This window comes from Microbacterium hanjuni, from assembly GCF_043556395.1.
Taxonomy (GTDB): domain Bacteria; phylum Actinomycetota; class Actinomycetes; order Actinomycetales; family Microbacteriaceae; genus Microbacterium.
Genome location: NZ_JBIGIK010000001.1, coordinates 1,464,784 through 1,577,334 on the forward strand (window position 1 = coordinate 1,464,784; position 112,551 = coordinate 1,577,334).

The window sequence follows — 112,551 nt, forward strand, 5'->3', positions numbered from 1 at the left end:
GACCCCCCTCGAAAGGAACCACCATGCAACTGCAATTCGCCATGGACACCCTCACCACTGAGGCCGCACTCGACCTGGCCGCCGCTGCCGCGCCGCACGTCGACATCCTCGAGCTCGGCACCCCGCTCATCAAGAGCGCGGGCATCTCGGCGATCACGGCCATCAAAGAGGCCCACCCCGACAAGATCGTCTTCGCCGACCTCAAGACGATGGATGCCGGCGAGCTCGAGGCCGATGTGGCCTTCTCGGCCGGTGCCGACCTCGTGACCGTACTCGGCGTCGCCGGCGACAGCACCATCACCGGTGCGATCAAGGCCGCGAAGAAGCACGGCAAGGGCATCGTCGTCGACCTCATCGGTGTGAGCGACAAGCCCGGCCGCGCCAAAGAGGTCGTCGCGCTCGGCGCCGAGTTCGTCGAGATGCACGCCGGCCTCGACGAGCAGGTCGAAGAGGGCTTCACCTTCTCGACCCTGCTGCGCGACGGCGAAGCATCCGGCGTGCCGTTCTCGGTCGCCGGCGGCGTCAACGCCTCGACGATCGCTTCGGTGCAGCAGTCAGGCGCCCGCGTGGCCGTGGCCGGCGGAGCGATCTACAACGCCGACGACGTGGGCGCGGCAGCCGCCGAGCTGCGCGCCGCTATCGTCTGACCCTTTGTTGCGGAACGGCCCCCTGGCTTGCGCCGGGGGGCCGTTCTTTTGCTTCGGGGCCGCTGGGGGGCCGTTCTTCGCTTGGGGCCGCGCGCGGCGACGGATTTCGAGGAGATGCCGGGGATCGAGGACGATTTCGGGCGAAAGCATCCTCTCGTTCCGTCATCCCCTCGATTCGCGACGCCGCCCGCCCGCCCGGAGGCGCGGGTCAAGCGGGGATGCGGGCCTTGTCGTAGCGGTCGGAGCCGAAGCCGATGATGAGGTAGCCGATGGCGGCGAAGATCCAGAGCAGGACGATCGAGAACACCGCGCCGTGGCCGAAGGCCTTGCCGGTGCGCAGTGAAACGATGATGTGGAACACGATGTTGACGATCGGGATGAGGTAGAGCAGCGTGTACCAGCCCGAGAATCCGGCGATCTTGACGAGGAAGAACACGTTCACGATCGGGATGATGGCCAGCCACCCGGCGAAGCCGGCCTTTTCGAACACGCGCCACAGCGCGACGACGATGACGATGTAGACGACGAGCCCGAACAGGCCCGAAACGGAGTTGAGTGCCGTGAAGTCGGCCTGGTCGGTGATTCGCGAGAGTGTCTGCACGAGCACAGCGTAGGGGGAATCAAAAGGGGGGCGCGGGATTCGGCGAGCGCGACTAGTGTTCGCACACCGGCGAAAGGGGCCCCGATGCCGCTGTTCGAAGAATCGAAAACGCCCCGCGGTCGTCTGCGGGTGTGGGCTCGCGCGCAACTCCCCTTCTTCACCAGCACGATCGTGATGGCCATCGGGCTGGCGATCGTCGAGCCAGGCCTGGTCGTCGAACCGCCGCTGCTGACGGCCTGGGCGTTGGTGCTGATCGCCACGCTGGCCGGCATCATCATCCCGTGGGAACGCTTCCCCGCGAAGGCGCTCATCATCGTCGCCCTGATCGATGTCGGCGCCGTCGCGCTCATTCCCGTCGAGGCGCTCACGCATGTTCCGGCCGTGACGACGCTCGTCATGTTCCCCGTGCTGTGGTTGGCCTACGGCTTCGGACGACTCGGCATCATCTGCGCGATCCTGGGAACCGGTGTCATCACCTCACTCCCCTACGTGCTGCTCGGGCGGCTTCCGGCCGGCGGCGAATGGGTCAACATCGTGATGCTGCCCCTGCTCGTCTCGGCCATCGCCCTCGTCGTGTACATCGCCGCGCAGAAGTTGGCCGAGAGCAGCCGTGGCGTGCGGGCGGCCAGCGCGCGCCTCGAGCTGGCGCGCCAGGAAGCGGAGGACCGGGCGGTGTTGCTGCGCAGCATCCTGGACACCATGGACGCGGGCGTCGGATTCTTCGACACCTCCAAGAAACTCGCGCTCACCAACACGGCCGCCCGCGGGATCGCCAACCGTCTCGGTGTGCAGGTCGACCAGTCGCCCTACGCGGGTGAGCACGTGCTCGGTGCCGACCGCGCGACCCCGGTCGCCCCGGAGAGACGCGTGGTCACGCGGGCTCTGGAAGGCGAAGAGATCTCGAACGAGGTCGAATGGATCGGACCGCCCGACGTGCAGATGGCGGTCGCCGCTTCTGCCCGCCCTGTCACCCGGGGGGACGGTGAGGCGATCGGCACCCTGATCATCATGAACGACGTCACCGAACTCGCCCTCGCGGTCGAACTCCGCGAGGAGTTCCTCAAGACGGTTTCGCACGAGCTGCGCACGCCCGTGACGAACATCGCCGGCTACGCCGAACTGATCGGCGATGCGCTCGGCGAGGAGCATCCTGAATTGCGCCGCAGCCTCGAGGCCGTGCAGCGCAACGTCGACAGGCTCACCACCCGGTTGCGCGAGCTGCTGGCGGCGACCGACACCACCGAGTCGTTGCACCTGAACGTGGTCGACGCTCGCGAGGTGGTGACCGAGGCGGTCGCTGCCGCCCGGGCACAGCTGCCCGACGGCGGAGTCACGCTCGAGGTGCTCGACCTCCCGCACGCGCCCATCCTCGCCGAGCCGGCGTTCCTGCGCGAAGCGGTGCGCGAGCTGATCGCGAACGCCCTCAAGCACGGGCCGGCGACCGGAGCCGTCACCATCGGCCTCGACGCCGACGACGACCGCGTGCGCATCTGGGTCTCCGACACCGGGCATGGCATCTCGCTCGCCGAACGCACACGCGTGTTCGACCGGTTCTACCGCACCGACAAGGCGCGCCGCGGCGCCATCCAGGGGTTCGGACTCGGCCTCACGCAGGTGCAGAACGTCGTGCACGCCCACCACGGCAGCGTGCTCATCGACAGCTCCGCCGCGGCGGGTACGCGGTTCACGATCGACCTTCCGGCGGCGACGGTGACCGAAGCATCCGCTCTGACGCCCGCTACTTGAGGTAGGTGAGCTCCTCGACCGTGTCGAAACCGATCTTTGCGTAGAGCGAGCGGGCGGTCGGACTCGACTGCAGGTAGGCCATCGCCGTGCCGTTCGCCTGCGCCGCGGTCAGCAGACTCTGGGTGACGGCGAGCCCGAGGCCCTGGCGCCGGAGCGGCGGCACGGTGGTGATCGCGTACAGCCCGACGAGCGACGGAGTCGCGGTGATCGAGAGCCCGACGCTGGCGAACTCACCCTCGGGGGTGCGCACGCCGACCGCGACCACCTCGGGGCGTTCGAGCAGAGCGCGCGAGGCGTACGGCGCCGATTCCGCGAGGGTTCCGCCCATGCCGGCCGCGATCGCGCGAGCGAGGGCATCGGCCTCGGCGGGCTCGATCCGCTCGACGGGTGCGCTCGCACGGAGGTCGGGGGTCCACTCGGCCAGGGGAAGGGCCATCGTCGGGAGGGTCATCTCGACGGCCAGGCCTGCCCGCTCGGTGATCTCGCGCACCGCATCACTCACGCGCCCGCGCACCTGCACGCCCCACGGCGCGGCGATGTGCGGGAAGGCGGCGATCGCGTCGGCGAGCAGGTGATCGTCCGGCTCGAGGTCCGACCAGATGATCCCGTTCGCGGTGGCGGTGCCCGCTCCGCTGACGACGGCGACGCTCGCCGCGCCGAAGGGCCGGTACGAACCGGCGGGAGCGAGTTCGGCGATGAGGTGCAGCGCCAGCATCCGCTCTTCGTCGACGAGATCTGCCAGGTACGTGTTCTCGAGTGTGTCGGTCATCGGTGGCCTGCCTTTCGGGTGAGCAGCTCAGCCATTGTGCGCCGACGCTCTGGCGCAGACCCCGCCGCTCAGCGACACCATCATGAACACACAGCAACGATGGAGGGACGCCTCACTTGAGGTAGGAGACTTCTTCCACCGTCTCGAAGCCGATGCTTTCGCAGAGCGGGCGCGCCATCGGACTCGCCTGGATGTAGGCGGTCGTGGCGCCCTTCTCCCGCGCCTCGATCAGCAGGTGCTGCATGATCGAGTGCCCGAGCCCGTGGCGCCGGCCGGGCAGCACGGTGGAGATCGCGTACAACCCCACGACCGAAGGGGTGATGGTGATCGAGAGTCCGGCGCCCGCGAGTCGGCCGCCGCCGGTCCAGACTCCCGCGGCCGACACTTCGGGCCGCTCCAACAGATCGCAGGTCGCATACGGCTGGGCCTCGGCGAGGCTCGCGCCCTTGCCGGCCGAGATCGCCCGGGCAAGCGCTGCGGATTGCGAGGGATGGATGCTGTCGACCGTCGCGCCCGGACGATCATCAGGCGTCCAGCCCGTCAGCGAGAGCGCCATCGTGGGCAGCACCATCTCGCCGAGCAGGCCGTTGCACTCGGCGATGGCGCGGATGTCGTGCGGCACGCGACCGCGCACCTGCACGCCCCACGGCGCCGCGATGTGCGGGAACGCGGCGATGGCCTCCACGAGCAGCTCGGGATCGGACTCGAGATCCGACCAGATGATGCCGTTCGCCGTCGCTGTTCCCGCCCCGGTGACCACGGCGACACTCGCTTCGCCGAAGGGGCAGTACGAACCGGCGGGTGCCGTTTCGGCGATGAGCCGGAGCGTCAGCATCCGCTCTCTGTCGATGAGATCCGCCTGACGCGAGGCGTAGATGTTCTCGACGGTGTCGGTCATCGGTTCGGTCATCGCTAAGCCTTTCGGGGAGCTGCGCGTTCAGTCTGCGCCGATCGGCCGCGATGCGCGGGGCCCGTGCAGGGACACCCATTCGGCTTCGGGGCTCGTAGCTGGCTTTGGGGAGGAATGCCAGTCACTCCCAGCCCTTCCGGCGCCGACGTACGGTGGAACCAATGCTTACCGTGAATGCTTACGCCGCCCCGTCCGCCACCGAACCCCTCGAAGCCACCACGATCGAACGCCGCGACCTCGGCCCGCGTGATGTGCTGATCGAGATCAAGTACGCCGGCATCTGCCACTCCGACATCCACACCGTGCGCGGCGACTGGGGACCCGTCGCCTACCCGCTCGTCGTCGGCCACGAAATCGTGGGCGTCGTCAGCGAGGTCGGCTCGGAGGTCACCCTGCACCAGGTCGGCGACCGCGTCGGCGTCGGCTGCATGGTCAACTCGTGCCGCGAGTGCGAGAACTGCCTCGCCGGACTCGAGCAGTACTGCCTCAAGGGCAACACCGGAACCTACGCCGGCGTCGACCGCGACGGCACGATCACCCAGGGCGGATACTCCTCCCACGTCGTGGTCGTCGAGGACTTCGTGCTGAAGGTTCCCGAGTCGATCCCGTTCGACAAGGCAGCTCCGCTGCTCTGCGCCGGCATCACGACCTACTCCCCCCTCGCGCACTGGAACGCCGGCCCCGGCAAGAAGGTCGCCGTCGTCGGCATGGGCGGACTCGGCCACATGGCCGTGAAGATCGCCCACGCCATGGGCGCCGAGGTCACCGTGCTGTCGCAGTCGCTGTCCAAGAAGGACGACGGCCTCGCCTTCGGCGCCGACCACTACTACGCCACGAGCGACGCCTCGACGTTCGAGACGTTGGCGAACGAGTTCGACCTCATCATCAACACGGTGAGCGCGGTCATCGACCTCGACGCCTACCTCTCGCTCTTGCGTCTCGACGGCACGATGGTGAACGTCGGCGCTCCGGGCCAGCCGCTGCCGCTGCACGTGTTCACGCTGTTCGGCAACCGCCGCTCCTTCGCGGGATCGGGGATCGGCAGCATCGGGGAGACCCAGGAGATGCTCGATTTCTGCGCCGAGCACGGCATCGCGCCCGAGACCGAACTCATCTCGGCCGACCAGATCAACGAGGCGTGGGAGCGCGTGCTCGCCTCCGACGTGCGCTACCGCTTCGTGATCGACACCGCCACGCTGTAAGGCTGAACCGAATCGCGCCCGGGCTTTCGCTCGCCGGGCGCGATTCGTGCGTCCGGGCTGGGTTTCATGCCCGGGCACCGGCCCTCGCTGCTGTGAGCGGATGCTGGTGCACCAGCCGGCGCGCAGCCGTACGGTCGAGCCATGGAACTGCTCTTCGTACACGGCGCCCTGGTTCGCGACGGCGCGTGGTGGTGGAAACCGACGGCCGACCTGCTGCTCGAGCGGACGGGAATTCGCAGTCGCGCCGTGGGGCTCCCCTCGTGCGGCGAGACCGACGGGCGCGGCGGGGGCCTCGTCGCCGATGCGGCGCAGCTGCGCCGTGACCTCGACGAGGTCGATCGGGCCATCGTGGTGGGGCACTCCTACGGCGGAACCGTCATCGCCGAAGCGGGACAGCATCCGGCCGTCGCGCACCTCCTCTACGTGTCGTCGTACCTCCCCGACGTCGGGCAGTCGCAGGGGGTCATCATGAGCGGCGAGAGCGATCCGGTCACGATCCGCGACAACGGCGACGGCACCCTCGGGCTGGCCGGATACGACGAAGCCTTGTTCGCCGCGCGGTTCCTGCAGGACGCGGATGCTGCGACCGGGCGCGCGGCATGGGAACGGACCACCGCGCAGGACCTAGCCGCGTTCCTGACGCCGACCACGGCCGCTGGCTGGGAGGGAGTGGACTCCACGTACCTCGTGTGCGGCGAGGATCGGAGCACCTCGGTCGAGCTGCAGCGCTTCCACGCGGCCCGGGCCACCCGCTCGGTGGAGCTGCCGACCGGACACCACCCCTTCCTCTCGCGGCCGGAGCTGGTGGTCGAGCAGATCGTGCAACTGACCGCGCCGCGTCTGCTGTGAGCGGAACGCCCCGCCGCATCGGGGTCGGCGCGGTTGACTGGGGCGCATGAGCCCCGCGCCCTCAGACGAAGCCCACGACCGCTCCGATTTCGACCCCCAACCGCTGTGGCGGCACCTCGTCGGGGAGCAGTTGCGGATGCTGCGGCACGACCGCCATGACTCCCTGCTCGATGTCGCCCGCCGGGCGTCGATGTCGGCGCAGTACCTCTCCGAGATCGAACGCGGTCGCAAGGAACCGTCGAGCGAAATGCTCGCGGCCGTCGGAGCCGCACTCGACACGACCCTGCTCGAGCTGACCGCGGCGGTGGCCGAGCGGCTGCGCGGCGGTACCGAGGTTCACGCCGGTCGCGGCGAGTTCCGCTTGGCCGCGTAGCAGAGCTGCCCCTGTCCACGCGCAAGAAGCGGATGCGAGCGGCCGCCCGAGCGGGTTTACTTGCGCCATGGCGATCGAGCGCGACGGGGAACGCGATTGCGTGATCGCGGGCGGCGGCCCGGCCGGCATGGTTCTCGGCTACGTGCTCGCGCGCGCCGGGCTGCGGGTCACCGTCCTCGAGAAGCACGCGGACTTCTTGCGCGACTTCCGCGGCGACACCGTGCACCCCTCGACGGTCACGCTGCTCGGCGAGCTGGGGCTGCGCGACCGGTTCCTCGAGCTGCCGCTCACACGCCTGAAAACGCTCGACGTCGTCGTCGACAGCGAGCGCATCACGCTCGTCGACTTCGGCACCCTGCGCGGGCCGAACAACTTCCTCGTGCTCGCGCCGCAGTGGGAGTTCCTGAACTTCCTCGCTGCGGAGGCAGCATCCTTCCCGACCTTCGAACTGCGCATGCAGACCGAGGCCACCGACCTCATCATCGACGGCGGACAGGTGCGCGGGGTGCGCGCCCAGACTTCCGAGGGCACGATCGACATTCGCGCGACCCTCACCGTCGCCGCCGACGGACGCACCTCGACGCTGCGCGATGCAGCCAGGTTGGTGCCGCTGGACTCGGGCGTGCCGATCGACGTGCTGTGGTTCTCGCTGCCGCAACCACCGCACCCGCCGCCGTCGACGCTCGGCTACGTCTCGTCGGCGGGCATGGTGGTCACGATCGACCGGGGCGATCGCTATCAATCGGGGCTCATCATCCGCAAAGGCGGGTTCGCCGAGCTGCGCGGAAGGGGCCTTGCGGGCTTGCGGGACCGCATCGTGGCGGCAGCCCCGGTGCTGCGCCCTGTCGTGGGCACGCTCACCCACTGGGACCAGGTCAAGCTGCTGACGGTGCAGCTCAACCGGCTGCGGCGCTGGTATCGGCCGGGGTTCATCGCGATCGGCGACGCCGCGCACGCGATGTCGCCTCTGTTCGGCGTCGGGGTCAATTACGCGATTCAGGATGCTGTCGCCCTCGCGAACGCGATCACCGACGACCTGGTCGCCGGCCGCGCGCCCACCGGCGTGCTCGCCGCCGTGCAGCGACGGCGGGAGTTGCCGGTGCGGATCATGCAGCGCATCCAGCGCGCGGGGCACCGACTGATCGCCCGGTCGACCTCGGGCCGCCGAATCGCACCACGCTGGCTGCTGCGGATCCTGCGGCTCGTCTCCCCCGTCGTCCGCCCCGTCGCCGCGCGGTTCGTCGGCATCGGGCTGCGGCCCGAGCACGTGCGGCGGAGGCCGTGATGGGTGCTTCCGACGGCGCAGCCGCGGTCGACGCGTGGTTCGACGGACAGCATCATGACCTGGTCGGCGGGGCGCGGATGCTGCGGGATACGATCCTCGCCGCGGCCCCCGCTGCTGTGCAATCCGTCAAGTGGCAGGCACCCAACTTCGCCATCGCCGGTACGGACTTCGCGACGTTCAGCATGCGGAGGGCGGGCCAGCTGCAGCTGATCCTCCACACCGGCACCAAACCTCGCCCCGATCTCGCGCCCATCCGCATCGCGCCGATCGGACCGCACTTCCGATGGGCCGACCACAATCGCGCCGTCGTGACCTTCCTCTCGGATGCCGAAGTGTGGGCGGCGAGCGCCGAGGTGACGGCGGCCGTGCAGGCATGGACGGCCGCTCTCTCGGACTGATCGGCCGGATCGGGCGGGCCGGGGCCACGTGCGTTGGGTCGCCCGCGCGCGTGGCCGGGCAGCATCCCTGCTCTGTCACGAACTGCGCGTGCGACCCACGTTTTGCGACCGGGGAACCCCGCCCCCGCCGGGGACCGCAGCGCCCTGCGCCCCGACCGCGCGGCCGGGCGCCAGGAAGGCGCACGCGATTCCGCCGGCCACCAGGATGCCCGCGCCCACCCACAGCGCCGAACCGAGGCCGAGCGCGAACGCGTCTCGAGCGGCATCCGCGATCGCTGCGCCGGCCGGCCCGAAGGCTTGGGCGGCCCCGATCGCGGCACCCGCACCCGAGTCGACGATTTCGCGAACAGCATCCGGTGCACCATCTACCGCCGACGCCACCTCGTCGCGATAAGACGCGAGCAGCACACTCGACAGCACGGCGATGCCCAGCACCCCGCCGACCTCCCGCGTGATGTCGTTCACCGCGCTCGCGATCGAGCGCCGCTCGGCGGGAAGCCCCTCGATGATGAGCTCGGTGCCCGGGGTGATCCCCATGCCGAATCCGACGCCGAAGATCAGGAGTCCGACACCCAAAGCCCAAAGCGACGCCCCTTCGCCGACGGTGAAAGCGCAGACACCGAATCCGGCGCCCATCAGAAGAAGCCCGCCCGCGCCAGGAACGCGCTGGCCGAACCGCTTCGCGAGGGCGACCGATGCTCCGATTCCGCCACCCACCCCGACCGGAATGACGAGCAGAGCGAGGGCGGCGAGCAACGGGGAGAAGCCTTGTACAAGCTGCAGGTATTGCGGCGCGAGAACGAACAACCCGAGTGATGCGAAGAACTGGATCGAGACGATCAGCGAGCCGGCCGCGAGTCCGCGGTTACGGAAGAGGCGCACGTCGAGCGAGGGCTCGCGCGAGCGCAGCTGGTGGACGAGGAAGCCTCCCACCCCGACGACACCGACGGCGAAAGCCGTGATGACGACCGGATCGGTCCACCCGAGCCGCGGGCCCTCGATGACTCCGAACACGATGCCCGCGAGGGCGAGCACAGACCAGACCGCGGCGAGCGGATCGGCCGAAAGCCGCGGGTTGCGTCGCTGCGCAACGAGGACCGCGGCGGGGACGATCAGCACGAGCGCCACGCCCCCGAAGAGGAGTTGCACGCTGCCCCACCAGAACGCCTGCAGGAGGAGTCCGGCGACGATCGTTCCTGCGACGGCGCCCGCCGAGCTGACGCCCGACCACACCGCGATGGCGAACGTGCGCCGCTCCGGCGGGTAGGCATCGACGAGGGCCGAGAGCGTGACCGGGAAGATCGCGGCCGCCCCGACCCCCGAGACCGCCCTCAGGACGATGAACCACGCCGGATCAGGCGAGATGGCGGATGCTACGGACGCTCCGCCGAAGATGACGAGCCCGATGATGAGAATCGTCCGGCGTCCGATGCGGTCGGCGGCGAGACCTGCGGTGAGCAGCAACGCAGCGAACGTCAGGGCATAGGCATCGATGATCCAGGTGAGTTCGGACTGATTCGCGCCGAGATCCGCAGCGATTTCCGGCAGCGCGATGGCGAGCGCCGAGTTGCCGGCGACCACGAGCGCCAGCGCCGCGCAGAGGGTGATGAGGAGTCCGCGCAGGGTGCGCGCGTCAGCGTCCATCGTGATCTTCCCTTCAGTATCGGAATGGTTCCGTTTCCGAGTTTCCTGGCAGCGGAAGGATTCGTCAAGTATGTTTTCCGATATGGATGCTTCGGACTCGGCCCCGCACGGACCCGAAGAGGGCGTGGAGCGCTCGCGCATGTCGGCGCACGAACTGAGTTGGTCGCTGCGCGCGACGAACCGCGCGGCCACCGAAGTGGACCGAGCCCTCGCCGCGCACCTGTCGCTGCGTCCTCTCGAGTACGACGCGATCGACCACATCATGTCGAGCGAGAGCGATCCGATCGGACCGGTGGAACTCTCCTCGCGTCTGGGCATCAGCCCCGGTTCCGCGACCGAGATGGTCGACCGCCTCGAGCGCGACGGTCACGTGGTGCGCGAGCGCGGTGCGGCCGATCGCCGTCGAGTGCTGGTCACCGCGCGCCCCGAGGCGGTGGAGCGCATCCTCGGCAACCTCACCCCACTCTTCGACGGCCTCGATGACTTGGCAACCACCTTCACCCCCCGCGAGCAGGCGTCGATCCAGCGGTATCTGCGAGAAGCATCCGCTCTGCTCACGGACTACGCCGCCTCGCTCGACCGCACGGACTGATCGAGTGCGCTGCCGTGCCCCACGGCTCGGGAGTTGTCGGGCGGCGGAGAATCAGCGCGGCGCACCACGTTTCAGCCGCCCGAGTGATTCCGGCGGGGTGGCTGGGCGGCTCACGTCGCGTCCGGGCGGAGGCGATGTCGGAGGTCGGTGAGACGATGAACTCGTCGAAAGGTGCGGGGCTCTCGCATCCGAGACAGTTCGATCATGGAGTGCCCTCTTCTTGATCCGTGATCACGGTTTCCCATTCGGGACGCCGACGGTTCGGTGAGAGAGGCACCATGACACCCGAAGAACGAAACATCGCCGAGAACGACCTCGTCTGGGATTTCGTCGACGAGCTCGCCGCCATCGAGGCGGCCGAGGCGCGGCTGCATGCGCAACGCGTGGAGCTGTTGGCGCGCGCGATGTCGCTGGCCGATACACAGAAAGCCCGCATCGCTTCGACCGACTCGGCCCAGCGCGACATGCCGCTGCGCTCGATCGCCGCTCAGCTGGGAGTCGGGATCCGCGTCAATGACCGCACGATCCAGCACCAGATGAACGATGCCGTGCAGCTGACGACGCTCTTCCCCGAGACCGTCGCGGCGCTGAAGCGGGGCGAGATCTCGCGCTCGCACGCGGCCGTCATGCTCGATACCGGCGCCTGTCTCGACGACCCCGAGGTGCGGGCGGCGTTCGAGCAGGTCGTGTTGGAGCGCGCCCAGACCCTCACCTCCGGGCGTCTGAAGGCATTCGCTCGTCAGCTGGCCGAGAAGCTCCATCCGCAGTCGGTGACGGAGCGGTATGAGGAGGCCTGCGCCGACCGGCGCATCTATGTCGTGGAGCAAGACGACGGCATGGCGCAACTGGTCGCGCTGCTGCCGGCCACGCTCGCCTACGCGATCATGGATCGGCTGACGCAACAGGGCAAGGCGGTCCGCTCCGCCGCGAACGCAACACCATCAGCGGGCGAGTCGGATGCTGCCGGCAGCGGCGAGCTTCCGATACCCGCCGCGAGCGATGGTGCGAGCGCAGGGGCCGAGGCCGAGCCGCAGGTCGTCGACCGGCGGGGGCTCGACCAGGTGCGGGCCGACCTTCTCGCCGACATGCTGCTGACGGGCGCTCCTTCGATCGACCCGACGCTCGATCGCCGCTCGGGAGGCTTGGGGGCGATCCGCGCGAAGGTGCAGGTCACGGTTCCCGTCACGACGGCGGCCGGCGCCAGCGATCGCGGGGCGCTCCTCAACGGGCAGATCCCGATCGACGCCGACACCGCCCGACGGCTGGTGGGGGCGGCGAGTGGATTCGACCGAGTGATGACGCATCCGATCACCGGAATGGTGCTCGCCGTCGATCGGTACACCCCCGCCGCGGAACAAGATCGGTTCGTCGACGCCCGTGACACGCACTGCCGGTTCCCGGGCTGCCGGATGCCGGCGCACCGGTGCGACCACGACCACACCCACGACTACGCGAAGGGAGGCAAGACCGAGATCACGAACCTGGCGTGCCTGTGCAAACGACATCACACGCTGAAAGGAGCAACCGATTGGACGGTGACACAGGATGCCAACGGCAACCTCGAATGGACGACGCCGGCCGGCCGCACGTACATCGACGCTCCGGCCCCGCGCGTGCAGTTCGTGCCCGACTCCGAATCCGCACCGTTCTGACGAGGCGGCACGATCGACGGACTCGGAAGCACCCCCCTGCGGTCGCGAGATTGGATCGCGCGGCCGAGAATCAGGGCGTCGCCGCGAGCTTGGTCGCCCGTCTGATTCTGGGCAGAACAAGCGGGCACCCGAACGAGGGCCAGAACCAGCGGGCGGACAGAAGAGGCGACTCCCCTATCGCGGCCCCTGCGTTCCAGGGAGCCGCCTCTTCCTCGCCATTCCCACCGGCGACGGCACATCACCAGTGGGCTGCATCCATGTTTGCATCGGCCCACAGCATCCGCTGTCCCCTCTTAGGAGGACATTCCGCGTCGACCTATGAGAGCGGGGCGAAGGGAAGGTCGCCGCCGCGGCGCCGCAGCTTGCGCGCGGCCGCCGCCGCCACGAGAGCGGCCTTGGCATGGCCCGCATCGACGGGCTCCGGAGGCGTCGCCGCAACCGTGGCTTCTCGGAATGACAGCTCGCCGATGTCGCCGGGCACGCGCACCCCGGTCACGTCGGCGTACGCACGTTTGACGTGACCGATGACTTGGCGGCGATCGGTGTCGACGACGCAGAGATCCACGGCGCCGTCGCGGACAGCGAGCACGGGCGCGGCGTTCTCGGTGGCCGCGACGAGAGCGTCCTGCAGAACGAGCGCACGCTCGCGGCCCACCCCGGTCTTCAGCAGGGGGAAGTCGATGATGCTGACCTCGAGGCGCCCGCTGGGCACATCCGGGATCGGGTGCGCGGGCACCACGATCGGATTCGTCGAAGCGAGGAGCCGCGCGGGAGTGCGCTCGATCAGCTGCAGCGTGCCCACGGTGGCGGCGGCCACGAGGCACGCGCCGAGAATCGCGCTCGCCACGTTGCCGAACACACCGAGTTGCTCGGGCCGCACGAGCAGGACGGCGCCCGCCCGCACCGTGCTGTACCCGGCATAGGCGAACGCGGCGATGCGGATCGGCAGCATCCCGCGACGAGACCGGATGGTGGAGTCGAGGGTGGCGGCGCCGACCACCGCGCACGCCACGGCGAGCGCGAGCATCCGCGCCGACGTCGGAAACGGCTCGGGCAGACGCGTGGTGATGACGGCCACCACCACGGCTCCAGCGAGGAGACCGGCGAAATATCCCGGATCCCGGCCCGCGAGGCGGCGAACACCGACCCAGTACACCGCGGGGGCTGCGACGACGAGGCCGTTGCCCAGCGCTTGGAAGAACATCGCGCCTGTTGCCGCCGCGGAGAAGAACATCACGCTGGCCGCGACAGCGGTGAGACCCGCCGCGCTACTGGTCGTTGCGAAAACTCGGGCATCGCCGACCAGGCGGCGCCCCATGACAAGCGTGGAGGCGACCGCGACGCTCATGAACGTCGCGATGGCGGCGAACCACCACACCGCTTCGGTATTCAAACCCATGCCAAATGCCCCCCTACCCCGCGGGGGAGGGTAGCGCGAAGCGCGCCCAAGGCGCGAGGGGGTTGCGCGGCGCTCGCCGCTGTGCATCGAGGAACGAGTGGCGGCGCCTTCAGCCTGGCCCCTGCTCTGAAAGCGCCACCACTCGTGGCCTACCATGCAAGCGATAGCACCTCGCTTGCCGGGGATTTCATCGTGGCAAAGGGCACCAGCATCCGGTATCCCCCTTTTGGGGGACAAAACCGTCCTCGAAAAGGGATGCTGCTGCGTCGGCGTGCGGTGTTCGCGGCCCCGGGTCAGCGCGGCGGGTAGTCGCCATTCGGGGCGAAGCCCTCGAGGTCCGGGTCCCACTGCGCATCCGGACCGGGCTCGTACGGACCGTCGTCGGTGTCCTCGCTGTGGCGCGGGAAGGTGCGATGAGCCTGGAGGCGAGCAGCGGCCTCGGAGAAGTCGGGCTGATCCGCGTCCCAGTCGACCGGTGCCGAGAGCACGTCGTTGCCGACGCCGATGACGAGTTCGGCGTCGCCGATGACACCCGTCGACTCCACCACGATCGGGATGGTCACCGCCTCGGCCTGGCCCTCTTTGGCGATCGCCGCGGTGAGGTGCACGAGAGCCGCAGCAACGTCATTCGTCGTGATCACGGTTTCGCCTGCATAGGTAATGCGTCGCATTCATCCACTCTGGGGGGTGCGGGCCCCGCGACCCCGGGCATTGTGCGACCGGCTCTCGTGGTCTACAGGCCGGGATGCCGGCGGGCCAGCGCGCTCACGAGGATGAGCCCGACACAGGCACCCGTCACGTTCGCGAGCACGTCATAGATGCTCGCCGTGCGCTGCGACAGCAGCTCCCCCTGAATGCCCTCGATCGCCACGGTCGTCACGAGGGCGATCGGCACCACGAGGTACCGTGCGCGATCGAGCAGCACCCCGAGCAACCACCCGAGCGGCACGAAGAACAGGACGTTCGCCCCGAATTCCACCCGTCGATAGGTCGCCCACGGGATGAGGCGCTCGATCCGATCGAGCAGCCCGGTGGCGCCGCGATCGACCGGTTCGGGCCAGAACGCCATCAACAGCGCTGCGACGGCGTAGATCACCAGCAGTACCCACGCGACGCGGCGCCCGGCGGTACCGGGTCGTGCGGCGGGGTGCGGCTCGGACATGCGCCCACCGTACCGGCCGCCCGAGCGACCTGCGGCAGCGGCAGGTCAGTCGTGACGCTCCACGGCCGACGCCCAGACCCACGCGCGCAACTCCCGACCGGCCACGGTGAAGCGGATCGCCACGGCACGGGGCGTCCACGCGACCGCCTCGGCCTGCACCCGCGTGGGCGATTGACCGAAACGCACCCAGGCGGTGACGGTGCTGGGCCGCGGGTCCTTCGTCATAGGCAGCCGCGTCAGCTCGAGTTCGTTGTCGCTGAGCGACTGCAGCGGACCCTCACGCGCAAGCCGTTCGAGAATCCGCTCGTCCATACGCCGATCGATCTGGTCGGCATACCGACGGTTCGTTCCCACGACCGAAACCCCTTTCTCCGGCCGAGACAGACCCTAGCCAGAGGGGGCGACATCGCGCGGGTCAGCGGCGCGACGACACCGGCGACAAGCTGGCGAGCGCGATCGCCCAGGGGTTCGGTGCAGCATCCCGCCACCGCGGCCGCCTCGCCAGGGCCGCGACGTAAGCGCGCACCGCTTCGCGCACCTGTGGCGCGGTGGGCTCGGCGAGAGCGCACCGCGCGATCTCGGCGAAGGTCTCCGGCGCTACGAACCCGCGGTCGAGGGCGTCGAGGTCGTTCATGAGGGCCCGCAGCAGGCCGAGCGCCTCTTCGCGGTCATCCGCCGGCGACTGGGCGGCCACGCGGAACGCCACGCGGTCGGCGCACTGGGCGAGTCGCTTCGCCACCTCGCGAACCGCCTCGGGAGGGTCGTGCAGCGCAGCGAGGGCAGCCTCGGTCGTCAGCATCGCATAGCGCTCCGCGAGCACCCACTCACCCTCCCGGGCGCGCAGGGCGAAGCCGTCGTCGCCGTCGCGCATATGCTCGACCGCCTCGATCGAGACCCGGTCCACCGCGGCGACAGCCGCCGTGAGCACGAGGGCTCGTCCCGAATCGCACACGCGCACCAGGCGGGTCTGCGAGGGATCGCGATCGAGGGGGATGTGTAGCTCGGTGGTCACGTACGGCTCCTTGAGTGGCGGCCGGAGAGGACGACCGCGGGCGGGCGCCCGGCCCGCCCGCGGTCAGGTGATCCCCCCACCAGCATGTCGGGGCCCACCCCCCGTGGGCCGAACCGACTTGTCCAGTGTGGATACGACGGCGCCGGAGGCCCAGACCGGAAAAGTCCGAAAAGGTCCGAATGCGTCTTACCTCACCCGTGTCGTGGCGTCCATTGCGGTGCCGCCGCGCGGTGGATCGACGTATGCCCTGGTATACATGTCGAGCGCGATTCGGGGGGATCTCGTAGGGAGCTTCACCATGAACGACCCAGGCAGCACGGCTGACATGGACACCATTCAGCGGTTCGCCTCTGATTTGCGACGCCTGCGACTGGAGGCCAAGAGCCCAACGCTGGCACGGTTGCAGGACGAGACCGGGATCTCGCGCTCGGTGCTGTCCGAGGCGTTCGCCGGGCGGCAACTGCCCTCGGCGCGCACCGTCGACGGAATCGTGCGCGTCTGCGGCGGCGAGCCCAGCGAATGGATCGACCGGCGCGATGCTCTCGCCGGAGTGACCGGCCCGAACGCCACCGGCCCCCATGCCACGGGGCCGAGCGCGGCGGGCCCGAACACCTCGGCGCCGAACACCACCGCACCGAACGCGCCCACCGTGCTCGACCAGGCGAGCGAACCTGCGAAGGTCGGCCCGGCCGAGGAGACTCCCGCCGAGGCGAAGCCCGGAGCCACCGCGGCAGCATCCCGAAAAGCCCCACGGCGGCTCGTCCGCCGACGCACGACCGTGTACTGGGCGATCGGTGCGTTCCTGTTCGGATCGGCCGTCAGCGCGGTGGTCGCCTCGATCCTGGTCACCCAGGTCTTCTTCGACCGCCTGGTCGAAGCCGGCGTCGCCGACGCTCCGCAGGTCGCGGTCGAAACGGGACAGAACCCGACCCTGACTCCGTGCATGGACGACGCCGAGGTCGCCACCGGCGCAGCCGGCGCCGCGAACACCCTGATCGAGATCGTCTGGTCCAACAGTTGCTACGCCGGCTGGGGCCGCGTCACCCGCTACGACGGCAACGGCATCGGCAACACGCTCACCGTCGCGCTCTACCCGCAGACGGCTCCGAACGGTCCCGACCGGCAAGAGGTGACCGAACACGACGTGCGCGTGGCCCGCACACCGCTGGTCGTGCGCCCCTCACCCGATACGCTGCTGTGCGCCGAGGGCAGCATCACCGTCGACGGCGAGACCATCGATCTCGGCGAACCGCTCTGCATGTGAGCCCGAGCCGCCACTCCACTCCGCAGCCCGACCCTGCTGCCGACAAGGGGCGGGGGACAACCCCCGACCGGAATCCTGGGGGGCGGATGCTTCAGTCGGGGGCTGCCGAATGCACGTCGCCCCGAGGGCCGGCGTGACCCGCGCCGACAATGGGCGGGGATGGGATTCTGTCAGGGTACGCCTGTTGCGGGGCTTATGGGCGGAGTCGCGCGATAGTACCCGACAATTGCTCGAGCGGAGACGATCGTGCCTCCGAACGCGGACGACGGGTACAGTCGGCCCGTGCTGATGCGCGCGAGTGCGCAGATCAGCGGAGAAACGGAAGGCGAACGACGCGCATGGACAAAAAGGTCACGGTCATCTGGAACCCCTCGAAGACCGATCGGGAGACCCTCGAAGGTCCCCTTCGCGCCATCGTGGGCGACGACGCCGACGTGCGTTTCGAAGAGACCAGCGTCGATGACCCCGGGCAGGATGCGGCGAAGCGCGCGCTGGAGACCGACCCCGACGTCGTACTCGTCGCGGGCGGCGACGGCACCGTCCGCGCCGTCGCCGAACACTTCGCCGACGTGCACGCCGACGTCGACCTCGGCATCGTGCCACTCGGCACCGGCAACCTGTTCGCCCGCAACCTGAATGTGCCGATCAACAACACCCCCGCCGCGATCGAGCGAGCGATCACCGGCCGGGCGACGCCCGTCGACGTCGGCTGGGTCGACGTCGAGCTCGACGGCGGCACCGAGCGGCACGGGTTCGTCGTGATGATCGGCTTCGGCATCGACGCGCACATGATCGCCGAGACCAACGACGATCTCAAGGCCAAGGCCGGCTGGCTGGCGTACGTCGAGTCGCTGGGGCGAGCCCTCACCGCGAGCGAGATCGTGCCCTTCCACCTCACCGTCGATGACCAGCCGGGCCGCGATGAAGAGGGCCACACCCTGCTCATCGGCAACTGCGGCACCCTGCAGGGCGGGCTCACGATCCTCCCCGACGCCGACCCCTCCGACGGCGAGCTCGACTTCCTGCTGCTCAGCGCCGAAGGACTCGGTCAGTGGGTGGGCACGCTCAAGACCATGGTGTGGGACAACGGCGTGAAGCGCCTCGTGACGAAGACCGACGAAGCGACCAACTCCGACTCGGTCACCCACGGCCGCGCGAAGAAGATCGACGTCACGCTGCCCAAGCCGCACGCGTTCGAGATCGACGGCGAGGAGATCGGCGAGACCTCCCGCTTCACCGTCTCGATCCAACCGGCGGCCGTGCGGGTGCGCTGACCCGCTCTTCAGATCAGCATCGCGAGGCCGACTCCGGCGAGCGCCGCGAGCACGGCGAGAATCAGCATCCCGACACTGTTCGTCATGGCAGCGCCGTAGCGACGTTGCTGGATGAGTCGGATGCTTTCGAAGCTGGCCGTGCTGAAGGTCGTGTACCCGCCGAGCAGCCCCGTGCCGATGACCAGTCGCCACGCGTCGGGAAAGATCCCGACGAGCGCGATCTCGATGACGAAACCGAGGAGGAACGACCCGCTCAGGTTGATCAGCATCGTGCCGACCGGAAACGTGGTCCTGGTGTGAGCTTTCACGGTGCCGTCGACGATCAAGCGCAACGCCGCGCCCACTCCCCCGGCGACGGAGATGGCGAGGAAGAGCAGCGGGGTCACCCGACGGCTCCGCGGGCGATGAAGCGCCGATGGTGGGCGGCGGCCAGGCCGATACCGAGAAGCGTCGCGAGTGCACCGACGATCACCGTGGCGATCGCGTAACCGACCCCGGCCCATGGCTGACCGCCGACGAGGAGCAGCGAGGTGTCGGCAGCGAGGGCGCTGTAGGTGGTGAATCCGCCGGCGAAGCCGGTGCCGAGAAACAGCCGCAGCGTGCGCCGGCGCCCCTCGTCCGGGCCCCGCCGGGCGAGGCTCTCGAGCAGCGCCCCGAGGAAGAGTGCGCCGGTGATGTTGATGAGGAAGATCGCGACCGGGATGCCGCCGAGTGGCGGGAGGGCGAGGCTGATCGCCTCGCGCGCCGCGGTACCGGCCGTACCGCCGGCCATGACCAGCCCGATGTGACGCCACCGCAGGTGGACGGGCCGCGACAGCCCCTCCGCGGGGATGTCGCTGGTCTCGATATCGCTGGTCTCGATGTCGCTGTCGAGAGGCAGCATCGGATCGGAGTCGGTCACCGCCGTCGCTCCCGCGGCAGGCCCTGCCCGGCGGCGAAGAGCTGGCGCACCACCCGCATGAGGCCGAGGAAGCCGAAGAGCCCGACCGCGGCGCCGATCAGGTCGAACAGGCCGAGCCCCGCGGTGTACTGCGGGCCGGCGTTGGTCACCAGAAACACCACCGCGAGCGCGACTGCTGCGATGGAGACGAGGGCGCCGACGATCTGCGACGTGATCGAGCGGACGAAGCCCTGCTGCACCTCCCCGTGGAGAGCCCCCGCTCCTGTGCCGTTCTGCAACGCTGACATGAGCGCGTCGACGCGCAGCGGCAATGCACGCAGGCGGGCGTTCGCGATGATCGCGCGGCCTTCCGCGTCGAGGAGTGCACGACGCGGCGAGAGCATGTGCTTCACGAGCTGCGGCACGACCGGCAGCGCCCGCCCGACCATGTCGAAGTCGGGAACGAGCACGCGCAGGCACCCCTCGAGCGTGGCGAAGCTGCGGAACGCGGACGCGAGATCGCCGGGGAGGGCGATGTGGTGCTCGCGGATGACGTCGACCATGCGCGAGAAGATCGAGCCGCCCCCAGCGTGGAAGCGCTCCGATGTCAGCACGATGCCGATGTCGTGGCGGAACGCGTCGACATCGACGTCGTCGGGAACGTCGACGATCAGCAGAAGAGCGTCGGTCGCGGTCACGTCGTCCTCGGTCAGGGCGCCCAGCAGCATCGCGGTCAGATGCTCGCGCTGGCTGCGCTCGATGATGCCGATCGCGCCGAAATCGATGAGTCCGAGGGTGCCGTTCGTACGCAGGATGACGTTGCCGGGATGCAGGTCGGCGTGGAAGACGCCGTAGATGAGGATCTGCTCGATCACCGAGGTCATCAGCCCGAGGGCGAGCGCGTCGCGCTGCTCGGGCGTCATCGTCGCCAGTTGCGCCCCGGCACGACTGAGCGGCTGGCCGTCGACGAGATCCATCGTGAGCAGGCGGTTGGAAGAAGCATCCGGATACACCGCCGGAATGGACAGCACCGTCGTCGCATCGCCCCCGTCCTGAGCCATCAGTGTGAGCGCGTGGCGGATCATCTCCATGTTGCGCGCCTCGATGCGGTAATCGAGTTCGTCGACCAGCGTCGAGGTGAAACCGCGCGCGACGGATTCGAGGCGCAGATCACGGCCCGCCTTCGTCCGCTGCTCGACCCGGCGCGCGAGGCGCTGGATGATGTCGACGTCGGCTTCGACCTGCGCGCGAGCGGCAGGGCGCTGCACCTTGACGACAACGGGGGTGCCGTCGGTGAGGACAGCCGTGTGCACCTGGGCGACGGATGCTGCCGCGAGCGGTGCGGTGTCGATCGAGGCGAACACTTCGTCGATCGGCCGGCCCAGCTCGGTCTCGATGACGGGCCGGATCGTCTCCCAGCTGAGGGTCGTCGCGCCCGACTGCAGCGAAGCAAGGGCGGAGATGTACGGCTCGGGAATGAGGTCGCGACGGGTGGAAAGCACCTGCCCCAGCTTGACGAAGGTGACTCCCGAATCGTTGATCGTGCCGACGAGGGCGTTGGCGCGCTGCTCGCCCGTCGTCAGCTCGCGCTGGGCCTTGGACGGACCGTGGACGATCCATCCCGCGCCGTGCCGAGACGCGATGGCGACGATCTCGAGGTAGCGGCGGGTGCGCTTGCGCCGCATGATGGCGGCGCGGATCACGTCGATCGGGTTCGGAAGCGGCCGTGTGGGAAAGACCGCTTCGATGGCGACCAGCACCGCGAGCCCGAGCGCGAAGCTCCAGGCTGCGGAGAGCGCGATCACCGCGAGAGCGACGAGCGCTGTTTCGGTGTCAGGCGTTCGTCCGGGCACGATGAGGCCGGACTGATCCAGGATCCAGCGTACGGACGGCAGCCCCAAAGCGAACACGGCGAAGCCGACGATGAGGCTGCGTGGCCAGCCGACAGGGGCATCGAGGATACGTCGCGCGGCGAAACCGACGAGCAGAGCCGAGACGATCGCGAAGATCACGGTCAGGACGTCGGTGATCACGCGTTCCCCTTCTTTCCCGAGGCCCGGTGTCAGCCGGCTGTTGCACACACTAACAACGCCTCGCCGGGCACACCTTACGAGGGCGCCGGTGGTGCGGCAGGATGGGCGCACCACGATCGCCGGACCGGAAGGCGCGCCGCATGTCCCTCGACCCTGACGTGCCGCGGCGCCCCGCGACGGTGACGATCGCGGTGATCGCGGTGTACATCGGCGGCCTGCTCAACACCGCCCTGGGAATCCTCATCCTGCTCAGCCGCTACCGCGTGCCCGTCGACCAGGTAGTGGCCGTCTCGTTGATCGGCGCGGCGCTGATCCTGCTCGGACTGCTCACCGTGGCCGGCGGCTCTTCGCTCTCACGCGGCAGTGCGCTCGCGCGCGGACTGCTGACCGGCTACCTCGCTGCCCTGTTCGCGCTGCACGTGGTCACCGTGGTCACGACGGATTGGGACGCCTTCTCCGTCGTCGGGATGCTCGCGGCGGCCTATGTCGTCGTCGCGGTGTGGACGCCGCCCGGGCGAGGTTACTTCCGGCGAGTCGCAACGACGGGCTTGCCGACGAGGGTGCGCGCGACATAGCGACGGTGCACGAACCGCACCGCCTCGATCGCGGCGACGGTCAGCACCGTCACCCCGGCGACGAGGTAGGCGCCGTCTTCTCCCGGGTCGACGAGTTGGAAGAACTCCGTCGCGAGCGGGATCGTGAACACCCCGGTCAGGGCGATGAACATCGCTCCGATCACGAGCACCTTCAGCCGGGTCACCGGGCGAGACAGCACGGTGAGCACCCAGATGCCCACGATCGCGAGGATGATCGTCGCCCCGGTGCGCAGCTGAGGTTCGGCGATGCCGAGCGACATGGCCGCCCGCGTGTAGACGGTGAGAGCGATCGCGATGATCAGCCCGGTCGGAATGGCGAAGCTCAACGACCGGCGCAGGAACCCGGGAACGTACCGCGCGGCGTTGGGCATGAGGGCGAGGAAGAAGGCGGGGATGCCGATCGTCAGCCCGTCGGTGATCGACAACTGCCGCGGGAGGAAGGGGAACTCCAGCACGAGCACGCCGAACAGCACGGCGAGCGCCGTGGCGTAGGCCGTCTTGGTGAGGAACAGCATCGAGACGCGCTCGATGTTCGCGATCACCTGACGCCCCTCGGCCACGACCGCCGGCAGGTGGGAGAAGCGCCCGTCGAGCAGCACCAGCCGGGCGACGGCCTTGGTGGCCGCTGCACCCGAGTTCATCGCGATGCCGATATCGGCGGTCTTGATCGCGAGGGCGTCGTTCACCCCGTCGCCGGTCATCGCGACGACGTGCCCGTTCTGCTGCAGCGCGACGACCATGCGCTTCTTCTGATCGGGCGTCACCCGGCCGAACACCGTCTGCGTCTCGAGCAGTGCGGCGAGCTCGTCGTCACCGTCGGGCAGCGAGCGCGCGTCGAAGCCTTCCGCAGCATCCAGTCCCACCTCGCGGGCGATGGCCGCCACCGTGCGCGGGTTGTCGCCCGAGATGATGCGCACCCCGACACCCTGCTCGCGGAAGTACGCCAGCGTCTGGGCGGCGTCGGGGCGCACCTTCTCGCGGAAGGTCAGCACCGTGACGGCGACCGGATGCGCCGGCAGCCGCTCCGCCTCGACGTCGGCGTCGGTGAGGGCGGCATCGGTGTGGGCCAGCACGAGGGTGCGCCGCCCCGACGAGGCGAGCCCCGTGACGAGGGCTCCGAGGGAATGACGATGATCGGATGCTTCGTCGCCGAACACCATCTCGGGGGCACCGAGGATCCAGGTGCCGGCAGGACCCGCGGCGCTCTCGGCGAACGAAACGGCGCTCCACTTGCGGGCGGAGGAGAAGGGGATCTTCTGCGCGACCGTGAGCGGCCGATCCAGCGGGAAGGGCTCGATGAGGCACTTCGCGGTCGCGTTCGCGTCTTCGGCCGCGCCGTACCATCCGAGCGCGTCGCGGTAGCCGGCGATCTCGTCGAGCGGGTGGGAGTCGTCGAAGCGGATCTCCCCTCCGGTGAGGGTGCCGGTCTTGTCGAGGCAGATGACATCGACGCGCGCGAGTCCTTCGACCGCGGGCAGTTCGTTGACGAGCACCTGCTTGGCCGCCAGTCGCGCGGCGCCGACCGCGAACGCGATCGAGGTCATCAGCACCAGGCCGAGCGGGATCATCGCCGTGAGCGAGGCGATCGTGTTGACCACGGCCTGTGGCCAGGTGCCCTGCTCCCACGATTGCACCCAGCCGCCGGCGACCATGACCTGCGCGTTGAGCACGAGCAGCCCGATCGGGCCGATGCCCCATCCGACCCAGGTCAGCACCCGGTTGATCGAGGTGCGCAGTTCGCTCGAGACGAGCGCGAAGCGCTTGGCCTCGGTCGCGAAGGTGTTGGCGTAGGAGTCCGCGCCGACGCGGTTGACCCGGGCGTCACCTTCTCCCCCGACGACCACGGATCCGGAGAGGGCTTCGTCGCCGGCACGTTTGTCGACAGCATCCGATTCTCCGGTGAGCATCGACTCGTCGATCTGCAGTCCGTGCGCGTCGGTGACGATCGCGTCGGCGGGAACCTGGTCACCCGCGCGCAGCACGAGGGTGTCGTCGAGCACGACGTCGGCCGGGGCGATCTCCTGCACGACCCCGCCGCGGCGCACCCGCGCGCGCGGAGCGTTCAGCAGGGCGAGCCGGTCGAGCGCCGCCTTGGCGCGGAACTCCTGCACGCAGCCGATGATCGCGTTGCCGAAGGCGGCAAGGCCGAAGAGGGCGTCCTGCCAGCGTCCGAGCAGGAGCAGCACCAGGAAGCATCCGCCCACGATCGCGTTGAACAGGGTGAAGACGTTGGCACGGATGATGTTCCAGGCGCTGCGGCTGGAGTCGGCCGTATAGGCGTTCGTGCGGCCGTCTGCCACCCGCTCGGCCACTTCGCCGGCGGTGAGTCCGGCCGGGGCGACATCGGTCGTCATGGCGCGACGGTAGCAGCCGCCTCGGACGGTCAGGAAGCGTCGGTCGGGGGGAATGGACGACCCGTCCGCAGCGTTTCACCTATTGATAACGCTTCTCGATAAGAATGGGAGCCCCTCATGAAGGTTCGCAACTCGATCCACACGCTCAAGCAGCTGCCCGGCGCCCAGGTCGTTCGCCGGCGCGGCCGCACTTTCGTCATCAACAAGCTGAGCCCCCGCAACAAGGCCCGCCAGGGCTGAGCCCCCGGTTCCGGGGCCCTTTCGGGCGCCGGGGATCAGGAGCGGGGGCCCCACCCCACCCCGCCCCGGTAGATGTCGGGCGTGCCATCGCTGTCTTCGTCGATCTGCTCGGCGAGTTCGATGGCTTTGTACTGCCGGTTCCGCGTGATCAGAACGGTCGACGCGAGGATCGAGGCGAGCAGCGAGGCGATCATGATCGCGATCTTGGCGTCGTCACCGTGAAGGCTGTCGGCGCCGAAGCTGAGCTCGGCGACGAGCAGCGAGACGGTGAAGCCGATCCCCGCGAGCAGCCCGACGCCGATGAGGTCGATCCATCGCAGGCTCGGGTCGAGCTTCACGCGCGTCATCAGCGTCAGCAGCCGGACGGACAGCACGATGCCGATGGGTTTGCCGACCACGAGACCGACCACGATGCCGATCGTGACCGGATCCGAGGCCGCACGGACGATGCCGTCCACTCCGCCCACGGCGACGCCCGCCGCGAAGAACGCGAAGACGGGCACGGCGATGCCGGCGGAGAGCGGCCGGAAGCGGTGTTCAAACTCCTCGGCCAACCCCGGCGCGCCGGCGGGTCGCGGATCTTTGCGTCCCGGACGCACCGGGATCGTGAACGCCAAGGCCACCCCGGCGATCGTGGCGTGCACCCCGGAGGCGTGCAAGAACGCCCACGCCGCGAAGCCGAGGGGCAGCAGGATGAGCCACGCCGCGAACGCCCTGTCGCGGAACAGCGCTCGGTAGCGCTGCGCGAGAAGCCCGTAGACGGCGATGATGCCCACCGAGATGAGCAGCGGCACGAACTCGATTTCGGCCGTGTAGAAGACCGCGATGATGAAGATCGCGATGAGGTCGTCCACAACAGCGAGGGTCAGCAGGAAGACGCGCAGCGGGCTGGGCAGGTGCGAGCCGACGAGGGCGAGCACCGCGACCGCGAAAGCGATGTCGGTCGCGGTCGGAATCGCCCACCCGGTGCGCAGCGACGGCTCCTGCCACACGATCGCGGTGTAGATGAGCGCGGGCACGAGCACGCCACCGAAGGCCGCCGTGATGGGCACGATCGCGGTGCCGAACCGGCGCAGGTCGCCCGAGACGACCTCGCGCTTGAGCTCGAGACCGACCAGGAAGAAGAAGACGGCGAGCAGTCCGTCGGCGGCCCAGGTGCCGAGTGTGAGGTCGAGGTGCCAGGGCTCGTAGCCGATGCGGAAGTCGCGGAGCGCGAAGTAGGCATCGGCGGCCGGAGAGTTGGCCCACACGATCGCGATGGCCGCGGCGACGACGAGCAGGATGCCGCCGACCGCTTCTTTGCGCAGGAGCGTGGTGATGCGTCCGGTCTCGGCAGGGCCGGACCACTGCGGAAAACGGCCGGGCGGCGAGGGGGCGTGGCTCATGCGGGATCCTTTGATCGGGTCGATGAAGATGTCGTCGACCAGACTTCCCGACACGCCGATTCCATCTTATCTACAGCCCTACACGGGCCCTTCCGCCCTGGCAATGGCGTAGCGCCGTTCGCGCCCCCGCCCGTTCCCCGTCCACCCGCGGGCCGGCCCCTCTTCCGCTCCCCCGTCGCAAAACGCGGGTCGCACGCGCCATTCGTGACAGGGGAAGCATCCGGAGTTCTGCTCCCCTGTCGCAAACGGTGGGTGCGAGCCGCAGGATGCGACAGGGGAACCAGTCCGTCAGAGCGAGCGCGACCAGGCCTGGGTCGCGACCTGCACCGCATCCCAGGGAGAGCCGAGCGGCGGCGTGTACGACAGGTCGAGGTCGCTCATCGCGGCGACCGACATCCCGTGATGCAGAGCCGTGGCATAGGTGTCGACGCGCTTGGATATCTCCGCGCCCCGTGAGCCGACCAGTTGCGCACCGAGAAGGCGTCCCTCGGTGTCACCGGTGATGCGGATGCTGATGGGTGTCGCGCCCGGGTAGTACCGCTTGTGATCATCGGCCACGGCGGTGTGGCTGTGGGCGCCGAACCCGGCGGCAGCGGCCTCGAGGTTGCGCAGCCCGGTACGAGCGGCCACGACGTCGAACACCTTCACGACCTGAGTACCGAGGCTGCCGGCGAAACGCGCGTCGCCGCCGATCGCGTTCTCGCCGGCGACCCGCCCCTGCTTATGGGCGGTCGTGCCGAGCGGCAAGTAGGTCACGCCCAGCAAGCGGTGGTGCGTGACGACACCGTCGCCCGCCGCCCACACGTGGGGAAGGCCGGTGCGCATCTGCTCGTCGACGACGACCGCGCCGCCGGCACCGGTGCTCGCCCCGGCCGAGGTCAGCAGGCCGGTGTTCGGGCGCACCCCGACAACGACGAGCACGAGGTCGGCGCTGCGGGTGAACGCCTCGCCGTCGCGGGAGCCCGTCACGCTCAGCCGTCCGCCGTCCCGGACGACACCCTCGACGCGCGTGCCGGTGAGCACCTCCACGTCGTGTCGGGTCAGCTCGTCGTGCACGAGCGCCCCGAGCTCGGGGTCGAGGGTTGAGAGCACTTCGGGGCCGCGCTGCAACTGCGTGACCGTGAGGCCGCGCACGGTGAGGGCTTCCGCCATCTCGAGCCCCACATAGCCAGCCCCCACAATGATCGCGGTCTCGGGCTGGTGGGTGTCGAGGTAGTTCTCGAGCGCGAAGGTGTCGCCCATCGAGTGCAGCAGGTGCACCCCGTCGTCGGGACCCAGCCTGTCGAGGCCGGCGATGCCCGCGGTGGAGGGGGAGGCGCCGGTACCGACCATCACCTCGTCGTACACGATGGTCGATTCGGCACCGCTCGCATCGCGCACGGTCAGCCGCTGTCCCGCCACATCGATGCTGGTGGCGAGGGTATCGAGCCGGAGCCGCATGCCGGTTGCTTCGAGGTCGGCATGGGTGCGGTGAGCGAGCGACTGCCACGGCTGCACCTCGCGGGAGAAGTAGTACGGGATGCCGCAGATCGAGAAGTTCGGGTACGCGTCGGCGACGACGACGGTGACATCCACCGAGGGATCGAGTTCGCGGGCTCGCAGGGCGGTGGAGATTCCGGCGTCGCTTCCGCCGATGGCTACCAGGTGCATGCGCTCATCTTGACCCGGCGACGCTCTTTCAGTCAAGATTGAGACAATGAACACTGAACGAACGGTGCTCCTCGAGGCGCGAGCTGCACGACACGCCGCTCTGAGCGACCCGTCGCGCCTGCGGATCGTCGACCTGCTCACCCTCGGCGACCTGTCACCGACCGAGATCCGCACCGCGCTCGACATTCCCTCGAACCTCATCACCCACCACCTCAACGTGCTCGAGTCAGTCGGCATCATCGCTCGGTCCCGCTCCGAGGCCGACAAGCGCCGCAGCTACGTGCACCTCACCCCCACCGCGCTCGAGGGCCTCATCCCCGGGCTCGTCGAGCGCGCGTCGCGGGTGGTGTTCGTCTGCACGGCCAACTCCGCGCGGTCCCAGCTCGCCGCTGCGCTCTGGTCGACGGTGAGCGACATCCCTGCCGCGTCCGGGGGTACGCATCCCGCCGACGCGATCGCCGCGGGCGCCGTGGCGGCAGCATCCCGTCGCGATCTGGTGCTGACCGACGATCGCCCGCGGGCCCTGGATGAGGTCGTGACCGCAAGCGACTTCGTCGTCACCGTCTGCGACAACGCCCACGAAGAACTCGGGGTGACCGGCAACCTGCACTGGTCGATCCCCGATCCCGTGCGCATCGGCACCGACGCCGCGTTCGACGCGACGTTCATCGAACTGCAGCGCCGCATCACGGAGCTCGCTTCCCGTCTCACCCCCGGCTCGAAGGAAACCCGACCGTGAACACCACCCCCACCGTCCTGTTCATCTGCCAGCACAACGCCGGCCGCTCTCAGCTGGGCGCAGCCCTGCTCGAGCACCTCGCGGGCGATCGCTTCACCGCGACCTCTGCAGGCCTCTCACCCGCCGACGAGGTCAACCCGGCCGTCGCCGCGACGGTCGCGGAGCTCGGTATGGACATCACCGACCGCACGCCTCGCGCGGTGACCGTGCAGGACCTCGACGACGCCGACCTGGTCGTGCTGATGAAGCCGGGGCTGGAGCTGCCCTCGACCCCGCGCGGCGAGGTGCTGGAGTGGTCGTTCCCCAACCCCGAGGCCTGGGACGCGGATGCCGTCCGCCCGCTTCGCGAGGCCGTGTCGGAGAAGATCCAGGCCGTGATCATCGCGCGCTGATCCCAGCCCGCCCGGCGCTCCCCGGTCAGCCCTGCTGCTGCTCGCCTGTCACGAAATGCGGGTCGCATTCGCACTTCGTGACAGGCGAAGCATCCCGAGCACTGCTCCCCTGTCACGAAATGCCGGTCGCATACGCACTTCGTGACAGCGGAACGGCACGAGGCGAAGGCTGCGCGAACGGCACAAGACGCGGAGTCAAGAACGGGGTCAGACGGATGCGGGCGCCCGGCCGATCTGCAGAACCTGCGCGGGCACGGCGCAGCACGAGCTACCCGCCCCGTCGAAGAGGCTCGCGCCCCCGCACACGCCCGTGTCGGGAAGCACGAGCTCGACGCGTCGGGCAGCTTCCCGGTCCCCGGCGAGTTCGGCCACGACGCTGCGCACCTGCTCGTACCCGGTCAGCGCGAGGAAGGTCGGCGCGCGCCCGTACGACTTCGCCCCGACGAGGTAGAAGTCGAGCTCGGGTTGAGCCAGGTCGACAGCGCCGGTCGCGGCGACCGAACCGCAGGAGTGGATGTTCGGGTCGACCTCGGCGGCGATCCGCACGGGCGCCTGCAGGGTCGGGTCCAGCTCCAGGCGCAGCTCGGAGAGGAACGACAGGTCTGGACGGAACCCCGTCAGCACGACGACGCGATCGGCCGTGAGCGTGCGCCCATCCTCAGCAACCAGAACGGGACGGTCGCCGTCGCGGGTGACCTCCGCGACACGGAACCCGGTGACGAGATTCACCAGCCCGCCGTCGACGTACTCTCTGGCCCGGGCGCCGAGCGCCCCGCGCGCAGGCAGCTCGTCCGCCTCGCCGCCGCCGAACGCGTGACCGGCGACGGCCCTTCGCAGCGCCCAGGTCACCGTCGTGTCGGGGTCGCGGCGCGCCATCCGCGCGAGCGCCAGAACGGCAGTGACGGCAGAGTGCCCCGACCCGACGACCACCGTGTGTTTGCCCTCGAACCCTTCACGGTCGCGAAAATCCGGGATCCGGTAGGACAGAAGATCGGCGGATGCTTTTTCGCCGAGCGCGGGCAGACCGTCGGCGCCCGCGGGGTTGGGCGATGACCACGTTCCGGACGCGTCGAGCACGGCGCGGGCTTCGAGGCGGTACTCGCGACCATCGGCCGGCTCGACGTGGACGGTGAACGGCTGCTCTCCCCGGCCGGCGTCGACCAGCCGGTCTCGGCCCCGACGCGACACGCCGACGACGCGCGCGCCGAATCGGACGCGGTCACCCAGGGCCGCGGCGAGCGGCGCGAGATAGGACGAGATCCACTGCGCGCCGGTGGGGAAGCCGATCGCAGGCTCTCGCCACCCCGTCGGCGCGAGCAACCGCGCCGAGGCGGCGTCGATCAGCTCGGGCCATTCCGAGAAGAGCCGCACGTGGTGCCATTCCGCAACTGCGGCGGCGGGTCCGTCACCCGCCTCCAGCACGATCACGGGCATGCCGCGTTCGACGAGGTGGGCCGCGGCCGCAAGACCCTGCGGGCCGGCGCCGATCACGACGGTGGGTAGGTCGTTCTGGATCACAGGGCTCCCTCGCATCGAGACATCTCGATGAATCGAGGCTCGCCCATACATCGACGAATGTCAATGCGACGTGGAAGGATGGAGGCATGACGGTCGCTCTCCCCCTCCTCACCTCGGATAGCGCGAACTGTTGCGCGCCGGTCACCGCCGGCGTCCTCGACGAGGGTGAGGCGGAGCGCATCGCACGCGTGTTCAAGGCGCTGGGCGATCCGACACGGGTGCGACTGCTGTCGTTGATCGCCGCATCACCGAACAACGAAGCCTGCATCTGCGACCTGACGGCCCCCGTCGGCCTGTCGCAGCCCACCGTCTCGCACCACATGAAGCAGCTCGTCGATGCCGGCCTCGCCACCCGCGAGCAGCGGGGCCGCTGGGCGTACTACCGCGTCGTGGCCCAGGGCCTCGAACGCGCCGCCAACGCCCTCCGCCCCTGAGCGTCCAGCCCTGCTGGGTAGGGTCGGGGGCATGGCCGCTCGCACTCGCTCCCTCCGGCTTCTGCTCACGCTGATCTTCGCGACCGTCGTCGCCGCACCGTTCGCGGTGGGCGGGGTCGCAGCATCCGCCGACACCGACGACTTCACCTTCGACTCGTTCCACGCCGACATGAGCCTCACCCGCGCGGCCGACGGCCACGCCGAGGTGGCCATCACCGAGACGATCGTCGCGCGCTTCCCCGACGAGGACCAGAACCGCGGCATTGTGCGCGCGATCCCCGACGATGCCGACGGTGTGCCCCTGCACACCGAGATCCTCTCGGTCACTCGCGGCGACGGTTCCGACCTCCCGTACGAAGTCGACGAGGGCGGCGGGTTCATCCAGGTGGCCACCGGCGACGACTCCTACGTTCGGGGCGTGCAGACGTACGTCATCTCGTACACGCAGCGCGACTCCATCCGCGCCTACGCCGACACGGGCGCCGACGAGTTCTACCGCGACATCAACGGCACCGGCTGGCAGCAGCCCTTCGGCGAGGTGAGCGCGACGATCGTCGTCGACCCCTCACTCACCGACGCGCTGACCGGCGACGTCTCGTGCTACCAGGGAGCCGAGGGCTCCACCGACACCTGCACGGTCGACGAGCGCGGCGGCCCGGGCGAGGCGCGCATGTTCTACCCGGAGGCCTACGACCTCGCCGCCGAAGAGAACGTGAGCGTCGCGATCGGCTTCGAAGCCGGCACGTTCGTGCCCGGCGAGGTCGTGCGCAGCCCGCTCGAGACCTTCGCCGCGGCCACCGCCCCGGTGTGGACGGTCGGTTCGATCGCCGCGATGCTCGCGAGTATCGCCGCGGCCGTCGCCGGCTTCGTCGCTCGTCGGCGAAGCGGCGACGCCGCAGGACGCGGTCTCATCATCGCCGAGTACGACCCCCCGAAAGAGGTGACCGTCGCCCAGGCCGCGCACCTCGTCGGGCGCGGAGCCGCCGCTGTGCCCGCGACGATCGTCGACCTCGCGGTGCGGGGAAACCTCCGCATCGTCACCCGGGGCGACGACACCGTCACGCTGGAGTACGTCGCCGCGAGCGATGATCCGCAACGCCAGAAAGCCCTCGACGCGATCTTCGAGTTCGCCGCCGAACCGGGGGGCCGCGTCTGGCTCGGGGGCGACACGCAACAGGTCGCCAGCCGCCTCGCCGCCTACTCGGCGGGGGCTGCCTCCGACCTCCGTGCCGCCGGCTTGACGCGCAAACGCTCGCAGAAGGTGTCGGTCATCACCCTGCTCGTGGTCATCGTGGCGTTCTTCGTCGCGGTCGCGAGCCTCGTCTTCGCCGGGTTCAGCCACACCGCGAGCCTGCTGAGCATCGTCGCGATCCCCGTCGTCGTCATCGCGGGCGCCGCCTCCGTGTTCAGCTGGCGCCAGCGAGACCGCGTCACCGACGCCGGCGCGCCCGTCCGCGACCACCTCATCGGCCTCCGCGAATATCTGGAACTCGCCGAAGCAGACCGTATCCAGATGCTGCAGAGCCCGGACGGCGCGGAGCGCACGCCCGACGGCGTGGTCGAGCTCTACGAGAAACTCCTCCCCTACGCCGTCATCTGGGGCATCGAGCGCGAGTGGGCCGAAGTGCTCGAAACACGCGTGCACGAGACGCGCCGCGAGATCGACTGGTACACCGGCGCGAACGGCTTCACCAGCACCGCCTTCGCCGCAGCGCTGATCAGCACCCGCAGTGCCACGAACCCCACGGCGGCAGCCTCCTCGGCGGCGTGGGCCTCGAGCGGGGGCAGCAGCTTCTCGGGCGGGTCGATGGGCGGCGGATTCTCGGGCGGCGGCATGGGCGGCGGAGGCGGCGGGGGGCGCTGACCCGCGCGGCTGAGGCGGCGGGGGCGCTGACCCGCGCGACCGCTGCGCCGCGGGCACGACGAAGCCCCGGAGCCTCAGCCCCGGGGCTTCGTCTCGCCGATCAGGTCTGGCGGCGGATGAAGCGCATCAGCCAGGCGATCACCGCGAGCACGATGAGCACGATGCCGATCCACAGCAGGAACTTCACCGCCTCGACGAAGACACCGAGCAGCAGAAGCACGATTCCGACAATGAGCAGCAGTACAGCGAGTCCGACCATGCGTCTAGTGTGGCCTCTCCCGGGGCCGAGCGCACGCTACGTTCCGAGGAAAATCGGGATAACCGGATGCTGCGTACCTGAGCGCGCTCGTTACGGTGGGCACATGGAGTACTCCTCGTGATCGAAGCCCATTCACTGACCAAGCGATTCGGCGACAAGACCGCCGTCGACAACATCGACTTCACCGTCCGCCCCGGACTCGTCACCGGATTCCTCGGACCCAACGGCGCCGGCAAATCGACCACCATGCGCATGATCGTCGGCCTCGACCGCCCCTCGCAGGGCTCGGTCCTCGTCAACGGCAAGCCTTACGCCGAACACCGTGCGCCCCTTCACCAGGTCGGCGCGCTGCTGGACGCGAAGGCCGTGCACACCGGCCGCAGCGCTCGCAACCACCTGCTCGCGATCGGCGCGACGCACCGCATCCCGAAGGCGCGCGTCGACGAGGTCATCGGCCTCACCGGCCTCGACTCGGTCGCCCGCAAGCGCGTCGGCGGCTTCTCGCTCGGGATGGGCCAGCGACTCGGACTCGCCGCGGCACTGCTCGGCGACCCGGCCACGCTCATCCTCGACGAGCCCGTGAACGGGCTGGACCCTGAGGGGGTCGTCTGGGTGCGCCAGTTCGTGCGCCACCTCGCGTCGGAGGGACGCACCGTCTTCCTGTCGTCCCACCTCATGAGCGAGATGGCCCAGACCGCCGACCACATCATCGTGCTGGGACGCGGCCGCGTCGTGGCCGATGCCCCCGTCACCGAGATCCTCGCGAACGCCGCGGGCGGCTCGGTCAAGGTGCGCACCCCGCAGGTCGCCACCCTGCAGCCGCTGCTGCAGGCCCAGGGCGCCACCGTCACCGCCACCGATCCCGACGTGCTGTCCGTGACCGGACTCGACTCCCCCCGTATCGGAGAGCTCGCCGCGGGCGCCGCCGTCGTGCTCTACGAGCTGACGCCGGTGACCGGCTCGCTCGAAGACGCCTACATGGCCCTCACGCGCGACGAAGTCGAATACCACAGCACCGAGACCCCCGCGGAGGCGACCCGATGAGCACCTCGACCCCCACCCGCGTCTTCACGCCCACCGGGCACGACGTCAGTTTCAGCGGCGCCGTGCGCTCCGAATGGATCAAGCTCCGCACCATCCGCTCGACGTGGTGGTGCTACGCCATCCTCTTCGTGCTCGTCGTCGGTTTCAGCGCGTTGCTGTCGTCGACCTTGAGCGTGGAGCCTGCCCCGACCGGGGCGGCCGCCCAGTCGCTCGCCGTTCAGGCGGTCACGATCAGCACCACCTTCGGTGCGCTCGTGGTGAGCGTGCTCGGGGTGCTCATCATCTCGGGCGAGTACGGCACCGGGATGATCCGCTCGACCCTCACCGCAGTCCCCAAGCGGCTGCCCGCGCTCGTCGCGAAGGCGCTGGTCTTCGCGATCGCCACGTTCGTCGTCTCGGCGATCTCGTTCGCGGTGTCGGTGCCGATCTCGGTCGCCCTCCTCTCAGGCAAGGGTCTCGAGATCGACCTCGGCGACTCGCAGTACTGGCTCGCGCTGCTGGGCGGTGTCGGCTACCTCGTGCTCGTCGGGCTCATCGCGTTCTCGCTCGGCGCGATCATCCGCAACACCGCCGGTGGCGTGGCCGTCGCCCTCGGCCTCGTGCTGGCCGCGCCGATCGTGCTGAGCATCATCAGCGCGCTCACCCAGCTCACGTGGGTGCTGAACCTGGAGAAGCTGCTGCCGTCGTCGGCCGGCGGACTGCTGTCCACCTACCCGGTGACCGACGCCGCGGCGGCGCCGACCCCGGACGGCGTGTGGGTACTCGAGCCGTGGCAGGGCGGGCTCATCCTCGTCGTGTGGTTCGTGGTGCTGTTCACCACGGCCGCCGTGCTGCTCAAGCGCCGCGACGCCTGAACTGAACTGCTCCCCTGTCACGACGTGCGGGCCCGACCCGTCGATCGTGACAGGGGAGCAGCGTTTCGGCCATACCACACCGGGCCAACCTGAGTGCGTTGACATGTGCACCCCTTAGCTTGCGAAGATGAACAATCCTCAGGAACGTTCGTCACGTCTTGCTCCCCTCTCGGTCGGTGTCGACCGCACGGAAACCTCGAAGACGTCGAAGACGACGAAGCCCACCCGCGACCGTGACGTCGCGCCCCGATCGACGAAGCCCCGCACCATCACCGGCCGCCAGCCCTTTTAAACCCAACGGTCGCGTCGTCGCAAGCCCGAGACCCGCAGCATCCCCGGAACTTATCGTGTGAGCACGCCACACCACCGGAGGATGCCATGACGCGGTTCGGATACACCTTGATGACCGAGCAGAGCGGTCCCCGCGAGCTCGTGAAGTATGCGACCGCGGCGGAGGGAGCCGGGTTCGACTTCCTCGTCTCCAGCGACCACTACTCCCCCTGGCTCACCACCCAGGGGCACGCGCCCTACGCGTGGACGGTGCTCGGCGCGGTCGCGCAGGCGACCTCGACCGTCGAGCTCATGACCTACGTCACGTGCCCGACGATGCGGTACCACCCCGCGGTCGTAGCGCAGAAGTCGGCCACCCTGCAGATCCTCTCGGACAACCGCTTCACCCTCGGGGTGGGGTCGGGCGAGAACCTCAACGAGCACGTCGTCGGCGAGGGGTGGCCCTCGGTGCTCGTGCGCCAGGACATGCTCGTCGAGGCGATCGAGATCATCCAGGCGCTGCACACCGGCGACCTCGTCACCTACGGCGGCGAGTACTTCCGCGTCGACTCCGCCCGCGTCTGGGACGCCCCCGACAACGGCGTCCCGATCGGTGTCGCCGTGTCCGGACCGAGCTCGATCGAGAACTTCGCGACCCTCGCCGATCACCTCATCACCACCGAGCCCGACGCCGACCTGCTGACGGCGTGGGACGACGCGCGCACCGGCGAGCCCGCCTCCCGCAAGATCGGCCAGATCCCCATCAGCTGGGATCCCGACAAGGACGCGGCGATCGCCCGTGCCCACGAGCAATTCCGATGGTTCGCCGGCGGTTGGTCGGTCAACGCCGACCTCCCCACCCCCGCCGGTTTCGCCGGAGCCAGCCAGTTCGTGCGCCCCGAAGACGTGGCGGAGGCGATCGCGTGCGGTCCCGACCTCGACGCCCTCGCCGAAAGCGTCCGCCCCTTCGTCGACGCCGGATTCACCGACATCGCGATCGTGCAGGTGGGTGACGAGCAGCAGGAGCGCTTCGTGGCGGAGATCGCCGAGCCGTTGCTCGAAAAGCTCCGAGCTCTCTGAAAGACTGCGGCCATGGCGACCACCTTCGAACAGGCTCAGCAGGCGATCCTCGCGCTCAACTCCGAAAAGCTCCCCTTCGTGTACGAACCGACGCCCGACGGCGTGCGTGCGCTCTGGAAGTACGCCGACGTGTTCTGGCACAGCTACATCGCCGGCGGCAAGGTCGACGAGTCCTATGAGCTGACGGTGATCCTCGACGCGGCCGACTCCGAGTGGAAGTTCGAGGAGTCGTCCTCGCAGTCCGAGGTGCACTTCAACGCGACGGGCCTCGGCATGTCCAAGAGCTGGCAGAAGGGCCCGCAGAAGAAGTTCTCCTTCCAGAAGGGCGCGGCGCTGCACACCGAGCAGACCGACCGCAACGGCACCGAAGAGGGCTACGTCTACGGCTGGAAGTTCACCACCGACGAGGTGAAGGCCCCCGTCGTGGAAGCACTCACCGCACTCGGCTGGAAGAGCGGCAACGGCTTCTTCTCGCGCCTGTTCGGCGGCTGAGCCTCCGGGTCAGGACTCGATCTCGCCGGCGACGATCGCGTCGGCGTACTTGCGCAGATCGGGGCCGGGCTCGTAATCGATGAAGCGGTCTTTCAGCCGGGCGTTCAACTCGGCGAAGGCGGCGTCGGACGACTCGCCCTGGTGCGATGCCGCGACAGCGATCACGGCTTCGCGCAGCACCCGGTCGGCGTCATCGAGGATCTTCGCTCGGGCGGGCTCGTTCCAACGGATCTCACTGCTGTCCATGTCGCGATGCTAGGCGCGCGCACCTGCAGTACCGGAGGGGTTGCGTCGGTCGACGGCACGGCGTAGCGGAACGGATGCTGTATTCTGTAAGAGCAAGGGGAGTATTCCCGACTGCGGCGGACCCGTCACTACGGACTTGATGAAGAGTCCCGGCCCGTCGGCCTCGGCTCTGATCCGAGGTGGAAGAGACCTTGACGTCCTATTCGAACGTCCTCTCACCCTTGGAGCACTCCTGTGGAGATCACCCCACTCATCTGGCTCATCACGATCGCCGTCACCATCGCGTTCTTCGCCTTCGAGTTCTTCGCGCACGTACGCACACCGCATGAACCCTCGATCGGCGAGTCCGCCCGCTGGTCGGTGTTCTACATCGGCCTGGCACTGTTGTTCGGCGTCGGTATCGGCATGTTCTCGGGCTGGAACTTCGGCGGGGAGTACTTCGCCGGCTACCTGACGGAGAAGGCCCTCTCGGTCGACAACATCTTCGTGTTCCTCCTGGTGATGACCGGATTCGCGGTGCCGAAGAAGTACCAGCAGAAGGTGCTGCTCATCGGCATCGCGATCGCGCTCGTCATGCGCGGCATCTTCATCGCGCTCGGCGCGGCCCTGATCGAGAACTACTCGTGGGTCTTCTACATCTTCGGCGCCCTGCTGCTCGTGCTCGCCTACCGTCAGGCGTTCACCCACGGTGAGTCGGATCCGGCGAACGGCCGGTTCATGGGTCTGGTTCGTCGCATCCTGCCCGTCCACAACGAGTTCCACGAAGACAAGCTGACCGTCAAGATCGACGGCAAGCGATTCATCACCCCGATGTTCCTCACGATCATCGCCATCGGGTTCATCGACCTGGTCTTCGCGTTCGACTCGATCCCCGCGATCTACGGACTCACCAACGAGGCCTACATCGTGTTCACCGCGAACGCCTTCGCGCTCATGGGGCTGCGTCAGCTGTACTTCCTCGTCGGCGGGCTGCTCGAGCGCCTCGTCTTCCTTGCTCAGGGCCTCGCGATCATCCTCGCCTTCATCGGCGTGAAGCTGGTGTTCCACGCCCTCCACGTCAACGAGCTGCCCTTCATCAACGGCGGCGAGCCGGTGCTGTGGGCGCCCGAGATCCCGATCTGGTTCTCGCTCGTGTTCATCGGCGCCACCATCGCCGTCGCCACCGTGGCCAGCCTCGCGAAGACCCGCCACGACGACCGCAAGAAGGATCGCGGCGAGATCGAGGGCGAGCCGGTCATCCATGCGAAGGATCAGAGCCCCTCGCACTGACCGGGGTCAGGGCTGCTTGGCCTGCACCACTCGGCGGGCGGCCGCGTCGACCTGGGCGGCGAAGGCCGGGTCGCTCTGCGCCCGAGCCAGGACGGCCTGATACATCTCGGGGAAGAGCGAGGGGTCGGCCGACACCAGCACGAGGTCGACCCCCGCAGCGATCGAGAGAGTGGCGCGGTCGGCCGGCGACCACGCGGCCACCTGATCGGCCGCGGAGAGGTCGTCGGTCGTCACGACACCGGTATATCCCAGCTGGCCGCGCAGCAAGCCCGTGACCACGGCGGGCGAGAAGGCGGCCGGGGCGTTCGCGTCGATGCGCGCGTAGATCGCGGTCGACATCATCACGACCGCGGGGCCCTCTGCCAACAGGGTGCGGTACACCGCGACGTCGGGCGAATCCGCTCCGACCACGTCGTCGACCACCCCCGCAGTGGTATCGGTGTTCTGGGAGACCCGGCCGAGACCCGGGAAGTGCTTGAACGTGGGCAGCACTCCCGATGCGCGCATCCCCGTGGCGAAGGCCCCGGCGCGAGAGGCGACCGTCGCCTCGTCGAAGCCGTACTCCCGGTTGAGCGCGCCGATGGGCGGGTTCTGCGCGCCGACCTCGGGGCTCGTCACGATGTCGGCGACGGGAGCGAGGTTCATCGTGACCCCCGCCGCCCGCAACTGCGCACCCCAGCGGGTGGCATCCGCCTGCACCGTCGCGGCGTCGCTCCGCGCCTGCGTCAGCGCCGTCGGCATGTCATCGAAACCGGGGCCCGAGAGCACCTGCACGTCGCCGCCCTCCTGGTCGGTCGCGACCCACAGGGGAGGATCCGCCGGGTCGTGCACCGCGCTGAACGCCCCCACGAAGGCGGCCGCAGCATCCACCCCCGCTGACGACCGGCCGTGCAGGAACACGCCCCCGACGTGCTGATCGGACACCGCGGCGAGCGTGACGGGGTCGGGAGCGGCGACCGACGTGCCCACCATGAAGAGCTGCCCCACGCGCTGCTCGAGGCTGAGGTCGGCGATCGGGTCCACAGTCGTGGGCGTCGGGGTGGGGGTGGGCGTGGACCGCGCGGTGGTCGCCGTCGGGGTCGGCGCGGCGGTCGGGGCGGTCGGCTCGGGTGCACACGCGGCGAGCGCGAGCAGCGCGACCGCAGCCAACAGCGCCGAGGCGCGCGAGGTCTTCGTCACGGTCCCATCGTGGCGGCACTCCTCGGCGAGCGGGTACGGCTTGCGCTCAGCGGGTTTAGGCTTCGAGCAATGCGACGCACCGAGATGCCACCCCGCCCCGCCTGGCGAGCGCGGCTCGATGAGGTGGGCTTCAGCTTCTACGACCTCCCCTCCGAGGGCGGTCGGCCGTACTGGAACGAGACCGCCGCGTACGTCTTCACACTCGATGAGATCCGCCTGATCGAGTCGGCGACGAAAGAGCTCTTCGATCGATGCATGGATGCTGTCGAAGTCGTGGTGCGCGCCGGACGCTTCGCCGAGTTCGGCATCCCCGATCGCTTCCACGAGCTGGTGCGGGCGTCGTGGGACGACGACGACCCGACCGTCTACGGCCGCTTCGACCTCGCCTACGACGCCGGGCCCGACGGCGCTTCGGGCCCGGGCAAGTCCGGCCCTGGGAAATCGGGCACAGTGAAGATGCTCGAGTTCAACGCCGACACCCCCACCTCGCTCGTGGAGACCGCCGCCGCCCAGTGGCAGTGGCTCGACGACCTGCGCGCCTCCGGAGTGCTGCCGGCGGGCGCCGACCAGTTCAACGACCTCCACGACCGATTGATCGAGCAGTGGACGCACATCCGTGACGAGCGGTGGGAGCTCGACCTCGGTGCGCGCCTCCACCTCGCTTCACTCCGCGACTCCGGTGACGGCGAGCTCATCGTCGAGGACTTCGACACCGTCGCGTACATGGCCGAGACCGCCGCCGCCGCGGGATTCTCCCCGAAGCTCATCTTCATGGAGGATCTCCGCTGGAGCGTCGAGCGGCATCTGTTCATCGACGGTGACGACGAGGCCGTCGAGCACATCTTCAAGCTGTACCCGTGGGAGTGGATGATCACGGAGAAGTTCGGCGACTTCCTGCCGCTCAGCCGCGAGACCACGCAGTGGGTCGAGCCGGCCTGGAAGCTGCTGCTCAGCAACAAGCACCTGCTGGTCGTGCTGTGGGAACTGTTCCCCGACCACCCGAACCTGCTCCCGGCCTACACCACCTCGTACCCACTGCTCGGGCGCGGGTACGTCTCGAAGCCCCGCCTGGGCCGTGAGGGCGCCAACGTCACCGTCTACGACGGAGCGGGCACGGTGGTGGCCGCCGCGCCCGGCGCCTACGACACCGACGGTCTCGTCTTCCAACGTCGGGCGCGCTTCGAGCCGATCCCCGGCAAGACCGCCGTGATCGGCAGCTGGATCGTCGGCGGGGATCCGGCGGGGATCGACCTCCGCGAAACGAGCGGACCCATCACCGGCGACCTCGCCGAGTTCGTGCCGCACTACATCGAGGAGACGCCGTGAGCCCTGCAGCATCCGCCGGTCCCGCGCTGACCGGCATCGCCGCGCGTCACCGTGCCTCGATGATCGCCCGGCCCGGACTCGCCCGCACCGCCGCAGTCGCCTCGATCGCCGGCGCCGTGCTCGCCATGTCGGGCTGCGCTCCCACCGAGGAGGGGATCGTGCTGGACGGCGCCGACGGGCAGAAGTACGTCGTGCCCGCGAACGCGGAGCGGCCGCAGTACGACTCGAAAGAGGCGTGCATCGAGGACATCACGGCCCAGATCGCCGAGCTCGAGCGGCAGGGCGAGAGCATCGCCGACAATCCCGAAGACCTCTGCGAATCGGCGGCCGCGTACTCCGGCGGCGGCTACACGCACGCGTGGCTCGGACCGATCATCTTCGCCGGTTCGCGATGGAACTCCCCCAACGTCGCCGGCTGGTCAACGGTCGGATCGGGCGGCTTCGCGGCGCCCGGCTCGAGGCTGCAGGGAGACGTGGTCTCCCCCGCTCCCGCCGGTGCGAACACCGGCGATCGCACCGCCCTCCGGGGCGGCTTCGGAACCTCCGGCAAATCGGGCTTCGGCTCGACCGTCGGCGGGTGACCGGCCGCATCCGCGCGGGGTGGGCGTTGCTCGCCCTGGCGATGGCAGCCGCAACGCTGGCCGGGTGCGCGGCGACCGCACAGCCGACAGCGCATCCCGCCCTTCCCCCCGCGGGCGGCACGCCCGATTACCAGCTCGGTGTCGCGTACCCGCCCGATGCGCGCGTGCAGATCGTGGGGCGCGACCGCTCCGCCGCGCCCGCTGAGGGGCTGTACTCGATCTGCTACGTGAACGGTTTCCAGACGCAGCCCGGTGAGCTCGCTCTCTGGCCCGAGGAGCTGCTTCTGCACGACTCCGACGGTGGGCCGCTCATCGACCCCGACTGGCCCGACGAGGTCATCCTCGACACGGCTTCGGCCGACAAGCGCGACGCCATCGAGGCGATCGTGCGGCCGTGGATCGAGGGGTGCGCCGCCGCCGGCTTCCAGGCCGTCGAGTTCGACAACCTCGACACCTTCACCCGCACCGACGGGGCGCTGAGCCTCGAAGACAACCTGGCCCTCGCGACCGCGCTCGTCGGCATCGCCCACGACGCAGGGCTGGCAGCAGCCCAGAAGAACGCCGCGGAGTTCGCTGCCGACCTGCACGCCGACGCCGGCTTCGACTTCGCCGTCACCGAGGAGTGCGCGGCCTCCGAGGAGTGCTCGGAGTACTCCGAGGTCTACGGGACGGCGGTCGTGGATGTCGAATACACGGATGCTGCGCCCCGGCCGTTCGCGGAGATGTGCGCAGATCCGTCGTCGCCCGCGTCGATGGTGCTCCGCGACCGCGAACTTACGGCCCCGGGAGACGCGGACTACGCCTTCGAGGTGTGCTGAGGATCAGCGCGACGTCGGGCGGGTCGACCACCAGGCCCAGGCGACGAGCACCGGCTGGAAGAACAGCCGCACGAACCGGCGACGATCCGTGTCGAGCCCGAACGCGGAGCGGTGCTTGCGCCACTGGTCGACGTTGCCGGGGAAGACGGCGACGAAGAACAGGGCGAGCAGCGAGCCGATGCGGCTGCGCTCGCGGGGCAGACCGAGAAGAGCTGCTCCGAACGCCATCTCCACGACACCGGAGGCGACGACGACCGCATCCTTGTCGATCGGCAGCTTCTCGACCAGCAGATCGGGCACCTGCGCCTGGAAGTCCTTGCGGGCCCAGAACAGGTGGCTGAGACCGGCGAAAAGCATGGCGGCGGCGAGCGTCCAGCGGGTGAAGGTTCTCATGCCTTCGAGGCTAGTTGTCAAGGGCGGGTGGGCGGACATCGCGGCGCGACACGATGGTGTGACCCGCGATTGCAGATCAGAAAGGCACATCATGGCCCAGATCATCGAGTCCATCGACGTCGACGTCCCCGTTCACACCTCGTACAACCAGTGGACGCAGTTCGAGGAGTTCCCGCAGTTCCTCAGCTTCGTCGAGTCGATCAAGCAGATCGACGACACCACGCAGCACTGGAAGGTCAAGATCGGCGGTCAGGAGCGCGAGTTCGACGCCAAGATCACCGAGCAGCACCCCGACGAGCGCGTGGCGTGGAAGAGCATCGGCGGCGATGAGAACCAGGCCGGTGTGGTGACGTTCCACAAGCTGTCCGAGACGTCCTCGCGCGTCACCGTTCAGCTCGACTGGGAGCCCACCGGCGTGCTCGAGAAGATCGGCGCGGCTGTCGGTGTCGACGACCACGCGGTCAAGAAGGACCTCGAGAACTTCAAGAAGTTCATCGAGTCGCGCGGCACGGAGACCGGCGCCTGGCGCGGCGACGTCGAGAACTGACGTTCGAACGGAAGAGGGGCGGTCGGCGCAAGCCGACCGCCCCTCTTCGCTTCCCGGTTCAGGCGCGGAACGCGGCGGAACCCAGCACCCGGGCCACCGACATCTCCAACACCACGCGGTCGGGGTTCTCGCGCGGCTGCCGATAGCGCTGCGCGTACAGCTCGACGGCGTGGGCGACAGCATCCGGATCGTCCGACACGACCGCAGGACCCTCGAAGCTGATCCAGCGGATGCCGTCAACCGAGCAGATCGAGGCCCGGCCGCGGCGCTCGACGTTGAGGAACTTCTGCGAGCCGCGCGAACCGATCACGCGCACGATGTCGTCCTCGTACGTGAAACCGACGGGCACGGCGTGGATGCGATCGCTGCGGCCGAGGGTCGACAGCGTCGCCAGGTGGTACTCGGCCAGGAACTCGCGTGCGGCGTCGGTGATCATGCGGGCAGCGTAGCCCGCGCGGCTTCGCGCGCGCCCACGATGTCGATCGACAAACCGCCGGAGGAGTTCGCGCTGTTGACGAGCTCTTGCAGCAGGGCCGGATCGAGCATCTCGGGCTCGGCCGATTCGAAGACGAACCGCAGGGGGATCGCGGGCTGGAGCCAGATGGTCGTCCGACCGACGGGGGCGTGATCGGGGTGCACCCACGACAGGGTGAAACTCTCGCCCCGTCGCAGCTTGGTCGCCGTGACGACCTTCACGTGGGCGAGGAGGGCATCAGCGATCTCGACGGCGAGGTCGGTGTTGCCGTAGTAGAGCTGCCCCATGTTGGTCCCCCCATGTCATCGTTCGGTGATCACTTTACTAGACTGTCTAGCTACTTTCGCACGCCGTTTTCGCGCCATCGGGCGACGCAGGGGCGCTCGATAGACTGGCCGAGTCCGCAACACCCGCCCTACCCGCACGGGAGAGCGCTCATGACCGTGACTGAGACTCCGATCCGCGACGCGGCGCGCGCCGCGGAGCTGCTGCGCCTGTCGGAGGCGCGCCTGACGCGCCGTCGGCAGACCAACTGCGGCCCGAGCGAGAACGCGCGCGCGGCGATGCGGTTCATCCTCGAGCGGGCGGATATCGGCGACGACGTGACCCCGAGCGAGATCGCCGCCCACCTCGGTGTCTCGGGAGCCTCGGTCACCGCGATGCTCGACCGGCTGCACGCAGGCGGCCTCATCTCCTTCGCCCAGAATCCGCGTGACCGCCGCAGCAAACTCGTCGTGCCGTTCGACCGCTCGGTCGACCCCGACGACATCGACCCGATCACCGCCAGCATCCGCGCTTTTGCGGCCGACCTGTCTCCCGACGCCGCCGAGCAGATCGCGGTGTTCCTCGAGCGCGTGCGCGAAGCCGTCGACCAGGAGTGCGCCTGAGGCGAGCGTCAGCTCACGCGGGCTGAGTCTCCGCGGCGTCCGCATCGGGTTCGGCCACCGGTCCGAGCCCGTTCGGCCCGCTCGCTTCGAGCATGAGGGCGTCGACCCAGCGCCGGTTCAGCACCGGCGGGCGGCTGCCGTAGAAGTGGAAGACGAGCGGGATCGAGGGATGCACCCAGACCGAGCGCGAGCCGCTGCCGTCGCCCGGCACGTGCTGGAACATGAAGGACTCGCCCCGACGCAGCTTGTTCATGAACACGACGCGCAGGTGGGACAGCGGGCGGTCTTCGATATCGAAGGAACCACCCTGCGCGTTGTAAATCAGTTTCCCCACAGCCAGAGCCTAACCCGCGCAAGGCCCTAAGCATCCGCCCCCTCAGGGCTAAGAACTCACACGGTGTGCGACGGGGTCGCCTTGTCCCCCAAACGGTGGACAAGGGCTTATGCTGGGAGACGGCGGCCCGGCACCGGTCGCCAGCCCTCGCCGGCACGTGACCATGTCCGTTTCGTCGAGGGCTTTAACTTTTCACCCGGCCGGTGCCGGCAGCCCCGGTCGGATCCGCAGCGGGCGAGGGTAGGCTCCACCTGATGGCCAAGCCGACCTCGACGAAGCGTCGACAGACCAAGAAGATCCTGCTGATCAGCGGGATCGTTCTCGCGGGTATCGCGCTCATCGCCATCATCGCTGTCGTGGGGTCGTACGCGCAGACGTTCTTCCAGACGCTGTCGGCACGACCACCCGCCGTGGGGACCGTGATCGTCGCCCCGAACGAGTCCAAGGCCGCGGGCTGGGCCACCGGCGACGCCGCACCCACCGCCGAAGAGACCGCCGCGGCCGAATACCTGGCCCAGCAGCCCACGGCGTATTGGCTGACCCCCGAGCTCGACCCGATCGAGACCGTGCAGGAACGGATCGCGCACCTCGCCTCGGAGGCGCGGGACCAGGATGCTTCGCTCGCGGTCGTCATCTACGGTCTGCCCGGACGCGACTGCGGCAACTTCTCAGCCGGCGGACTCGACCCCGACGACTACGTCGAGTGGACGCAGCTCATCGGGCAAGCGCTCGACAGCGAGAAGGATCTGCAGAAGATCGTGATCCTCGAGCCCGACAGCCTCGCTCTCGCTCCCGACTGCGGCAACATCGCCGACCGGGTCGTACAGCTCTCCGGCGCCGTCGACCGCCTCACCGGCATCGACACCTGGATCTACCTCGACGGCGGCCACTCCGATTGGCTCCCCGCTCAGCAGATGGCCGATCTCATCCGCCAGGTCGGCGTGCTCGACCGCGTGCGCGGCTTCGTCACGAACGTGTCGAACTACCAGCACACCACCGAGGAGTTCGCCTACGCCCACGAACTGGCGGGATTGCTCGGCGGTGACACGCACGCCATCGTCGACACCTCGCGCAACGGCGCCGGGCCGGCGGGCGCGGACTGGTGCAACCCTCCCGGGCGCCTCGTCGGCGATCCCGGCGGCAGCTTCGGCGACGGAGTCGTGGACACCAACCTCTGGATCAAGCCGCCCGGCGAGAGCGACGGCACCTGCAACGGGGGCCCAGCCGCCGGAACGTGGTGGCCCGCGGGCGCGGCTGAGCTGACCCGCGAGGTGCGCTGACACACCCGAGCGCGGCCCGTAACCGGCGCCGAGGAAGTGTGGAAGGATAGCGCTCGACCGCGTGGTGCCCTCGGTCGGACGTGTCGGATGACGCCTTCGGGGGCTCAATCCACCGTTCGGAGAGTAGGGGTATGAGCGATTCCGCAGACGTGAAGACCGCCGTCATCGTTGAAGACGACCCCGATATCCGTCACCTGCTCGTCGAGGTGATGGAATCCGCCGGGTTCTCCACCGTCTCCGTCGGCAACGGCATCGACGGCGTCCGGGCCGTTGTCGCCTATCAGCCGCTCATCACCACGCTCGACGTGAACATGCCCGGGATCGACGGATTCGAGGCTGCCCGTCGCATCCGCGCCCAGAGCGACACGTACATCATCATGCTGACCGGCCTCGAGGACGAGGCCGACGTCGTGCTGGGCCTCGGCGCCGGCGCCGACGAATACGTTGTCAAGCCCTTCCGGCCGCGCGAGCTGCGCGCACGCATCGAAGCGCTGCTGCGGCGCCCGCGTTCGGGCCCTGCCGCGGTGGCCGGGTCGCCCCGCCAGGACTCCGTCGGACCCTCGTTCCCCGGAGCGCGCGGCACCGGCCACACGCAGTCGATCCCCGTGATCCGCGATGCGGACGCGCCGGCGCCGGCGCCGGCACCCGCGATGCCGCCGCTCGAGGAGCACCGTCTCTCCCCCACGGCAGCGATGCCCGGAGGCGCCGTCGTCGTCTCGTCGCACCAGGGACCGGAACCGCACGCGGCCCCCGGCACCGACGTCGAGCTGCGCCCCGAGGGCACGCTCGTTCCCACCGGAGCGAACTGGATCGTCCACCGCGACCTGCACCTCGACCCCGACACGCGCATCGTGCTCGTCGGCGGTCACGAGCTCGAGCTGACCCGCACCGAGTTCGACCTGCTCGCCACGCTGCTCGAGTCGAAGCGGCGCGTGCGCAGCAAGGCCGACCTGACGCTGGTGCTGCGCGGCGAGTCGTACGTCACGAGCTACTTCGTCGGCGACGCCGATAAGCGCGCGATCGAGGCGCACATGACCAACCTGCGCCGCAAGCTCGGCGACAACCCGGCGACGCCGCGGTACATCGAGACGGTGCGTGGAGTCGGCTACCGCCTGACGTCCGAGCTCGTCTCCCCCGCCTGACCCGCCCTCGCCGGGTGGTGAGCGCTTCGTCTCGCTGCGCTCGCTCAGCGGGCGACGCCACCGGGCCGCGCTCACTCAGCGGGCGGGACCATCGCCCCCTGAGCGCGGAGCGAAGCGACGAGACGAAGGGCCGCGAGCGCCCCTGTGGACAATGCGGTCGGCGCCGTGCCGACCTCTCGTATGTTCCCGCCCATGGGCTTCGTCTACATCCTCGAGTGCGCTGACGGAACGTTCTACACGGGAAGCACGAAGAACCTGGAGCTGCGGGTCGCCCAGCACCAGTCCGGGGAGGGCGCCATCTACACCCGCGATCGGCTGCCCGTTCGCCTGGTCTGGTCGGAGGAGTTCGCCCGCATCGACGAAGCCTTCGGGTGGGAGAAGCGTATCCAAGGGTGGAGCCGGGCGAAAAAGATGCTTCTCATCGAGGGACGCGGAAACGAACTCGCGGGGTGGAGCAGCCGCACTCGCCGCCGGTGACGCTTCGTCTCGCTGCGCTCGCTCAGCGGGCGGGATCACCGCGCCTCGCTCGCTCAGCGGGCGGAGCCATCGCCCCCTGAGCGAGGAGCGAAGCGACGAGACGAAGGGCAAGCGCCCGACGCTTCGTCTCGCTGCGCTCGCTCAACGGGCGGGACTATCGCGCCTCGCTCGCTCAGCGGGCGGAAACACCGCGCCTCGCTGGCTCAGCGGGCGGAGCCATCGCCCCCTGAGCGAGGAGCGAAGCGACGAGACGAAGGGCAAGCGCCCGACGCTTCGTCTCGCTGCGCTCGCTCAGCGGGCGGGATTACCGCGCCTCGCTCACTCAGCGGGCGACAACACCGGGCCTGAGCGGGGAGCGAAGCGACAGCCCGCCCCCTGAGCGCGGAGCGAAGCGACGAGACGAAGGGCCCCCGGCGGGACGAGAGAAGGAGTCTCGGGCGAGAAGAGGAAATGTGGGGGGTGTGTGTTCTCTTCTCTGCCTAAGACCACCTCACACGGGGGTGAACCCGCGTATCCGGATGCCCCAGCCCTCCCCAGGGCCGGGGCATCCGCGTTCGCGTCACGCGTGCAGCGTGATCAGACCTTGAAGCCGTGGTAGCGACGGACGAGCTTGAAGAACATGCCGAGCGTCTGCAGCACGGTGACGACACCGACGATCGGCCAGCCGATCCAGAGGAAGGTCGACTGCACCATCGGCGGCACGAGCACCCACATCACGGCCATGGCGATGCCGACACCGAAGAGCACGATGAACGGCGTCCAGTGACCGAGGCCACCACCCTTTTCGGCCTTGGCCTGCATGGCCCAGTTGTCGACCTTCTTGCGGGAGAAGAAGCGGCTCCAGGAGCGCACGAAGTGGCTGAGTCTCACCCACATGAACATCTCGGCCGGGAGGAACGTAGCGGCGAAGAACAGGTCTCGCCCGTTGCAATCCCGCATGGTGCGAGCGATGCGCACGTTGAGCATGATGGCCATGGCGGACGGCAGCAGCCACCACGCCGAGAACACGAAGGCGTTGATCGAGAGCGAACCGGCGAGCAGGGTGACGAAGGCCACGCGCACGAACAGGTTCGTGAGCATGCCGAAGTTCTCGAGCCACCGGAGGCGCAGGTTGGGGTGCAGCGGCTGACCCTTGGTGTCGCCGCGCTGCCCGGGCCACATGAGCTCGATAGCCCCGTAGGTCCACTTGACCTGCTGTGCGTCGTAGCCCGACAGCGTGGTCATGCCGCCGACGGCGGCGCGGGCGTAGGGGCTGATCTTGGTGAGGTAGCCGGCGCTCTTGATCTGGAGCGACAGCAGCGAGTCCTCGACCTCGGAGTCGCGCACCCACGGCGAGTTCTGGTGGTTCTGGCGCATCGCGTCGCGCAGGGCGTTCGTGGAGAAGATCGAGAACTGTCCGCCGAGCACCGCCATGTTGCGTCCGCGCAGCAGGTTCTGCAGGTTGAACGCGGCGAACTGCGTGCGCTGACCGGCGATGAGGAACTTGCCCATCAGCCCCTTGATCGGGCGGTCGTCGATCGAGTAGATCGCCGAGATGCCGCCGATGCGGGAGTCGGCCACCGCTTCGGTCTCGAGGTACTCCACCGCCTGCGGGTCGGCGATCGTGTCACCGTCGACGCCGAGCAGGTAGTCGTAGCCCTCGACGAGCGAGTAGCCGTAGTTGAGCGCGCCGACCTTCTTGTCGGGGTTCTTGCCGATGTCGTGCACGAACACCTCGGTGAACTGCTCGCCGAGCTCGGTGATGATCTCGTGCGGTCCGCTGTACTCGGAGGCGATCTTCACGGTCGCGTCGGAGGTGTTGTTCACGACCACGTGGATGACGTCGGGGACGCGCGTCTGCTTCAGCAGCGCCTCGATGACCTCGGCGATCGATTCCTCCTCGTTGTACGCGGGGATGACGCAGCCGATGGTCGAGCGGTGACCGGAGGTGTTCTCCAGGACCGAGGAGAAGTCGTCGGCGAAGGAGGCTTCGTCGTTGGGTCGTACCGGCTCATGGGCGAGCGGCACCGACGTCAATGCCGGAGAGGCGTAGGAGCTGCGCAGATCGCTCATGGTGGGGTCTTCCTGTCGTGGAGATCGTGTCCTTGCGGCCACAAACCCCACTCTGCTCCTCGCAGCGCAGGAAAACCCCAGGCCGGGCCCTTCCCTCCCCCAAGGTTTCCGCAAGAACCGCGGGGAGGGAATCGCTCAGCCGAGGCTCGGCGAGATGGAGATCGGCACGTACTGGTAGATCGTCTGCTGGGTGAACGAGGTCTCGTCATTGGCCGAGCCCTCGACGGCGACGTTCATCGAGAACTCCAGCGTGATGCCGAAGGTGTCGTTCGGCAGTTGATGGATGCTGGTCTCGGGAACGTACAGTCCGCCCTGGAAGCTGTTGAGCAGCAGACCTCGGTCGGAACGGATCGTGTCGGCGGGCACGAGCGTGCGCGGGTCGGCGCTGAATTGGAACGGACTCTGCGTCTGCCCCGACGCCTGCGCCGTCTGAGACCGGATCGAGATCGCCGAGATGTACACGCGACGCTTCTCGGCCAGCACGGCCTTCTGATCGACCCGACTGTCATGGGCGTTGATGGCGAAGCCGAAAGCCTTGTCCGCCTCGGGTGTCCACTCCATGGTGCGGCTGGGCGCGACAGCCCACATGTCGAGGGTCACCTGCAGCCCGTCGGCGATGTCGGTGGACAGCGACACCGACCCGTTGTAGCTGAAGGCCGAATCGAAGGACATCGACGCGGTGGGCTGCGGGGTCGGGACGACGACGATGGCCGGGTCCTCGACGCTCGCGGCCGTGGGCGCGGTGCCGAACACGTCGAGCACCTGCGAGCACCCGGTGAGCGACAACCCGGCCGCGAGGGCGAGGACGAGGACGGCGGCGCGCGGGCGCGCGGAAAGGCGGTAGGTCATTGCTCACTCCTGAGGAAAGCGTCGCGCAGGCGCGCAGGGTCGGTCGGACGACCATCGCGCTGCGGGGTGCAGGCCTCAGGGGGAGTCTCGCCGGGTCGACACGTTCGGGCGGTCGGCGGAGCAGAGAAGGATGGCGGGCAAGAGAATACACCACGCCTCACTAGACTCGACCTCATGTCTGCGGCGAACCGTTTTCCTGCCGCGACGCCCCTGGACACGTCCGAAATCGACGGCGACGGATCGTCGCCGAACAGCCGTACCCGATCGGTGTGGCTCACCCAACTGGTGCTCGCCGCGAGCGTCGTGATCACCGTGCTGGTGGTGCAGGCCCTCCAGCCCTCCCTGTTCGCGGTCTGGACGTTCTCGGCCGGGGTCGCGGTGATCATCGTGCTCACCGCCGTCTCGCTCATCGTGCCGTGGCCGCGCGTTCCCCGCTCCGCCGTCATCCTGCTGCCGTTCGGCGATCTGCTCGGCATCGCCCTCCTCGCGTACGGCAGCGAGCTGCGCTTCGGCTTCTTCTGGGTGTTCCCGGTGATCTGGATCGCCACCTACTTCTCGCTGCCGAGCCTCATCGTCGCGCTCGGCCTGATCGGCGTCTCGATCCTCGTCGACGCGGCCCTCAACGGGCCCACGTCCTCCACCGCCCTGCGGCTCATCACCGTGATGCTCTCGCTGACGTTCATCGGGATGACGACGCACCTGACCGCCCGGCAGAACAACGCCTTCAAGCAACTCCTGCGACGGCAGGCGAGCCGGTTGCAAGGCACCCTGCAGCGGGTCACCGGCCAGGAGCGTCGGGTGTCGCAGATGCTCAACGGCCTCGACACCGGCATCGCGCGCCTGTCCTCCGACGGCGAAGTGCTCGCGCTCAACGACCACTACGTCGCGCTCTACGCGATCGACCGTGAGGACCCGAAGCGCCCCGGCGGATCGGTCGAGTACGCCACGCTGCGCGGCGACCCTCTGCTCGACGGCGAGCGCCCGTTCCAGCGCGCCGCTCGCGGCGAGCAGTTCGAGGACGAGCGCGTCTGGCTGTACGACACCTCCGGCCAATGGCACGCCCTGTCGGTGTCGACGCGGTTCCTCTCCGCCAACACCGACGAGGGCGCCAGCACCCTGCTGATCGTGCACGACGTGACCGCCCTGATCGAAGCCGAGCGGGCGCGCGAGCAGATCGCCGCCGTCGTGTCGCACGAGCTGCGCAACCCCCTCACGGCCGTCATCGGCCACGCCGACCTGCTCCTGGACGACGAGTCGCTCTCGCCCAAGGCCCGGGAGCAGATCGAAGTGATCGACAACGCCGGCCAGCGGATGCAGACGCTCATCTCCGAGATCCTCGGCAGCTCACGTGCGCACTTCCGCGAGGAGAATTCCACCCGTCCCGCGGATGTGCGCCGGGTGCTCGAGGCCTCGCTCGAATCGTTCCGCCCCGCAGCCCTGGGGCGCCGGGTGAGCGTGCGTCTCGACGCGCCCGAGGTCCTGCCGATCGTGGGCGATGCCTTCCGCTTGCGCCAGGCGTTCGACAACATCCTGAGCAACGCCATCAAGTACACCCCCGGCGGCGGCACCGTCGTGATCACCGCCACCCAGGCGGACGGCGAGTTGCGCGTCGCCTTCGCCGACTCCGGCATCGGCATCGCCCAGGCCGATATCCCCCGCATCTTCGACGCTTACTTCCGCACCCAGGCGGCACGGGAGAGCTCGACGCCCGGCACGGGCCTCGGGATGGGCATCGTGCGCGACATCATCACGCAGCATGGCGGTAGCCTCGACATCGAAAGCGAGCAGGGCACCGGCACCACCGTGACCGTCCACCTGCCGGCCGACACGGGGGCGTAGCGGGTTCATGGAGTCGACGGTCGTCGCCAATCTGGGCATCGCCCAGGCGGTCGTCGCTTCGCTGGGAACCGTGATGGTCGTGGGGCTCGGCTTCCTGCAGCGCCCGAGCCGTTCCTCCCTCCTCTGGTCGCTGGCGTTCATCCTGGCGATGGTGGGCACCTGGGCGAGCCTGGCGGGCGAGTCGATCGGCGACGAGTCCGCGCGCCGGGCGGGGCTCGGGCTCATGCTCGGCGCCCCCGCGCTGATCTGGTCGGGCTTCCGCGCCCGCCGCTCTCAACGCGCCTACCCGTGGATCGCCCTGGTGCAGGGCGTCATTTCGGCCGCGGCACTGGTCGCCCTCACCGACCCCGCGCTGTACAGCATCGGCTTCCGCGCGCTGTTCTTCGTCGCGTCGATCTTCGGAGCCTTGACCTGGCTCGAGATCCGCCGGTCCCCCGACCGTCATGAACGGCTCGTCCTGCCGCTGAGTCTCGTCTCGGCGTGTTTCGGCGTGCTCGGCTTCTTCGTGCTGATCTCGGGTCTGCTGCTGCCCGCCGACGACGACAACGACCTCTCCCTCGTTCGCATGCTCAACGCCGTCAGCATGCTCGTCTACCTCGTCTGCGCGACGGTCACGCTGCTGTACTTCACCTCGGTGTCGCCCGTCGGACGAACGACCGCGCGTTCCTGGGCGCAGTTCACCGTCACCGTCACCGACCGTCTGCGCCGCGCCCACGCCCGGGGCGAGAACAGCTGGGTGATGCTCATGGTGCAGCTCGACGACCCGGCAGACATCCGAACGGCCGCGGGCGAAGCATCCTTCGATCGCGTCGTCGCCCGCTTCGAGCAGACGGTTCTCGACGCCTTCCCCGCCGAAGCCGACATCGGCCGTCGCTCTCGAGGACGGCTGGTCGTGGTGCTGGCGCGCCCGGGCGCCGTGATCCGCCAGCACGTGCGCGAGCTGCTCAACGATGTGACGGAGATGGATGCTGCGCAGCAGCTCGCCGTCAAACTGTCGGCGAGCGTCGGGTGGGCGCCGGTCGACGTGGTGGGGTGGGACTTCGAGGCCCTGGTGAGCGCCGCGGACGCCGCGTCGAACGAGGCTTCGCAGCGTGGTGGCGACCGCTGGCAGCGGATCGGCGCCTGAGCGTTACTCGGCGGGGGTGGCGATCGCGACCGTGAGGGTGTCGCTCGCGGTCTGCTTGGCGTACTCCGACGAGGTCGGCGTCGTCTGCACGAGGAACTCGTAGGTGATCTGCAGCGTCACGAAGGTCGCCTCGGCTGGCACCTCGCCCACGTTGAAGGTCTGGGAGTAGCTGTAGGGGCTCAGCACCGGGTAACCGGGCTGCACCGTGGCCGTATCGACCTGGGGCGGCAGCGCCGGAAGCGACTCGGTACCGATGCCGGGAACGGCGATCATCGTCGCGCGCTGCAGGTAGACCTGCTGCCCGTCGTCGGGGGTGACCGTGGTGATCATCGACAGGTTGACCGGCTTCAGCGCGGTGGCCGTCCAGCGATCCATCGACAGGGTCGACCAGTAGTTGACGCTCGCGGCGACGGAGCCGGCCTGCAGCTGACGTTCGGTGGAACCGCTGGCGAGGTCGTTGGGCACGGGCTGGGGCGCGATGACCTGGGTGCGGGTGGGAGTCGGCAGGGGCGTCGGCGCCGTGGCGCCGGGCTGCGCCCACGGCGGCGTGCCGCAGCCGGCGAGCAGCAGAACGGAGGCGAACGTGGCGCCGATGACGGCACCCGCGCGACGTCGAACGGAACCCGTCATGAGCCACCTCTTCCTGGTACGAGCGCAATTCTACGTGCGACGCATTCTTCAGCAGCACGGCCTAGGGTGATCGGGTGAGTGCATCGACTCCTGCGGGCAGGTCTCGCCACCCTCGCTCGTCTCGAGACGCCGCTCCTTCTTCCTCCGCGAGCCGCTCGCGTACCGCCGGTTTGGTGGTCGCCTGGACGCTCGCCGCCATCCTGCTGCTCACGGTGCTCGCCGCTGCCTGGATCGGCGTGCGGGGCTTCCTCGCCTATGGGCACCTCACGGCTGCACAGGATGCTGCCGCAGAAGTGACCGAGAGCCTCGATGATCCCGCGGCGGCCGCAACGGCGATCGACCGCATCTCCGCCGACACCGCGGCCGCACGGGCGCTGACGAGCGACCCGATCTGGCAGGGCGCCGAGTCCGTGCCGTGGATCGGCCCCCAGCTCTCCGCGGTCGCCACCGTCACCGCCGCAGTCGACGACGTTGCGGGCTCTGCTCTCCGCCCCCTCGCCGACGTGGCCTCGTCGTTCTCGCTCGATGCGCTGCGCCCGCAGGACGGCGCGATCGACGTCTCCCTCTTCCGCACCCTCGCCCCGGCCGCGCGCACCGGAGCCGACGGGATCGCCGCGGCGGCAGCATCCGTCGACTCGATCGACACCACCGCGTTGCTTGCCCCCCTGCGTACGCCGATCGAAGACACGGGCGCACTGCTGCACAGCGCCACCGACGGCGCCGACGCTCTCGCCCGCGCTTCCGAGCTGCTCCCCACGATGCTCGGCGCCGACGGCCCGCGCACCTATCTCGTCGTCTTCCAGAACAACGCGGAATGGCGCTCGCTCGGCGGCATCGTCGGCGCAATGGCCGTGATCAGCACCGACGGCGGGCGCATGTCGCTCGTGGACCAGGGCTCCTCCAGCGACTTCAGGCGCTTCACCGAGTCGGTACTTCCCCTCCCGGAGGAGGTCGCGCAGGTGTACGGGCAGCGCCCGGGCCTGTTCATCCAGAACGTGACGCAGGTGCCCGAGTTCCCCTTGGCCGCGCAGCTTTCGCAGGAGATGTGGGCGCGCGAGACCGGCACCCGCGTCGACGGAGTCATCTCGCTCGACCCGGTCGCGCTGTCGTACCTGCTCGCGGCGACCGGTCCCGTGACCCTGCCCACCGGCGACGTGCTCACGAGCGACAACGCGGTCGAGGTGCTGCTGAGCGGGGTCTACCAGCGCTACGAGCGCCCGGCCGATCAAGACCTCTTCTTCGAAGTCGCCGCAGCGTCGGTCTTCCAGGCGCTCTCGTCGGGCCAGGCCGATCCCACCGTCATGCTCGAGGCCCTCGCCCAAGCGGGCGACGAGCGTCGGCTGCTCCTGTGGAACAGCGACCCTGCCGCCCAGGCTGTACTCGACGGCACCACCCTGCAAGGCGGCCTGCCGGTGACCGACGCCGACCAGACGTCTTTCGGCGTCTACCTCAACGACGGCACCGGTTCGAAGATGGATTACTACCTCGCTGCAGGCACCGCGACGGCGTGGTGCACCGACACCGAGGGCGGCGCGGATGCTGCGCTGACGGTCACACTGCGTAATGACGCGCCAGCCGATGCGGCGAGCCTTCCCCCCTACATCACCGGCGGTGGAAGCTACGGCGTACCGGTTGGTGTTGCCCGCACCCTGGCCTACATCTACCTGCCCGCAGGGGCCGAACTGGTGGCGGCGAAAGCGGCCGGAGCTTCTGTTGTCGACGGATTCGGCGGCGGGACCGACCAGGGGCGGCAGATCCTCACCTGGCCGACCGACCTCGCCCCCGGTGAGACAGCGACCCTGACGATCCGGGTCAGTACGCCCCAAACGGCGACGCTGCAGGCCGCGCTCACCCCAAGTGTTAATGCGCTGGAAACGTCGAAACTTGCATCTGCCTGTGAAATACCTCAATAATCGAGGTGGGGATCCTTCACGGTTGATTATCTCGACCTCGAAGTTTCCCTTTTTTTCTGCAACCGTCGCGATCCCCCGCGGCGCCCTGCTGACCAAGAGACAAGGTGCCTAATATGAAACTCAAGTTCGCAAAGGCAGCCGCTGCGTTGACCATCGCGGCCGGAGCGGTCTTCGTGCCGGTCGCGGCCAACGCCGCCGCACCGCTCCCGTACCCTCCCACCCCGGTGGCGGTCGTTTCGGGTAACACCGTGAACATCACGTTCGAGCCCGGCTCCTTCGCCGGCGCCGAGAACGTCACCATCATCATCATCGGCTACAACGCCAGCGACGCCGCCTTCGGCGCCGTCAAGGCTTCGGCCGCCGACGAGACCAAGACGCTGGGCACCGTGACCGCGGCAGCCGACGGTTCCGTGAGCCAGCGCATCGTGCTTCCGGCCGATGCTCGTGGCACGTACACCGTTCGCGGTACCTCGGACTCGCGCCCCGCGGGCCTGAGCACCACGTTCGTCGTCGCGGGTGGCACCGGCGGTGCCGGTGGCCTCCCCGCAACCGGTATGGACTCCGGCTCGCTCCTCGGCCTGTGGGCCGGCGGCGGCGCGCTCGTCCTCGCCGGTGGTGCTGTGGCTGTCGGCGCGGCGGTTCACCGCCAGCGCAAGCAGACCGCGTAACACCTGTAGAACTCGAAAGGGCCGTCCGGGCACACGGGCGGCCCTTTCGCTTTGCCCCGGCGCAGGCTCATGGAGTCTGGCGCGGCCGCGCAGCAGCATCCGCCCTCTCCCGTTCCCGGCTGCCAGCCGCTCCCCTGTCACACCCTGCGGGTCGCGCCCGCCATTCGTGACAGGCGAACAGCCACGCCCGGCCCAACAGCCCGCTCCCCTGTCACACTCTGCGGGTCACACCCGCCATTCGTGACAGGCGAGCAACCCCGCCCGGCCCAACAGCCCGCTCCCCTGTCACACCCTGCGGGTCACGCCAGCCGTTCGTGACAGGCGAAGAGCGGGGGTCAGGTCGAGATGGGGGTCGGGGTGCCCGTGACCTCGGCAGAGATGAGGATCGGCAGGTGGTCGGAAGATCCCTGCGGCAGCGTGCGGATGCGCTCGATGTCAAAGCCCGACGAGGTGGCGAAGTCGTAGTGCCCCCGGAAGAACCGGTAGCGCGTGTAGGTGCGCGAGTCGCTGAGCGTGAGCTCATACCCTTGCGCCCGCACCTTCTGGCCGAGGCTCTCCTTGAACACGGGGTAGTTGTAGTCGCCGACCATGAGGGTCGGCAGCCCCTGGCCGAGGTCCTGCAGCGCTCCGAGCGCCGTGCGGATCTGGTGGCGCCGCAGCGAATTGAGCGCCGTCAGCGGAGCCGCGTGGAATGACGCGACGATGATCTCGCGCCCGTTGTCGATGTCGTGCAGGCGCACGCCCAGCATCCGCTCCTCCGCGGGCTTCAGCACGTAGTCGTGCAGCGACTTCTTGAGCGCCAGGGCGCGCACCTCGACCGCACGGAACGTGTTGGCCTGGTAGTACACGGCCAGGCCGAGGCGGTTGCGCTGCGTCGCCTCCGCGAGGCGCAGCCCCGAGATCTCGGGCGGCAGGTCGGTCGTGTCGCACTCCTGAACGCAGAGCACGTCGGCACCGTGGCGCTCGACCAGCTCCGAGAGCTCGCCCGCGGCGCGATGTTTGCGCAGGTTGTAAGAGATCACCTTCATGACGGATTCCACCCTAAGCAGTTCGCGTTACGGCTGGCGCTTCTTGACAGGCGCATCTCAGTCGACATCCGGATCGAGATCACGATCGCGCCGCCGCCGCGTCTGTTCGGCACGCAGACCGACCAGATCGTCGGCGGGGTAGCCCACCTCGGTCAAGGTCAGCCCGCGGGCGGCGAGCACCTTCGCTTCGCTCGTGCGCACTCCCCCGTCGCGGATCGCCGTCACCTCGGCCACACTCAACCGCCCCTCGCCGACAGCGACGCACGCGCCGACGAGCGCGCGCACCATGCTGTGGCAGAAGGCGTCGGCGCGCACGTGCGCGACCAGGATGCCGGCGTCGTCGCGGCGCCAATCGAAGTCGAGCAGTGTGCGGATGGTGGATGCTTCCTCCCGCGCCTTGCAGTAGGCGGCGAAGTCGTGCAGTCCGATCAGCGAGCTTGCCGCCGCATCCATGGCCTTCTCGTCGAGCGACGTGCGCACAGAGGTCGTGCGGAGGCGCTCGAGCGGGTCATAGCCGGTGACCGCATCGGCGATGCGGTACTCGTACCGCCGCCACACGGCCGAGAAGCGGGCGTCGAAGCCCTCGGGGGCCACGGCCGAGGCCCGCACTGTCACGTCGGGATACGCGCCCAGCACGCCCCGCAGGCGCCCGGCCAGAGCGGGAACGGGATCGGATGCTGCATCCGCGCGGCGGCGAGGCAGCCGCCGCAGCTGTTCCTCGTCCAGGTCGACGTGCGCGACCTGCCCGCGGGCGTGCACGCCCGCGTCGGTGCGACCGGCGACGACGAGGCGCGCCTCTCCTCCGACGATGCGGGCAAGAGCGTCTTCCAGCGTGCCCTCGATCGTGCGGAGTCCGGGCTGACGGGCCCAGCCGCGGAAGTGCGTACCGTCGTACGCGATATCGAGACGGATTCGCACCGCTCCAGCCTATTGCGCCGGGCGGCTGCGCCCGATCCGCGGCGGGGTGCTCCGCAACCGGGTGACCGCAACGGCGAAAGGCCCGCGCACCGGAACGGTGTGCGGGCCTTTCGGGTGATCGGAAGCATCCGATCGAGGTGTTACTTGGCGTTCTCGTCTACAACAGCGTCGTCGGCGGCGGCCTCAGCGGCTGCGCCTTCTTCCTGCGACTCGCTGCCGGCTTCGGCAGCACTCTCGTCGGTCGCGCTGTCGTCGGCGGCCGAGTCATCGGTCGCGTCGGCGTCGGCCACGGCGGTGGTGGCTTCGTCCTCAGCGGCGTCGTCAGCCGAGACGGGAGCGGCGGCAGCCGGGGCCGCAGCGGACTTCGACGACTTGACCTTCGGGGTGACGGGCTCGAGCACCAGTTCGATGACGGCCATGGGGGCGTTGTCGCCCTTGCGGTTGCCGATCTTGGTGATGCGGGTGTAACCACCCTCACGCTCGGCGACGAGCGGCGCGATCTCGGTGAAGAGAACGTGCACGACCTCCTTGTCGCCGATCACGCCGAGCACGCGGCGACGCGCGTGCAGGTCGCCACGCTTGGCGAACGTGATGAGGCGCTCAGCGAGGGGACGCAGGCGCTTGGCCTTGGTCTCCGTCGTCTGGATCGAGCGGTGGGTGAAGAGGGCAGCGGCGAGGTTCGCCAGCAGAAGGCGCTCGTGGGCCGGGCCGCCGCCGAGGCGGGGACCCTTCGTGGGCTTGGGCATAGTGATCTACTCCTGTGGAATCGAGCGGACTGGCCGCAGGTCAGACGGTCTCGTCGTCGTAGCCGCCGTAGAACTGGGCCCCGTCGAAACCGGGCACCGAGTCCTTCAGCGACAGACCGAGGGACACGAGCTTGTCGCGCACCTCGTCGACCGACTTCTGACCGAAGTTGCGGATGTTCATCAGCTGCGTCTCCGACAGGGCGACGAGCTCGGACACCGTGTTGATGCCCTCACGCTTCAGGCAGTTGTACGAACGCACCGACAGATCGAGGTCTTCGATCGGCATGGAGAGTTCGTTGGAGAGCACGGCCTCGACCGGCGCGGGGCCGATCTCGATGCCCTCGGCCTCGACGTTCAGCTCGCGGGCCAGACCGAACAGCTCGGTCAGGGTGCGGCCGGCCGAAGCGACGGCGTCGCGCGGAAGGATGGACGCCTTCGACTCGACGTCGAGGATGAGCTTGTCGAAGTCGGTGCGCTCACCGGCACGAGTGGCCTCGACGCGGTAGCTGACCTTGAGGACGGGCGAGTAGATCGAGTCGATCGGAACCTGTCCGGCCTCGGCGTACTCGTTGCGGTTCTGCGTCGCCGACACGTAGCCACGGCCACGCTCGATGGTGAGTTCGAGTTCGAACTTCGCGGTGTCGTTCAGGGTTGCGATGACGAGCTCGGGGTTGTGCACCTCGACGCCCGCGGGAGCGGAGATGTCGGCGGCCGTGACTTCACCGGCACCGGTCTTGCGCAGGTACGCGGTGATGGGCTCGTCGCGCTCGCTCGAAACGACGAGCTGCTTGATGTTGAGGATGATCTCGGTGACATCCTCCTTCACGCCGGGGATGGTGCTGAACTCGTGAAGCACTCCGTCGATGCGGATGCTGGTCACGGCTGCGCCGGGGATCGAGGAGAGCAGGCTGCGACGCAGCGCGTTTCCGATCGTGTAACCGAAGCCGGGCTCGAGCGGTTCGATGACGAACCGGCTGCGGAACTCGCCGACCTTCTCCTCGGTCAGAGTGGGACGCTGTGCGATGAGCACGATGTGTTCCTTTCAATCACGTGACCGCTATATGACACGTGCAATGGGTGAGGTATTGAGTTGTGTTCGATGCGCGGGCCGCGGGCCCGGCATGAGACGTACGGAGAGCCGAACCCGGTCCCTGAACGTGTCGGGGAGCCGGGTTCGGCTATCGGAGTGTCAGACGCGACGGCGCTTCGGCGGGCGGCAACCGTTGTGCGCCTGCGGGGTGACGTCCTGGATCGAACCGACCTCGAGGCCGGCAGCGGTCAGCGAACGGATCGCCGTCTCGCGGCCCGAACCGGGGCCCTTGACGAAGACGTCGACCTTCTTGACGCCGTGCTCCTGCGCCTGGCGGGCAGCCGACTCAGCGGCGAGACCTGCGGCGAAGGGGGTCGACTTGCGCGAGCCCTTGAAGCCGACGCCGCCGGACGATGCCCAGCTGATGACCGCACCCGAGGGGTCGGTGATCGAAACGATCGTGTTGTTGAACGTCGACTTGATGTGGGCGTGGCCCAGCGCGATGTTCTTCTTTTCCTTGCGGCGCGGCTTGCGCGCTGCGGACTTGGGGGTAGCCATGATTCTCCTGAAACCTCAGCGCCGGCGGAAGGCCTAGCGCGCCTTCTTCTTGCCGGCGACGGTGCGCTTCGGGCCCTTGCGGGTGCGGGCGTTCGTCTTGGTGCGCTGGCCGCGCACGGGCAGGCCGCGGCGGTGGCGGATACCCTCGTAGGAGCCGATCTCGACCTTGCGGCGGATGTCGGCGGTGACCTCACGGCGGAGGTCACCCTCGACCTTGTAGGCGCCTTCGATGTGATCGCGAAGCGCGATGAGCTGGTCGTCGGTGAGGTCCTTCACGCGAACGTCGGGGCTGATCCCGGTCGCGGTGATGATCTCGACGGAACGGGTACGGCCGATGCCGTAGATGTATGTCAGGGCGATGATCACGCGCTTATCACGCGGGATGTCGACGCCGGCAAGACGTGCCATGCGGCTCTCCTAGGAGTCTTGGAGGTATGGAGCAGGATCGGTGCTCGGGCCTCCGCCCCGAGGTGTCCCCCTGATCTCGATCCCCTCGCGGGGTCCGGGATCAGGGTTCTGATCCTGCCGTTGTTTATTGAGTTGTACGTTCGAGAGCTGCGCCGGGGCGCAGCATCCCTCAGCCCTGCCGCTGCTTGTGACGCGGGTTGCTCTTGCAGATGACCATCACGCGACCGTGGCGGCGGATGACCTTGCAGTGGTCACACATGGGCTTGACGCTGGGGTTGACCTTCATGATTTACCTTTTTCGCTGTCTTCGTTCCCCGCACCGGAGCGCGGGGACGTTACTTCTCGACCGGTCTAGCGATAGCGGTAGACGATACGACCGCGGGTGAGGTCGTAGGGGCTCAGCTCCACGACGACACGGTCTTCCGGAATGATGCGGATGTAGTTCTGCCGCATCTTGCCCGAGATCGTGGCGAGCACTTTGTGTCCGTTGGTCAGCTCGACGCGGAACATCGCGTTGGGCAGGGCCTCGGAGATTGTGCCCTCGATCTCGATGACACCGTCTTTCTTCGCCATATACTCGCTTACACTTTTGCAGACCGGTCGGTCTGCGGTGGATGGGTTTCGGTACTGCGACACGCCAAAGCGGGCGCAACGCACCAAAGAGCAATACTACGTGATATCGCCCGTTCGGGCAAGCGCGCGCCGCCCTCCCCCGCCACCGTGGCGCGAATCAATCCCTTCGCGCCCGAGTCCATGTTCTCCTGCAGCCTCAGAACGTGGATTCGCGCGTCGAAGCATGGATTCGGCGGTGCGGCAGGGGCGCCTCGACGTGGAAGTCCGCGAGCCGACGGCGGAGGGTGTCCGCGGACGCGAGGTGGCTCATGCCCCACCGCAGCACCGGTCGACGAGTCGAGCCGCGGATCCAATCCTCGCGGGCCTTCTCCTCGAGCACCACCTCGGCGGCAGTCCGCCCCCTGAGCATGGTCGGGTCCGTGTATTTTCGCTCCCCGTCGAACTCGGCCCACGCCGGCACGTCGTCCATTCCGAGGTCGAGCGCCCAGTCCTCCCCTTTCGGCCCGCGCACCGGGACCTGCAACCGCGGCGGTGCGAACCCGAGCCACGCGAGGTACAGCCGACTGACGCTCTCCCCCGGCAGTTGCGCCCGTCCGTCGGCGAAGGCGAGTATCCAGCGTGCTTGTGGCGCACCGCGCATACCCGCCCGGTCCGCCAGGCGCTCACCCGCTAGCGCGCGCCAGTCCTCGGCGGCGCCTTCGTCGTACCGCCGCTCGAGCTCGTCCCACGCGACGAGGCGCAGCGCAGCATCGGCCAGCACGATCGCCCCCTCCGGTGGAAGCAGACCGATCAGATCGCAGGTCGTCCTCATCAGTGAGGTGAACCGTACGCCGTGCCGCGTGGTCACGTCCTCGGCGGACAGCTGCCCCCGATGCCGGGCGACGAGCGCGGCGGAGTGAACTCGACCGTCCGCGTTCTCCGCCATCACGTGCACATGGCGCGGGGCGACCCGGAAGAGCGGCAGTTCATGGAGAGCGGCCGCGGAGGTGAACGCGTACACCGGCGCCTCGCCCAGCGCGGAGCCGGCCACCGCGAGAGCTCGAGCGACCTCTCGCCCTTCGACGAAGAAGGACGCCCAGGTCGCAGCATCCATGAACCATCCGCGATGGACCCTCACCAGTTCCCTGCGACCGATCGCCGCCTCGAGAGCGGCGCGGGTCATCCCCCGTTCGCGAAGCTCCCGCGTGGAATGGAGGTGCGCGCCGATCTCATCCGCGTCCATCGCCTCACGGTGCCAGCCCCGAGGTTCGACATGGCGTCGAGCCGACCACCTCCTGGATAACCGCTCACCGCGGGCGCACTGGGGAGGAAAGCTTCCTCACGCTGGCGAATCCACCTCGTGGTGCGTGAATCCCTGCTCCACGGCTGCACCGCGGTATGGATTCGAGCAGCGGGAGATTGATTCGCGCGGGGGGCGGGTCAGGAGAAGCGGGCGAGGATGTCGACCTGCGGGTCTCCGGTCAGATCCGTGCTGTTGGACAGCGTCTGGCCGTTGACCACGATCGTGGGCGTCGAGATGCCGCCCGCGCCCTCCTGGATCGGGGTGTCGCGCGTGAGTGCGGTGACGTACTTCTCGTACGTGCCGCTCTGAATGCAGGATGCTGCGGCATCGCCGGCGCCGACGCTCTGCGCGATCGAGATGATCGCGTCATCGTCGAGCCCGGCGGTGCCCTCCTCGGGCTGGTTCTCGTACATCGCCTGCAGGAACGGCAGGGAGTTGGCGGGATCCTCCTCGGCGACGCAGTACATCGCGTTGGCCGACCGGGTGGAGTACTGCGTGCCCTGCGACTGGCTGTCGAGGATCGCGATGGGGTGGATGTTGAGGGTGGCCGTACCGTCGGACGACACCTGCTCGAGGGTCGAGCCGTAGACCTGCTCGAACTGGTTGCAGACGGGGCACATGAAGTCCACGTACGTGTCGACCGTGTTCTCGCCGCTGCCGACCGCGATCGCTCCGGTGTCGGCATTGATGGCCGAGCTCTGGGGTGCGACGCCGGGGGCCGTGGCCTGGGAGTTGCTCCACCAGACGATCCCGCCCACCGCGACGACGATGACGACGACCGCCACGCTCACCCAGATCGCGAACCAGTTCGTCTTTCCCGCAGCCATATCCCTCATCCGATCCGTGTCGGCACGACACCGAAAGGCGCCAGCTTCTCGGCGCCACCGTCGGGCGCGGTCAGCACCCAGATGCCTCCATCGTGCACCGCGACGCTATGTTCCCAGTGTGAGCCGGGCGAACCGTCGAGGGTCGACACGGTCCAGTCGTCGTCTTCGGTGAAGGTCGCCTGATCCCCCGCGACCACCATCGGCTCGATGGCGACCACGAGTCCGGGTCGCACGTCGGGCCCGGGATCGGGAACCGCGTAGTTGAACAGGCTCGGCGGCTCGTGCATCTTGCGTCCGATACCGTGCCCGACGTAATCCTGCAGGATGCCGTAGCCCCCCTCGGGAGCGTGCTCCTGCACGTACTCCTCGATCGCCGAGCCGACTTCGCCCAGGCGCGAGGCCTTCGACAGGGCGGCGATGCCCGCCCAGAGCGAGCCCTCTGTCACCTCGGACAGTCGCCGGCGTACGGCCACGACGTCCTCGGGCGCCTCGCCGGGCACGATCACCGAGAACGCCGAGTCGCCGTTCCAGCCATCGAATTGCGCACCCGCGTCGATCGAGAGCAGGTCGCCGGCTTCGAGCCGGCGCGGGCCCGGGATGCCGTGCACGACCTGCTCGTTCACCGAGGCGCAGATCGTGTGGCGGTAGCCGCGCACCATCTGGAAGTTCGAGCGAGCACCGCGGGCGGTGATGACGGCGGATGCTGCAGCGTCGAGCTCGAGAGTCGTGACACCGGGCTTCACCAGGGCGCGCACCGCATCGAGGGCGGCGGCGGTGATGAGGCCGGGTTCGATCATCGCCCGCAACTGCGCGGGGGTCTTGTAGATCGAGGGACGGAACCGCACGTCAGCTCGAGCGGACGAGGCCGCGGGCGTCGAGAGCCGCGAAGATGCGGTCGGTGACGGTGTCGAGCTCGCCGACGCCGTCGATCTCGTCGACGATCCCGCGCGTGCCGTACACGCCGAGGATCGGCGCCGTTTCGGATTCGTAGATCGCGAGGCGGTTCGCGATCACGGCTTCGCTGTCATCGGACCGGCCCTGATCGACCGCGCGCTTGTGCAACCGCTCGATCGACTCGTCGCGCGGCACGACCAGTGCGATGACGGCGTCGAGCGACTCGTCGCGGCCCGCGAGGAACTGATCGAGGTGGAGCACCTGTCCGACGTTGCGCGGGTATCCGTCCAGCAGGAACCCGTCAGCCGCATCCGGCTGCGAGAGACGGTCGCGCACGACCGCGCTCGTCAGCTCGTCGGGCACGAGCGAACCTGCGTCGATGATCTCCTTGACCTGGACGCCGAGTTCGGTGCCCTCGACCACGTTCGCGCGGAACACGTCGCCCGTGGAGACGACGGGAACACCGAAGGCTTCCGCGATGCGGACGCCCTGCGTCCCCTTGCCGGATCCCTGCGGTCCGACGATGAGCAACCGCACCATCAGCGAAGCAGCCCTTCGTAGTGGCGCTGCTGCAGCTGCGCGTCGATCTGCTTGACCGTCTCGAGACCGACACCCACGATGATGAGGATCGACGCGCCACCGAACGGGAAGTTCTGGTTCGCTCCGACCGTCGCAAGAGCGATGAGCGGGAGCAGGGCGATGAGACCGAGGTAGATCGAGCCCGGGAGCGTGATCCGGGTGAGCACGTAGTCGAGGTACTCGGCCGTGGGACGACCGGCACGGATGCCGGGGATGAACCCGCCGTAGCGCTTCATGTTGTCCGCGACGTCGACCGGGTTGAAGGTGATCGCGACGTAGAAGTACGTGAACCCGATGATCAGCAGGAAGTACGCCGCCATGTAGAACGGCGAGTCACCGGTGGTGAAGTACTGCTGGATCCACGCGACCCAGCCCGGCACTTCCTGGCCCGGCTGCGGCTGGTTGAACTGGGCGATCAGCGCGGGGATGTACAGCAGCGACGACGCGAAGATGACGGGCACGACGCCGGCCATGTTCACCTTGATCGGGATGTAGGTGTTCGTTCCGCCGTACGTGCGACGACCGACCATCCGCTTGGCGTACTGCACCGGGATGCGGCGCTGGGACTGTTCGACGAAGACGACCAGGGCGACCACCGCGATGCCCACCGCGAGCACCAGCAGGAAGACCTCGAAACCGCGCGAGGCCCAGATGGAGCCCATGGCGGCGGGGAAGGTCGCGGCGATCGAGGTGAAGATCAGGATCGACATGCCGTTTCCGACACCGCGCTCGGTGACGAGCTCGGCGAACCACATGATGAGGCCGGTACCGGCGGTCAGCGTGATGATCATCAGCAGCTGTGCCCACCACACGTCGTTGGTCAGCACCTGCTCGCACTCGGGCACGCCGGTGTTGCCGAAGAGCTGACCCGAGCGGGCGACGGTGACCAGCGTGGTCGACTGCAGCAGCGCGAGGGCGATGGTGAGGTAGCGCGTGTACTGGGTGAGGCGGGCCTGACCGGCCTGGCCCTCCTTGTACAGCGTCTCGAAGTGCGGGATCACGACGCGCAGCAACTGCACGATGATGGTCGCCGTGATGTACGGCATCACGCCCAGCGCGAAGATCGACAGCTGCAGCAGTGCGCCGCCGGAGAAGAGGTTGACGAGCGACAGCAGTCCGTCGGTGCCGCCCGACTGGGCGAGACAGGACTGCACGTTCGGGAAGTCCACGAACGGCGCGGGCACGTGGGCCCCGAGCCGGTAGATGGCGATGATCCCCAGGGTGAAGGCGATCTTCCGCCGGAGGTCGGGTGTGCGGAACACCCGCGCGATGGCGCTGAACAAGAGGACTCCTTCAGAACTGTTCCGGCGCACGAAAGGCGCACAGAGATTCAGCCTAACCCAGGGCGATGACCGCGTGTTGCGGGCATCGCGAGCCCGGGAACGCAACAGGGGCCGGAGGTGACCCTCCGACCCCTGTTGTGGCGTCTTTAGTTGACGGTGCCGCCGGCGGCGACGATCTTCTCCTGAGCGGAGCCCGAGACCTTGTCGACGGACACGGTCAGGGCGACCGAGATGTCGCCGGTGCCGAGCACCTTGACCTTCTCGTTCTTGCGGACCGCACCCTTGGCGACCAGGTCGCTGATGGTGACGTCTCCACCCTGGGGGTAGAGATCCGCGAGCTTGTCGAGGTTCACGACCTGGTACTCGACGCGGAACGGGTTCTTGAACCCGCGCAGCTTCGGAGTACGCATGTGGAGGGGCATCTGCCCACCCTCGAAACCGATGCGGACGGAGTACCGGGCCTTGGTGCCCTTGGTACCGCGACCGGCGGTCTTACCCTTCGAGCCCTCACCGCGACCCACACGGGTCTTCGCCTTGTGGGCGCCGGGGACGGGACGGAGGTGGTGCATCTTGAGCACACCCGGACGGGTGGGCGCAGCAGCATCCTTCGTGGCCGGCTTCTCAGCGGCCTTCTTGGCGGCAGGCTTGCGTGCCGGAGCCTTCTTGGGCTCGGCGGCGACGTTGTCGTTGTCAGCCATTAGTCGATCTCCTCAACCTTCACGAGGTGGGCGACGGTCTTGACGTAACCGCGCGTCTGCGCGTCGTCGGGACGGACGACCGAGTCGCCGATCCGCTTCAGACCGAGGCTGCGCAGCGTGTCGCGCTGGTTCTGCTTCTCGCTCACCTTGGACTTCGTTTGCGTGACCTTCAGACGGGCGGCCATCAGGCACCTACCTTCTGTGCGGCGATCGCGTCGGCCTCGGCACGGACCAGGCGCGGCGGGGCGACCTGGTCGAACTCGAGACCGCGGCGAGCTGCCACGGCACGGGGCTCTTCGAGCTGCTTCAGCGCGGCGACCGTCGCGTGCACGATGTTGATCGTGTTCGACGAACCCAGCGACTTCGACAGCACGTCGTGGATACCGGCGCACTCGAGGACGGCGCGCACCGGGCCACCGGCGATAACACCGGTACCGGAGGACGCCGGGCGCAGGAGCACGACACCGGCTGCGGCCTCACCCTGCACGGGGTGCGGGATGGTGGAGCCGACGCGGGGAACGCGGAAGAAGTTGCGCTTGGCCTCTTCGACACCCTTGGAGATGGCGAGGGGCACTTCGCGGGCCTTGCCGTAGCCGACACCGACCACGCCGTTGCCGTCACCGACGACCACGAGGGCGGTGAAGCTGAAGCGACGTCCACCCTTCACGACCTTCGACACACGGTTGATGGTCACGACGCGCTCGAGGAACTGGCTCTTGTCGTCGCGCGACCCACGGTCACGCTGGTTGGCGTTGCGCTCGCGGCCACCGCGGCGGGGCTCGCGCTCACGCTCGGTGGCAGGAGCGGTCGCAGCTGCAGCCTCGGCGGGAGCGGTCTGCTCAGCATCCACGGTCACTTCGGCCTCTTTGTTGTCACTCACAGGTTCAGACCTCCTTCGCGGGCGCCATCGGCGATCGCAGCTACACGTCCGGCGTAGCGGTTGCCACCACGGTCGAACACGACATCGGCGACGCCGGCGGCCTTCGCACGCTCGGCGACGAGCTCGCCGACCTTGCGGGCCTTGGCGGTCTTGTCGCCGTCCAGGCCACGCAGCTCGGTCTCGAGCGTGGACGCCGAAGCCAGGGTGTGACCCTTGGCGTCGTCCACGACCTGCACGAACACGTGACGGGCGGAGCGGGTGACCACGAGGCGCGGACGCGACTCGGTGCCGATGACCTTCTTGCGAAGGCGGGAATGACGACGCGCGCGGGCGTCGGTCTTCGTCTTAACAGCCATGGTTACTTACCACTCTTTCCGGCCTTGCGGCGGACGACCTCGCCCGCGTACCGCACACCCTTGCCCTTGTAGGGCTCGGGCTTGCGGATCTTGCGGATGTTGGCCGCGGCCTCGCCGACGGCCTGCTTGTCGATGCCTGCCACGGTGACCTTGTTGTTGCCCTCGACCGTGAAGGTGATGCCGGCGGGCGGCTCGACCAGCACGGGGTGCGAGAAGCCGAGGGCGAACTCGATGGAGCCGCCCTTCTGCGCGACACGGTAACCCGTGCCGACGACCTCGAGGCCCTTGGTGTAGCCGACGGTGACACCGACGATGTTGTTGCTGATCAGGGTGCGGGTCAGGCCGTGAAGCGACCGGGACTCGCGCTCGTCGTCGGGACGGGACACCAGAACCTGGTTGTCCTCGACCTTGACTTCGAGGGGGCGCGGCACGGTGAGCGTGAGCTCACCCTTGGGGCCCTTGACGGCGACATCGTTACCGGCCACCGAAACGGTGACGTCGGTGGGGATGTCGATGGGAAGACGTCCGATACGTGACATGTCAGATCACCACACGTAGGCGAGGACTTCTCCGCCCACGCCCTTCTGCTCGGCCTGGCGGTCCGTGAGGAGACCGGAGGAAGTGGAAAGGATGGCAACGCCGAGACCGCCGAGAACCGTGGGGATCTCGCTGGACTTCGCGTAGACGCGGAGGCCGGGCTTCGACACGCGCTTGATGCCGGCGATCGACCGCTCGCGGTTCGGGCCGTACTTCAGCGTGAGCGTGAGGGTCTGTCCGACGCGAGCGTCTTCGACCTCCCACGAGGAGATGTACCCCTCCTGCTTGAGGATGGCGGCAATGTGCGTCTTGAGCTTCGAGCTCGGCAGCGACACGGAGTCGTGGTGCGCCGAATTCGCGTTGCGCAGACGGGTCAGCATGTCTGCGACCGGGTCTGTCATCGTCATGTGGTGCTTCTTTCGTTCATGAGGTTTCGGCTGCCGTTACAGGGCAGACGACCTTCGATGATGGATATGGGGGTTACGCCTGTGCGTCGTCGGTGCGGAAGGGGAAACCGAGCTGACGAAGCAGCGAACGGCCTTCCGCATCGGTCTTCGCGGTGGTGACGACAGTGATGTCGAAGCCGCGAACGCGGTCGATACGGTCCTGGTCGATCTCGTGGAAGACCGACTGCTCCTGCAGACCGAAGGTGTAGTTGCCGTTGCCGTCGAACTGGTCGCCCGACAGACCGCGGAAGTCGCGGATGCGGGGCAGTGCCAGGTTGACGAGACGGTCGAGGAATTCCCAGGCGCGGTCACCACGGAGGGTGACGTGAGCGCCGATGGGCTGACCCTCGCGCAGCTTGAACTGCGCGATGGACTTCCGGGCCTTCGTGACGATCGGCTTCTGACCGGTGATCTTGACCAGATCGTCCACCGCGCCGTCGATCACCTTGCTGTCGCGAGCTGCCTCGCCGACACCGGTGTTCACGACGACCTTGACGAGGCCGGGGGTCTGCATGACGTTCGCGTAGCCGAACTCCTCCTGCAGCGCCTTGGCGATCTCGTTCTTGTACTTCTGCTTCAAGCGGGGCTGGATCTTGCCAGCCGCCGCGGCAGTTGCGGTGCTCATGTTCAGAGGTCCTTGCCTGACTTCTTAGCGAACCGCACACGTACGATCCGCTTCACGCCGTCCTTGACCTGCTCCTCGACACGACGACCCACGCGGGTCGGCTTCTTGCTCGAGGGGTCGACCAGGGCGACGTTGGAGATGTGGATGGGGGCTTCGAAGGTCTCGAGGCCACCCGTCTTGGTGCCGCGCTGGGTCTGGCCCACGCGGGTGTGCTTGGTGACGTAGTTCACGCCTTCGACGATGACGCGGTCTTGCTCGACGAGGACCTGGAGGACCTTGCCCTGCTTACCGCGATCTCCGCCGCGCTCGGGCTTGGGGCCCGAGATGACCTGAACCAGGTCGCCCTTCTTGATTTTCGCCATGATCAAATGACCTCCGGGGCCAGCGAGACGATCTTCATGAACTTCTTGTCGCGAAGCTCACGACCGACCGGTCCGAAGATGCGGGTGCCGCGGGGCTCCCCGTCCGTCTTCAGGATCACGGCGGCGTTCTCGTCGAACTTGATGTACGAGCCGTCGGGCCGACGGGTCTGCTTGACAACACGCACGACGACAGCCTTGACCACGTCGCCCTTCTTGACGTTGCCGCCAGGAATCGCGTCCTTGACCGTGGCGACGATGACGTCGCCCAGGCCCGCGTAACGACGGTTGGAGCCGCCGAGCACGCGAATGGTGAGCAGCTCTTTCGCGCCCGTGTTGTCGGCGACCTTCAGCCGGGATTCGTTCTGAATCACTTCTTACTCCTTGGGTACCAAGCAGCCCGGAGGCTTACTTGGCCTTCTCGAGGATCTCGACCAGGCGCCAGCGCTTGGTGGCGCTCAGCGGGCGGGTCTCGTTGATGAGGACGAGGTCGCCGATGCCGGCGGTGTTCGCCTCGTCGTGCGCCTTGACCTTGGAGGTACGGCGGATGACCTTGCCGTAGAGGGGGTGCTTGACGCGGTCCTCGACCTCGACGGTGATCGTCTTGTCCATACGGTCGCTCACGACGTAGCCGCGGCGAGCCTTGCGGTAACCGCGGGCGTTGGGGTCGCGCACGTCGTGCGCGGCACCCTCGTGACCGTCGTCGGTGACGACGACCTCGACCTGGGGCGTCTCGACGACGACCTCGGCCGGGGCAGCCTTCTTGGCGGCGGGCTTGCGCGCGGGCGCCTTCTTCTGGGTGGTGTCAGCCATTACTCGGCCTCCTCCTTCACGGCCTCGTCAGCGGCATCCGCCTTCTTGGCCTTGGTCTTCTTCGCCTTGGTGGTGACCTCGACGGGGGCGGGCGTGGCACGGATGCCCAGCTCGCGCTCGCGGATCACGGTGTAGAGCCGCGCGATGTCACGCTTGACGGCGCGGATGCGCCCGTGGCTCTCGAGCTGGCCGGTGGCCGACTGGAAGCGAAGGTTGAACAGCTCTTCCTTGGCCTTGCGCAGCTCCTCGACGAGGCGCTGATCTTCGAACGTATCGAGCTCGCTGGGGGCGAGCTCCTTGGTGCCGATCGCCATTACGCGTCGCCCTCCTCGCGCTTGATGATGCGTGCCTTGAGAGGCAGCTTGTGAATGGCCCTGGTGAGTGCTTCGCGGGCGAGCGTCTCATCGACACCGGCCACCTCGAACAGCACACGGCCGGGCTTGACGTTCGCGACCCACCACTCGGGCGAACCCTTACCGGAACCCATGCGGGTTTCGGCGGGCTTCTTGGTCAGCGGACGGTCGGGGTAGATGTTGATCCACACCTTTCCACCGCGCTTGATGTGACGCGTCATCGCGATACGAGCGGACTCGATCTGACGGTTGGTCACGTACGCGGGGGTGAGTGCCTGGATGCCGTACTCGCCGAAGCTCACCTTGGTGCCACCGGTCGCCTGACCGGACCGCCCGGGGTGGTGCTGCTTGCGGTACTTCACTTTGCGGGGGATAAGCATTACGCCGATGCTCCTTCTGCGACGGGGGCGTCGTTGCGGGGCGCGCGACGGCCACGGTCGCCGCCGCGGTCGTCACGACCGCGAGGCGCCTTCGGCGCGTTCGCCTGCTCGCGAGCGAGTTCCTTGTTGGTGAGGTCGCCCTTGTAGATCCAGACCTTCACGCCGATGCGGCCGAAGGTGGTCTTGGCCTCGTAGAAGCCGTAGTCGATGTTCGCGCGCAGCGTGTGCAGCGGCACACGACCCTCGCGGTAGAACTCCGAACGGCTCATCTCAGCGCCGCCGAGACGACCGGAGACCTGAACACGCACACCCTTGGCGCCGGCGCGCTGGGCGCCCTGCAGGCCCTTGCGCATCGCGCGGCGGAAAGCCACACGTGCGGAGAGCTGCTCGGCGATGCCCTGGGCGACGAGCTGAGCGTCGGCCTCGGGGTTCTTCACCTCGAGGATGTTCAGCTGGATCTGCTTGCCGGTGAGCTTCTCGAGGTCGGAGCGGATCCGCTCGGCCTCGGCGCCACGACGACCGATCACGATGCCCGGGCGGGCGGTGTGGATGTCGACGCGGACGCGGTCACGGGTGCGCTCGATCTCGATGTTGCTCACGCCGGCGCGGTCAAGCGAGGTGGTGAGCAGACGACGGATCTTGATGTCCTCGGCGACGTAGTCGGCGTAACGCTGTCCCGGCTTCGTGGAATCCGAGAACCAACGCGACACGTGGTCCGTGGTGATACCGAGGCGGAAGCCGTACGGGTTGACTTTCTGGCCCATTACTTGCTCGCCTTCTTGGTCTTGGTGTCGGACGCGGCGTCGACCGCAGCATCCTCCGGCGTCGACAGCACGACCGTGATGTGGCTGGTGCGCTTCTTGATCTGGAAGGCACGACCCTGGGCGCGCGGACGGAACCGCTTGAGCGTGGTGCCCTCGTCGACGTAGGCGTTCTTCACGAACAGGTCCTGGTCGTCGAGGAACTCGTTGGTCTTCTCAGCCGTGACCCGGGCGTTGGCCATGGCCGACGCGACGAGCTTGTAGATCGGCTCGCTCGCACTCTGCGGTGCGAACTTCAGGATCGCGAGGGCCTGTTCGGCCTGCTTTCCCTTGATGAGAGCGACGACACGACGAGCCTTCTGAGGGGTCACGCGGATGTGTCGCACGCGGGCGATGGAATCCACCATTTCTCTCTCCTTCAGACAGTCACCGCGTTAGCGGCGACGGCCCTTCTTGTCGTCCTTCTCATGGCCGCGGAAGGTGCGGGTGGGCGAGAACTCGCCCAGTTTGTGGCCCACCATGGTCTCGGTCACGAACACGGGGATGTGCTTGCGACCGTCGTGCACGGCAATGGTGTGGCCGAGCATGGCGGGGATGATCATCGAACGACGCGACCAGGTCTTGATCACGTTCTTGCTTCCGGCCTCGTTCTGCGACACGACCTTGCGAAGCAGGTGCTCGTCGACGAAGGGGCCCTTTTTCAGACTGCGTGGCATCTTCTCTTCCTACCTACTTGCGCTTCTTGCCGGCCGTGCGACGGCGGACGATGAGCTTGTCACTTTCCTTGTTGGCGTGACGGGTGCGACCCTCCGACTGACCCCACGGGGTCACGGGGTGACGTCCACCGGACGTCTTTCCCTCGCCACCACCGTGCGGGTGATCGACCGGGTTCATGGCAACACCACGAACCGTGGGGCGAACGCCCTTCCACCGCAACCGACCGGCCTTGCCCCAGTTGATGTTCGACTGCTCGGCGTTGCCGACCTCGCCGATGGTGGCGCGGCAGCGCACATCGACGTTGCGGATCTCGCCGGAGGGCAGACGCAGCTGGGCGTACGGGCCGTCCTTGGCGACCAGACGCACCGAGGTGCCGGCCGAACGGGCCATCTTCGCGCCGCCGCCGGGCCGAAGCTCGATGGCGTGGATGACGGTACCGGTGGGGATGTTGCGCAGCGGCAGGTTGTTGCCGGGCTTGATGTCAGCGCCGGCACCCGACTCGACCACGTCACCCTGCGACAGCTTGTTCGGCGCGATGATGTAGCGCTTCTCGCCGTCGGCGTAGTGCAGCAGTGCGATGCGTGCGGTGCGGTTGGGGTCGTACTCGATGTGAGCGACCTTGGCGTCGATGCCGTCCTTGTCGTTACGACGGAAGTCGATCAGACGGTACTGGCGCTTGTGGCCGCCACCGATGTGACGCGTGGTGATGCGGCCCTGGTTGTTGCGACCACCGGTCTTGGACAGCGGGCGGAGGAGCGACTTCTCGGGCGTCGATCGGGTGATCTCGGCGAAGTCGGCCACCGACGAGCCGCGGCGACCGGGGGTCGTGGGCTTGTACTTGCGAATAGCCATGGTGTCTAGTCCTTATCCGGCTGTCAGCCGACAGCCGTGAAGATGTCGATGGTGCCCGACTTCAAGGTCACGATGGCGCGCTTGGTGTCCTTGCGCTTGCCCATGCCGAAGCGGGTGCGACGCGCCTTGCCGACGCGGTTGATCGTGTTGACGCCGGCCACCTTGACACCGAAGATCTTCTCGATCGCGAGCTTGATCTCGGTCTTGGTCGCGCGGGTGTCCACGTAGAACGTGTACTTGCCCTCGTCGATGAGCCCGTAGCTCTTCTCGGAGACGACCGGCTTCAAGATGATGTCGCGGGGGTCTTTGTTGATGGCGGTCATGCCGACACCTCCTGGGTGACGCCGGCCTTGGATGCGACGAACGCGTCGTAGGCGGCCTTGGTGAAGACGATGTCGTCGGAGACGAGAACGTCGTAAGCGTTGAGCTGGTCGAAGGTCAGCACGTGAACGAACGCCAGGTTGCGCAGGCTCTTGGTGCTCACCTCGTCGCCACGCTCGATCACGACGAGCACGTTCTTGGTCGCATTGAACGCCGTCATGACAGCCGAAGCGGTCTTCGTGGACGGAACGCCCTCGATGCCGAAGGAGTCGACGACGTGGATGCGGTTACCCCGAACGCGGTCGCTGAGGGCTCCGAGGAGCGCAGCGGCGATCATCTTCTTGGGGGTGCGCTGCGAGTAGTCGCGGGGCTTCGGTCCGTGGACGATGCCACCACCGGTCATGTGCGGCGCGCGGATGGAACCCTGACGGGCGTTACCCGTGCCCTTCTGCTTGAAGGGCTTGCGACCGGCACCGGAGACCTCACCACGACGCTTGGTCGAGTGCGTTCCCTGACGAGCCGCGGCGCGCTGGGCGACGACGACCTGGTGGATCAGCGGGATGTTCGTCTTGACGTCGAAGAGGGCGGCGGGCAGCTGGACAGAGCCAGCAGCCGAACCGTCCGCCTTGCGGACGTCGAGCGTCGAGTCAGCCATGAGTTCAGGCACCCTTCACTGCGTTGCGGACGTAGACGATGCGGCCACGTGCGCCGGGGACAGCGCCCTTGACGAGCAGCAGACCCTTCTCGGCGTCGACGGCGTGCACCGTGAGGTTGAGGACGGTCACGCGCTCGCCACCCATACGGCCGGCCATGCGCATGCCCTTGAAGACGCGGCTCGGAGTCGACGAGGCGCCGATCGAACCGGGCTTGCGGTGGTTGCGGTGCGAACCGTGCGAAGCGGACACGCCCTTGAAGTTGTGGCGCTTCATGACACCGGCGGTGCCCTTACCCTTGCTGGTGCCGACGACGTCGACACGCTGGCCGGCCTCGAAGAGGGCCTCAGCGGTCAGTTCCTGACCGAGGGTGTAGTCCGCAGCATCCGCGGTACGAATCTCGGTGATGTGGCGGCGAGGAGTCACGCCGGCAGCGTCGAAGTGGGCCGTCAGGGGCTTGTTCACCTTGCGGGGGTCGATCTGCCCGTAGGCGATCTGGACGGCGTTGTAGCCGTCGACCTCGGGCGTACGCACCTGGGTGACGACGTTCGGGGCCACCTCGATGACGGTGACGGGGACGAGCTTGCCGTCGGCGTCCCAAACCTGGGTCATGCCCAGCTTGGTGCCGAGGAGGCCCTTGGAGATCTTGGAGTTGATGTCAGCCATGTCGAACCTCAGAGCTTGATCTCGATGTTGACATCGGCCGGGAGGTCGAGACGCATCAGCGAGTCGACAGCCTTGGGCGTCGGGTCGATGATGTCGATCAAGCGCTTGTGGGTGCGCATCTCGAAGTGCTCGCGGCTGTCCTTGTACTTGTGCGGGGACCGGATGACGACCACGACGTTCTTCTCCGTCGGGAGCGGCACGGGTCCGACGACGGTGGCGCCGGCACGGGTCACGGTGTCGACGATCTTGCGTGCGGACGAATCCAGCCCTGCGTGATCGTACGACTTCAGGCGAATGCGGATCTTCTGTCCCGCCATTGTCTGCTCTCTCTCTTCTCGCGTCTTACCTCGGTGCTCGTTCGGAGCACCGGGCATCGGACGCACGGCGGCGCTTACGCGCCCTGGCACTTCTGCTCACTCTTGCGAGCGATGCTGCACCGCTGTTCGGCTGTCAAACCGGTTGCTGGGCAACCGGCCCGCCCCTCCTTGCGCACGAAGACGCACTCCGTGAGGAGTGGAGGGATTCGGTGTGGTGTTCTGCTACCCGCGGCCTAGACCGTCGCTCGAAGCGACTTCTATGCACTGCCCTGGTAGTGACCTGCGGCACGCATAGCGGCCACGGGAGTGTGGAACTGGATTAGTCTACGTGTCCCCCGGGCGTGTCGCAAACCCGGGCGTGTCGCGCTCGGTATCCTCTCAGCCCGAAACCCCGCCGGGGGCAACGAAAATCGAGGAGATCCCGGGAATCGAGGACCAAAACCGCCGAAACGGTCCTCGGATTCCGGAATCTCCTCGATCTCCGTCATGCGGGGCGGATGGATGCTGCCGCCGCAGCGCGGGTCACTGGTTGCCGATGTTCTTATCGACGTTGGTGCGCACCTCGTCGACCTTGGCGTGCTGGCCCTCGGGAACGACCTTCTTGACCGCGTCGGCAGCGCCCTGGAGGAACTTGTCGCTCACGTCCTCCGCCTTCTCGCTCTTGAGGGCCTCTTCGATCTTGTCGCGGTTCTGCTCGAACATCTGCTTGCCCTTGTTGATGATGTCGTCGACGCCCATGGTTCCTCCTCGATCGGTGGTGTCAGCATCCATTCTGGACAACGGCGCACGAGCGCCGCCAGGTCTTGACGCCGCAGGCGGAACATGACGAAACCCCCCGGTCCGGAAGGACCGAGGGGTTTCGTGGTGAAGAAGTGTTACTTCAGGATCTTCGTGACCGTGCCGGCGCCGACGGTGCGGCCACCCTCACGGATTGCGAAGCCGAGTCCGTCTTCCATGGCGATCGGCTGGATCAGCTCGACCGACATTTCCGTGGTGTCGCCGGGCATGACCATCTCGGTGCCCTCGGGCAGCGTGATGACGCCGGTGACGTCGGTGGTGCGGAAGTAGAACTGCGGGCGGTAGTTCGTGAAGAACGGGTTGTGACGGCCACCCTCCTCCTTGGACAGGATGTACGCCGTGCCCTCGAAGTTGGTGTGGGGCGTAACCGAACCCGGCTTCACGACGACCTGGCCGCGCTCGACGTCGTCACGCTTGGTGCCGCGCAGGAGCAGACCACAGTTCTCGCCGGCCCAGGCCTCGTCGAGCTGCTTGTGGAACATCTCGATACCCGTGACGATCGTCTTCTGCGTCGGGCGGATGCCGACGATCTCGACCTCGGAGTTGATCGCGAGGGTACCGCGCTCAGCGCGACCCGTGACGACCGTTCCACGACCGGTGATGGTGAAGACGTCCTCGATCGGCATCAAGAACGGCTTGTCCTTGTCGCGGATCGGGTCGGGGATGGACTCGTCGACGGCTTCCATGAGCTCGACGATCTTGTCGACCCACTCGGCGTCGCCCTCGAGAGCCTTGAGGCCCGAGACGCGAACGACGGGAGCGTTGTCGCCATCGAAGTCCTGGCTGGAGAGCAACTCGCGAACCTCGAGCTCGACGAGCTCCAGGATCTCCTCGTCGTCGACCATGTCGGACTTGTTGAGCGCGACGAGCAGGTACGGCACGCCGACCTGCTTGGCGAGCAGAACGTGCTCACGGGTCTGAGCCATCGGGCCGTCGGTCGCTGCAACCACGAGGATCGCACCGTCCATCTGAGCGGCACCGGTGATCATGTTCTTGATGTAGTCGGCGTGGCCAGGCGCATCGACGTGCGCGTAGTGACGCTTGGGGGTCTCGTACTCGACGTGCGAGATGTTGATGGTGATACCGCGCTGGCGCTCTTCCGGCGCCGAGTCGATCGACGCGAAGTCACGCTGAACGTTGGTGGCCGACGGGTACTTGTCGGCGAGCACCTTCGAGATGGCAGCGGTGAGCGTGGTCTTGCCGTGGTCGACGTGACCGATCGTTCCGATGTTCACGTGCGGCTTGGTCCGCTCGAACTTGGCCTTAGCCACTAGGTCCTCCTCAGGACGGTCATGTAGAGGTTCCGGGCACTGGTTTGCGACCGGATCTCTACGGGGATGATTCTCAGCTTAGTAGAGGTCAGATGTGAAGTTGTGGGGTGGCCCTTCGTCTCGCTCCGCTCGCTCAGGGACCGGTTGGTCGCTGAGCGAGCCGGAGGCGGGACGAAAAGCCGAGGACGAAGTTACTCGCCCTTGTTCTTCTGGACGATCTCGTCGGCAACGGCGCGAGGAACCTCGGCGTAGCTGTCGAACTCCATCGAGTAGACGGCGCGACCCGAGGTCTTCGAGCGCAGGTCGCCGATGTAGCCGAACATCTCCGAGAGGGGGACGTTCGCCCGGACGACCTTGACGCCCGCGGCGTCCTCCATCGACTGGATCTGGCCACGACGCGAGTTCAGGTCACCGATGACGTCGCCCATGTACTCCTCGGGCGTACGCACCTCGACCGCCATGAGCGGCTCGAGGATGACCGGGTTGGCCTTGCGCAGCGCTTCCTTGAAGCCCATGGAGCCGGCGATCTTGAACGCCATCTCCGAGGAGTCGACGTCGTGCGAAGCGCCGTCGAGCAGGGTGGCCTTGACGCCCACGATGGGGTAGCCGGCGAGCACGCCGACGTTCATCGCATCCTGGAAACCCTGGTCGGTCGGCGCGATGTACTCGCGCGGGATGCGTCCACCGCTGACCTTGTTGACGAACTCATAGGTCTTGTCGGCCGTGACATCCATCGGCTCGATCGCGAACTGGATCTTCGCGAACTGACCCGAACCACCGGTCTGCTTCTTGTGGGTGTAGTCGTGACGCTCGACGGCCTTCTTGATCGTCTCGCGGTACGCGACCTGGGGCTTGCCGACGTTCGCCTCCACGCGGAACTCGCGCTTCATGCGGTCGACCAGGATGTCGAGGTGCAACTCGCCCATGCCCTTGATGACGGTCTGGCCGGTGTCGGAGTTCTGCTCGACGCGGAACGTCGGGTCCTCCTCCGCGAGCTTCTGGATCGCGAGACCCAGCTTCTCCTGGTCGGCCTTGGTCTTCGGCTCGATGGCGACCTCGATGACGGGCTCGGGGAACGTCATCGACTCGAGCACGACCTGGTGCTGCGAATCGGACAGCGTGTCGCCCGTAGTGGTGTCCTTGAGGCCGATGACTGCGTAGATGTGACCGGCGGTGACGGAGTCGACCGGGTTCTCCTTGTTGGCGTACATCTGGAAGATCTTCCCGATGCGCTCCTTCTTGGACTTGGTCGAGTTGACGACCTGCCCGCCCGAGTCCAGGTGACCGGAGTACACGCGGATGTAGGTGAGGCGACCGAAGAAGGGGTGCGTCACGATCTTGAACGCGAGAGCCGTGAAGGGCTCGTCACGGTCGGCGTGGCGCTCGATGACGATCTCTTCGTTCTTGGGGTCGTGGGCCTCGATGGCCGGCACGTCCAAGGGCGAGGGGAGGTAGTCGACGACCGCGTCGAGCATGGGCTGCACGCCGCGGTTCTTGAACGCCGAGCCGCACAGGACGGGGTAGATCTCGGAGTTGATCGTGAGCTTGCGGATCGCGGCCTTGATCTCGGCCACGGTCAGCTCTTCGCCACCGAAGTGCTTCTCGAGCAGAACCTCGTCGGTCTCGGCGACCGTCTCGAGGAGCATCTCGCGATACTCGGCTGCGCGGTCGGCGAGCTCGGCCGGGATCTCCTGGATCTCGTACTTGGCACCCATGGTGACGTCACCCTTGGAGTCACCGGGCCAGACGAGCGCGCGCATCTCGACGAGGTCGATGACACCCACGAAGTCGTTCTCGGCGCCGATGGGCAGCTGGATGACCAGCGGCTTGGCCTTGAGCTTGTTGATGATCGTGTCGACCGTGAAGTAGAAGTCGGCGCCCAGCTTGTCCATCTTGTTGACGAAGCAGATGCGGGGGACGTCGTACTTGTCGGCCTGACGCCACACGGTCTCGGACTGGGGCTCGACGCCCTCCTTGCCGTCGAAGACGGCGACGGCACCGTCGAGGACGCGGAGCGAACGCTCCACCTCGACCGTGAAGTCCACGTGACCGGGGGTGTCAATGATGTTGATCTGGTTGTTGTTCCAGAAGCAGGTCACGGCGGCAGACGTGATCGTGATGCCGCGCTCCTGCTCCTGCTCCATCCAGTCGGTGGTCGACGCACCATCGTGCGTCTCACCGATCTTGTGATTGGTGCCCGTGTAGAACAGGATGCGCTCGGTCGTCGTCGTCTTGCCGGCATCGATGTGCGCCATGATGCCGATGTTGCGGACCTTGGTCAGGTCGGTGAGCACGTCTTGTGCCACGGGTGGGGTTTCCTTACTTGTGAAGAGGGGTTTCGGACCCCGGCCGGAGCCGGGGTCCGAAGGTGCTGGTTACCAGCGGTAGTGCGCGAAGGCGCGGTTCGACTCGGCCATCTTGTGGGTGTCTTCGCGGCGCTTGACCGCGGCACCCAGACCGTTCGAGGCATCCAGGATCTCGTTCTGGAGGCGCTCGATCATGGTCTTCTCACGACGGGCCTTGGCGTAGCTCACGAGCCAGCGCAGCGCGAGGGTGTTCGCGCGGTGCGGCTTGACTTCGATCGGCACCTGGTAGGTGGAGCCACCGACGCGGCGGCTCTTGACCTCGAGGGTGGGACGAACGTTGTCGAGCGCCTTCTTGAGCGTGACGACGGCGTCCTGGCTGTTCTTCGCCTCGACACCGCGCAGGGCGGTGTAGACGATCGATTCAGCGATGGACTTCTTGCCGTCGACGAGGATCTTGTTCACGAGCTGGCTCACGATGGGAGCACCGTAAACCGGGTCGTTGACGACGGGACGCTTGGTGACGGGACCTTTACGAGGCATCGGACTCAGCCCTTCTTCGCACCGTAGCGGCTACGAGCCTGCTTACGGTTCTTGACGGCCTGGGTGTCGAGTGCACCGCGGACGATCTTGTAACGGACACCGGGGAGGTCTTTCACACGACCGCCGCGGACGAGCACGAGCGAGTGCTCCTGCAGGTTGTGACCCTCGCCGGGGATGTAAGCGGTGACCTCGGTGCCGTTACGGAGCTTGACACGAGCGACCTTGCGCATAGCCGAGTTCGGCTTCTTGGGCGTGGTCGTGTAGACGCGGGTGCAGACGCCTGCCTGCTGGGGGTTCGACTTGAGGGCGGGCGCCTTGGTCTTGGTGACCTTCGGCGAGCGACCCTTGCGAACCAACTGCTGAATAGTTGGCACGTTCTCTCCTTGCTTGTGCTGCACGGTGACAGCGGGTGTGTCTCCCCCGAAGCATCCGATCTTTCGATTCATGACGCCGCGGGCTCACATGTACCCACCAGGGCGCCAGAATGATCTGACGCTTCGTGAGGTGGATATGCCGTGGGGGTGACCTGTTCGCAGGTCGTTCCCTGAGATGGCGTGCCCGACCCGCCTGCAGCGTGGCGGGCACGACGCAGGGCGCGCATGAGCGCACACCCCACCAATGATACGCCCCAATCAGGGGTGCGGGCAACGTCGCTCCGCCGGCCACCGCTCGGGCGGGGGCGCGTCGCCCACCTCGGTCGGAGGATCGCACCAAGGTCGGAGGATTCTGGCGCCTGCGTCCGACAATGGTGCGAATCTCCGACCGGGGTGACCGTTGCCGGGCGGCACGGGTGCCTCGCGGGCGCCGCCGGGCCTCAGGAGCCGGTGGCCACCAGCACGAGGATCACGACGATCGACGCGAGCACCAGCGCACCGGCTACGACCCCGGCGATGACGGCGCGTCGACGTCGACGGCGGGCCCGCGCTGCCTCGCCGGCGGCCACGTCGACGACCTCCTGCGGGGCGCGCGGGGCGGGTGTCGCCCGTGCGGTGACGACGGGAGCATCGGCGCGCGGTTTGTAGATCTCGCGTTCCCCGGCCGCGGGAACACGCACCGGGCGCGACGGATCCGTTCGCGGATCAAGGGGACTCGGATGCTGCGACCGGTCGCGCACGCGCAATACCGGTGCGCTCGCGACGGCCGCGGGATCGGGCGCGCGTCGGGGAGCGCGGATCGTCTCATCCTCGGGCGGCTCGGCAGCTCGAGGATCGGCCGGGCGGCCCAGAATCGCGGCGTCGCGCTGAGTCTCGGCCGCCCGAGCGATTCTCGTGGCGTCGTCGGGAGCGGCCGAGCGCCGCGGGGCGAGGATCGTGGCGTCGTCGGGCGCGGCATCCCCCTCTTCGTCCGAGACGGGGCCGGGCGGTGTCGGCCAGGAGCGCAGGCGACCCGACCAGATCGTGACGTCGACCTCGTCGTCCGCCGGGTCGGACCCGCTCACGCGTCTCCTCGCTTGAGACGCACCTCCGCGTCGCCGAGGAAGAACCTCTCCCCCGCCTCGAGCTGCTGGCCGGGCTGCACTTCGATCTCGGTGCCCATCAGCGTCGCGAACAGCACGCCGTTCGTCGAGCCCAGGTCGGTGACGTACCAGGTGTCGCCCCGCAACTCGAGCTTCGCGTGCGTCTTGGACACGGTGCGCGTCTCGTCGGAGATCGAGATGAGCTGAGCGCCGGGGTGAGCGGGGTCGGGTGCGGGGCGGCGCCCGAGGATGACGACCTCCGACGAGATGTCGACGGGATCACCCTGCGGCGGGATGAGCGACCACGGGATGCGGCGGCGCCGCGCGATGATCGTCTGATCGAGCGCGTCGTCGTACCCAGCGCCGTCGTACCCAGCACTGTCGTATGCAGCACCGTCGTACCCAGCACCCCCGGATCCAGCACCGTCGGATCGGGCGTCGTCCACGAGGGCGTCGTCGTCGTCGGTGTCGGGGATCTCGGGCTGCGCGTACAGCGCCGACACCGACGAGCGTGCCGAGCGGGGCGCACCGGCGTCGGGGGCGCCGATGACGGCCGAGACCGCCTCACTCAGCTCGGGGAAGGCGCCGGGGTCGTTCGAGCGACGCGCGGGCTCGGGCGTGCGCGCGGGGATCCACGGCGCAGGCTCGGGCTCCGGGATCCACGGCTCGGGCTCCGGCGCGGACGTGACGACGACGGGCTCCGGCGCGGGCGGCACCGCCGGCGTGGCGGGGTGCGGCACCTGGGTGAGCGGCTCGGGGCGCGGCGGCTCGGACACGGCGCTGGCCCGGGTGGTCGGCACCGACTCGATCGGAGCGACGCGCTCCACCGGAACGGTCGGCGGAGCGACGGGCGCCGACGGGGGCGGCGGAAGGAACGATCCGGTGCGCGAGGGCGCCGGGGCGACCCGGTCTTCGGGGTCGACGGCATCGTCGAGGTCGGCATCGAACGACGACCGGCGCGGCGGCGCGGGCGGCACCGGCGGAAGCGGAGCGGCGGCCGGAGCTGCCGGTGCCGGCGGAGAGGCGGCGGAGGCGAGGGCCACGGCCGGCGCGGGAGGCGTCGTCGGGGGCGCCCACTGTCCCACCGGGGACGCGGCAGGAGCGGCGGCGGCGAACGGTCCGGAGGGGGCGGGAGCGGCCGGCGTGCGCTGAGGCACCGGCGGGAAGGCCGGGCCGCCCTCGGTGCGTCGGGGTCCGGCGGCGGGCTCCGCTCCGATCCACCGGGAGGATCCGAAGCCGAGGATGCTCGCCCAAATCACGAGGAACAGGGCGGCGACCACGGTCATGCCGGCGCCGTGACCGAAGGCACGGTTGATGCGGTGGCAGGCGATGATGTGGATCACCGGGTAGGCGATCCAGCCGAAGATCGGCACGAGGGCGACGAAGATCAGCCACGGCGAGAAGCCCCCGAGCCGCAGGATGACCGCCTGGTTGTACAGCGGCACCCACCCTTGCCAGGAGGCCTCGCCGGCCTTGCGGAAGACGGCGGACAGCGCGAGAGCGAGCCACACGTACAGGGCCACCGACACCACGAACGCGAGCACCCCCGCGATGATGGGAATGGAATCGTTCATGATGTCGTGCGCCCACCGCTGGTCGGTCGGCGCTTCCCCCTCTCCAAGGTCCGCGACGACCCCGAGCGCGACACGCGTGGCGCCAGAAGCCGGACGAATGATCTCAACGATACGGCTGCGGCCAATCGCCGCCAGATTCCGCGCTCGCGCGCCATCGAGCGGCGCTCGTCGTCGACGATCCGCCAGAACTCCGCGGCATCGTCGGGTGTGGTCGTCTCGCTGGCGAACACGGCGCGGTCGGCCGTTCGCGCCAGGACGTCGCCGTCGGGCGTGCCATAGGCGGCGGCGAGCTCGCTGCGGGTGAACTCCCGAGGGGCGGTGCGACCGGTGTCGACGCCGGCGTCGATGTATTCGTCCCACCCGCCGGCGATCCGCTCGACGGGATCCTCGACGCCGCGGCGTCCGCGCCGTCTCACGGCCTTCGCGCCGACGATCGCGATGAAGGGCCCCAGCACCACGGCGAGGGCGAGAAGCACGATGCCCGCAATACGCAGCACCGGCCAGAGCCAGGCCAGGTCGAGTCCGGAGGAGTCGTCGTCATCGTCGTCGCGCGCGGTGTCGTCCTGCAGCGGCTGCGGGGGGACGACCTCCTCGACGGTGTCGGGGCGCACGTCGGTGACGTTCTCGGGGTCGCGCTGCTCGGTGACCTCGAGGCTCGGCGACTGCGTCCACTGCGGGGAGACGTCCACCGGCACCCAGTCCCCGTCGCTCGAGCGCACCTCGGCCCAGGCCGAGATGTCCTTTCCGCGGCAGGCGCCGTCCTGGCAGGTGGCCAGGGTCGTGTCGGCCGACGACAAGCGAGCGCCGACGACGACGCGGGAGGGGAAGCCGAGCTCCTGGGCGATGAGGGCGACGGCGACGGAGAACTGCTCGTCGTCGCCGATCGCCGCGACGTAGTTGCCGGATGCTTGCGCACGCGGGTCGTTCTCACGCTCGAGCAGGCGCTCGAAGAGCGTGTCGATGCGGGCGAGCGAGTGCCCCGAGGCGCTCGGCTGGAAGGTGTAGTCGGGGAGCGAGGCGACCCACACGGGCGGCTCTTCGCCGATGGTGAGCGCGTGGCTGAGGAAGCCCCGCTCGCGGAGCAGCCGCACGAGCCCGTCGAGGGCTGCTCCCCCGGTGCCGCTGGCGTGCTCCTCCACCCAGGAGCGGAGGTTGTCGGGGGCCTCCACTCCCCCCACGTCGCCACCGGGGGCGGTCAGCGAGGCGAGCTCGGCGACGGGCGGCTCGACGGCACGGAGGTCGTAGACGTCGCCGGGCTCGAGACCGCTGCCGGCGGTCTGCACGCCCGCGGCGGCCTCGGCGTTGTAGTAGAAGCTGTCGGCCAGCGCTGCCGCCCGCTGCCCGGTGAAGTCGACACCCGACAGCTGACCCACGGTCGGCAACCAGATCCCCCCGAGCGCTCCGATCTGCACCTCGGCCTCGACCTCGCGGCCCTCCCCCGCGGCAAGGGTCGACGGCACGCGCACGAAGCGGCCGTCGTCCCCACCCGGGCGGAAGATCTCACCGTCGTACGTGTCAAGGGTCGCCAGGCGCACCCGGTCGGGCAGGGAGGCGTCGCCGGTGACCGTGAACAGCACCTCGTCGGCACGGTCGTCGGTGAACAGGGATCGGTACTGCGTCAGCGGACTGACCGCGGCGGCGATGTCGGGCTCGGGTCCGGCGGCCGAGCGCAGCACCGCGCGGTCGGCGCCGCGAGCCGCCCACGGAACGACCGCGACCGCGGCGACCAGCGCCACGGCGACCATGGCTGCCCCGAGCGCGGTGCGGCGGCGATCGGCTCGGGAGGGGCGACGCGACATCCGCACCCCGCTCATCGTCGCAGCACGACCCAGGGCCTGAACCCGCTCCTCGCGTGTGCGCCAGGCGAGCCAGACGAGCGCGGCACCGAGGCCGCAGACGCCGACGACGGTCTCGACGGGGGCGGGGAGGGTGAGCGGACCGAGCGCGAGCGGCGCGCTGACCGAGGTGCGTCCGAAGAAGAGCCCGAACGACACCATGCCGAGTCCGACCGCGACGGCGGCATTGGCCCAGCGGTCCTCGCGCCACGACAGCAGCACCGCAGCCACGGCACCGACGAGGAACACGATGAGCGCCGGCACGAGCAGGTTGCGGTACGCGCCGACGGGCAGGTCGACGGTGACCAGGTCCTTCCACCCGAAGATCGCACCGGTGAAGGCTTCGCCGATTCCCCGCACGACGTCGAGCGGGGAGGTGAGGCGGGAGGGCACGGCCACCGGCACCGCCAGCACGACGAATGCGGCGGCGACGAGGCCCACGATCGACCATCCGCCCCACCGGCGCCACGACGCGACCGCCACGATCGCTGCGGCCGCGAGCGTCGCCGCGACGACCATGATGATGAACGACACCGAGGCGTAGATGGGCCAGGCCGCGACGGCGGCGACCAGCACAGTGGCGGCGACGTAGAGGGCTCCGCCCAGCATCCGCGAGACCTTCACGAGCCGGCTCCGCGTACGAGAAGTCCGGACAGATCGTCGAGGGTGCCCACGGTCAGCACCGACAGACCCGCGAGCACGCGCATGCGGGGGTGGGCGCTTTCGTCGCAGACCACGCCGACGACCGCGGTGTCGGCCGGGAAGGCGAGGGTCGCTTGGCGCAGCCGCTGGAGGGGAACGGTCGAACCCACCACGACGAAGGCGATCGAGAGCCGCTCGTTCGCCTCGACCGCGAGCCGGCAGACGTCTTCGACGGCCATGGTGTTCTCGATGCGGTCGATGCCGCTGAAGCCGTCGAGCATCGCCCGCGGCGTCACCGTCGGGATGTTCTGGATCGCCCGCATGCGTCCACGGACGACCCGGGGGATCTCGGACCCGGCGACGATGGCGACGTCGCGCGCGTCGCGGACGGCGCGCAGGCCCAGGGATGCCGCCGAGCTGACGGCGAGTTCGAACTCGTCGGCGTCGGCGTATTCGGGTTCGGCGACCGCGAGGACCACCGCCATCCGGGAGCGCCGCGACTCTTCGAACTGGCGCACCATGAGACGGCCGGTTTTGGCGGTGGATTTCCAGTGGATCTGGCGCTGGGAGTCGCCGGGGGCGTACTCGCGGATCGCGTGGAACGACATGTCCGAGTCGACCAGGCGCCGGGTCGGGTTGCCCTCCAGGTCGCGGATGAGTCCCGCGCTCGTGGACGGCAGCGAGACGGTGCGCGGGTGCACGAACAACTCGTGCACATCGTCGAAGGCGTGCTCGCGCCGCAGGAGGCCGATCGGGTCGCTGCGCACCGTGGTCACCGGACCCACCCGCACCACACCGCGTGGCAGCGCGGGGATGTCGAGGGGCTGGGCGACGGTGTGGCCCGGACGCAGCAGCGGCACACCGAATTCGACGAGGCCCCGACCGACGGGGATGTCCAAGCGGCCCGGCAGCGCGATGCGGCGCCCGTCGTTGCGCACGACGATCTCTCCGGTAACCCCCTGGCCGGCGATGATCCGCTCGGAGGTGAGGGTGAGGTCGACGTCGTAGGAGCGCGCGCCGAAGAGGAAGGGCACGCCCATCAGCAGCAGCAGCACCGAGACGGCGCCCGCGACCATCCACTCGACCCAGCCGAACGCGATCCCCGCGACGAGTCCGACCGTCGCCGCCAGGGCGACGAGTGCGCCCGCCGGCTGCACGGTGCGCCCGCTCCACTCCACCGCGGTGCGTGCGCCGCTGCGGATCGCCCGCCACAGGATGGTGGCACGCACGACCGCGCGCACCAGGGCGCGCTCACGCCGGCGCGACGTCGTCGAGGTGATCGAGGTGGCCGTGCGCCCGGTCCCCGTGCGCGAGGAGGTGGTCGTCGAGGTGACGGAGGTGCGGGTGAGGCTCATACGGCCTCGCGCTGCGAGGGTGGGGCGACATCGAGCAGCACCTGGCCGATGACGGCCTCCTGCGTGACCCCGTCGAACTCGGCCTCGGGGTGCAGGATCAGGCGGTGCGAGAGCACCGGAACGGCGAGCGCCTTGACGTCGTCGGGGGTGCCGTAGGTGCGCCCCAGCGAAGCCGCTCGGGCGCGCGTGGCGCGGGTCAGGGCGAGGGCACCGCGGATGCTGACGCCGAGGCGCACCTCGTCGGCCGAGCGCGTGGCGTCGACGAGGCGGGCGATGTAATCGAGCACGAGCGCGTCGACGTAGGTCTCGGCGGCGAGGTCGGCCATCCCGGCGAGCGCCTGCGGAGTGATGATGGGGCTCAGGTCGGCCGTGGCGATGGGAGCCCCGTCGAGGATGCGGACGGTGGCGGCGTGGTCGGGGTAGCCGAGCGAGGTGCGCATCATGAAGCGGTCGAGCTGAGCCTCGGGCAGGCGGTAGGTGCCCGCCTGTTCGACCGGGTTCTGGGTCGCGAGCACGAGGAACGGGTCACCGACCGGACGCGTGACCCCGTCGATCGTGACGCGCTTCTCCTCCATGACCTCGAGCAGTGCCGACTGCGTCTTGGGGCTCGCGCGGTTGATCTCATCGGCCAGCACGATGTTGGCGAAGACCGGCCCGGAGTGGAACTCGAAGGTGCCCGTCTTCTGGTCGTAGACCGTGATGCCCGTGATGTCACCGGGCAGCAGGTCGGGGGTGAACTGGATGCGGGTGTTGGTGCCCTGCACCGATTGCGCGACCGCGCGGGCGAGCGAGGTCTTGCCCGTGCCCGGTACGTCTTCCAGCAGCACGTGACCGTCGCTGAGCATGGCGGTCAGCACCAGCTCGACCACACGTCGCTTTCCGAGCACGGCGCGCTCGACGTTGTCGGCGATCTGGGAGAAGGTCTCGGCGAACCATGTCGCCTGCTCCTGGGTGATCGTCATCGGTGCTCTTTCCTGAGATGGGTGTGGGAAGTCAGGGGGTGGTCGGGGCTGAGGCCTGCGGGGTGCACTTGCCCGTGACCTCGCCGGTGGCGTCGCGGAGGTTCCATCCGCTCGAGGACCACGACACCGTGACCCCCACACGGTCGACACTGGCAGCGGTGGGGGGAACGGCGAGCGGGTCTTCGCCGGTCGGAAGGACGGTGCCGGCCGCATCGCGATACCGCACTCGGGAGGGATCGAACGTGAACGCTGCACGCCCCTCGGTCGAGGACGACGTGAACCGCAATTGGCCGCCACCCTCGCACGAGGCGATGGACCACCGGGCGACGCTCTGGTACGGCGCACTTCCTTGCGCTGGCCGCACGAGCGCGGCCTCGCTCCGCGTCTTCCACACGTCGTGCTCGTAGTACACGCGGATCCCGGGGTCGGTTTCGAACGTGCCGTTACCCGGCCCCCAGTTCTCGAAACGGACGGTGTTGTAGCGGGGCGGATCATCCGTGCTCGACGACGGGTCGCGCGTGATGCGCCACCGCGCCTCCTGTCCATTCACCTCGGCGTTGGGATTGACCTCGAAGGTGAATCCCTTCGGCGCCTCTCGGCTCTGCTCGGCACGGACGGAGGAGCGCGCCTTCACGGTGTCGCCGAATCGCGTGTCGCCATACCAGGACGACACGCACACGACGTAGTCGTACTGACGTCCCGACTCCAGGCCCGGGAAGCTCTCCTGGTTGCCCCCGCGACGGGGATCGCACTGCCATTCGCGGTCGGCGGGCACGATGTCGAAGAGCAGCTCGGACCCCGTGCCGTTCACCTGCGCGGTGGCGACAGCATCCACCGTCGACTGGTCGTCTCCGGAGGATCGTGAGGTCACCGTGAGGGTGACGTTCAGGGGGGCGCCCACCCCGTTGGCGTTCACGGTCTTGGTCTGCCCGTTCGGGGCGCCGCCGAGGCCGGGAGGGAGGGTGAAGCGCGAGAAGGGCGTGACGGTCACGGCGGTCTGCGCGTTGGAGCCGACCCGGAAGTTGCCGACCTCGACGGAGGTCTGGTTCGGGCTGATGTTGACGTTGCGCGTCTCGCCCGCCGGACTGATGATCTGCAGGTACCCGGTCTCGGCGGCGTCGATGCCGCCGATCGACAGGGCGGCGAGGTTGCCCTCGTTGCCGTTGGGCTGCGGGCGGGCCGTGATGGTCGCGGGGGCCGCGGGGGTGTCGTACGCCCACGCGGTGGTGCGCACGCTCGCGCGCGACTCTCCCGTGGCGTTGACGGCCCAAGCCTCGTAGAGGCGCTGTTCACCGTTCGGTGCCGGGATGACGGGACAGACCCCGTCGGCCGAGCAGCGGGCGACATCTTGACCGGCGTAGCGCACGACGAATCCGCTCAGGCCGGGGTATGCGAGCCGCGACTCCCCCGCGTCGACCCGGAGGGTGACCGTGCCGTCGCCGTAGGCGGTCTGCCGCACGCTCGCGGGCGCCTTCGGATACCCCTGCAGGTCGAGCAGAAGTCGGCCGTCGCGCTGGGCCGCCGTGACCCGGCCCTGGGCGTCGCGCACCGAGAACGATGCGGAGCACGTGGCTCCGGGGGCATCACCCGTCCACGACGCGGTGACGGTGCCCGCCGAGCCGACGGCGAAGCTGACTCCGACGCACGCGCCGGTCGGGCGGACGGCGACGAGCTCGAGCGGAGTGCGCGGGAGGGGGTTCACTTCGCCGGGAGTGCCGATGACGGTGATCGAGCAGGAGGAACCGGCGGCCTGGGAGCACTGCTGGGCGGTGGCTCCGCCCTGCGGGAGGGTCGAAGGCGCCGCCCCCACGCGCAGGATCAGGCGCGCGGGGGTGACGGCGGTGTGGCTGGTGACGCCGATGACGGCCGCGTTCTCGGTGCCGGGGATCGCGCGGTCGGTGCCGGTGATCGTGACGATCGACCCCGCGAGGGAGACCTCGAACGCGCCGCCGCTGTAGTCGGCGCTGTACTGGATCGCATCCCAGTCGTCGCGCAGCTCCCACGTGGTCATCGTGCGGAGGTCGAACGTGGTGGTCTCGCCCGGTCCGACGGTGAGGGATGCGGGGCGCAGCACCGGCTGCGGATCGCGCGCCGTGATGAGGACGGGAACAGCGAGGGAGGTCCACTCCTCCGTGCCGGCGATGCGGACCGGCACCTGGCAGGCGTCGCTCCAGGGCGCGCCCGCGCCCGCGTCGTAGCGGATGCGGGTGCCGCTCTCGATCGTGCAGAGGGCCCCCGCACGCGAGCCGGAGGTGCGCACGTCGCCCCCGGCTTCGAGGGTGGCGTTGCGGGGCAGTACGACGAGGTCTGCCATGTCGAAGGAGACCGACTCGAGTTCGTTGACCGCCTGCGGGGCCACTCCGGCGCGCAGCGACAGGTCGAGATCGTCGTCGCCGGGCACGCGCAGGAACGCGTACGTCGTCACCTGCTCCTCGCCGCGGGAACCGGTGACGGCGAAGGGGATGAGCCGGGTCGTGGAGGGCAGGTCGCCCTGCAGCGTGCGCCCGTTCGCCGTCACGTCGTCGGGCGCGCCCCACAGCGAGACGGTGAGGTCGTCGACGTCGCCGCCCGACCAGGCCGCCTTGCCGGCGACCACGTCGACGCCGGTGGTGAACTCCTCACGCGTCTCGGCGGTGAGCACCGTGTCGGCGACGACCGGGTAGTCGGGCACGCTCTCGCGCACCACCTTGACCACGATCAATCCGCGCCCGGTGTTGCCCGAGCTCGATTCGACGTCGTACAGGAACGACATCGTTCCGGGCTCTTCACCGGCGGCGAGCACGACTCCGGTGTCGGTGACGTCGATCACGCGATCGGCGAGCCGCGTGTACTCGGGGTTGTCCTCCCCCTCCTCGAGGGTGGCGGGGAGGTCGGGGCGCACGTCGGTGAGGCGCAGGGTGCCGCGGGTCGGATCCAGGTCGTTCGCGAGCGGGCTGACGCGGAGGGTGTTGTCCGGACCGGCCTGCACCTGCACGTAGTCGGTGAAGGTGACGGGGCTGGGGTTGGAGTCGGCGTCGAGCACGCCGACGCGCACGGTGCCCTCTCCGGCAGCACCCGAGGAGTCGACGGCGCGGTAGCGGAAGGTGACCTGACCGCGGTGGCCGGGGACGCTGGTGTACACGATCGACTCACCATCGGGCGAGACGGTCGCCGAACCGCTGTCGGGCTGGGTCAGGATGCGGTCGAGGGTCACGACGTCGCCATCGGGGTCCATGCCGAAGCCGTCGAAGTCGATCGCGGTCGACTGCCCGCTCAGCACACGGCCCTCGAGGGTGTCGGGAAGCGGCGGACGGTTGGTGTCGCCCGGCAGCACCCGGATGCGCACGGTGGCGGTATCGCTGAGGGAGGGGGTGCCGGTCGTGTAGACGGAGTAGTCCACGCCGTAGTCGCCCGGTTCGGTGGGGGCGAGGTAGCGCAGGGCGTCGGCCGAGGCGAAGGCCAGGGCGTCGGGGGTCGTCGAGGTCACCGAGGCGGGGTTGATCGTCGGGCGGCCACCGGCCGGTGAGACGTCGTTGTCGAGGACGGGGATGTCGATCTGCGCGCCCGCGCGCACGATCACGGTGTCGTCCACGGCGATGGGGGCGAGCTCCGGCGCCTCGGGCAGCAGGTAGACCGTGGCCTCCCCCGCCACTCGAGCACCGTCGTCATCCGTGCCGTCGCTGACGGTGTAGGTGACCGTGCCCAAGCGACCCGGCGCCCCCGTGGGGGTCGACCCCGACACCCGCAGGTTGTTCTGGCCGACCGCGTCGACCGAGAGCGAGGCACCTTCGTCGGCATCGGCTACGACGTCGCTGAGCAGCAGCACACGGCGCGTGGGGTTGGAGACGGCGGCGAAGACGTCGAGCGTCGCGTCCTCCTGCGGTCGCACGAAGGCGACGACCGGAGAGGTGGCGAGTTGGGCGGGAGCGTCGGCGGCGAGCATCGTCACCCGCGCCGTGCCCGTCGCATCCGTCGTGCCGTCGGTGACCGTGAAACCGACGCGGAACGTTCCCGGCTCGCGCGAGCTGAAATCGAAGGTCGTCGTGCCGGCGACGACGGTGGCCGTGGCCGCAGCATCGTCGAGGACGCGCACGGAGGTCACCGACAGGGCCCCGGCGGTGCCGGTGACGTGAGGGGCGACGTCGACGGTGAGGCTCGAGTCGATCGAGTCGACGACGGTGAAGGACTGCACGGTGAGTGCGGGGGTCGGCGACACCCGCACGAGCAGGGAGCGCTGCGAGGTCTGACCCGAGGTGTCGGCCACCGTGACGGGCAGCTCGATCAGCTGTTCCCCGCCCGAGCCGTCATCGCTGTGCTGGTAGACGACATCACCGCCGGGGGTGGCGGCCACGGTGCCGATGCCCGAGGGGTTCGACACCGACAGGAGCAGCAGGGGATCACCGTCGGGGTCGACCCAGCCGGGCAGCACGGGCACGGTCACCGTGCCGCCTCGGGCGACCTCGGGCGTGGGCCACTGCACGAGGCATCGCTCCACCCCGCACCACGTCGGCGGGGCGTCTGAGGTGGAGACGGTGAGGGTCACCGTGGTGGGAGAGGAAAGGAGGCCGTCCTGAGCGGTGCCGTCGGTGACGGCGTACTGGAAGGTGGCGGAGCCGGATGCTGAGGGCTCGACGCGCACGGCGAGGCGTTGGCCGTCGTCGGTGACCGACAAGCTGCCGAAGCCGGGGTCGAGCCCGGTCACCGAGGCGGGGTCGATGCTGAGGACGTCCTCGTTCGGGTCGTGGTCGTTCATCAGCACGGGGAGGGTCGCGAGGCTCCCCGCCCGCACCCCGAACGCGTCCGGCTCGGCGATCGGGGGTTTGGGGTCGATGACGACGCTCAGCTGCTCCTCGCTGGGGACGGCGGCCGGGTCGGTGTTGTCGTCGAGGGCCCAGTTCTGGCTCGAGGCGACGAGCGTGCCGTCGGGCACCATCCACACCCACCCGGTGCGTGTCTCGTTGAGGATCACCGCTTCGTCGGTGGCCACGAAGACCGGGCGCCGCTGTTCGGGCATGATGCCGGTGCCGTAGGCGAGTTCGTGCTCGCTGCCGTTGCTCCAGAGCATGCCGCCGCCGTTGCTCGGACCGAGCCACGCCGCGTACGCTTCGCCGTCGTGCACGATCGGCACCGCGGGGGTGCCCAGAACGGTGTTCCCGCGATCGACCTCGTTGACGGGCGCGGAGCCGTCGACGGGAACGCGCACGAGACTCGATTCGTCGGCGAGGTAAACCGACGCGCCATCGGGGTCGGGTTCGCCGGCCACCGCCGTCCCGGCGAGCTCGACCGGCACCGCAGCATCCACCCCCCGCAGGTACACCGCTCCGGCCTCCGCGTCGAGCAGCGCCCAGGTGTCTCCCGCGGCGGTCAGGGACGGCGCGTCGATGTCGACGTCGAGCGGGTCGCGTCCGCGCAGTTCTCCGGCGGCGATGTCGTAGCGCACCACGGAGTCATCGGCGGAGGAGTAAGAGAAGAGCATCCCCCGACGATCGAGCGCGATCACGTCGGCGGCGTATTGCGGCGCATCCTCGTCGTCTTCGGCGTCGCCGGAGTCTGAGTCGGAGAGAGGGTCGATCTGCGCGGCGTCGCCCGTCGACAGCCGGCCCGCGAACACCGTGCCGGTGTCGGTGAGGTAGGCCGCGAAGTCGCCGGCCGTCGCGACCTGGGTGGTGCCGGCGGGGGTCGACGGGGAGGCGCGCACCGTCTCCTCGTCGAGGTCGACGGGCATCGCTTCGTCGATGCGGGTCAGCTTGCTGTTGCTGTCGGAGAAGAGGTATGCCCCCTCCGTGCCCTGCACGACGTTGCTCGGGTTGCTCACGCTCCGCACCGTGTCCAGCTCGCCGATCGTGGTGTTCACCCGCGCGTAACGGCGCCCGTCGCCGGTCTGCAGCGCCCAGACCGAGGTGTCGACCTCCGGGGTCTCCTGCGCGTCGAGCCCCGGCCACACCACGCTGATCCCCACGATGAGAGCGGCGGCCACACCCGCCGAGACGAGTCCGGCCACCGTGCGGCGGCGCACTACAGCACTCCCGTCGCGAGCAGCGTGGTCAGGACCGCGACGCCCGCCACGACGACGGAGGTGCCGGCGAGCACCCACGGGATCGCGGAACGGGCACTGCGCGTGGGGGCCGAGATGTCGGTGTCCTCATCGCGGGCGAGCCCTGCCATTCCGGAAGAGGCATGCAGCTTGCGGCTGCTGCTGCGTTCTATGCGCGGACGGGCAGGTCCGCGCAGCGAGCTGTCGGAGAAATCGATGCTGCGTTCGCCCGGTGCCCATTCGTCGGCGGCGACCTCGAGCGGCGTCGCCGCGAGGCCGACCTCGGTCTGGACGGCGCGCAGGGCATCGCCGAGCTCGCGCGCGCTCGCGTAGCGCTGGGCGGGGTCACGGCTCATCGCGCGCGCCATGACCGCCTGCAGCGACGGCGGCACGTCGGTGCGGGCGACCTCGGTGTAGGTGGCGCGCGAGATGCGTCGGCGCAGTTGTTCGCGGGTGTTCTGGCCGCGTTCGCGCCGCTCGAAGGGGCTGTGTCCGGCGAGCAGCGAGTACACGGTCGCGCCCAGGCTCCACACCTCGCTCGCCACCGAACCCGCGGTCTGCTCGGAGACCACCTCGGGGGCACTCCACGGGATCGACATCGCGAGCATCTCATCGGCGCTCTCGCGCGCGAGTGATGAGGAGATGCCGAAGTCGGCGAGCACCGGGGTGCCGAAGGTGGTGATGAGGATGTTGCTGGGTTTCACGTCGCGGTGCACGAGACCCGCGCGGTGCGCGGACTCCAGGGCGCTCGCCATCTTGACCCCGATCGACAGCACCTCCGGAACAGGGATGCGCTCGACGCGGTAGCGCTGGGAAAGCGATCCGGGGCAGAACTCCATCACGATGTACGGGCGGCCGTCGGCGGAGATGCCGGCTTGATAGACCGTGACGATCGAGGGATGCGCGGAGAGGTGCGCGAGCACGTCGGCCTCGGCGTTGAACATGCGCAGCAGATCGGGGTCGCGCACATCGCTCGGCAGCACTTTGACCGCGACGTTTCGCCGCGGCATGTCCTGTTCGTAGAGGAACACATCGGCGAACCCGCCCGAACCGAGGGGGCGGATATAGGCGAGTCCCGGCAGGATCGGGGGCGCAGCAGGCAGGCGTGTCGGCATCCCACCCTCCCCCGGTCGGTGATCCCCGCACGTCGTCGCCGACGGCTGCTCTGGTAAGAGCCCCGGTAATGCTAACAAAAGCGACCGAGCGCCCTCGTCACCGACAAACCCCTTGACGCCGGACGGACCGGCGTGGGAAGCCTCAGAGCGCGGTCAGCCCCGGCTCGCCGGGATCGAACGGTGCGTCGAGCGACCGCGTCAGCTCCTCGAGCATCGCCGCGATCTGCGGCTCGACGAACTCGGTCACCGCGCCCTGGATGCGGAGGCGATGGTGCAGCAGGATCGCGCAGACTTCGCGCCCGATCATGTTGGCGTAATCGTCGGCCAAGCCCACTTCCTGACGCAGCGCCGCTTTCGCGGCGTCGCTCAGCGGGGGGAGCTCGGCGATGACGGCGTCCTCCTCGGCGGCGAGTCCGGAGAGGGTGAAGAGGAACGGCGACCCCGGATCCGGATCAGGATCGAGCGGCAGGCCCTCGAACTCGGGGTCGAGGCCCTCGGACGGACGATAGCTGCGGGTGCGGTTGCGCGCGGATTGCTGATCGAGCTCGGTCTGCAGCATCGGCAGGTTTCGTGCCGTGTACTGCGCCACCGCGTGATCGACGATCGTCTTGATCCGGGTGGAGAGACCGTGCTGCACGCCGTGCGGCACGTCGGAGCCGAGGCCGGCGGCCGAGAGGATGGGCGAGCCGAAGCAGCGGCGGCAGGGGGCGATGCGCCCGCGGTGCGTGGCGGGTTCCCAGCGCGGCAACCAGCGCAGCCACGCATCCACTGCCTGGCTGACCTGTGTTTCGAGCGACCGCTCCACCCTGCAACGGTAGCCCGACACGCCCGGAGTTGACAGGCATCGACCGGTACCGGCGCGCCGTGCTACTCGGCCTCGTCGTCGCGTTCCCACCGCCACCGGGGCGTGCCGCCGCGCGAGCGGACGAGCGCGACCCCGCCCGCAGCCGAGACGAGGGCCGCCAGGAACAGCACGATGCCGACCCACCCGACCATCGCGGTGCCCGCCGCGACGGCGGAGGCGGCGAGGTCGGCTCCGCTGAGGGCCCCGCCGAACAGCACCCCCGCGGCGTACGCGAGCACGGTGGCGAGAGCGATGATGGGCGCGGACCAGAACGAGGGATGCTGCGTCCGCACCGCCAGCAGCAGGGAGGCGGCGAACACGAGGCCGGCGCCGATCATGCCCACGATTCCCGGCACCTGACCGAGGCCCTCGACCGCGATGACGTCGGCGTCGAGGAAGAGGCTGGTGAAACCGAGCCCCGCGATCGCGAGGGCGAAGAAGGTGACGGTGGCGAAGACGACCGCGAGCGGCGGCGGCAGCGGGCCGCCGTGCTCAGCGGGCTGCGCCACCGTCGCCCCTCGTCACGCGTGCGTCAGTTGCGGACCGGCTTCGAGCGTGCGCTCGTACTCGCGCTGTGCGGCATCGTTCAGCTCGGAGGCGCGGCGACCGCGGGCCGCCACCCAGGCGCCGAACCAGATCGTCAGCTCGCGACCGAGCACGAACGCCACGATCGCGAGAGGTGCGAGCAGCTGGTCTTCGAGCAGCGTTGCGCCCTCGCGAGCGGTCAGCATCCAGAACGGTGCCTGGAAGAGCTGGCCCAGCAGGTGTCCGCCGTAGGCGGCGAGGCCGACGAGCAGGCCCCAGACCACCCAGTGTCCCCACCGGCCGCGGTTGATGAAGGCGCCCAGCAGCCAGAAGCCGAGGAAGAACGCCACCACCGGCAGCCACAGCGCCCAGGTGCCGAGAGCGTCGAGCGCAGCCTGCGGCACGTCGGCGAAGACGATGCCGCCGTAGATCAGTTCCAGTCCCAGCCACGCCGCGAGGTACAGGACGGCGAAGACGACGGCAGCCAGCAGTCCGATGACACCGGCGGCACCACGGTTTCCGCGCGGACGCGGTGCTTCGGGCGCCTGCACGAAGATCGGCTGCGCGGCGGGTGCGACGACGGGGGCCACAGCGGGCTCGTCGCGGTAGGACGGCTCGTCGCGGGAGTAGTCGGTGTCCCGCGTCTGCACCGGCTCGCGCGCCGTGACCGGCTCGCTGGCGCGCGCGGCGGGCTCATCGTCGAGGGGAACGTCATCGCGCTCGTACCAGGGGACGCCGTCGGGCTCGACGCGGTCCTCGGTGCGCTGCGTCGCCGCGGTCTCTTCGACGACAACCGTTTCGGGCGTGCCATCGGCGTCGGTCACGACGATGGTCTCGGGCTCATCGCGCGGTGGCACCGCATCGGTCTCACCGGGGACGGCATCACGCTGGGCGGCTTCGGCTTCCGCGAGGGCCGCGTTGGCCCGCCGCACGACGTCGTCGTCGACCTCGTTCGGCTCATCGACCGGTTCGCCATAGGACGACTTCGGGTCACTCATCGGAAGCACTCCTCACGCGGGGGCAGGTTCCCGCGTTGCGAGGCTAACCCGCCCGGCGCGCCGCGGCGCGTAGGCGTGCCGTCGTGTGTCGATCTCCGGGCCGGACACCGCCGAGGCCTAGGGTGTGCGCATGAGCCGCCGCCCGCGCCTGTTCCCAGCCGTTCTCGCCGGTCTGGCCGTGCTCACCGTCGCAGCTCTGGCCGGGTGCGCACCCGATGCCGCCGACACGGCACCGCTCCCGACACCCGCCGCATCGTCGGCGAGCCCGACCCCGACCGCCACGGCGTCGCCGACCCCGACGCCGACCGCCGACGCCACTCCCGAGATCCCCACCGACTGTCGGGCGCTGCTCTCGGACGCGGTCCTGGCACAACTGGACGGCGTTCCGCTCAACGACCCGGCGTTCGCTCCGACCGGGGTGCAGTCGGACGGGTCCCTCGTCTGCGTGTGGCGCGACCCGGCCGCCGACACCACCGGGCTGTCGACGAAGATCTCCGCCATGCCGTCGGGCGCCGCGCTCGACATGCTCAATGCGCTGGTCAGCAGCGACGGGTACACGTGTTTCACCCCCGACGGCGGCACCCGCTGCGAGAAGACCTGGGTCAACCAGCAGTACCCGGTCAACGACGGTCGTACCCTCTTCTACCGCTCGGGACTCCTCATCGACACCGCGTACTCGAATCTCGCCCCCTCGGGCTACACCGACAGCGTGGTGGCGCACGTCTACAGCTGACCCGCAGCATCCGATCCCCGCGTTCCCCGCACCGGATAGCGGCCTCACCCCGCACCAGCCGCGATCCGGTGCGGGCGAGCGACCGGCGCCGTTCAGCCGACGAAGACGCGTGACGCGGTCTGCGCGGCGTAGCCCTCGGGCATCCAGTCCGTCATCACGCTCGAGAGCCACGCGGTGCCGAGGAGGTCGTGGATCTCCGTGACCGCGCCGGCGCCACGCTCGCAGTGCACGCGGGCACCGTCGAGTCCGCACGCGAACCCTTCGCTCGTGAGCGCGGCCTGGGCAGCCGCTGCGGAGCCGTCGGCCACCTGGGCGTAGGTCGTCGAGATCGAGCGGCCGTCTTCGGTGCGCCACGTGCAGGTGAACACGACGGTCGGGGCCAGTGTCTGGGCGAGCGACGTCGTGGTGGCCGGCAGCGCCGCATTCTGCGACAGCAGCACTTTCGGCGTCCAGACGAGTTGCGACCAGAGCTCATCGGGATACAGATCGCGGCAGTCGGTCGCCGGTGCCGTCGAGGCGGCGTCGGCGTCGTCGACCGCGGGAAGGGACGTGGTGGCCGCACGCAGCGTGTCGCCCACGAACGAGACGGCGGAGGGGATCCCGGGGACGGCGAGCCACACCAGTGCCCCCACCACCGCGGCGCAGATCACGGCCACCGGCCATGCGATCCACGCGCTGCGTCCGCCCACTCGAGCCACGACTGCCTCCCCTCCTCCACGCTACGCATCACCGCGGCCATCTCCCGGCTGCGGCACGCCCAGGTCGCGGGAACGACGAAGGCCCCCGGCGCGCCTGCGCGAGCAGACGGGCCGGGGGCCCTCGATCAGACGGATGCTGTCAGCATCCGCTCTTCATCAGTTGTAGGTACCGGGCGTGAAGTCGTCCGTGGAGAAGCTGTCGAAATCGACGTAGCTCAGGTCGGCGTCGCTGTAGGCGCCGTCCGAGGCGAAGATGCGGTTGGGGTACCGCTCGCTCTTCGCTTCCTCCGTCGCCTCGACCGCGACATCGCGATACTTCGCGAGTCCGGTTCCGGCGGGGATGAGCTTTCCGATGATGACGTTCTCCTTGAGGCCGACGAGCGGGTCGCTCTTGCCCTCCATGGCCGCCTGCGTCAAGACGCGGGTGGTCTCCTGGAACGATGCCGCCGACAACCACGATTCGGTCGCGAGCGACGCCTTCGTGATACCCATCAACTCGGGACGACCCGACGCGGGGCGCTTGCCCTCGCCGACCGTCTCGCGGTTGATGTTCTGGTACTTCTTGAAGTCCACCAGCTCACCCGGAAGCAGCGTCGTGTCGCCGTGGTCGACCACGGTGACCTTCCGCAGCATCTGGCGCACGATGACCTCGATGTGCTTGTCGTGGATCGGCACACCCTGCGAGCGGTACACGCCCTGGACGCCGTTCACGAGGTAACGCTGTACCTCGCGGGCACCCATGACACGCATGACCTCCTTGGGGTCGAGCGTTCCGACCAGGATCGGCTGACCGACGGTGACGTGCTGACCGTCTTCGACCAGAAGCGTCGCGCGCTTCAGGACCGGGTAGACGACCGGCTCGTCGCCGTTGTCGGGCGTGAGGATGACCTTCTTGGCCTTCTCGGTCTCGTCGATCGTGATGCGACCGTCGGCCTCGGCGATCGGCGATGCACCCTTGGGGGTACGCGCCTCGAAGAGCTCCTGCACACGGGGCAGACCCTGTGTGATGTCCTCGGCCGAAGCGGAACCACCGGTGTGGAAGGTACGCATCGTCAGCTGGGTTCCGGGCTCACCGATCGACTGGGCGGCGATGATGCCGACCGCCTCGCCGATGTCGACGATCTTGCCGGTGGCCAGCGAACGGCCGTAGCAGTTCGCGCAGACGCCGACAGCAGACTCGCATGTCAGGACGGAGCGCACCTTGATGGTTTCGACACCGGCCTCGACGAGCTTGTTGATGAGCACGTCGCCCACGTCGTCGCCGGCCTCGGCCAGCACGGTGCCCGACGCGTCGACGGCCTCGGAGGCGAGGGTACGGGCGAACACGGAGTTCTCGACGTTCGGGTCGCGGGTCAGCGTGCCGTCGGCACCCATGATCGCGATCGGAAGCTCGAGGCCCTTGTTCGTACCGCAGTCCTCTTCGCGGATGATGACGTCCTGCGAGACGTCGACGAGTCGACGTGTCAGGTACCCCGAGTCGGCCGTACGGAGGGCCGTGTCGGCCAGACCCTTACGGGCACCGTGCGTCGCGATGAAGTACTCCGCCACTGACAGACCCTCGCGGTACGAGGAGATGATCGGACGCGGGATGATCTCACCCTTGGGGTTGTTCACCAGGCCGCGCATACCGGCGATGTTCCGGATCTGCAGCCAGTTACCACGCGCACCCGACGACACCATGCGGTTGATCGTGTTGTCCTCGGGGAAGTTGGCGCGCATCGCCTTCTGGACCTCTTCCGTTGCCTCGGTCCAGATCTTGATGAGCTCCTGGCGACGCTCGGAGTCGGTCGTCAGACCCTTCTCGTACTGCGACTGGACCTTCGCGGCCTGCTTCTCGTAGCCCGCGACGATCTCGGCCTTGTTCGGAGGGGTGAGGATGTCGCTCAGCGCCACCGTGACACCCGAACGGGTGGCCCAGTAGAAGCCGGCGTCCTTGATGCGGTCGAGGGATGCTGCGACCTCCACCTTCGGGTACTCCTCGGCGAGCTTGTTGACGATCTGCGACAGCTTGCCCTTGTCTGCCTGCTCGCGAACGAACGGGTAGCCCTTCGGGAGGGTGTCGTTGAAGATCGCCTGACCCAGCGAGGTGTCGACCAGACCGTGGCGCTCGTAGTTCTCGGGGGCCTGGCCCTCGAGGAACGTGAGGCCGTGGATGCGGATGCGCGCCTTCGCCTGCAGGTCGAGGGTGCCCTCGTCCTTGGCCAGGATCGCCTCGCCCACCGAGCCGAACACGCGGCCTTCGCCGGCTGCGCCCGCGATGACCGTGGTCAGGTGGTGCAGGCCGATGATCATGTCCTGCGAAGGCAGGGTGACCGGGCGACCGTCGGACGGCTTCAGGATGTTGTTCGACGCGAGCATGAGCACGCGCGCCTCGGCCTGAGCCTCGACCGACAGCGGCAGGTGCACAGCCATCTGGTCACCGTCGAAGTCGGCGTTGAACGCCGCGCAGACGAGCGGGTGCAGCTGGATGGCCTTACCCTCCACGAGCTGCGGCTCGAACGCCTGGATTCCCAGACGGTGAAGCGTGGGAGCACGGTTGAGCAGCACGGGGCGCTCGCGGATGATCTCCTCGAGCACGTCCCAGACCTCGGGACGGGTGCGCTCGACGGCACGCTTGGCGGCCTTGATGTTCTGCGAGTGACCCAGGTCGATGAGGCGCTTGATCACGAACGGCTTGAACAGCTCGAGCGCCATCTGCTTGGGCAGACCGCACTGGTGGAGCTTGAGCTGCGGGCCCACGATGATGACCGAACGGCCCGAGTAGTCCACGCGCTTGCCGAGCAGGTTCTGGCGGAACCGGCCCTGCTTACCCTTGAGCATGTCGCTCAGGGACTTGAGCGCGCGGTTACCGGTACCGGTGACGGGGCGACCACGGCGACCGTTGTCGAACAGAGCGTCGACGGCCTCCTGCAGCATCCGCTTCTCGTTGTTGACGATGATCTCGGGAGCACCGAGATCGATCAGACGACGGAGGCGGTTGTTGCGGTTGATCACGCGGCGGTACAGGTCGTTCAGGTCGGACGTGGCGAAACGGCCACCGTCGAGCTGAACCATCGGGCGCAGCTCCGGCGGGATCACCGGAACGACGTCGAGCACCATGGCGGCCGGGCTCATGCCGGTCTGCAGGAACGAGTTGACGACCTTGAGGCGCTTGATCGCACGGATCTTGCGCTGGCCCTTGCCCTCGGAGATCTGCAGGTGCAGGTTCTCCGACTCGGCGGCCAGGTCGAACGCAGCGAGACGCTTCTGGATCGACTCCGCACCCATGTGGGCCTCGAAGTACTGACCGAAACGGTCCTGCAGCTCGTGGAACACGTCGTCCTCGGGCTTGAGCGCGCCGACCTCGAGCGTGCGGAAGTCTTCCCACACGCGCTCGAGCTTCGCGATCTGCTCGTCGGCACCCTTGCGGGTGAGCGTCATGTCCTTCTCGGCGGCGTCCTTGACCTTCTTCTTCTGGTCGGCCTTGGCACCTTCCGCCTCGAGAGCGGCGAGCTCCTCCTCCAGCTTGGCGAGGCGGGCCGCGATCTTGGCATCGCGACGGTCGCCGAGCGTCTTGAGCTCGAGACGGATGTTGTTCTCCTGGGTGGCGAGGTCGCGGTGACGCGCCTCTTCGTCCACGGAGATGACCATGTAGGCGGCGAAGTAGATGACCTTCTCGAGGTCCTTCGGAGCCATGTCCAGCAGGTAGCCCAAGCGCGAGGGGACGCCCTTGAAGTACCAGATGTGGGTCACGGGTGCGGCGAGCTCGATGTGGCCCATGCGCTCACGACGGACGGAGGACTTGGTGACCTCCACGCCGCAGCGCTCGCAGACGATGCCCTTGAAGCGGACGCGCTTGTACTTGCCGCAGGCGCACTCCCAGTCGCGGGACGGGCCGAAGATCTGCTCTCCGAAGAGACCGTCCTTCTCCGGCTTGAGCGTGCGGTAGTTGATGGTTTCGGGCTTCTTGACCTCACCGAAAGACCAACGACGGATGTCGTCAGCGGTGGCCAGGCCAATACGAAGCTGATCGAAAGTGGTTGATTCGAGCACTAGTTCTCCTGTGTCGGAATTCTGTTCGTTGCCTGGCCGGGTCAGATCTCGTCGATGGACGAGGACTCGAATCGGCTGGAGATGTTGATGCCGAGCTCTTCCGCGGCGCGGAAGGCATCGTCATCGGTGTCCCGAAGGTTGACCGGGGTACCGTCGGCCGAGAGGACCTCGACGTTCAGGCAGAGAGACTGCATCTCCTTCATGAGCACCTTGAACGACTCGGGGATACCGGGCTCCTGGATGTTCTCGCCCTTGACGATCGCCTCGTAGACCTTGACGCGTCCGAGGATGTCGTCCGACTTGATCGTCAGCAGCTCCTGCAGTGCATAGGCCGCGCCGTACGCCTCGAGCGCCCACACTTCCATCTCACCGAAGCGCTGGCCACCGAACTGCGCCTTACCACCCAGCGGCTGCTGCGTGATCATCGAGTACGGTCCGGTCGAACGAGCGTGGATCTTGTCGTCGACGAGGTGGTGCAGCTTCAGGATGTACATGTAGCCGACCGAGATGGGAGCCGGGAAGGGCTCGCCGTGACGGCCGTCGTACAGGATCGTCTTTCCGGTCGAGTCGATGAGGCGGTCACCGTCGCGCGTGGGGATCGTGGAGTCGAGCAGACCCGCGATCTCCTGCTCGTAAGCACCGTCGAACACCGGGGTGGCGACCTTGGTGCCGGCCGGAGCCTCGAAGACCTCCTGCGGCAGACGGGCAGCCCACTCGGGCTTTCCTTCGACCTTCCACCCCTGCATGGCGATCCAGCCGAGGTGAAGCTCGAGCACCTGGCCGAAGTTCATACGGCCGGGGATACCGAGCGGGTTCAGGATGATGTCGACCGGGGTGCCGTCCTGAAGGAACGGCATGTCCTCGACGGGCAGGATCTTGGCGATGACGCCCTTGTTGCCGTGACGACCGGCGAGCTTGTCACCCTCGGTGATCTTGCGCTTCTGGGCGATGTAGACCACGACGCGGCGGTTGACGCCCGAGCCGAGCTCGTCGTCGCCGTCCTCGGCGTTGAACTCCTTGACCGCGATGATCGTGCCCTGCTCACCGTGGGGAACCTTCAGCGAGGTGTCGCGAACCTCGCGGCTCTTCTCGTTGAAGATGGCGCGCAGCAGACGCTCCTCGGCCGACAGCTCGGTCTCACCCTTCGGCGTGACCTTGCCGACGAGGATGTCGCCGGGGCGCACCTCGGCACCGATGCGCACGATGCCGCGCTCATCGAGGTCCTTCAGCAGGTCGGGGCTCACGTTCGGAAGGTCACGCGTGATCTCTTCCTTACCGAGCTTCGTGTCGCGGGCGTCGACCTCGTACTCCTCGATGTGGATCGAGGAGAGCGTGTCGTCCTTCACCAGGTCCTGGCTGAGGATGATCGCGTCTTCGAAGTTGTGACCCTCCCACGTCATGAACGCGACGAGGAGGTTCTTGCCGAGCGCGAGCTCGCCGTTCTCCGTCGCCGGTCCGTCGGCGATGACCTCGCCGGTCTCGATGCGGTCGCCCGCCGAGACGATGACGCGCTGGTTGTAGGACGTGCCCTGGTTGGAGCGGTCGAACTTGCGGAGGAAGTAGTCCTGCGTTCCCCCCTCGTCGAGCTGGATGGTGACGACGTCGGCCGAAACCTCCATCACGACACCCGGCTTCTGCGCGGTGACCACGTCACCGGCGTCGATGGCGGCAAAGCCCTCCATACCGGTACCGACCACGGGCGACTCGCTGCGCACCAGCGGAACCGCCTGGCGCTGCATGTTCGCGCCCATCAGGGCGCGGTTCGCGTCGTCGTGCTCGAGGAACGGGATGAGCGAGGTCGCCACCGACACCATCTGGCGCGGGGAGACATCCATGTAGCCGATCTCGTCGGCGGGGATCAGGTCGACCTCGCCGCCGATCTTGCGGGCGAGGACGCGGGTCTCCTGGAAGTGACCGTCGGCCTTCAGCGGTGCGTTGGCCTGGGCGACGATGAAGTCGGCCTCTTCGCTCGCGGTCAGGTAGTCGATCTGGTCGGTGACCTGACCGGCGACGACCTTGCGGTACGGGGTCTCGATGAATCCGAACGCGTTGATGCGGGCGAACGATGCGAGCGAACCGATCAGGCCGATGTTCGGGCCTTCCGGGGTCTCGATCGGGCACATACGGCCGTAGTGCGAGGGGTGGACGTCACGAACCTCGACGCCGGCACGCTCACGGGACAGACCACCGGGGCCCAGCGCCGACAGGCGGCGCTTGTGGGTCAGACCCGCGAGCGGGTTGTTCTGGTCCATGAACTGCGACAGCTGAGAAGTACCGAAGAACTCCTTGATCGCGGCGACGACGGGGCGCACGTTGATCAGGGTCTGCGGCGTGATCGCCTCGATGTCCTGCGTGGTCATGCGCTCGCGGACGACGCGCTCCATGCGCGACAGACCGGTGCGGACCTGGTTCTGGATGAGCTCGCCGACGGCGCGGATGCGACGGTTGCCGAAGTTGTCGATGTCGTCGACATCGATGCGGATCTCGGCGGGCTTGCCACCACGAAGACCGTCGAACGTCGCGTCACCGCGGTGCAGGCGCACGAGGTACTTGATCGTCGCGACGATGTCCTGCACCGTGAGCACGGAGTCGCTGAGCGGGCCGGCGAGACCGAGCTTCTGGTTGATCTTGTAGCGACCGACCTTCGCGAGGTCGTAGCGCTTCGGGTTGAAGTAGAAGTTGTCCAGCAGCGCACGGGCGGCCTCGGCGGCGACCTGCTCGCCCGGACGGAGCTTGCGGTAGATGTCGCGGAGCGCGTCTTCCTTGGTGAGGATCGTGTCCTTGGACAGCGTCTCCTCGATGGAGTCGAACCCGGCGAACTCGGCCAGGATGTCTTCGCTCGTGAGGCCCAGGGCCTTGAGGAACACCGTGACCGACTGCTTGCGCTTGCGGTCGATGCGCACGCCGACCTGGTCGCGCTTGTCGATCTCGAACTCGAGCCATGCGCCACGGCTGGGGATGATGCGCGACGAGACGATGTCCTTGTCGGACGTCTTGTCGGGGGTGCGGTCGAAGTACACGCCCGGCGAGCGGACGAGCTGCGACACGACGACACGCTCGGTGCCGTTGATGATGAACGTTCCCTTGCCGGTCTGCAGCGGGAAGTCGCCCATGAAGACGGTCTGAGTCTTGATCTCACCGGTCTGGTGGTTCATGAACTCGGCCTCGACGTAGAGAGGAGCGGCGTAGGTCTTGCCACGCTCCTTGCACTCTTCGATCGAGTACTTCTCGGGTTCGAGGTACGGGTTGGTGAACGAGAGCTGCATCGTCTCGCTCAGGTCCTCGATCGGGGAGATCTCCTCGAAGATCTCCTCCAGTCCGCTGATCTCGGGCACGTCGGTGCGACCGATGGCCTGAGCCTCGGTGACACGGGTCTTCCATGCCTCGTTGCCGACCAGCCAGTCGAAAGACTCGGTCTGCAGCGCCAGCAGGTCAGGGACCGTCAGCGTGTCGGAGATCTTGGCGAACGAGAGGCGGGATGCTCCGCGTCCGTTCTTGGGGGTGGTGGTGTCGGATGCGTTGCGCGCAACAGCCAAGGGATAAACCTCCGCAGAGCCCGGGCAGGGGGCTCATGATTCCTCGTCGTCAGGTGGAGTGCTCCCCGACCCCGAAACCCTGTGCGTCGCACACCGCGGAACGCGGGGACGAGCAGGGACAGCCGACCACCATATGAGGGCAGGGGGAAAGGAGGAGCGCAAAGACCCACTATACGTCGCATATCACGTCGTGTCCAGTGCGATTCTTGACGAGTTTGATCCGCTGCGGTATAACCACCACCGGCCCGCTGTTACGGGTGGATGAAGATGCGCGCCACAGGATGCGGCGGGCGAGGTCGGGCGGCAGGATGGGGGGATGCCCGCTGCACCGCCGCTGCTCTCCGTCCGCGACCTCGCCGTCGACTTCGCCACCGTCGACGGGCCGGTGCGCGCCGTCGACGGGATCGACCTCGACATCGCGGCGGGCGAGACCGTCGCGATCGTCGGCGAGTCCGGCTCGGGCAAGTCCACCACTGCCATGGCGATCATCGGCCTGCTCGCCTCCGGAGGAAGCGTGGCCCGCGGCAGCATCCTGCTCGACGGCGAGGACCTGACGACCTACAGCGAGGCGCGCATGCGGGGCGTGCGCGGCCGCCAGATCGGTCTCGTGCCGCAGGACCCGATGTCCAACCTGAACCCGGTCGCCAAGATCGGCACGCAGGTGTCCGAGACCCTGCTCGCCCACGGCCTGGCCGACCGTAAGAACGTCGACGCCAAGGTGGTCGAGACGCTCGAACGCGCGGGACTTCCCGACGCGGCCGCCCGCGCCAAGCAGTACCCGCACGAGTTCTCCGGCGGTATGCGCCAGCGTGCCCTCATCGCGATCGGACTCGCCTGCAACCCGCGGCTGCTCATCGCCGACGAACCCACCAGCGCGCTCGACGTCACGGTGCAGCAGACGATCCTCGACCAGATCGATCGGCTCACGACCGAACTCGGCACCGCCGTGCTGCTCATCACGCACGACCTCGGCCTCGCCGCGGAGCGCGCCTCGCGGGTCGTCGTCATGCACCGCGGGCGCGTGGTGGAGCAGGGCCCGGCCCAGCAGATCCTCGAGCACCCCCAGCATCCCTACACCCAGTCCCTCGTGGCCGCCGCGCCCTCGGTCGCCGCCGTCCGCCTCCGCCCGGAGGACTTCCGCGGCGTACCGCTCACGGTCGCCGGCGAGGAGAAGAAACCGCGCGACACCATCGTCGAGATCTCGCATCTGACGAAGGTCTACCCGACGCGCGGACGCGGCGAGGACTTCACCGCCGTCGATGACCTGTCGCTGTCGATCCCCCGCGGGGAGACCGTGGCGATCGTCGGGGAGTCGGGCTCGGGCAAGACGACGACGGCCCGGATGCTGCTGAAGGTCATCGAGCCGACGAGCGGAACCATCACCTTCGAGGGCCAGGACGTGACGACCCTCAAGGGCGCGGCCCTCAAGGACTTCCGCCAGAAGGTGCAGCCGATCTTCCAGGATCCGTACTCCAGCCTGAACCCGATGTTCACGATCGAGCGGCTGATCGAGGAACCTCTCACCTTCTATAAGCGCGGCTCCGCGAAAGACCGCTCCGCGCGGGTGCGCTCACTCATGGACGACGTCGCGCTGCCCACCTCGATGCTGCGTCGCTACCCGTCGGAGCTGTCGGGCGGCCAGCGTCAACGCGTCGCGATCGCGCGTGCGCTCGCCCTCTCGCCCGAACTGATCGTCTGCGACGAGCCGGTCTCGGCGCTCGACGTGCTCGTGCAGGATCAGATTCTCACGCTCCTCCGCGACCTGCAGAGCGAGTACGGCCTGAGCTACCTCTTCATCTCGCACGACCTCGCGGTGGTGCGCCTCATCAGCGACTACGTCTGCGTGATGAAGGACGGCAAGCTCGTGGAGGCCGCCTCGAGCGAGGAGATCTTCACCAACCCGCGCGACCCCTACACCCGGCGACTGCTCGCTTCGATCCCGGGCAACGAGCTCGGCATCGCGGGCTGACACTCCGCCGCCGCTGGGCGAAACCCGCCCCCCGAACCCCGCTCCCCGAAACCCGCTCCCCGTGGCGAGACCCGGGCAGAATGTCAGGGTCTCGCCACGCCGGACGGGTCTCGCGGAGATGGCTCGCAGATGACGGATGCGGCGGATCCGCCGCGGCATCGCGCGCTGACGCTCCGCCGCCGCTAGGCGAAACCCGCTCCCCGCGGCGAGACCCGGTCAGAATGTCGGGGTCTCGCCACGGAGAACGGGTCTCGGGGAACGGGACGGATCAGCGGGCGCGGGTGCGCGGGTCCATCGATTCGCGCAGCGACTCCCCCAGCAGGGTGAAGCCCAGCGCGGTGACGGCGATGCAGATACCCGGGAAGAACGCCAACCACGGGGCGATGGCGAGCTCGGACTGCGCGTAGGTGAGCATGCGGCCCCACTCGGGCGTCTGCGGCAGGCCGCCGCCGAGGCCGAGGAACGACAGCGCCGCGGCGTCGATGACGGCGGTGGCCAGCGACAGCGTGCCCTGCACGATGACCGGGCCGACCGCGTTGGGCAGCACGTGGCTCATCGTGATCTTCGTTCGACTGAGGCCGAGCGTCTGCGCCGACAGGACGTAGTCCGCGCCCTTCTGCTGCAGCATCGAGGCGCGCAGCAGACGGGCGAAGACCGGCACCTGCGAGGCGCCGATCGCGATCATGATCGCGAACTGGCTCTGCCCCAGCACCGCGGCGATCGAGACGGCGAGCAGCAGGTTCGGCACCGACAGCAGGATGTCGACGAACCGCATGACGAGGTTGTCGACCCAGCCGCCGAAGGTTCCCGCGAGCAGCCCCAGCAGCATCCCGCCGGCAAGGCCGAAAGCCGTGGAGATCACGCCGATGAGCAGCGACGCCTGTGCGCCCCAGATCAGCTTCGACAGCACGTCGCCGCCGAAGCGATCAAGTCCCAGCGGGAACTCGGGGATCTCGCCGGGCCCCGGGATGTGGGTCGGGGTGATGAAGCGCTGTCCGGGCAGCGAATCACCCGGGTAGGGCGCGAGGATGGGCGCGAGGGCGGCCACCAGCAGGAACAGGGCCACGATGACCGCGCCGACCCAGGCGGTGGGGTTGCCCCGCAGGCGCCGGAACACATCGCGCCAGAACCCGCCGCGCGTCTTGGCCGCGAGCAACTGGGTGTCGACGATGAGGTTGTCGTCGACGGGTCCGCCGCTGGGGGCGGGGGGAAGGATGCTGGAGCTCACGCGAACACCTCGATTGCGGTCACTGCACTCTCACTCTCGGATCGATGAAGCTGTACGAGACGTCGACGAGGAGGTTGATCAGGGCATAGGCGATGGCGATGAAGAGGATGAACCCCTGCAGCACCGGGAAGTCCCGCGCGAAGATCGACGACGCCAAGAAGGCGCCGATGCCCGGGAAGGCGAACACCGTCTCGGTGAGCACCGCCCCGGAGATCAGCAGGCCGGCCTGCAGCCCGACGGTGGTGACGACCGGCAGCATGGCGTTGCGCAGGATGAAGCGGTTGCGCAGCGTCGAGGTGGCGATGCCCTTCGCCCGACCGGTGCGCACGTAATCGGCGTTCTGCACCTCGAGCACCGAAGCGCGGGTGATGCGCACGATGATCGCGAGCGGGATCGTGCCGAGCGCGACCGCGGGCAGGATCAGGTGCAGCAGCGCGTCCCACGCGGCGTCGAACTCCCCCGTGATCAGACCGTCGAGGACGTACAGGTTCGTATAGTGCGTCGCGTCGATGCGCGGGTTCTGGCGCCCGTCCGAGGGCAGCCAGCCGAGCTGCACCGCGAAGACGTACTTGAAGATGAACGCCAGGAAGAACACCGGCACCGTGATGCCGATCAGGCTGAGGACGACGGCGATGTGATCCCACGCCTTGCCGTGCTTGCGGGCGGCCCAGTAGCCGAGCGGGATGCCGATGCCGACGGCCACGATGAGCGCGGCGATCGACAGCTCGAGGGTCGCCGGGAAGCGGCGCACGAACTCTTCCAGCACCGGTCGGCCGGTCTGGATCGAGGCGCCGAAGTCGCCCGTGGCGAGGCGGCCGAGCCACGTGAAGTACTGCACGTAGAGGGGTTGGTTGAAGCCGTAGAGCTCGTTGATGCGGGCAACGGCCTCGGGTGTCGCCCGCTCGCCGAGAAGGGCGACGGCGGGGCCGCCGGGGAGCGCGCGCACCCAGAAGAAGAGGAGAAGGGAGAGACCGAACAGGGTCGGGATGAGCAGCAGCAGTCGCCTGCCGATGGTGCGAAGCACGGGGTACTCCAGGGTCGAGGCGGTTACGGACGGGGATGCTGCGGGCCCGGGCTCCCGAAGGGGCCGGACCCGCAGCATCCGTCACGTCACTCGGACAGCTCGATCATGTTGTAGACCTCGTCCTGCACCGGGCTCGCCGGGTAGGACGTGACCCGAGCGTCGAACGCGAGCGTCGGCACGGGGTTGGCGAGCGGAACACCCGGGATGAACTGGGCGATCTCCTCGTTGATGTCGGAGTAGGCCGGGGCCTGCTCCTCCTCGGTGGCGAGTCCGCGCGCCTCGGTCAGCGCCGAGAACAGCTCGGCGTTGTCGAAGCCCCACTCGTTCGAGGGTGCACCGAAGA

Annotated in this window: 117 protein-coding genes (2 of these 117 cut by a window edge); 37 read left to right on the top strand and 80 right to left on the bottom strand. The window is 68.6% G+C overall.

Translation table 11 applies throughout. From position 1 onward, the window contains the following. Positions 1–2 carry a 2-nt sliver of a 6-phospho-3-hexuloisomerase gene (gene hxlB, locus ACFXP5_RS07095; RefSeq protein WP_394544087.1) on the top strand. 580 nt of this gene lie to the left of the window's left edge, so only 2 of the gene's 582 nt are visible here; its start codon lies off the left edge, out of view; the stop codon is cut by the window's left edge — 2 of its three bases fall inside, at positions 1–2. A 21-nt stretch (positions 3–23) separates the two neighbouring features. Beyond that, positions 24–647: a 3-hexulose-6-phosphate synthase gene (gene hxlA, locus ACFXP5_RS07100; protein WP_394528232.1), complete on the top strand. Its 624-nt coding sequence runs from the start codon at positions 24–26 to the stop codon at positions 645–647. Between the two features lie 208 nt (positions 648–855). On the opposite strand, the gene ACFXP5_RS07105 is transcribed toward hxlA, so the two are convergent. Further along, a complete protein-coding gene (locus ACFXP5_RS07105; protein ID WP_394528233.1) occupies positions 856–1,248 on the bottom strand; it encodes a DUF5684 domain-containing protein in 393 nt (130 codons plus the stop codon). A gap of 84 nt (positions 1,249–1,332) precedes the next feature. Between ACFXP5_RS07105 and ACFXP5_RS07110 the strand changes: the two genes are divergently transcribed. Further along, positions 1,333–2,994 (top strand): sensor histidine kinase, encoded by a 1,662-nt coding sequence (locus ACFXP5_RS07110; RefSeq protein ID WP_394544088.1) that lies wholly within the window; start codon positions 1,333–1,335, stop codon positions 2,992–2,994. Here ACFXP5_RS07110 and ACFXP5_RS07115 read toward each other — a convergent pair. Next, entirely contained in the window at positions 2,987–3,763 is a 777-nt protein-coding gene (locus ACFXP5_RS07115) for a GNAT family N-acetyltransferase (RefSeq protein ID WP_394544089.1), read from the bottom strand. The two genes, ACFXP5_RS07110 and ACFXP5_RS07115, sit on opposite strands and share 8 nt — an antisense overlap. Before the next feature lie 112 nt (positions 3,764–3,875). Next, complete coding sequence (locus ACFXP5_RS07120; RefSeq protein ID WP_394544090.1) at positions 3,876–4,673, bottom strand: GNAT family N-acetyltransferase; 798 nt, start codon at positions 4,671–4,673, stop codon at positions 3,876–3,878. A gap of 161 nt (positions 4,674–4,834) precedes the next feature. Here ACFXP5_RS07120 and ACFXP5_RS07125 point away from each other — a divergent pair, with 161 nt between their 5' ends. From ACFXP5_RS07125 to ACFXP5_RS07145, 5 genes are all read left to right on the top strand, one after another. Next, positions 4,835–5,875, top strand: coding sequence for an NAD(P)-dependent alcohol dehydrogenase (locus tag ACFXP5_RS07125; RefSeq protein WP_394544091.1), 1,041 nt, complete (start codon positions 4,835–4,837; stop codon positions 5,873–5,875). Between the two features lie 141 nt (positions 5,876–6,016). Further along, positions 6,017–6,724, top strand: a complete 708-nt coding sequence (locus ACFXP5_RS07130) for an alpha/beta hydrolase (protein WP_394544092.1) — start codon at positions 6,017–6,019, stop codon at positions 6,722–6,724. Positions 6,725–6,770: 46 nt separating this feature from the next. Then, positions 6,771–7,097 (top strand): helix-turn-helix domain-containing protein, encoded by a 327-nt coding sequence (locus ACFXP5_RS07135; RefSeq protein ID WP_394544093.1) that lies wholly within the window; start codon positions 6,771–6,773, stop codon positions 7,095–7,097. 67 nt (positions 7,098–7,164) lie between these two features. After that, entirely contained in the window at positions 7,165–8,382 is a 1,218-nt protein-coding gene (locus ACFXP5_RS07140; RefSeq protein ID WP_394544094.1) for an FAD-dependent oxidoreductase, read from the top strand. Continuing rightward, a complete protein-coding gene (locus tag ACFXP5_RS07145; protein ID WP_394544095.1) occupies positions 8,382–8,780 on the top strand; it encodes a hypothetical protein in 399 nt (132 codons plus the stop codon). The genes ACFXP5_RS07140 and ACFXP5_RS07145 overlap by 1 nt, the downstream gene beginning before the upstream one ends. A 75-nt stretch (positions 8,781–8,855) precedes the next feature. Here ACFXP5_RS07145 and ACFXP5_RS07150 read toward each other — a convergent pair whose 3' ends face one another. After that, on the bottom strand, positions 8,856–10,424 hold the full coding sequence (locus ACFXP5_RS07150) for an MFS transporter (RefSeq protein WP_394544096.1): 1,569 nt from the start codon (positions 10,422–10,424) through the stop codon (positions 8,856–8,858). A gap of 82 nt (positions 10,425–10,506) precedes the next feature. Between ACFXP5_RS07150 and ACFXP5_RS07155 the strand changes: the two genes are divergently transcribed. Together ACFXP5_RS07155 and ACFXP5_RS07160 are read left to right on the top strand one after the other, a co-directional pair. Then, a complete protein-coding gene (locus ACFXP5_RS07155; RefSeq protein WP_394544097.1) occupies positions 10,507–11,016 on the top strand; it encodes a MarR family winged helix-turn-helix transcriptional regulator in 510 nt (169 codons plus the stop codon). Positions 11,017–11,294: 278 nt separating this feature from the next. After that, positions 11,295–12,668, top strand: a complete 1,374-nt coding sequence (locus tag ACFXP5_RS07160) for an HNH endonuclease signature motif containing protein (protein ID WP_394544098.1) — start codon at positions 11,295–11,297, stop codon at positions 12,666–12,668. A 316-nt stretch (positions 12,669–12,984) separates the two neighbouring features. On the opposite strand, the gene ACFXP5_RS07165 is transcribed toward ACFXP5_RS07160, so the two are convergent. The 5 genes from ACFXP5_RS07165 to ACFXP5_RS07185 all read right to left on the bottom strand — a co-directional run bounded on the left by ACFXP5_RS07165 (position 12,985) and on the right by ACFXP5_RS07185 (position 16,241). Next, positions 12,985–14,067, bottom strand: a complete 1,083-nt coding sequence (locus ACFXP5_RS07165; RefSeq protein WP_394544099.1) for a hypothetical protein — start codon at positions 14,065–14,067, stop codon at positions 12,985–12,987. 293 nt (positions 14,068–14,360) lie between these two features. Then, on the bottom strand, positions 14,361–14,708 hold the full coding sequence (locus ACFXP5_RS07170) for a hypothetical protein (RefSeq protein ID WP_394544100.1): 348 nt from the start codon (positions 14,706–14,708) through the stop codon (positions 14,361–14,363). Between the two features lie 92 nt (positions 14,709–14,800). Continuing rightward, positions 14,801–15,229 carry a VanZ family protein gene (locus ACFXP5_RS07175; RefSeq protein WP_394544101.1) on the bottom strand — a complete coding sequence of 143 codons (429 nt, stop codon included), beginning with the start codon at positions 15,227–15,229 and terminating at the stop codon, positions 14,801–14,803. Between the two features lie 45 nt (positions 15,230–15,274). Further along, a complete protein-coding gene (locus tag ACFXP5_RS07180; protein WP_394528247.1) occupies positions 15,275–15,583 on the bottom strand; it encodes a hypothetical protein in 309 nt (102 codons plus the stop codon). Positions 15,584–15,644: 61 nt separating this feature from the next. Then, positions 15,645–16,241, bottom strand: coding sequence for a hypothetical protein (locus ACFXP5_RS07185; RefSeq protein ID WP_394544102.1), 597 nt, complete (start codon positions 16,239–16,241; stop codon positions 15,645–15,647). Positions 16,242–16,539: 298 nt separating this feature from the next. On the opposite strand from ACFXP5_RS07185, the gene ACFXP5_RS07190 reads away from it, so the two are divergent. Together ACFXP5_RS07190 and ACFXP5_RS07195 are read left to right on the top strand one after the other, a co-directional pair. After that, entirely contained in the window at positions 16,540–17,505 is a 966-nt protein-coding gene (locus tag ACFXP5_RS07190) for a DUF2690 domain-containing protein (RefSeq protein ID WP_394544103.1), read from the top strand. Between the two features lie 338 nt (positions 17,506–17,843). After that, positions 17,844–18,779, top strand: coding sequence for a diacylglycerol/lipid kinase family protein (locus tag ACFXP5_RS07195; RefSeq protein ID WP_394544104.1), 936 nt, complete (start codon positions 17,844–17,846; stop codon positions 18,777–18,779). An 8-nt stretch (positions 18,780–18,787) separates the two neighbouring features. Here ACFXP5_RS07195 and crcB read toward each other — a convergent pair whose 3' ends face one another. The 3 genes from crcB to ACFXP5_RS07210 are packed head-to-tail and all read right to left on the bottom strand — an operon-like array spanning position 18,788 to position 21,692. Next, complete coding sequence (gene crcB, locus ACFXP5_RS07200) at positions 18,788–19,165, bottom strand: fluoride efflux transporter CrcB (RefSeq protein WP_394544105.1); 378 nt, start codon at positions 19,163–19,165, stop codon at positions 18,788–18,790. Further along, entirely contained in the window at positions 19,162–19,680 is a 519-nt protein-coding gene (locus tag ACFXP5_RS07205; RefSeq protein ID WP_394544106.1) for a fluoride efflux transporter FluC, read from the bottom strand. The genes crcB and ACFXP5_RS07205 overlap by 4 nt, the downstream gene beginning before the upstream one ends. Then, on the bottom strand, positions 19,677–21,692 hold the full coding sequence (locus ACFXP5_RS07210) for an ABC1 kinase family protein (protein WP_394544107.1): 2,016 nt from the start codon (positions 21,690–21,692) through the stop codon (positions 19,677–19,679). The genes ACFXP5_RS07205 and ACFXP5_RS07210 overlap by 4 nt, the downstream gene beginning before the upstream one ends. Positions 21,693–21,832: 140 nt before the next feature. On the opposite strand from ACFXP5_RS07210, the gene ACFXP5_RS07215 reads away from it, so the two are divergent. After that, complete coding sequence (locus ACFXP5_RS07215) at positions 21,833–22,267, top strand: hypothetical protein (protein ID WP_394544108.1); 435 nt, start codon at positions 21,833–21,835, stop codon at positions 22,265–22,267. Here ACFXP5_RS07215 and ACFXP5_RS07220 read toward each other — a convergent pair. Continuing rightward, on the bottom strand, positions 22,213–24,642 hold the full coding sequence (locus ACFXP5_RS07220; protein ID WP_394544109.1) for an HAD-IC family P-type ATPase: 2,430 nt from the start codon (positions 24,640–24,642) through the stop codon (positions 22,213–22,215). The two genes, ACFXP5_RS07215 and ACFXP5_RS07220, sit on opposite strands and share 55 nt — an antisense overlap. Positions 24,643–24,759: 117 nt before the next feature. Here ACFXP5_RS07220 and ACFXP5_RS07225 point away from each other — a divergent pair, with 117 nt between their 5' ends. After that, a complete protein-coding gene (locus tag ACFXP5_RS07225; protein WP_394528255.1) occupies positions 24,760–24,882 on the top strand; it encodes a ribosomal protein bL36 in 123 nt (40 codons plus the stop codon). A gap of 35 nt (positions 24,883–24,917) precedes the next feature. Here the strand turns inward: ACFXP5_RS07225 and nhaA are convergent, their stop codons facing one another. Both nhaA and ACFXP5_RS07235 read right to left on the bottom strand, forming a co-directional pair. Beyond that, positions 24,918–26,267 carry a Na+/H+ antiporter NhaA gene (gene nhaA, locus ACFXP5_RS07230; RefSeq protein WP_394544189.1) on the bottom strand — a complete coding sequence of 450 codons (1,350 nt, stop codon included), beginning with the start codon at positions 26,265–26,267 and terminating at the stop codon, positions 24,918–24,920. Between the two features lie 288 nt (positions 26,268–26,555). Then, positions 26,556–27,917 (bottom strand): FAD-dependent oxidoreductase, encoded by a 1,362-nt coding sequence (locus ACFXP5_RS07235; protein ID WP_394544110.1) that lies wholly within the window; start codon positions 27,915–27,917, stop codon positions 26,556–26,558. 46 nt (positions 27,918–27,963) lie between these two features. On the opposite strand from ACFXP5_RS07235, the gene ACFXP5_RS07240 reads away from it, so the two are divergent. Both ACFXP5_RS07240 and ACFXP5_RS07245 read left to right on the top strand, forming a co-directional pair. Then, positions 27,964–28,656, top strand: a complete 693-nt coding sequence (locus tag ACFXP5_RS07240) for an arsenate reductase/protein-tyrosine-phosphatase family protein (protein WP_394544111.1) — start codon at positions 27,964–27,966, stop codon at positions 28,654–28,656. Then, positions 28,653–29,048, top strand: coding sequence for an arsenate-mycothiol transferase ArsC (locus ACFXP5_RS07245; RefSeq protein WP_394544112.1), 396 nt, complete (start codon positions 28,653–28,655; stop codon positions 29,046–29,048). The genes ACFXP5_RS07240 and ACFXP5_RS07245 overlap by 4 nt, the downstream gene beginning before the upstream one ends. Positions 29,049–29,255: 207 nt before the next feature. Here the strand turns inward: ACFXP5_RS07245 and ACFXP5_RS07250 are convergent, their stop codons facing one another. Beyond that, positions 29,256–30,581, bottom strand: coding sequence for an FAD-dependent oxidoreductase (locus tag ACFXP5_RS07250; RefSeq protein ID WP_394544113.1), 1,326 nt, complete (start codon positions 30,579–30,581; stop codon positions 29,256–29,258). A gap of 71 nt (positions 30,582–30,652) precedes the next feature. Between ACFXP5_RS07250 and ACFXP5_RS07255 the strand changes: the two genes are divergently transcribed. Together ACFXP5_RS07255 and ACFXP5_RS07260 are read left to right on the top strand one after the other, a co-directional pair. Further along, positions 30,653–31,000, top strand: coding sequence for an ArsR/SmtB family transcription factor (locus ACFXP5_RS07255; RefSeq protein WP_394544114.1), 348 nt, complete (start codon positions 30,653–30,655; stop codon positions 30,998–31,000). 31 nt (positions 31,001–31,031) lie between these two features. Next, complete coding sequence (locus ACFXP5_RS07260; RefSeq protein ID WP_394544115.1) at positions 31,032–32,864, top strand: DUF2207 domain-containing protein; 1,833 nt, start codon at positions 31,032–31,034, stop codon at positions 32,862–32,864. A gap of 100 nt (positions 32,865–32,964) precedes the next feature. Here the strand turns inward: ACFXP5_RS07260 and ACFXP5_RS07265 are convergent, their stop codons facing one another. After that, complete coding sequence (locus ACFXP5_RS07265) at positions 32,965–33,123, bottom strand: hypothetical protein (protein ID WP_394528260.1); 159 nt, start codon at positions 33,121–33,123, stop codon at positions 32,965–32,967. Between the two features lie 117 nt (positions 33,124–33,240). Here ACFXP5_RS07265 and ACFXP5_RS07270 point away from each other — a divergent pair, with 117 nt between their 5' ends. The 4 genes from ACFXP5_RS07270 (at position 33,241) to ACFXP5_RS07285 (ending at position 36,863) form a co-directional block, all read left to right on the top strand. Beyond that, positions 33,241–34,167, top strand: a complete 927-nt coding sequence (locus tag ACFXP5_RS07270) for an ABC transporter ATP-binding protein (RefSeq protein WP_394544116.1) — start codon at positions 33,241–33,243, stop codon at positions 34,165–34,167. Continuing rightward, complete coding sequence (locus ACFXP5_RS07275; RefSeq protein WP_394544117.1) at positions 34,164–35,021, top strand: ABC transporter permease; 858 nt, start codon at positions 34,164–34,166, stop codon at positions 35,019–35,021. Before ACFXP5_RS07270 ends, ACFXP5_RS07275 begins: the two co-directional genes overlap by 4 nt. A gap of 378 nt (positions 35,022–35,399) precedes the next feature. After that, positions 35,400–36,371: an LLM class F420-dependent oxidoreductase gene (locus ACFXP5_RS07280; protein ID WP_394544118.1), complete on the top strand. Its 972-nt coding sequence runs from the start codon at positions 35,400–35,402 to the stop codon at positions 36,369–36,371. Between the two features lie 12 nt (positions 36,372–36,383). After that, positions 36,384–36,863, top strand: coding sequence for a hypothetical protein (locus ACFXP5_RS07285; RefSeq protein WP_394544119.1), 480 nt, complete (start codon positions 36,384–36,386; stop codon positions 36,861–36,863). Between the two features lie 9 nt (positions 36,864–36,872). Here ACFXP5_RS07285 and ACFXP5_RS07290 read toward each other — a convergent pair whose 3' ends face one another. Further along, positions 36,873–37,109, bottom strand: coding sequence for a hypothetical protein (locus ACFXP5_RS07290; RefSeq protein WP_394528265.1), 237 nt, complete (start codon positions 37,107–37,109; stop codon positions 36,873–36,875). A gap of 234 nt (positions 37,110–37,343) precedes the next feature. Here ACFXP5_RS07290 and ACFXP5_RS07295 point away from each other — a divergent pair, with 234 nt between their 5' ends. Next, a complete protein-coding gene (locus ACFXP5_RS07295; RefSeq protein WP_394528266.1) occupies positions 37,344–38,378 on the top strand; it encodes a TerC family protein in 1,035 nt (344 codons plus the stop codon). A 6-nt stretch (positions 38,379–38,384) separates the two neighbouring features. Here ACFXP5_RS07295 and ACFXP5_RS07300 read toward each other — a convergent pair whose 3' ends face one another. Further along, positions 38,385–39,557 (bottom strand): glycoside hydrolase family 3 N-terminal domain-containing protein, encoded by a 1,173-nt coding sequence (locus ACFXP5_RS07300; RefSeq protein ID WP_394544120.1) that lies wholly within the window; start codon positions 39,555–39,557, stop codon positions 38,385–38,387. Positions 39,558–39,626: 69 nt separating this feature from the next. Here ACFXP5_RS07300 and ACFXP5_RS07305 point away from each other — a divergent pair, with 69 nt between their 5' ends. Genes ACFXP5_RS07305 through ACFXP5_RS07315 form a run of 3 tightly spaced genes read left to right on the top strand, consistent with a single transcriptional unit; the run spans position 39,627 to position 42,282 of the window. After that, entirely contained in the window at positions 39,627–40,883 is a 1,257-nt protein-coding gene (locus tag ACFXP5_RS07305; RefSeq protein ID WP_394544121.1) for a glutathionylspermidine synthase family protein, read from the top strand. Then, positions 40,880–41,464 carry a hypothetical protein gene (locus tag ACFXP5_RS07310; protein ID WP_394528269.1) on the top strand — a complete coding sequence of 195 codons (585 nt, stop codon included), beginning with the start codon at positions 40,880–40,882 and terminating at the stop codon, positions 41,462–41,464. Before ACFXP5_RS07305 ends, ACFXP5_RS07310 begins: the two co-directional genes overlap by 4 nt. Beyond that, complete coding sequence (locus tag ACFXP5_RS07315; RefSeq protein WP_394544122.1) at positions 41,461–42,282, top strand: endo alpha-1,4 polygalactosaminidase; 822 nt, start codon at positions 41,461–41,463, stop codon at positions 42,280–42,282. The genes ACFXP5_RS07310 and ACFXP5_RS07315 overlap by 4 nt, the downstream gene beginning before the upstream one ends. 3 nt (positions 42,283–42,285) lie before the next feature. Here the strand turns inward: ACFXP5_RS07315 and ACFXP5_RS07320 are convergent, their stop codons facing one another. Further along, positions 42,286–42,675: a DoxX family protein gene (locus ACFXP5_RS07320; RefSeq protein WP_394528271.1), complete on the bottom strand. Its 390-nt coding sequence runs from the start codon at positions 42,673–42,675 to the stop codon at positions 42,286–42,288. 91 nt (positions 42,676–42,766) lie between these two features. Here ACFXP5_RS07320 and ACFXP5_RS07325 point away from each other — a divergent pair, with 91 nt between their 5' ends. Next, positions 42,767–43,222, top strand: a complete 456-nt coding sequence (locus ACFXP5_RS07325; RefSeq protein ID WP_394528272.1) for an SRPBCC family protein — start codon at positions 42,767–42,769, stop codon at positions 43,220–43,222. Between the two features lie 58 nt (positions 43,223–43,280). On the opposite strand, the gene ACFXP5_RS07330 is transcribed toward ACFXP5_RS07325, so the two are convergent. Together ACFXP5_RS07330 and ACFXP5_RS07335 are read right to left on the bottom strand one after the other, a co-directional pair. After that, complete coding sequence (locus ACFXP5_RS07330; protein WP_394544123.1) at positions 43,281–43,658, bottom strand: PPOX class F420-dependent oxidoreductase; 378 nt, start codon at positions 43,656–43,658, stop codon at positions 43,281–43,283. Next, complete coding sequence (locus tag ACFXP5_RS07335) at positions 43,655–43,984, bottom strand: DUF7882 family protein (protein ID WP_394544124.1); 330 nt, start codon at positions 43,982–43,984, stop codon at positions 43,655–43,657. The genes ACFXP5_RS07330 and ACFXP5_RS07335 overlap by 4 nt, the downstream gene beginning before the upstream one ends. 150 nt (positions 43,985–44,134) lie before the next feature. Between ACFXP5_RS07335 and ACFXP5_RS07340 the strand changes: the two genes are divergently transcribed. Beyond that, positions 44,135–44,584, top strand: a complete 450-nt coding sequence (locus ACFXP5_RS07340; protein ID WP_394528275.1) for a MarR family winged helix-turn-helix transcriptional regulator — start codon at positions 44,135–44,137, stop codon at positions 44,582–44,584. Between the two features lie 13 nt (positions 44,585–44,597). Here the strand turns inward: ACFXP5_RS07340 and ACFXP5_RS07345 are convergent, their stop codons facing one another. After that, positions 44,598–44,918 (bottom strand): DUF7882 family protein, encoded by a 321-nt coding sequence (locus ACFXP5_RS07345; RefSeq protein WP_394544125.1) that lies wholly within the window; start codon positions 44,916–44,918, stop codon positions 44,598–44,600. Between the two features lie 254 nt (positions 44,919–45,172). On the opposite strand from ACFXP5_RS07345, the gene ACFXP5_RS07350 reads away from it, so the two are divergent. The 3 genes from ACFXP5_RS07350 (at position 45,173) to ACFXP5_RS07360 (ending at position 47,817) form a co-directional block, all read left to right on the top strand. Further along, positions 45,173–46,198, top strand: coding sequence for a glycoside hydrolase family 6 protein (locus ACFXP5_RS07350; RefSeq protein WP_394544126.1), 1,026 nt, complete (start codon positions 45,173–45,175; stop codon positions 46,196–46,198). A gap of 131 nt (positions 46,199–46,329) precedes the next feature. Further along, on the top strand, positions 46,330–47,340 hold the full coding sequence (locus ACFXP5_RS07355) for a response regulator transcription factor (RefSeq protein ID WP_394544127.1): 1,011 nt from the start codon (positions 46,330–46,332) through the stop codon (positions 47,338–47,340). A 165-nt stretch (positions 47,341–47,505) separates the two neighbouring features. Continuing rightward, the gene (locus ACFXP5_RS07360; protein ID WP_394544128.1) at positions 47,506–47,817 is read left to right on the top strand and encodes a GIY-YIG nuclease family protein; all 312 of its coding nucleotides are present in this window, start codon (positions 47,506–47,508) and stop codon (positions 47,815–47,817) included. A 576-nt stretch (positions 47,818–48,393) separates the two neighbouring features. On the opposite strand, the gene ACFXP5_RS07365 is transcribed toward ACFXP5_RS07360, so the two are convergent. Together ACFXP5_RS07365 and ACFXP5_RS07370 are read right to left on the bottom strand one after the other, a co-directional pair. Next, on the bottom strand, positions 48,394–49,869 hold the full coding sequence (locus tag ACFXP5_RS07365) for a glycosyltransferase family 2 protein (RefSeq protein WP_394528280.1): 1,476 nt from the start codon (positions 49,867–49,869) through the stop codon (positions 48,394–48,396). A 135-nt stretch (positions 49,870–50,004) separates the two neighbouring features. Continuing rightward, a complete protein-coding gene (locus ACFXP5_RS07370) occupies positions 50,005–50,718 on the bottom strand; it encodes a fructose 1,6-bisphosphatase (protein ID WP_394528281.1) in 714 nt (237 codons plus the stop codon). 174 nt (positions 50,719–50,892) lie between these two features. Between ACFXP5_RS07370 and ACFXP5_RS07375 the strand changes: the two genes are divergently transcribed. Both ACFXP5_RS07375 and ACFXP5_RS07380 read left to right on the top strand, forming a co-directional pair. Next, entirely contained in the window at positions 50,893–52,557 is a 1,665-nt protein-coding gene (locus tag ACFXP5_RS07375) for a sensor histidine kinase (RefSeq protein WP_394544129.1), read from the top strand. A 7-nt stretch (positions 52,558–52,564) separates the two neighbouring features. Further along, positions 52,565–53,683 carry a diguanylate cyclase domain-containing protein gene (locus ACFXP5_RS07380; protein WP_394544130.1) on the top strand — a complete coding sequence of 373 codons (1,119 nt, stop codon included), beginning with the start codon at positions 52,565–52,567 and terminating at the stop codon, positions 53,681–53,683. Positions 53,684–53,686: 3 nt separating this feature from the next. On the opposite strand, the gene ACFXP5_RS07385 is transcribed toward ACFXP5_RS07380, so the two are convergent. After that, entirely contained in the window at positions 53,687–54,313 is a 627-nt protein-coding gene (locus tag ACFXP5_RS07385) for a hypothetical protein (protein ID WP_394544131.1), read from the bottom strand. 173 nt (positions 54,314–54,486) lie between these two features. On the opposite strand from ACFXP5_RS07385, the gene ACFXP5_RS07390 reads away from it, so the two are divergent. Next, the gene (locus ACFXP5_RS07390) at positions 54,487–56,226 is read left to right on the top strand and encodes a DUF4012 domain-containing protein (protein WP_394544132.1); all 1,740 of its coding nucleotides are present in this window, start codon (positions 54,487–54,489) and stop codon (positions 56,224–56,226) included. Between the two features lie 113 nt (positions 56,227–56,339). After that, on the top strand, positions 56,340–56,894 hold the full coding sequence (locus ACFXP5_RS07395) for a hypothetical protein (RefSeq protein WP_394528286.1): 555 nt from the start codon (positions 56,340–56,342) through the stop codon (positions 56,892–56,894). A gap of 335 nt (positions 56,895–57,229) precedes the next feature. Here the strand turns inward: ACFXP5_RS07395 and ACFXP5_RS07400 are convergent, their stop codons facing one another. From ACFXP5_RS07400 to ACFXP5_RS07635, 48 genes are all read right to left on the bottom strand, one after another. Continuing rightward, a complete protein-coding gene (locus ACFXP5_RS07400) occupies positions 57,230–57,922 on the bottom strand; it encodes an endonuclease/exonuclease/phosphatase family protein (RefSeq protein WP_394528287.1) in 693 nt (230 codons plus the stop codon). A 57-nt stretch (positions 57,923–57,979) separates the two neighbouring features. Beyond that, positions 57,980–58,840, bottom strand: a complete 861-nt coding sequence (gene truA, locus ACFXP5_RS07405) for a tRNA pseudouridine(38-40) synthase TruA (RefSeq protein ID WP_394544133.1) — start codon at positions 58,838–58,840, stop codon at positions 57,980–57,982. Positions 58,841–58,980: 140 nt separating this feature from the next. After that, entirely contained in the window at positions 58,981–59,586 is a 606-nt protein-coding gene (gene rplQ, locus ACFXP5_RS07410; protein WP_394528289.1) for a 50S ribosomal protein L17, read from the bottom strand. Between the two features lie 40 nt (positions 59,587–59,626). Beyond that, positions 59,627–60,616: a DNA-directed RNA polymerase subunit alpha gene (locus tag ACFXP5_RS07415; protein ID WP_394528290.1), complete on the bottom strand. Its 990-nt coding sequence runs from the start codon at positions 60,614–60,616 to the stop codon at positions 59,627–59,629. A gap of 159 nt (positions 60,617–60,775) precedes the next feature. After that, positions 60,776–61,174 carry a 30S ribosomal protein S11 gene (gene rpsK / locus ACFXP5_RS07420; protein WP_116648312.1) on the bottom strand — a complete coding sequence of 133 codons (399 nt, stop codon included), beginning with the start codon at positions 61,172–61,174 and terminating at the stop codon, positions 60,776–60,778. A 33-nt stretch (positions 61,175–61,207) separates the two neighbouring features. Then, a complete protein-coding gene (rpsM, locus tag ACFXP5_RS07425) occupies positions 61,208–61,582 on the bottom strand; it encodes a 30S ribosomal protein S13 (RefSeq protein ID WP_394528291.1) in 375 nt (124 codons plus the stop codon). A 169-nt stretch (positions 61,583–61,751) separates the two neighbouring features. After that, positions 61,752–61,868, bottom strand: coding sequence for a 50S ribosomal protein L36 (gene rpmJ, locus ACFXP5_RS07430; RefSeq protein WP_033106073.1), 117 nt, complete (start codon positions 61,866–61,868; stop codon positions 61,752–61,754). A 65-nt stretch (positions 61,869–61,933) separates the two neighbouring features. Next, positions 61,934–62,155 (bottom strand): translation initiation factor IF-1, encoded by a 222-nt coding sequence (gene infA, locus ACFXP5_RS07435; RefSeq protein WP_116648310.1) that lies wholly within the window; start codon positions 62,153–62,155, stop codon positions 61,934–61,936. Between the two features lie 196 nt (positions 62,156–62,351). Beyond that, positions 62,352–63,377 carry a hypothetical protein gene (locus ACFXP5_RS07440; protein WP_394544134.1) on the bottom strand — a complete coding sequence of 342 codons (1,026 nt, stop codon included), beginning with the start codon at positions 63,375–63,377 and terminating at the stop codon, positions 62,352–62,354. A 197-nt stretch (positions 63,378–63,574) separates the two neighbouring features. Next, positions 63,575–64,264, bottom strand: coding sequence for a DsbA family protein (locus ACFXP5_RS07445; RefSeq protein ID WP_394544135.1), 690 nt, complete (start codon positions 64,262–64,264; stop codon positions 63,575–63,577). 5 nt (positions 64,265–64,269) lie between these two features. Next, positions 64,270–65,109, bottom strand: a complete 840-nt coding sequence (map, locus tag ACFXP5_RS07450; RefSeq protein WP_394528295.1) for a type I methionyl aminopeptidase — start codon at positions 65,107–65,109, stop codon at positions 64,270–64,272. A gap of 1 nt (position 65,110) precedes the next feature. Continuing rightward, entirely contained in the window at positions 65,111–65,698 is a 588-nt protein-coding gene (locus ACFXP5_RS07455; protein WP_394528296.1) for an adenylate kinase, read from the bottom strand. Beyond that, on the bottom strand, positions 65,698–67,020 hold the full coding sequence (gene secY / locus ACFXP5_RS07460) for a preprotein translocase subunit SecY (protein WP_394528297.1): 1,323 nt from the start codon (positions 67,018–67,020) through the stop codon (positions 65,698–65,700). The genes ACFXP5_RS07455 and secY overlap by 1 nt, the downstream gene beginning before the upstream one ends. A 146-nt stretch (positions 67,021–67,166) precedes the next feature. Continuing rightward, the gene (gene rplO / locus ACFXP5_RS07465; RefSeq protein WP_394528298.1) at positions 67,167–67,718 is read right to left on the bottom strand and encodes a 50S ribosomal protein L15; all 552 of its coding nucleotides are present in this window, start codon (positions 67,716–67,718) and stop codon (positions 67,167–67,169) included. Further along, entirely contained in the window at positions 67,718–67,903 is a 186-nt protein-coding gene (gene rpmD, locus ACFXP5_RS07470) for a 50S ribosomal protein L30 (protein ID WP_039402995.1), read from the bottom strand. The genes rplO and rpmD overlap by 1 nt, the downstream gene beginning before the upstream one ends. Continuing rightward, on the bottom strand, positions 67,903–68,598 hold the full coding sequence (rpsE, locus tag ACFXP5_RS07475) for a 30S ribosomal protein S5 (RefSeq protein ID WP_394528299.1): 696 nt from the start codon (positions 68,596–68,598) through the stop codon (positions 67,903–67,905). The genes rpmD and rpsE overlap by 1 nt, the downstream gene beginning before the upstream one ends. Continuing rightward, positions 68,595–68,954 carry a 50S ribosomal protein L18 gene (gene rplR, locus ACFXP5_RS07480; protein WP_394528300.1) on the bottom strand — a complete coding sequence of 120 codons (360 nt, stop codon included), beginning with the start codon at positions 68,952–68,954 and terminating at the stop codon, positions 68,595–68,597. The genes rpsE and rplR overlap by 4 nt, the downstream gene beginning before the upstream one ends. A gap of 2 nt (positions 68,955–68,956) precedes the next feature. Continuing rightward, on the bottom strand, positions 68,957–69,493 hold the full coding sequence (gene rplF / locus ACFXP5_RS07485; RefSeq protein WP_394528301.1) for a 50S ribosomal protein L6: 537 nt from the start codon (positions 69,491–69,493) through the stop codon (positions 68,957–68,959). A gap of 6 nt (positions 69,494–69,499) precedes the next feature. Then, a complete protein-coding gene (gene rpsH / locus ACFXP5_RS07490; protein WP_394528302.1) occupies positions 69,500–69,898 on the bottom strand; it encodes a 30S ribosomal protein S8 in 399 nt (132 codons plus the stop codon). Between the two features lie 73 nt (positions 69,899–69,971). Further along, the gene (gene rplE / locus ACFXP5_RS07495) at positions 69,972–70,562 is read right to left on the bottom strand and encodes a 50S ribosomal protein L5 (protein ID WP_394528303.1); all 591 of its coding nucleotides are present in this window, start codon (positions 70,560–70,562) and stop codon (positions 69,972–69,974) included. Between the two features lie 2 nt (positions 70,563–70,564). Then, a complete protein-coding gene (gene rplX, locus ACFXP5_RS07500; RefSeq protein WP_394528304.1) occupies positions 70,565–70,924 on the bottom strand; it encodes a 50S ribosomal protein L24 in 360 nt (119 codons plus the stop codon). A 2-nt stretch (positions 70,925–70,926) separates the two neighbouring features. Further along, complete coding sequence (gene rplN / locus ACFXP5_RS07505) at positions 70,927–71,295, bottom strand: 50S ribosomal protein L14 (protein WP_394528305.1); 369 nt, start codon at positions 71,293–71,295, stop codon at positions 70,927–70,929. A gap of 34 nt (positions 71,296–71,329) precedes the next feature. Beyond that, positions 71,330–71,596 carry a 30S ribosomal protein S17 gene (gene rpsQ, locus ACFXP5_RS07510; RefSeq protein ID WP_394528673.1) on the bottom strand — a complete coding sequence of 89 codons (267 nt, stop codon included), beginning with the start codon at positions 71,594–71,596 and terminating at the stop codon, positions 71,330–71,332. A 137-nt stretch (positions 71,597–71,733) separates the two neighbouring features. Beyond that, entirely contained in the window at positions 71,734–72,048 is a 315-nt protein-coding gene (gene rpmC, locus ACFXP5_RS07515; protein WP_394528306.1) for a 50S ribosomal protein L29, read from the bottom strand. Continuing rightward, positions 72,048–72,467 carry a 50S ribosomal protein L16 gene (gene rplP / locus ACFXP5_RS07520; RefSeq protein ID WP_183499689.1) on the bottom strand — a complete coding sequence of 140 codons (420 nt, stop codon included), beginning with the start codon at positions 72,465–72,467 and terminating at the stop codon, positions 72,048–72,050. The genes rpmC and rplP overlap by 1 nt, the downstream gene beginning before the upstream one ends. Next, positions 72,467–73,231 carry a 30S ribosomal protein S3 gene (gene rpsC / locus ACFXP5_RS07525; protein WP_394528307.1) on the bottom strand — a complete coding sequence of 255 codons (765 nt, stop codon included), beginning with the start codon at positions 73,229–73,231 and terminating at the stop codon, positions 72,467–72,469. Before rpsC ends, rplP begins: the two co-directional genes overlap by 1 nt. Continuing rightward, positions 73,231–73,635, bottom strand: coding sequence for a 50S ribosomal protein L22 (rplV, locus tag ACFXP5_RS07530; protein WP_394528308.1), 405 nt, complete (start codon positions 73,633–73,635; stop codon positions 73,231–73,233). The genes rpsC and rplV overlap by 1 nt, the downstream gene beginning before the upstream one ends. A gap of 27 nt (positions 73,636–73,662) precedes the next feature. Beyond that, the gene (gene rpsS / locus ACFXP5_RS07535; protein ID WP_394528309.1) at positions 73,663–73,944 is read right to left on the bottom strand and encodes a 30S ribosomal protein S19; all 282 of its coding nucleotides are present in this window, start codon (positions 73,942–73,944) and stop codon (positions 73,663–73,665) included. Between the two features lie 13 nt (positions 73,945–73,957). Next, a complete protein-coding gene (gene rplB, locus ACFXP5_RS07540; RefSeq protein ID WP_394528310.1) occupies positions 73,958–74,797 on the bottom strand; it encodes a 50S ribosomal protein L2 in 840 nt (279 codons plus the stop codon). Positions 74,798–74,820: 23 nt separating this feature from the next. Next, a complete protein-coding gene (gene rplW, locus ACFXP5_RS07545; RefSeq protein WP_394528311.1) occupies positions 74,821–75,120 on the bottom strand; it encodes a 50S ribosomal protein L23 in 300 nt (99 codons plus the stop codon). After that, entirely contained in the window at positions 75,117–75,773 is a 657-nt protein-coding gene (gene rplD / locus ACFXP5_RS07550) for a 50S ribosomal protein L4 (protein ID WP_394528312.1), read from the bottom strand. Before rplD ends, rplW begins: the two co-directional genes overlap by 4 nt. 4 nt (positions 75,774–75,777) lie before the next feature. Further along, complete coding sequence (gene rplC, locus ACFXP5_RS07555) at positions 75,778–76,437, bottom strand: 50S ribosomal protein L3 (RefSeq protein ID WP_394528313.1); 660 nt, start codon at positions 76,435–76,437, stop codon at positions 75,778–75,780. An 8-nt stretch (positions 76,438–76,445) separates the two neighbouring features. Then, entirely contained in the window at positions 76,446–76,754 is a 309-nt protein-coding gene (rpsJ, locus tag ACFXP5_RS07560) for a 30S ribosomal protein S10 (protein WP_045246810.1), read from the bottom strand. Positions 76,755–77,276: 522 nt separating this feature from the next. Continuing rightward, on the bottom strand, positions 77,277–77,492 hold the full coding sequence (locus ACFXP5_RS07565; RefSeq protein WP_394528314.1) for a hypothetical protein: 216 nt from the start codon (positions 77,490–77,492) through the stop codon (positions 77,277–77,279). A 137-nt stretch (positions 77,493–77,629) separates the two neighbouring features. Then, positions 77,630–78,823 (bottom strand): elongation factor Tu, encoded by a 1,194-nt coding sequence (gene tuf / locus ACFXP5_RS07570; RefSeq protein WP_394528315.1) that lies wholly within the window; start codon positions 78,821–78,823, stop codon positions 77,630–77,632. A 191-nt stretch (positions 78,824–79,014) separates the two neighbouring features. Further along, entirely contained in the window at positions 79,015–81,129 is a 2,115-nt protein-coding gene (fusA, locus tag ACFXP5_RS07575) for an elongation factor G (RefSeq protein WP_394528316.1), read from the bottom strand. A gap of 69 nt (positions 81,130–81,198) precedes the next feature. Further along, positions 81,199–81,669, bottom strand: coding sequence for a 30S ribosomal protein S7 (gene rpsG / locus ACFXP5_RS07580; protein ID WP_394528317.1), 471 nt, complete (start codon positions 81,667–81,669; stop codon positions 81,199–81,201). A gap of 5 nt (positions 81,670–81,674) precedes the next feature. Beyond that, a complete protein-coding gene (gene rpsL, locus ACFXP5_RS07585; protein ID WP_017201609.1) occupies positions 81,675–82,043 on the bottom strand; it encodes a 30S ribosomal protein S12 in 369 nt (122 codons plus the stop codon). A 440-nt stretch (positions 82,044–82,483) separates the two neighbouring features. Then, a complete protein-coding gene (locus ACFXP5_RS07590) occupies positions 82,484–83,107 on the bottom strand; it encodes a hypothetical protein (RefSeq protein ID WP_394544136.1) in 624 nt (207 codons plus the stop codon). Next, entirely contained in the window at positions 83,104–84,699 is a 1,596-nt protein-coding gene (locus ACFXP5_RS07595) for a DUF5684 domain-containing protein (RefSeq protein WP_394544137.1), read from the bottom strand. Before ACFXP5_RS07595 ends, ACFXP5_RS07590 begins: the two co-directional genes overlap by 4 nt. Beyond that, positions 84,696–87,158, bottom strand: coding sequence for a transglutaminaseTgpA domain-containing protein (locus tag ACFXP5_RS07600; protein ID WP_394544138.1), 2,463 nt, complete (start codon positions 87,156–87,158; stop codon positions 84,696–84,698). The genes ACFXP5_RS07595 and ACFXP5_RS07600 overlap by 4 nt, the downstream gene beginning before the upstream one ends. Continuing rightward, on the bottom strand, positions 87,155–88,531 hold the full coding sequence (locus ACFXP5_RS07605) for a DUF58 domain-containing protein (RefSeq protein ID WP_394544139.1): 1,377 nt from the start codon (positions 88,529–88,531) through the stop codon (positions 87,155–87,157). The genes ACFXP5_RS07600 and ACFXP5_RS07605 overlap by 4 nt, the downstream gene beginning before the upstream one ends. Next, on the bottom strand, positions 88,528–89,493 hold the full coding sequence (locus ACFXP5_RS07610) for an AAA family ATPase (protein ID WP_394544140.1): 966 nt from the start codon (positions 89,491–89,493) through the stop codon (positions 88,528–88,530). The genes ACFXP5_RS07605 and ACFXP5_RS07610 overlap by 4 nt, the downstream gene beginning before the upstream one ends. A gap of 31 nt (positions 89,494–89,524) precedes the next feature. Further along, complete coding sequence (locus tag ACFXP5_RS07615) at positions 89,525–95,488, bottom strand: Ig-like domain-containing protein (RefSeq protein ID WP_394544141.1); 5,964 nt, start codon at positions 95,486–95,488, stop codon at positions 89,525–89,527. After that, positions 95,488–96,621 carry a serine/threonine-protein kinase gene (locus ACFXP5_RS07620; protein ID WP_394528324.1) on the bottom strand — a complete coding sequence of 378 codons (1,134 nt, stop codon included), beginning with the start codon at positions 96,619–96,621 and terminating at the stop codon, positions 95,488–95,490. The genes ACFXP5_RS07615 and ACFXP5_RS07620 overlap by 1 nt, the downstream gene beginning before the upstream one ends. 142 nt (positions 96,622–96,763) lie before the next feature. Then, positions 96,764–97,426 carry a spermidine/putrescine ABC transporter substrate-binding protein gene (locus ACFXP5_RS07625; protein ID WP_394544142.1) on the bottom strand — a complete coding sequence of 221 codons (663 nt, stop codon included), beginning with the start codon at positions 97,424–97,426 and terminating at the stop codon, positions 96,764–96,766. Between the two features lie 62 nt (positions 97,427–97,488). Beyond that, positions 97,489–97,974 carry a hypothetical protein gene (locus ACFXP5_RS07630; RefSeq protein ID WP_394544143.1) on the bottom strand — a complete coding sequence of 162 codons (486 nt, stop codon included), beginning with the start codon at positions 97,972–97,974 and terminating at the stop codon, positions 97,489–97,491. A 12-nt stretch (positions 97,975–97,986) separates the two neighbouring features. Continuing rightward, positions 97,987–98,988 (bottom strand): ABC transporter, encoded by a 1,002-nt coding sequence (locus ACFXP5_RS07635; protein WP_394544144.1) that lies wholly within the window; start codon positions 98,986–98,988, stop codon positions 97,987–97,989. A 130-nt stretch (positions 98,989–99,118) separates the two neighbouring features. On the opposite strand from ACFXP5_RS07635, the gene ACFXP5_RS07640 reads away from it, so the two are divergent. Beyond that, complete coding sequence (locus ACFXP5_RS07640; protein ID WP_394544145.1) at positions 99,119–99,721, top strand: DUF3558 domain-containing protein; 603 nt, start codon at positions 99,119–99,121, stop codon at positions 99,719–99,721. A gap of 92 nt (positions 99,722–99,813) precedes the next feature. Here the strand turns inward: ACFXP5_RS07640 and ACFXP5_RS07645 are convergent, their stop codons facing one another. From ACFXP5_RS07645 to rpoB, 3 genes are all read right to left on the bottom strand, one after another. Continuing rightward, a complete protein-coding gene (locus ACFXP5_RS07645) occupies positions 99,814–100,419 on the bottom strand; it encodes a porin family protein (RefSeq protein WP_394544146.1) in 606 nt (201 codons plus the stop codon). A 156-nt stretch (positions 100,420–100,575) separates the two neighbouring features. Beyond that, entirely contained in the window at positions 100,576–104,451 is a 3,876-nt protein-coding gene (gene rpoC / locus ACFXP5_RS07650; RefSeq protein WP_394528330.1) for a DNA-directed RNA polymerase subunit beta', read from the bottom strand. A 41-nt stretch (positions 104,452–104,492) separates the two neighbouring features. Continuing rightward, positions 104,493–107,987, bottom strand: coding sequence for a DNA-directed RNA polymerase subunit beta (gene rpoB / locus ACFXP5_RS07655; protein ID WP_394528331.1), 3,495 nt, complete (start codon positions 107,985–107,987; stop codon positions 104,493–104,495). Positions 107,988–108,303: 316 nt separating this feature from the next. Between rpoB and ACFXP5_RS07660 the strand changes: the two genes are divergently transcribed. Next, positions 108,304–109,956, top strand: coding sequence for an ABC transporter ATP-binding protein (locus ACFXP5_RS07660; RefSeq protein ID WP_394544147.1), 1,653 nt, complete (start codon positions 108,304–108,306; stop codon positions 109,954–109,956). Positions 109,957–110,224: 268 nt separating this feature from the next. On the opposite strand, the gene ACFXP5_RS07665 is transcribed toward ACFXP5_RS07660, so the two are convergent. The 3 genes from ACFXP5_RS07665 to ACFXP5_RS07675 form a co-directional block, all read right to left on the bottom strand. Beyond that, positions 110,225–111,184 carry an ABC transporter permease gene (locus ACFXP5_RS07665; RefSeq protein WP_394528333.1) on the bottom strand — a complete coding sequence of 320 codons (960 nt, stop codon included), beginning with the start codon at positions 111,182–111,184 and terminating at the stop codon, positions 110,225–110,227. 19 nt (positions 111,185–111,203) lie between these two features. Beyond that, positions 111,204–112,208, bottom strand: coding sequence for an ABC transporter permease (locus ACFXP5_RS07670; protein ID WP_394528334.1), 1,005 nt, complete (start codon positions 112,206–112,208; stop codon positions 111,204–111,206). Between the two features lie 86 nt (positions 112,209–112,294). Next, positions 112,295–112,551, bottom strand: partial view of an ABC transporter substrate-binding protein gene (locus tag ACFXP5_RS07675; RefSeq protein WP_394528335.1) — the 3' end only. 1,411 nt of this gene lie beyond the right edge of the window; only the last 257 of its 1,668 coding nucleotides appear in the window; its start codon lies beyond the right edge, outside the window; it ends in the stop codon at positions 112,295–112,297.

Bases quoted from the DNA above. Each gene is read 5' to 3' on its own strand.
- hxlA (WP_394528232.1), top strand. From the start codon at position 24: ATGCAACTGCAATTCGCCATGGACACCCTCACCACTGAGGCCGCACTC.
- ACFXP5_RS07110 (WP_394544088.1), top strand. From the start codon at position 1,333: ATGCCGCTGTTCGAAGAATCGAAAACGCCCCGCGGTCGTCTGCGGGTG.
- ACFXP5_RS07115 (WP_394544089.1), bottom strand. From the start codon at position 3,763: ATGACCGACACACTCGAGAACACGTACCTGGCAGATCTCGTCGACGAA.
- ACFXP5_RS07120 (WP_394544090.1), bottom strand. From the start codon at position 4,673: ATGACCGAACCGATGACCGACACCGTCGAGAACATCTACGCCTCGCGT.
- ACFXP5_RS07125 (WP_394544091.1), top strand. From the start codon at position 4,835: ATGCTTACCGTGAATGCTTACGCCGCCCCGTCCGCCACCGAACCCCTC.
- ACFXP5_RS07130 (WP_394544092.1), top strand. From the start codon at position 6,017: ATGGAACTGCTCTTCGTACACGGCGCCCTGGTTCGCGACGGCGCGTGG.
- ACFXP5_RS07135 (WP_394544093.1), top strand. From the start codon at position 6,771: ATGAGCCCCGCGCCCTCAGACGAAGCCCACGACCGCTCCGATTTCGAC.
- ACFXP5_RS07140 (WP_394544094.1), top strand. From the start codon at position 7,165: ATGGCGATCGAGCGCGACGGGGAACGCGATTGCGTGATCGCGGGCGGC.
- ACFXP5_RS07145 (WP_394544095.1), top strand. From the start codon at position 8,382: ATGGGTGCTTCCGACGGCGCAGCCGCGGTCGACGCGTGGTTCGACGGA.
- ACFXP5_RS07150 (WP_394544096.1), bottom strand. From the start codon at position 10,424: ATGGACGCTGACGCGCGCACCCTGCGCGGACTCCTCATCACCCTCTGC.
- ACFXP5_RS07155 (WP_394544097.1), top strand. From the start codon at position 10,507: ATGGATGCTTCGGACTCGGCCCCGCACGGACCCGAAGAGGGCGTGGAG.
- ACFXP5_RS07160 (WP_394544098.1), top strand. From the start codon at position 11,295: ATGACACCCGAAGAACGAAACATCGCCGAGAACGACCTCGTCTGGGAT.
- ACFXP5_RS07165 (WP_394544099.1), bottom strand. From the start codon at position 14,067: ATGGGTTTGAATACCGAAGCGGTGTGGTGGTTCGCCGCCATCGCGACG.
- ACFXP5_RS07175 (WP_394544101.1), bottom strand. From the start codon at position 15,229: ATGTCCGAGCCGCACCCCGCCGCACGACCCGGTACCGCCGGGCGCCGC.
- ACFXP5_RS07190 (WP_394544103.1), top strand. From the start codon at position 16,540: ATGAACGACCCAGGCAGCACGGCTGACATGGACACCATTCAGCGGTTC.
- ACFXP5_RS07195 (WP_394544104.1), top strand. From the start codon at position 17,844: ATGGACAAAAAGGTCACGGTCATCTGGAACCCCTCGAAGACCGATCGG.
- ACFXP5_RS07215 (WP_394544108.1), top strand. From the start codon at position 21,833: ATGTCCCTCGACCCTGACGTGCCGCGGCGCCCCGCGACGGTGACGATC.
- ACFXP5_RS07220 (WP_394544109.1), bottom strand. From the start codon at position 24,642: ATGACGACCGATGTCGCCCCGGCCGGACTCACCGCCGGCGAAGTGGCC.
- ACFXP5_RS07225 (WP_394528255.1), top strand. From the start codon at position 24,760: ATGAAGGTTCGCAACTCGATCCACACGCTCAAGCAGCTGCCCGGCGCC.
- nhaA (WP_394544189.1), bottom strand. From the start codon at position 26,267: ATGAGCCACGCCCCCTCGCCGCCCGGCCGTTTTCCGCAGTGGTCCGGC.
- ACFXP5_RS07235 (WP_394544110.1), bottom strand. From the start codon at position 27,917: ATGCACCTGGTAGCCATCGGCGGAAGCGACGCCGGAATCTCCACCGCC.
- ACFXP5_RS07240 (WP_394544111.1), top strand. From the start codon at position 27,964: ATGAACACTGAACGAACGGTGCTCCTCGAGGCGCGAGCTGCACGACAC.
- ACFXP5_RS07250 (WP_394544113.1), bottom strand. From the start codon at position 30,581: ATGCGAGGGAGCCCTGTGATCCAGAACGACCTACCCACCGTCGTGATC.
- ACFXP5_RS07255 (WP_394544114.1), top strand. From the start codon at position 30,653: ATGACGGTCGCTCTCCCCCTCCTCACCTCGGATAGCGCGAACTGTTGC.
- ACFXP5_RS07260 (WP_394544115.1), top strand. From the start codon at position 31,032: ATGGCCGCTCGCACTCGCTCCCTCCGGCTTCTGCTCACGCTGATCTTC.
- ACFXP5_RS07265 (WP_394528260.1), bottom strand. From the start codon at position 33,123: ATGGTCGGACTCGCTGTACTGCTGCTCATTGTCGGAATCGTGCTTCTG.
- ACFXP5_RS07275 (WP_394544117.1), top strand. From the start codon at position 34,164: ATGAGCACCTCGACCCCCACCCGCGTCTTCACGCCCACCGGGCACGAC.
- ACFXP5_RS07280 (WP_394544118.1), top strand. From the start codon at position 35,400: ATGACGCGGTTCGGATACACCTTGATGACCGAGCAGAGCGGTCCCCGC.
- ACFXP5_RS07285 (WP_394544119.1), top strand. From the start codon at position 36,384: ATGGCGACCACCTTCGAACAGGCTCAGCAGGCGATCCTCGCGCTCAAC.
- ACFXP5_RS07290 (WP_394528265.1), bottom strand. From the start codon at position 37,109: ATGGACAGCAGTGAGATCCGTTGGAACGAGCCCGCCCGAGCGAAGATC.
- ACFXP5_RS07305 (WP_394544121.1), top strand. From the start codon at position 39,627: ATGCGACGCACCGAGATGCCACCCCGCCCCGCCTGGCGAGCGCGGCTC.
- ACFXP5_RS07320 (WP_394528271.1), bottom strand. From the start codon at position 42,675: ATGAGAACCTTCACCCGCTGGACGCTCGCCGCCGCCATGCTTTTCGCC.
- ACFXP5_RS07325 (WP_394528272.1), top strand. From the start codon at position 42,767: ATGGCCCAGATCATCGAGTCCATCGACGTCGACGTCCCCGTTCACACC.
- ACFXP5_RS07330 (WP_394544123.1), bottom strand. From the start codon at position 43,658: ATGATCACCGACGCCGCACGCGAGTTCCTGGCCGAGTACCACCTGGCG.
- ACFXP5_RS07335 (WP_394544124.1), bottom strand. From the start codon at position 43,984: ATGGGGCAGCTCTACTACGGCAACACCGACCTCGCCGTCGAGATCGCT.
- ACFXP5_RS07340 (WP_394528275.1), top strand. From the start codon at position 44,135: ATGACCGTGACTGAGACTCCGATCCGCGACGCGGCGCGCGCCGCGGAG.
- ACFXP5_RS07350 (WP_394544126.1), top strand. From the start codon at position 45,173: ATGGCCAAGCCGACCTCGACGAAGCGTCGACAGACCAAGAAGATCCTG.
- ACFXP5_RS07355 (WP_394544127.1), top strand. From the start codon at position 46,330: ATGAGCGATTCCGCAGACGTGAAGACCGCCGTCATCGTTGAAGACGAC.
- ACFXP5_RS07365 (WP_394528280.1), bottom strand. From the start codon at position 49,869: ATGAGCGATCTGCGCAGCTCCTACGCCTCTCCGGCATTGACGTCGGTG.
- ACFXP5_RS07370 (WP_394528281.1), bottom strand. From the start codon at position 50,718: ATGACCTACCGCCTTTCCGCGCGCCCGCGCGCCGCCGTCCTCGTCCTC.
- ACFXP5_RS07375 (WP_394544129.1), top strand. From the start codon at position 50,893: ATGTCTGCGGCGAACCGTTTTCCTGCCGCGACGCCCCTGGACACGTCC.
- ACFXP5_RS07380 (WP_394544130.1), top strand. From the start codon at position 52,565: ATGGAGTCGACGGTCGTCGCCAATCTGGGCATCGCCCAGGCGGTCGTC.
- ACFXP5_RS07385 (WP_394544131.1), bottom strand. From the start codon at position 54,313: ATGACGGGTTCCGTTCGACGTCGCGCGGGTGCCGTCATCGGCGCCACG.
- ACFXP5_RS07395 (WP_394528286.1), top strand. From the start codon at position 56,340: ATGAAACTCAAGTTCGCAAAGGCAGCCGCTGCGTTGACCATCGCGGCC.
- ACFXP5_RS07400 (WP_394528287.1), bottom strand. From the start codon at position 57,922: ATGAAGGTGATCTCTTACAACCTGCGCAAACATCGCGCCGCGGGCGAG.
- rplQ (WP_394528289.1), bottom strand. From the start codon at position 59,586: ATGCCCAAGCCCACGAAGGGTCCCCGCCTCGGCGGCGGCCCGGCCCAC.
- rpsK (WP_116648312.1), bottom strand. From the start codon at position 61,174: ATGGCTACCCCCAAGTCCGCAGCGCGCAAGCCGCGCCGCAAGGAAAAG.
- rpsM (WP_394528291.1), bottom strand. From the start codon at position 61,582: ATGGCACGTCTTGCCGGCGTCGACATCCCGCGTGATAAGCGCGTGATC.
- rpmJ (WP_033106073.1), bottom strand. From the start codon at position 61,868: ATGAAGGTCAACCCCAGCGTCAAGCCCATGTGTGACCACTGCAAGGTC.
- infA (WP_116648310.1), bottom strand. From the start codon at position 62,155: ATGGCGAAGAAAGACGGTGTCATCGAGATCGAGGGCACAATCTCCGAG.
- ACFXP5_RS07440 (WP_394544134.1), bottom strand. From the start codon at position 63,377: ATGGACGCGGATGAGATCGGCGCGCACCTCCATTCCACGCGGGAGCTT.
- ACFXP5_RS07445 (WP_394544135.1), bottom strand. From the start codon at position 64,264: ATGGCTGCGGGAAAGACGAACTGGTTCGCGATCTGGGTGAGCGTGGCG.
- ACFXP5_RS07455 (WP_394528296.1), bottom strand. From the start codon at position 65,698: ATGGTGCGGTTGCTCATCGTCGGACCGCAGGGATCCGGCAAGGGGACG.
- rplO (WP_394528298.1), bottom strand. From the start codon at position 67,718: ATGGCTGACAACGACAACGTCGCCGCCGAGCCCAAGAAGGCTCCGGCA.
- rpmD (WP_039402995.1), bottom strand. From the start codon at position 67,903: ATGGCCGCCCGTCTGAAGGTCACGCAAACGAAGTCCAAGGTGAGCGAG.
- rplR (WP_394528300.1), bottom strand. From the start codon at position 68,954: ATGGCTGTTAAGACGAAGACCGACGCCCGCGCGCGTCGTCATTCCCGC.
- rplF (WP_394528301.1), bottom strand. From the start codon at position 69,493: ATGTCACGTATCGGACGTCTTCCCATCGACATCCCCACCGACGTCACC.
- rpsH (WP_394528302.1), bottom strand. From the start codon at position 69,898: ATGACGATGACAGACCCGGTCGCAGACATGCTGACCCGTCTGCGCAAC.
- rplE (WP_394528303.1), bottom strand. From the start codon at position 70,562: ATGAGCACCGCAACTGCCGCGGCGGCTGGCAAGATCCAGCCCCGCTTG.
- rplX (WP_394528304.1), bottom strand. From the start codon at position 70,924: ATGGCGAAAATCAAGAAGGGCGACCTGGTTCAGGTCATCTCGGGCCCC.
- rpmC (WP_394528306.1), bottom strand. From the start codon at position 72,048: ATGGCGATCGGCACCAAGGAGCTCGCCCCCAGCGAGCTCGATACGTTC.
- rplP (WP_183499689.1), bottom strand. From the start codon at position 72,467: ATGCTTATCCCCCGCAAAGTGAAGTACCGCAAGCAGCACCACCCCGGG.
- rpsC (WP_394528307.1), bottom strand. From the start codon at position 73,231: ATGGGCCAGAAAGTCAACCCGTACGGCTTCCGCCTCGGTATCACCACG.
- rplV (WP_394528308.1), bottom strand. From the start codon at position 73,635: ATGGTGGATTCCATCGCCCGCGTGCGACACATCCGCGTGACCCCTCAG.
- rpsS (WP_394528309.1), bottom strand. From the start codon at position 73,944: ATGCCACGCAGTCTGAAAAAGGGCCCCTTCGTCGACGAGCACCTGCTT.
- rplB (WP_394528310.1), bottom strand. From the start codon at position 74,797: ATGGCTATTCGCAAGTACAAGCCCACGACCCCCGGTCGCCGCGGCTCG.
- rplW (WP_394528311.1), bottom strand. From the start codon at position 75,120: ATGACCGCCATCAACAAAGACCCCCGCGACATCATCTTGAAGCCGGTC.
- rplD (WP_394528312.1), bottom strand. From the start codon at position 75,773: ATGGCTGACTCGACGCTCGACGTCCGCAAGGCGGACGGTTCGGCTGCT.
- rplC (WP_394528313.1), bottom strand. From the start codon at position 76,437: ATGGCTGACATCAACTCCAAGATCTCCAAGGGCCTCCTCGGCACCAAG.
- rpsJ (WP_045246810.1), bottom strand. From the start codon at position 76,754: ATGGCGGGACAGAAGATCCGCATTCGCCTGAAGTCGTACGATCACGCA.
- ACFXP5_RS07565 (WP_394528314.1), bottom strand. From the start codon at position 77,492: ATGGGCGTCGACGACATCATCAACAAGGGCAAGCAGATGTTCGAGCAG.
- rpsG (WP_394528317.1), bottom strand. From the start codon at position 81,669: ATGCCTCGTAAAGGTCCCGTCACCAAGCGTCCCGTCGTCAACGACCCG.
- ACFXP5_RS07595 (WP_394544137.1), bottom strand. From the start codon at position 84,699: ATGAACGATTCCATTCCCATCATCGCGGGGGTGCTCGCGTTCGTGGTG.
- ACFXP5_RS07605 (WP_394544139.1), bottom strand. From the start codon at position 88,531: ATGAGCCTCACCCGCACCTCCGTCACCTCGACGACCACCTCCTCGCGC.
- ACFXP5_RS07610 (WP_394544140.1), bottom strand. From the start codon at position 89,493: ATGACGATCACCCAGGAGCAGGCGACATGGTTCGCCGAGACCTTCTCC.
- ACFXP5_RS07620 (WP_394528324.1), bottom strand. From the start codon at position 96,621: ATGCCGACACGCCTGCCTGCTGCGCCCCCGATCCTGCCGGGACTCGCC.
- ACFXP5_RS07635 (WP_394544144.1), bottom strand. From the start codon at position 98,988: ATGAGTGACCCGAAGTCGTCCTATGGCGAACCGGTCGATGAGCCGAAC.
- ACFXP5_RS07640 (WP_394544145.1), top strand. From the start codon at position 99,119: ATGAGCCGCCGCCCGCGCCTGTTCCCAGCCGTTCTCGCCGGTCTGGCC.
- ACFXP5_RS07660 (WP_394544147.1), top strand. From the start codon at position 108,304: ATGCCCGCTGCACCGCCGCTGCTCTCCGTCCGCGACCTCGCCGTCGAC.